Origin of the sequence: Streptomyces omiyaensis (assembly GCF_014650895.1) — a bacterium.
Classification (GTDB): domain Bacteria; phylum Actinomycetota; class Actinomycetes; order Streptomycetales; family Streptomycetaceae; genus Streptomyces; species Streptomyces omiyaensis.
In genome coordinates, this window is sequence record NZ_BMVV01000029.1 from 1 (window position 1) to 98,297 (window position 98,297).

90 protein-coding genes are annotated in these 98,297 nt (G+C 74.6%); 45 read left to right on the forward strand and 45 right to left on the reverse strand.

Features of this window, described 5'->3' with window-relative positions; translation table 11 throughout:
* Positions 1–801, forward strand: an 801-nt coding sequence (locus IE287_RS32105) for an FG-GAP repeat domain-containing protein (protein WP_189852765.1), incomplete at its 5' end; no start/stop codon positions are given.
* A 92-nt stretch (positions 802–893) separates the two neighbouring features.
* Positions 894–2,363, forward strand: coding sequence for a transglycosylase family protein (locus IE287_RS32110; protein WP_308436902.1), 1,470 nt, complete (start codon positions 894–896; stop codon positions 2,361–2,363).
* Here IE287_RS32110 and IE287_RS32115 read toward each other — a convergent pair.
* From IE287_RS32115 to zapE, 3 genes are all read right to left on the reverse strand, one after another.
* Positions 2,350–3,735: an alkaline phosphatase PhoX gene (locus IE287_RS32115; protein WP_229883874.1), complete on the reverse strand. Its 1,386-nt coding sequence runs from the start codon at positions 3,733–3,735 to the stop codon at positions 2,350–2,352. The two genes, IE287_RS32110 and IE287_RS32115, sit on opposite strands and share 14 nt — an antisense overlap.
* Before the next feature lie 127 nt (positions 3,736–3,862).
* Positions 3,863–4,288 carry an OsmC family protein gene (locus tag IE287_RS32120; RefSeq protein ID WP_189852768.1) on the reverse strand — a complete coding sequence of 142 codons (426 nt, stop codon included), beginning with the start codon at positions 4,286–4,288 and terminating at the stop codon, positions 3,863–3,865.
* Between the two features lie 33 nt (positions 4,289–4,321).
* Entirely contained in the window at positions 4,322–5,407 is a 1,086-nt protein-coding gene (gene zapE, locus IE287_RS32125) for a cell division protein ZapE (protein ID WP_189852769.1), read from the reverse strand.
* A 36-nt stretch (positions 5,408–5,443) separates the two neighbouring features.
* Between zapE and IE287_RS32130 the strand changes: the two genes are divergently transcribed.
* The 4 genes from IE287_RS32130 (at position 5,444) to msrB (ending at position 8,738) form a co-directional block, all read left to right on the forward strand.
* Positions 5,444–6,223 carry a pyrimidine reductase family protein gene (locus tag IE287_RS32130; RefSeq protein ID WP_189852770.1) on the forward strand — a complete coding sequence of 260 codons (780 nt, stop codon included), beginning with the start codon at positions 5,444–5,446 and terminating at the stop codon, positions 6,221–6,223.
* Positions 6,224–6,329: 106 nt separating this feature from the next.
* Entirely contained in the window at positions 6,330–6,800 is a 471-nt protein-coding gene (locus tag IE287_RS32135; RefSeq protein WP_189852771.1) for an indole-3-glycerol phosphate synthase, read from the forward strand.
* Between the two features lie 117 nt (positions 6,801–6,917).
* Complete coding sequence (gene murC / locus IE287_RS32140; protein WP_189852772.1) at positions 6,918–8,315, forward strand: UDP-N-acetylmuramate--L-alanine ligase; 1,398 nt, start codon at positions 6,918–6,920, stop codon at positions 8,313–8,315.
* A 15-nt stretch (positions 8,316–8,330) separates the two neighbouring features.
* Entirely contained in the window at positions 8,331–8,738 is a 408-nt protein-coding gene (gene msrB / locus IE287_RS32145; protein WP_189852773.1) for a peptide-methionine (R)-S-oxide reductase MsrB, read from the forward strand.
* Here msrB and IE287_RS32150 read toward each other — a convergent pair.
* The gene (locus IE287_RS32150; protein WP_189852774.1) at positions 8,698–9,273 is read right to left on the reverse strand and encodes a GNAT family N-acetyltransferase; all 576 of its coding nucleotides are present in this window, start codon (positions 9,271–9,273) and stop codon (positions 8,698–8,700) included. The genes msrB and IE287_RS32150 overlap by 41 nt on opposite strands.
* 113 nt (positions 9,274–9,386) lie before the next feature.
* On the opposite strand from IE287_RS32150, the gene IE287_RS32155 reads away from it, so the two are divergent.
* The 3 genes from IE287_RS32155 (at position 9,387) to IE287_RS32165 (ending at position 11,267) form a co-directional block, all read left to right on the forward strand.
* Positions 9,387–10,037 (forward strand): DsbA family protein, encoded by a 651-nt coding sequence (locus IE287_RS32155; protein WP_189852775.1) that lies wholly within the window; start codon positions 9,387–9,389, stop codon positions 10,035–10,037.
* A gap of 86 nt (positions 10,038–10,123) precedes the next feature.
* Positions 10,124–10,705, forward strand: coding sequence for a sugar O-acetyltransferase (locus IE287_RS32160; RefSeq protein WP_189852776.1), 582 nt, complete (start codon positions 10,124–10,126; stop codon positions 10,703–10,705).
* A gap of 13 nt (positions 10,706–10,718) precedes the next feature.
* Positions 10,719–11,267 carry a TetR/AcrR family transcriptional regulator gene (locus tag IE287_RS32165; protein ID WP_189852777.1) on the forward strand — a complete coding sequence of 183 codons (549 nt, stop codon included), beginning with the start codon at positions 10,719–10,721 and terminating at the stop codon, positions 11,265–11,267.
* 72 nt (positions 11,268–11,339) lie between these two features.
* On the opposite strand, the gene IE287_RS32170 is transcribed toward IE287_RS32165, so the two are convergent.
* The 4 genes from IE287_RS32170 to IE287_RS32185 all read right to left on the reverse strand — a co-directional run bounded on the left by IE287_RS32170 (position 11,340) and on the right by IE287_RS32185 (position 14,390).
* A complete protein-coding gene (locus IE287_RS32170) occupies positions 11,340–12,191 on the reverse strand; it encodes a methyltransferase (RefSeq protein WP_189852778.1) in 852 nt (283 codons plus the stop codon).
* Positions 12,192–12,450: 259 nt separating this feature from the next.
* A complete protein-coding gene (locus IE287_RS32175; protein WP_189852779.1) occupies positions 12,451–13,236 on the reverse strand; it encodes an SDR family NAD(P)-dependent oxidoreductase in 786 nt (261 codons plus the stop codon).
* An 84-nt stretch (positions 13,237–13,320) separates the two neighbouring features.
* The gene (locus IE287_RS32180; RefSeq protein ID WP_189852780.1) at positions 13,321–13,560 is read right to left on the reverse strand and encodes a DUF397 domain-containing protein; all 240 of its coding nucleotides are present in this window, start codon (positions 13,558–13,560) and stop codon (positions 13,321–13,323) included.
* Entirely contained in the window at positions 13,557–14,390 is an 834-nt protein-coding gene (locus tag IE287_RS32185; RefSeq protein ID WP_189852781.1) for a helix-turn-helix domain-containing protein, read from the reverse strand. The genes IE287_RS32180 and IE287_RS32185 overlap by 4 nt, the downstream gene beginning before the upstream one ends.
* Before the next feature lie 149 nt (positions 14,391–14,539).
* Between IE287_RS32185 and IE287_RS32190 the strand changes: the two genes are divergently transcribed.
* A complete protein-coding gene (locus tag IE287_RS32190; RefSeq protein WP_189852782.1) occupies positions 14,540–14,977 on the forward strand; it encodes an ATP-binding protein in 438 nt (145 codons plus the stop codon).
* Between the two features lie 24 nt (positions 14,978–15,001).
* On the opposite strand, the gene fusA is transcribed toward IE287_RS32190, so the two are convergent.
* Positions 15,002–17,005 carry an elongation factor G gene (fusA, locus tag IE287_RS32195; protein ID WP_189852783.1) on the reverse strand — a complete coding sequence of 668 codons (2,004 nt, stop codon included), beginning with the start codon at positions 17,003–17,005 and terminating at the stop codon, positions 15,002–15,004.
* Between the two features lie 788 nt (positions 17,006–17,793).
* On the opposite strand from fusA, the gene IE287_RS32200 reads away from it, so the two are divergent.
* Positions 17,794–18,300 (forward strand): DUF6232 family protein, encoded by a 507-nt coding sequence (locus tag IE287_RS32200; RefSeq protein WP_189852784.1) that lies wholly within the window; start codon positions 17,794–17,796, stop codon positions 18,298–18,300.
* Here the strand turns inward: IE287_RS32200 and IE287_RS32205 are convergent.
* Entirely contained in the window at positions 18,287–18,703 is a 417-nt protein-coding gene (locus IE287_RS32205; RefSeq protein WP_189852785.1) for a VOC family protein, read from the reverse strand. The genes IE287_RS32200 and IE287_RS32205 overlap by 14 nt on opposite strands.
* Before the next feature lie 159 nt (positions 18,704–18,862).
* Between IE287_RS32205 and IE287_RS32210 the strand changes: the two genes are divergently transcribed.
* The 5 genes from IE287_RS32210 to IE287_RS32230 all read left to right on the forward strand — a co-directional run bounded on the left by IE287_RS32210 (position 18,863) and on the right by IE287_RS32230 (position 23,668).
* Positions 18,863–19,519 (forward strand): nucleoside/nucleotide kinase family protein, encoded by a 657-nt coding sequence (locus IE287_RS32210; RefSeq protein WP_373307943.1) that lies wholly within the window; start codon positions 18,863–18,865, stop codon positions 19,517–19,519.
* Positions 19,520–19,633: 114 nt separating this feature from the next.
* Positions 19,634–20,719: a hypothetical protein gene (locus IE287_RS32215; protein WP_189852787.1), complete on the forward strand. Its 1,086-nt coding sequence runs from the start codon at positions 19,634–19,636 to the stop codon at positions 20,717–20,719.
* A gap of 94 nt (positions 20,720–20,813) precedes the next feature.
* Positions 20,814–21,350: a tetratricopeptide repeat protein gene (locus IE287_RS32220; protein WP_189852788.1), complete on the forward strand. Its 537-nt coding sequence runs from the start codon at positions 20,814–20,816 to the stop codon at positions 21,348–21,350.
* 104 nt (positions 21,351–21,454) lie between these two features.
* Positions 21,455–22,414 carry a DUF1444 domain-containing protein gene (locus IE287_RS32225; RefSeq protein ID WP_189852789.1) on the forward strand — a complete coding sequence of 320 codons (960 nt, stop codon included), beginning with the start codon at positions 21,455–21,457 and terminating at the stop codon, positions 22,412–22,414.
* A 96-nt stretch (positions 22,415–22,510) separates the two neighbouring features.
* Positions 22,511–23,668: an aminopeptidase P family protein gene (locus IE287_RS32230; RefSeq protein ID WP_189852790.1), complete on the forward strand. Its 1,158-nt coding sequence runs from the start codon at positions 22,511–22,513 to the stop codon at positions 23,666–23,668.
* 33 nt (positions 23,669–23,701) lie between these two features.
* On the opposite strand, the gene IE287_RS32235 is transcribed toward IE287_RS32230, so the two are convergent.
* From IE287_RS32235 to IE287_RS32245, 3 genes are all read right to left on the reverse strand, one after another.
* Positions 23,702–24,937: a serine hydrolase domain-containing protein gene (locus tag IE287_RS32235; RefSeq protein ID WP_189852791.1), complete on the reverse strand. Its 1,236-nt coding sequence runs from the start codon at positions 24,935–24,937 to the stop codon at positions 23,702–23,704.
* A gap of 88 nt (positions 24,938–25,025) precedes the next feature.
* Complete coding sequence (gene treZ / locus IE287_RS32240) at positions 25,026–26,777, reverse strand: malto-oligosyltrehalose trehalohydrolase (RefSeq protein WP_189852792.1); 1,752 nt, start codon at positions 26,775–26,777, stop codon at positions 25,026–25,028.
* A gap of 55 nt (positions 26,778–26,832) precedes the next feature.
* Complete coding sequence (locus IE287_RS32245) at positions 26,833–27,801, reverse strand: GNAT family N-acetyltransferase (protein WP_189852793.1); 969 nt, start codon at positions 27,799–27,801, stop codon at positions 26,833–26,835.
* 151 nt (positions 27,802–27,952) lie between these two features.
* On the opposite strand from IE287_RS32245, the gene IE287_RS32250 reads away from it, so the two are divergent.
* Together IE287_RS32250 and IE287_RS32255 are read left to right on the forward strand one after the other, a co-directional pair.
* Positions 27,953–28,507 carry an FHA domain-containing protein gene (locus tag IE287_RS32250; RefSeq protein WP_189852794.1) on the forward strand — a complete coding sequence of 185 codons (555 nt, stop codon included), beginning with the start codon at positions 27,953–27,955 and terminating at the stop codon, positions 28,505–28,507.
* A gap of 274 nt (positions 28,508–28,781) precedes the next feature.
* Entirely contained in the window at positions 28,782–29,855 is a 1,074-nt protein-coding gene (locus IE287_RS32255) for a cytochrome P450 (protein WP_373307945.1), read from the forward strand.
* 306 nt (positions 29,856–30,161) lie between these two features.
* On the opposite strand, the gene treY is transcribed toward IE287_RS32255, so the two are convergent.
* On the reverse strand, positions 30,162–32,495 hold the full coding sequence (treY, locus tag IE287_RS32260; protein ID WP_189852848.1) for a malto-oligosyltrehalose synthase: 2,334 nt from the start codon (positions 32,493–32,495) through the stop codon (positions 30,162–30,164).
* Between the two features lie 216 nt (positions 32,496–32,711).
* Here treY and IE287_RS32265 point away from each other — a divergent pair, with 216 nt between their 5' ends.
* Complete coding sequence (locus tag IE287_RS32265; RefSeq protein ID WP_189852795.1) at positions 32,712–33,965, forward strand: MFS transporter; 1,254 nt, start codon at positions 32,712–32,714, stop codon at positions 33,963–33,965.
* On the opposite strand, the gene glgX is transcribed toward IE287_RS32265, so the two are convergent.
* Positions 33,919–36,039 (reverse strand): glycogen debranching protein GlgX, encoded by a 2,121-nt coding sequence (gene glgX / locus IE287_RS32270; protein WP_189852796.1) that lies wholly within the window; start codon positions 36,037–36,039, stop codon positions 33,919–33,921. The two genes, IE287_RS32265 and glgX, sit on opposite strands and share 47 nt — an antisense overlap.
* 187 nt (positions 36,040–36,226) lie before the next feature.
* Here glgX and IE287_RS32275 point away from each other — a divergent pair, with 187 nt between their 5' ends.
* The 4 genes from IE287_RS32275 (at position 36,227) to IE287_RS32290 (ending at position 40,622) form a co-directional block, all read left to right on the forward strand.
* Positions 36,227–37,033, forward strand: a complete 807-nt coding sequence (locus IE287_RS32275; protein WP_229883875.1) for a Tat pathway signal sequence domain protein — start codon at positions 36,227–36,229, stop codon at positions 37,031–37,033.
* Positions 37,034–37,099: 66 nt separating this feature from the next.
* Positions 37,100–38,416 (forward strand): copper amine oxidase, encoded by a 1,317-nt coding sequence (locus IE287_RS32280; protein WP_189852798.1) that lies wholly within the window; start codon positions 37,100–37,102, stop codon positions 38,414–38,416.
* Positions 38,417–38,524: 108 nt separating this feature from the next.
* Positions 38,525–39,808 carry a DUF5919 domain-containing protein gene (locus tag IE287_RS32285; protein WP_189852799.1) on the forward strand — a complete coding sequence of 428 codons (1,284 nt, stop codon included), beginning with the start codon at positions 38,525–38,527 and terminating at the stop codon, positions 39,806–39,808.
* Between the two features lie 88 nt (positions 39,809–39,896).
* Positions 39,897–40,622: a 3'-5' exonuclease gene (locus IE287_RS32290; RefSeq protein ID WP_189852800.1), complete on the forward strand. Its 726-nt coding sequence runs from the start codon at positions 39,897–39,899 to the stop codon at positions 40,620–40,622.
* A 15-nt stretch (positions 40,623–40,637) separates the two neighbouring features.
* Here the strand turns inward: IE287_RS32290 and IE287_RS32295 are convergent, their stop codons facing one another.
* The gene (locus tag IE287_RS32295) at positions 40,638–41,468 is read right to left on the reverse strand and encodes an alpha/beta fold hydrolase (RefSeq protein ID WP_189852801.1); all 831 of its coding nucleotides are present in this window, start codon (positions 41,466–41,468) and stop codon (positions 40,638–40,640) included.
* Positions 41,469–41,523: 55 nt separating this feature from the next.
* Positions 41,524–42,381 (reverse strand): phosphotransferase, encoded by an 858-nt coding sequence (locus tag IE287_RS32300; RefSeq protein ID WP_189852802.1) that lies wholly within the window; start codon positions 42,379–42,381, stop codon positions 41,524–41,526.
* 195 nt (positions 42,382–42,576) lie between these two features.
* Between IE287_RS32300 and IE287_RS32305 the strand changes: the two genes are divergently transcribed.
* Positions 42,577–43,128 (forward strand): DUF1697 domain-containing protein, encoded by a 552-nt coding sequence (locus IE287_RS32305; RefSeq protein ID WP_189852803.1) that lies wholly within the window; start codon positions 42,577–42,579, stop codon positions 43,126–43,128.
* On the opposite strand, the gene IE287_RS32310 is transcribed toward IE287_RS32305, so the two are convergent.
* From IE287_RS32310 to IE287_RS32370, 14 genes are all read right to left on the reverse strand, one after another.
* Entirely contained in the window at positions 43,125–43,871 is a 747-nt protein-coding gene (locus IE287_RS32310; protein ID WP_189852804.1) for a sirohydrochlorin chelatase, read from the reverse strand. The two genes, IE287_RS32305 and IE287_RS32310, sit on opposite strands and share 4 nt — an antisense overlap.
* Before the next feature lie 10 nt (positions 43,872–43,881).
* Complete coding sequence (locus IE287_RS32315) at positions 43,882–44,769, reverse strand: ABC transporter permease (RefSeq protein WP_189852805.1); 888 nt, start codon at positions 44,767–44,769, stop codon at positions 43,882–43,884.
* On the reverse strand, positions 44,756–45,550 hold the full coding sequence (locus IE287_RS32320; RefSeq protein ID WP_189852806.1) for an ABC transporter ATP-binding protein: 795 nt from the start codon (positions 45,548–45,550) through the stop codon (positions 44,756–44,758). The genes IE287_RS32315 and IE287_RS32320 overlap by 14 nt, the downstream gene beginning before the upstream one ends.
* 34 nt (positions 45,551–45,584) lie before the next feature.
* Positions 45,585–46,703 carry an aliphatic sulfonate ABC transporter substrate-binding protein gene (locus IE287_RS32325; protein WP_189852807.1) on the reverse strand — a complete coding sequence of 373 codons (1,119 nt, stop codon included), beginning with the start codon at positions 46,701–46,703 and terminating at the stop codon, positions 45,585–45,587.
* A gap of 203 nt (positions 46,704–46,906) precedes the next feature.
* The gene (locus tag IE287_RS32330) at positions 46,907–48,253 is read right to left on the reverse strand and encodes a sulfate adenylyltransferase subunit 1 (RefSeq protein WP_189852808.1); all 1,347 of its coding nucleotides are present in this window, start codon (positions 48,251–48,253) and stop codon (positions 46,907–46,909) included.
* A 2-nt stretch (positions 48,254–48,255) separates the two neighbouring features.
* Entirely contained in the window at positions 48,256–49,188 is a 933-nt protein-coding gene (cysD, locus tag IE287_RS32335) for a sulfate adenylyltransferase subunit CysD (RefSeq protein WP_189852809.1), read from the reverse strand.
* A gap of 88 nt (positions 49,189–49,276) precedes the next feature.
* On the reverse strand, positions 49,277–49,843 hold the full coding sequence (gene cysC / locus IE287_RS32340) for an adenylyl-sulfate kinase (protein WP_189852810.1): 567 nt from the start codon (positions 49,841–49,843) through the stop codon (positions 49,277–49,279).
* Positions 49,843–50,559, reverse strand: a complete 717-nt coding sequence (locus tag IE287_RS32345) for a phosphoadenylyl-sulfate reductase (protein WP_189852811.1) — start codon at positions 50,557–50,559, stop codon at positions 49,843–49,845. Before IE287_RS32345 ends, cysC begins: the two co-directional genes overlap by 1 nt.
* Positions 50,556–50,735 (reverse strand): hypothetical protein, encoded by a 180-nt coding sequence (locus tag IE287_RS32350; RefSeq protein ID WP_189852812.1) that lies wholly within the window; start codon positions 50,733–50,735, stop codon positions 50,556–50,558. The genes IE287_RS32345 and IE287_RS32350 overlap by 4 nt, the downstream gene beginning before the upstream one ends.
* A 28-nt stretch (positions 50,736–50,763) precedes the next feature.
* Positions 50,764–52,461 (reverse strand): nitrite/sulfite reductase, encoded by a 1,698-nt coding sequence (locus IE287_RS32355; RefSeq protein WP_189852813.1) that lies wholly within the window; start codon positions 52,459–52,461, stop codon positions 50,764–50,766.
* Positions 52,462–52,587: 126 nt separating this feature from the next.
* Positions 52,588–52,671 (reverse strand): putative leader peptide, encoded by an 84-nt coding sequence (locus tag IE287_RS39550; protein ID WP_311136957.1) that lies wholly within the window; start codon positions 52,669–52,671, stop codon positions 52,588–52,590.
* 145 nt (positions 52,672–52,816) lie between these two features.
* Positions 52,817–53,386 (reverse strand): GNAT family N-acetyltransferase, encoded by a 570-nt coding sequence (locus tag IE287_RS32360; protein WP_189852814.1) that lies wholly within the window; start codon positions 53,384–53,386, stop codon positions 52,817–52,819.
* Positions 53,387–53,720: 334 nt separating this feature from the next.
* Positions 53,721–55,013: a helix-turn-helix domain-containing protein gene (locus IE287_RS32365; RefSeq protein ID WP_189852815.1), complete on the reverse strand. Its 1,293-nt coding sequence runs from the start codon at positions 55,011–55,013 to the stop codon at positions 53,721–53,723.
* Positions 55,014–55,377: 364 nt separating this feature from the next.
* Positions 55,378–57,015: an acyl-CoA dehydrogenase family protein gene (locus IE287_RS32370; RefSeq protein WP_189852816.1), complete on the reverse strand. Its 1,638-nt coding sequence runs from the start codon at positions 57,013–57,015 to the stop codon at positions 55,378–55,380.
* A gap of 17 nt (positions 57,016–57,032) precedes the next feature.
* On the opposite strand from IE287_RS32370, the gene IE287_RS32375 reads away from it, so the two are divergent.
* A complete protein-coding gene (locus IE287_RS32375) occupies positions 57,033–58,157 on the forward strand; it encodes a YihY/virulence factor BrkB family protein (RefSeq protein ID WP_189852817.1) in 1,125 nt (374 codons plus the stop codon).
* 75 nt (positions 58,158–58,232) lie between these two features.
* Positions 58,233–58,976, forward strand: coding sequence for a helix-turn-helix domain-containing protein (locus tag IE287_RS32380; RefSeq protein ID WP_189852818.1), 744 nt, complete (start codon positions 58,233–58,235; stop codon positions 58,974–58,976).
* On the opposite strand, the gene IE287_RS32385 is transcribed toward IE287_RS32380, so the two are convergent.
* Positions 58,919–59,335 (reverse strand): VOC family protein, encoded by a 417-nt coding sequence (locus tag IE287_RS32385; protein WP_189852819.1) that lies wholly within the window; start codon positions 59,333–59,335, stop codon positions 58,919–58,921. The two genes, IE287_RS32380 and IE287_RS32385, sit on opposite strands and share 58 nt — an antisense overlap.
* A gap of 305 nt (positions 59,336–59,640) precedes the next feature.
* Here IE287_RS32385 and rsgA point away from each other — a divergent pair, with 305 nt between their 5' ends.
* Together rsgA and IE287_RS32395 are read left to right on the forward strand one after the other, a co-directional pair.
* Entirely contained in the window at positions 59,641–60,780 is a 1,140-nt protein-coding gene (gene rsgA / locus IE287_RS32390; RefSeq protein WP_189852820.1) for a ribosome small subunit-dependent GTPase A, read from the forward strand.
* 63 nt (positions 60,781–60,843) lie between these two features.
* A complete protein-coding gene (locus IE287_RS32395; RefSeq protein ID WP_189852821.1) occupies positions 60,844–62,196 on the forward strand; it encodes a bifunctional transcriptional activator/DNA repair enzyme AdaA in 1,353 nt (450 codons plus the stop codon).
* Here IE287_RS32395 and IE287_RS32400 read toward each other — a convergent pair.
* Together IE287_RS32400 and IE287_RS32405 are read right to left on the reverse strand one after the other, a co-directional pair.
* Entirely contained in the window at positions 62,183–62,665 is a 483-nt protein-coding gene (locus IE287_RS32400) for a DUF456 domain-containing protein (RefSeq protein ID WP_189852822.1), read from the reverse strand. The genes IE287_RS32395 and IE287_RS32400 overlap by 14 nt on opposite strands.
* A gap of 276 nt (positions 62,666–62,941) precedes the next feature.
* Positions 62,942–63,922 (reverse strand): helix-turn-helix domain-containing protein, encoded by a 981-nt coding sequence (locus IE287_RS32405; protein WP_189852823.1) that lies wholly within the window; start codon positions 63,920–63,922, stop codon positions 62,942–62,944.
* Between the two features lie 231 nt (positions 63,923–64,153).
* On the opposite strand from IE287_RS32405, the gene IE287_RS32410 reads away from it, so the two are divergent.
* The 4 genes from IE287_RS32410 (at position 64,154) to IE287_RS32425 (ending at position 71,822) form a co-directional block, all read left to right on the forward strand.
* Positions 64,154–67,924 (forward strand): S8 family peptidase, encoded by a 3,771-nt coding sequence (locus IE287_RS32410; RefSeq protein ID WP_189852824.1) that lies wholly within the window; start codon positions 64,154–64,156, stop codon positions 67,922–67,924.
* Between the two features lie 123 nt (positions 67,925–68,047).
* Positions 68,048–69,565: a protein phosphatase 2C domain-containing protein gene (locus IE287_RS32415; RefSeq protein ID WP_189852825.1), complete on the forward strand. Its 1,518-nt coding sequence runs from the start codon at positions 68,048–68,050 to the stop codon at positions 69,563–69,565.
* A 27-nt stretch (positions 69,566–69,592) separates the two neighbouring features.
* Entirely contained in the window at positions 69,593–71,335 is a 1,743-nt protein-coding gene (locus IE287_RS32420; protein ID WP_189852826.1) for a pyruvate dehydrogenase, read from the forward strand.
* Between the two features lie 82 nt (positions 71,336–71,417).
* Positions 71,418–71,822 (forward strand): ATP-binding protein, encoded by a 405-nt coding sequence (locus tag IE287_RS32425; RefSeq protein ID WP_189852827.1) that lies wholly within the window; start codon positions 71,418–71,420, stop codon positions 71,820–71,822.
* 36 nt (positions 71,823–71,858) lie between these two features.
* Here the strand turns inward: IE287_RS32425 and IE287_RS32430 are convergent, their stop codons facing one another.
* Together IE287_RS32430 and IE287_RS32435 are read right to left on the reverse strand one after the other, a co-directional pair.
* Positions 71,859–72,953 (reverse strand): DUF2637 domain-containing protein, encoded by a 1,095-nt coding sequence (locus tag IE287_RS32430; protein WP_189852828.1) that lies wholly within the window; start codon positions 72,951–72,953, stop codon positions 71,859–71,861.
* A gap of 212 nt (positions 72,954–73,165) precedes the next feature.
* On the reverse strand, positions 73,166–74,038 hold the full coding sequence (locus IE287_RS32435) for a (2Fe-2S)-binding protein (protein WP_189852829.1): 873 nt from the start codon (positions 74,036–74,038) through the stop codon (positions 73,166–73,168).
* A gap of 194 nt (positions 74,039–74,232) precedes the next feature.
* On the opposite strand from IE287_RS32435, the gene IE287_RS32440 reads away from it, so the two are divergent.
* Together IE287_RS32440 and IE287_RS32445 are read left to right on the forward strand one after the other, a co-directional pair.
* Complete coding sequence (locus IE287_RS32440; RefSeq protein WP_373307946.1) at positions 74,233–75,093, forward strand: GntR family transcriptional regulator; 861 nt, start codon at positions 74,233–74,235, stop codon at positions 75,091–75,093.
* A 120-nt stretch (positions 75,094–75,213) separates the two neighbouring features.
* Positions 75,214–76,893 carry a hypothetical protein gene (locus IE287_RS32445; RefSeq protein WP_189852830.1) on the forward strand — a complete coding sequence of 560 codons (1,680 nt, stop codon included), beginning with the start codon at positions 75,214–75,216 and terminating at the stop codon, positions 76,891–76,893.
* A 37-nt stretch (positions 76,894–76,930) separates the two neighbouring features.
* On the opposite strand, the gene IE287_RS32450 is transcribed toward IE287_RS32445, so the two are convergent.
* Entirely contained in the window at positions 76,931–77,734 is an 804-nt protein-coding gene (locus IE287_RS32450; protein ID WP_373307947.1) for a hypothetical protein, read from the reverse strand.
* Positions 77,735–78,037: 303 nt separating this feature from the next.
* On the reverse strand, positions 78,038–79,732 hold the full coding sequence (locus tag IE287_RS32455) for a PucR family transcriptional regulator (RefSeq protein WP_189852832.1): 1,695 nt from the start codon (positions 79,730–79,732) through the stop codon (positions 78,038–78,040).
* A 314-nt stretch (positions 79,733–80,046) separates the two neighbouring features.
* Between IE287_RS32455 and IE287_RS32460 the strand changes: the two genes are divergently transcribed.
* The 5 genes from IE287_RS32460 to IE287_RS32480 all read left to right on the forward strand — a co-directional run bounded on the left by IE287_RS32460 (position 80,047) and on the right by IE287_RS32480 (position 86,830).
* Positions 80,047–80,937, forward strand: coding sequence for an FAD binding domain-containing protein (locus tag IE287_RS32460; protein ID WP_189852833.1), 891 nt, complete (start codon positions 80,047–80,049; stop codon positions 80,935–80,937).
* A gap of 2 nt (positions 80,938–80,939) precedes the next feature.
* Entirely contained in the window at positions 80,940–81,527 is a 588-nt protein-coding gene (locus IE287_RS32465; protein ID WP_189852834.1) for a (2Fe-2S)-binding protein, read from the forward strand.
* A gap of 2 nt (positions 81,528–81,529) precedes the next feature.
* Entirely contained in the window at positions 81,530–83,935 is a 2,406-nt protein-coding gene (gene pucD, locus IE287_RS32470) for a xanthine dehydrogenase subunit D (RefSeq protein WP_189852835.1), read from the forward strand.
* 240 nt (positions 83,936–84,175) lie between these two features.
* Positions 84,176–85,648: an NCS2 family permease gene (locus tag IE287_RS32475; RefSeq protein WP_189852836.1), complete on the forward strand. Its 1,473-nt coding sequence runs from the start codon at positions 84,176–84,178 to the stop codon at positions 85,646–85,648.
* A 42-nt stretch (positions 85,649–85,690) separates the two neighbouring features.
* On the forward strand, positions 85,691–86,830 hold the full coding sequence (locus IE287_RS32480; protein ID WP_189852837.1) for an XdhC family protein: 1,140 nt from the start codon (positions 85,691–85,693) through the stop codon (positions 86,828–86,830).
* Between the two features lie 12 nt (positions 86,831–86,842).
* Here the strand turns inward: IE287_RS32480 and IE287_RS32485 are convergent, their stop codons facing one another.
* The gene (locus IE287_RS32485; RefSeq protein WP_189852838.1) at positions 86,843–87,811 is read right to left on the reverse strand and encodes a helix-turn-helix transcriptional regulator; all 969 of its coding nucleotides are present in this window, start codon (positions 87,809–87,811) and stop codon (positions 86,843–86,845) included.
* A gap of 207 nt (positions 87,812–88,018) precedes the next feature.
* Between IE287_RS32485 and IE287_RS32490 the strand changes: the two genes are divergently transcribed.
* Positions 88,019–88,321: a hypothetical protein gene (locus IE287_RS32490; protein ID WP_229883877.1), complete on the forward strand. Its 303-nt coding sequence runs from the start codon at positions 88,019–88,021 to the stop codon at positions 88,319–88,321.
* Between the two features lie 273 nt (positions 88,322–88,594).
* Here IE287_RS32490 and IE287_RS32495 read toward each other — a convergent pair whose 3' ends face one another.
* On the reverse strand, positions 88,595–89,908 hold the full coding sequence (locus IE287_RS32495; protein WP_189852839.1) for an ROK family transcriptional regulator: 1,314 nt from the start codon (positions 89,906–89,908) through the stop codon (positions 88,595–88,597).
* A 48-nt stretch (positions 89,909–89,956) separates the two neighbouring features.
* Positions 89,957–90,562, reverse strand: coding sequence for a TetR/AcrR family transcriptional regulator (locus tag IE287_RS32500; protein WP_189852840.1), 606 nt, complete (start codon positions 90,560–90,562; stop codon positions 89,957–89,959).
* A 116-nt stretch (positions 90,563–90,678) separates the two neighbouring features.
* On the opposite strand from IE287_RS32500, the gene IE287_RS32505 reads away from it, so the two are divergent.
* Together IE287_RS32505 and IE287_RS32510 are read left to right on the forward strand one after the other, a co-directional pair.
* Complete coding sequence (locus IE287_RS32505; protein WP_189852841.1) at positions 90,679–91,833, forward strand: acyl-CoA dehydrogenase family protein; 1,155 nt, start codon at positions 90,679–90,681, stop codon at positions 91,831–91,833.
* A 143-nt stretch (positions 91,834–91,976) separates the two neighbouring features.
* The gene (locus IE287_RS32510) at positions 91,977–93,059 is read left to right on the forward strand and encodes an endonuclease/exonuclease/phosphatase family protein (protein WP_189852842.1); all 1,083 of its coding nucleotides are present in this window, start codon (positions 91,977–91,979) and stop codon (positions 93,057–93,059) included.
* 123 nt (positions 93,060–93,182) lie between these two features.
* Here IE287_RS32510 and IE287_RS32515 read toward each other — a convergent pair whose 3' ends face one another.
* A complete protein-coding gene (locus IE287_RS32515; protein WP_189852851.1) occupies positions 93,183–93,731 on the reverse strand; it encodes a GlcG/HbpS family heme-binding protein in 549 nt (182 codons plus the stop codon).
* Positions 93,732–94,032: 301 nt separating this feature from the next.
* Between IE287_RS32515 and IE287_RS32520 the strand changes: the two genes are divergently transcribed.
* The 3 genes from IE287_RS32520 (at position 94,033) to IE287_RS32530 (ending at position 96,182) form a co-directional block, all read left to right on the forward strand.
* Positions 94,033–94,794, forward strand: a complete 762-nt coding sequence (locus tag IE287_RS32520; RefSeq protein ID WP_189852843.1) for an SDR family NAD(P)-dependent oxidoreductase — start codon at positions 94,033–94,035, stop codon at positions 94,792–94,794.
* A gap of 85 nt (positions 94,795–94,879) precedes the next feature.
* Positions 94,880–95,605, forward strand: coding sequence for a TetR family transcriptional regulator (locus tag IE287_RS32525; RefSeq protein ID WP_229883878.1), 726 nt, complete (start codon positions 94,880–94,882; stop codon positions 95,603–95,605).
* Positions 95,606–95,798: 193 nt separating this feature from the next.
* The gene (locus tag IE287_RS32530; protein WP_189852844.1) at positions 95,799–96,182 is read left to right on the forward strand and encodes a Zn-ribbon domain-containing OB-fold protein; all 384 of its coding nucleotides are present in this window, start codon (positions 95,799–95,801) and stop codon (positions 96,180–96,182) included.
* 60 nt (positions 96,183–96,242) lie between these two features.
* Here IE287_RS32530 and IE287_RS32535 read toward each other — a convergent pair whose 3' ends face one another.
* From IE287_RS32535 to IE287_RS32545, 3 genes are all read right to left on the reverse strand, one after another.
* On the reverse strand, positions 96,243–97,199 hold the full coding sequence (locus IE287_RS32535) for an electron transfer flavoprotein subunit alpha/FixB family protein (protein WP_189852845.1): 957 nt from the start codon (positions 97,197–97,199) through the stop codon (positions 96,243–96,245).
* 33 nt (positions 97,200–97,232) lie between these two features.
* Positions 97,233–98,021 carry an electron transfer flavoprotein subunit beta/FixA family protein gene (locus tag IE287_RS32540; protein WP_189852846.1) on the reverse strand — a complete coding sequence of 263 codons (789 nt, stop codon included), beginning with the start codon at positions 98,019–98,021 and terminating at the stop codon, positions 97,233–97,235.
* A 28-nt stretch (positions 98,022–98,049) separates the two neighbouring features.
* On the reverse strand, positions 98,050–98,297 hold a 248-nt coding region (locus IE287_RS32545; protein ID WP_268255008.1), incomplete at its 5' end, for an acyl-CoA dehydrogenase family protein.

A 98,297-nucleotide genomic window follows, 5' to 3' on the forward strand; every position in this document is an offset into this window, starting at 1 on the left:
ATGTTCACCTTCAAGTCCGGGGCCGACGGCGGTTTCGCGTCGCCGGTGAAGTCCTGGACCACCGCCCCGGGCAACTGGTGGCCGGAGAACGTCAAGCTCGCCTCGGGCGACTTCGACGGCAACGGCCGGGACGACGTGGCGGCGTTCTACGGCTACAGCGACGGCCGCGCCGCGCTCTACACCTTCAAGTCCGACGCCAACGGCGAGTTCTCCGCCCCGCTGCGCTCCTGGAACGTCCCCGAGAACTACTGGTGGGGCGAGAACGTGAAGCTGGCCTCGGGCGACTTCGACGGCAACGGCCGGGACGACGTGGCGGCGTTCTACGGCTACAGCGACGGCCGGGCCGCCCTGTTCACCTTCAAGTCCGGCGCCGACGGCGGCTTCGCCTCGCCGGTGAAGTCCTGGAACGTCCCCGAGAACTACTGGTGGGGCGAGAACGTGAAGCTGACCGCCGCCGACTACGACGGCGACGGACGCTCCGACGTGGCCGCGATGTACGGCTACGAGGACGGCGAGGTGTCCCTCTTCACCTTCACCACCCGCACCGACGGCACCTTCGAGAACCCGGTGAAGTCCTGGACCACGGCCCCCGGCAACTGGTGGATCGAGAACGTCCAGATCGCCTCCGGCGACTTCGACGGCAACGGGCGCGGCGACGTGGCGGCGTTCTACGGCTACAGCGACGGCCGCGCGGCGCTCTACACCTTCAAGTCCGACGCCGCCGGCACGTTCGGGAGCCCGCTGCGGTCCTGGAACGTGCCCGAGGACTACTGGTGGGGCGACCACGTGAAGCTCGGCTGACCCTTCCCGCACCACCCCCGGGGGCGGCGGCACGGACCCGTGCCGCCGCCCCTTCCCACGCATCCCCCCGGATGGGGAACGAGAGGAACGACATGGCACGCACGACCCTCGGCACGGGAGTCCGCGCCGCGCTCACGACGGCCCTGGTGCTGAGCGGGGCGGCCCTGCTCCCGCCCCCGGCGGCGCAGGCCGCGTCCGTCGCCACCTGGGACAAGGTCGCCCAGTGCGAGAGCGGCGGGAACTGGTCGATCGTCAGCTCCAACGGGCTGTACTACGGGGGCCTCCAGTTCCGGCTGAGCACCTGGCAGGCGTACGGCGGAAGCCGCTACGCGACCTACCCCCACCTGGCCACCAAGCAGGAGCAGATCCTCATCGGCGAGAAGGTCCTCGCCGGGCAGGGCGAGGGCGCCTGGCCCACCTGCGGCCCCCGCGCCGGCCTGGGCGCCGACTCCGCCGACCCCTATCCCGAGGAGCCCGTCGAGCCCGCCTGGCGCGCCGACTCCGCCTCCCGGGTGAACGCCGACTTCAACGGCGACGGACGCGACGACAACGCGGCCTTCTACGGCTACGCCGACGGCTCCGTCGCCCTCTTCACCTTCCTCGGCAGGACCGACGGCGGCTTCGCCAACCCCGTCAAGTCGTGGAGCGTGACCCCGGGGAACTGGACCCACCGCAGCATCAAGCCCGTGGCGGGCGACTTCAACGGCGACGGGCGCGCCGACCTGGCGGCGATGTACGACTACGCCGACGGCTCGGTGGCGATGTTCACCTTCCACTCCAAGCCCGACGGCGGCTTCGCGGCCCCCGTGAAGTCCTGGACCACCGAGCCGGGCAACTGGTGGCCGGAGAACGTGAAGCTGGCCTCGGGCGACTTCGACGGCAACGGCCGGGACGACGTGGCCGCGTTCTACGGCTACAGCGACGGCCGCGCCGCGCTCTACACCTTCAAGTCCGACGCCACCGGGAAGTTCTCCGCCCCGCTGCGCTCCTGGAACGTCCCCGAGAACTACTGGTGGGGCGAGAACGTGAAGCTGGCCTCGGGCGACTTCGACGGCAACGGCCGGGACGACGTGGCCGCGTTCTACGGCTACAACGACGGCCGGGCCGCCCTGTTCACCTTCAAGTCCGGCGCCGACGGCGGCTTCGCCTCGCCGGTGAAGTCCTGGAACGTCCCCGAGAACTACTGGTGGGGGAGGAACGTCAAGCTCACGTCCGGCGACCACGACGGCGACGGGCGCGCCGACGTGGCCGCGATGTACGGCTACGAGGACGGTGCGATCGCGCTGTTCACCTTCCCGGCCCGCACCGACGGCACCTTCGAGAACCCGGTGAAGTCGTGGACCACCGAGCCGGGCAACTGGTGGATCGAGAACGTGCAGATCGCCTCCGGCGACCACGACGGCAACGGCCGCACGGACGTCTCCGCCTTCTACGGCTACAGCGACGGCCGTGCGGCCTTCTACACCTTCAAGCCCGACGCCTCGGGGAGGTTCGGCACCCCGCTGCGGTCGTGGAACGTCCCCGAGGACTACTGGTGGGGGAGCGCCGTCACGCTCGGCTGAGCCCGGCGGCCCGGAACCACGGGCCGGTCACGGCGAACGTGGTCCCCGGCTCGTAGCAGTTGAGGTACATCGTCCGGCCGTCGGGGGCGAAGGTGACGCCCGCGAACTCGCCCCACTCGGGCGCCCCGGGCCTCCCGATGTCCTGGCGGCCGCGGGCGACGGGGTACACCTCGCCCTCCCGGCTCACCCCGAAGACGTGCTGCGCGCCGGCGCCGTCCTCGCAGACCATCAGGCCCCCGGCGGGCGCCAGGCAGATATTGTCGGGGGACTCGCCGGGGAGCCGGACGTCGGTGTCCGGGCCGAAGACGACGGAGAGGGTGAGCCGCCGGTCGCGGGGGTCGTACCTCCACACCTGTCCGAAGTGGGTGGCTCCCGAGCCGTCGGAGGCGCGGGCGAAGGAGGAGACGAAGTGGACGCTCCGGCCGCCCCAGTAGCAGCCCTCCAGCTTCTGCGCGTGGGTGATGCCGCCGGGGCCGAAGTCCTGGAAGCGGAGGGGGGTCCCGGTCGCCTGCGGGTCCGGGACCGGCACCCACTCGACCGATTCGAAGACGGTCCCGGCCTCCTGGACCACCGACAGGTCGGGGACCCCGGGCACCCGCAGCGCCTCCAGGGTGCCGCCCGCGCGCAGCGCGCCGGTGCCGCCGAGCGGCCGCTCCGGCAGGAAGCGGTAGAAGAGCCCGAAGGGGTGGTCGAAGGCGTCCTCGGTCTCGTACACGATCCCGCTGTACGGGTCGACGGCGACGGCCTCGTGGGCGAAGCGGCCCAGGGCGGTGAGCGGGACGGCGCCGGTGCGGTGGGGGTCGGCCGGGTCCACCTCGAAGACGAAGCCGTGGTCCTTCTCGTACCCCTTGGTCCCGGCCCTGTCCTCGGTCTCCTCGCAGGTCAGCCAGGTGCCCCAGGGGGTCGGGCCGCCCGCGCAGTTGACGGCGGTGCCCGCGATGCCGACGTGCTCGGCGCGGACCTCGCCGCCGGCGTCGAGGTCGAGGACGGTGCAGCCGCCCCTGCCGCCCCGGTCGTAGACGAGGCCGGGGACGAGGGGGACGGCGTGCCGGGCCTCGGGCCGGTTCTCGTGGTTGCGGACGAGCCGGACGCCGCCGTACGGGCCGGCGAAGGCGCTCATGCCGTCGCAGTGGCTCGGGACCGGGCCCTCGCCGGAGCGCAGCGGTTCGCCCTCGCGGGAGAGGACCCGGTAGGAGAAGCCGGCGGGGAGGTCGAGCAGGCCGGCCGGGTCGGGGAGGAGCGGGCCGTGGCCGGCGCGCGGGTCGGCGGCCGCCGGGGAGCCGGCGAAGAGGTCGGCGAGGGCGCCGGTGAAGGCGATGCCGAGGGCGGCGGCGCCGGTACGGGCCAGGATCTGACGTCGTGTCACGGACAAGGGGTCGGCCTTCCCGCCGGAGACAGGTGTGGACCCGCCGTATGTACCACGCACCGGGGTGCGTGATGCCATGACGCGGGTCCACGTCGCCTCGAACGGCGTAATTCCGGCCTGTCGTGACCAGGGGTCAGATCAGCTCGGCGGTGAGCGTGATCGTCGTGCCGGTCAGGGCCTGGCTGACCGGGCAGTTCTTCTTGGCGCCCTCGGCGGCCTCCTGGAACTGTCCGGCGTCCAGGCCGGGGACCTCGCCGCGCACGGTGAGGTGGATGCCGGTGATGCCCTCGCCCGGCTGGAAGGTGACGTCCGCCTTGGTCTCCAGGCGGGTGGGCGGGGTGCCCGCGCCGGCCAGGCCGTGCGAGAGGGCCATCGAGAAGCAGGAGGAGTGCGCGGCGGCGATGAGCTCCTCGGGGCTGGTCTTGCCGTTCGGCTCCTCTGAGCGGGCCGGCCAGGAGACGTCGTACGAACCGAGACCGGAGGAGTCGAGGGTGACGACGCCGGAGCCCTTGAGGAGGTCGCCCTGCCAGACGGTGTGGGCGTGACGGACGGTGGCCATGATGCTTCCCTTTCGATCGGCTACGACCCCAACCTACTGCGCCACGAGCCCCTTTGCGTCCCGCGCCAGGGCGGTGAGCCGGGAGATGGCCCGGAAGTACTTCTTCTTGTACCCGCCGTTCAGCATCTCGTCGCTGAACAGCTTGTCGAACGGGAGTCCGGAGGCGAGCACCGGTATCTCGCGGTCGTAGAGGCGGTCGGCGAGGACGACGAGCCGCAGCGCGGTCGACTGGTCCGGGACCGGGCCGACGTCGGTGAGGCAGACGGCGGACAGGTCGTCGGTGAGGGCGCCGTACCGGCTCGGGTGAACCCTGGCCAGGTGTTCGAGCAGGTGCGGGAAGTCGTCCAGGGAGGCGCCGGGCACCCGGTACGCGGTCTCCGTGACGACCTGGTCGGAGCGGGGCGCGGGGGCCTCGGGCAGGCCCCGGTGGCGGTAGTCCTCGCCGTCGATCCGCAGCGGCCGGAAGTGCGCGGAGAGGCCCTGGATCTCGCGGAGGAAGTCGGCGGCGGCGAAGCGGCCCTCGCCGAGCTTGCCCGGGAGGGTGTTGGAGGTGGCGGCGAGCGCCACGCCCGCCTCGACCAGCTTGCCGAGCAGGCTGGAGACGAGGACCGTGTCGCCCGGGTCGTCCAGTTCGAATTCGTCGATGCACAGGAGCCGGTGCCCGCTCAGCGTCTGCACGGTCTTCTGGAAGCCGAGCGCGCCGACCAGGTTCGTCAGCTCCACGAAGGTGCCGAAGGCCTTCAGGGCGGGGTCGGCGGGCGTGGCGTGCCAGAGCGAGGCGAGCAGGTGGGTCTTGCCGACGCCGTAGCCGCCGTCGAGGTAGACCCCGCGCGGGCCGGCCGGGGCGGCGGGCTTGCGGGCGAACCAGCGGCGCCTGCCCGCGCCGGTGGCGTGGGCCCCGCCGAGGCCCTCGGCGAAGCCGGAGAGGACCTTGACGGCCTCGCACTGGCTGGGCTGGTTCGGGTCCGGGAGGTAGGTGTCGAAGCGCACCGAGTCGAAGCGCGGCGGCGGGACCATCTCCGCGACCAGCCGGTCGGCGGGGACGTGGGGCTCGCGCGAGCAGAGCGAGAGCGGGGTCGCCGCTGCGGGGGCGGCTTCGTTCGGGGTACGGGTCGACACAGTTCCCCACTGTAAGCGCCATGTCAGACTGCGAGAATGCGACGCCTGTTTCCTGTGACGGACATGACAGCACTGAACCCCCAGGTCAGCGATGCCGACCGGGAGTGGTCCCTCGACGAGCTGGCCGACGCCTACGCGTACCCGGAGGGCGAGGAGCGCTGGCTGCGGGCCAACATGGTCTCCTCGCTCGACGGGGCCGGACAGCACGAGGGCCGCTCGCAGCCGCTCTCCTCCGACGCCGACATGCGGATCTTCGGCACCCTCCGGGGCCTCGCCGACGTGGTCGTGGTCGGTGCGGAAACGGTACGGCTGGAGGGTTACCGCCCCGCCCGCGCCCGTGAGGCCTTCGCCGCCCGCCGGGCCGCCGCCGGCCAGGGGCCCGCCCCGGTCATCGCGGTGGTCACCGCCTCCCTCGACCTGGACCTCTCCCTCCCCCTCTTCGCCTCCCCGCTGGTCCCGACCCTGGTCCTCACCGGCGCGGGAGCCCCCGCCGGCCGGCTCGCCGCCGCGCGGGACGCCGGCGTCGAGGTGCTCCTCGCCGGGGAGGGCGCCGGGGTCGACCCGGCCCGCGCGGTCGCCCTGCTCGCCGGGCGCGGGCTGCGCCGCCAGCTGACCGAGGGCGGCCCCCGGATGCTCGGCCAGTTCACCGCCGCCGGGGTGCTGGACGAGCTGTGCCTGACGGTCTCCCCGACGATGACGGCGGGCGACGCCCAGCGGATCGCCCACGGCCCCTCGCTCGCGCATCCGACACGCCTGGGACTGGCTTCCCTCCTGGAGCAGGACGGCTTCCTCTTCAGCCGCTACCGTCGGATCTGACAATCGGCGGAATTTGTCGTTCCGCTTAGCGTCTACTGGGCACAATCACAGTCGCAGTCCCCGTGGGGACACGGGGAAGGATGGTTTCCGCAGAAGGGCTCCTGAGGTGTTCACAAGCGTTCTGATGATCGAGAAGCCCCTGACGTCCGTGGACGTGGAATTCGTCACCACCCTGCACGGCGACGAGGGCGTGTCCTTCATCGTGCTGATGCAGCCGCGCGGTGACCAGGCCGATCTACTGCTGCGCGCCATCGACGACGTGGCCATGGGCGAGCTCAAGGAGGCGACCCGCGAGAGCGACGAACCGGAGGGCAAGGAGGCCAGGGAACCGGCCGAGCTGGCCCTGGAGCACTCGCTCCGGGCCCTGAGAGGGGCGGGCTGCGAAGCGGTCGGACAGGTGGTCGAGGACCATCCCCTGGACAAGATGAAGGCGGTCGTCGAGGAGGCGGGGGCGGACGAGGTCATCGTCCTCACCGCCCCGCACTACGTGGAGGAGTTCTTCCACCGCGACTGGGCCTCCCGCGCCCGCCACAAGGTGGGCGTCCCCGTCCTGAAGCTGTTCGCGCACAGCGAGTAGCCGCACGCCGCCCGGGGGCACGGCGCGACCGCGTCCCCGGGCGGCCTCCCGGCCCGTCCGCCGCCAGCCACTAGGCTGGGAGGGACACGTCGTACGCACACCCGGGGAGAGATCCGCATGGCACCCGCCATCCCTGCCGCCATGGAACGGCCGCACTTCATCGGCATCGGCGGTGCCGGAATGTCGGGCATCGCGAAGATCCTCGCCCAGCGCGGCGCCAAGGTCGCGGGCAGCGACGCCAAGGACTCCCCGACCGCCGAGGCGCTCCGCGCCCACGGCGTCACCGTGCACGTCGGCCACGCCGCCGACCACCTCGCCGACGACGCCTCCGCCGTCGTCGTCTCCAGCGCCATCCGCGCCGACAACCCCGAGCTGGCCCGCGCCGCCGAGCTCGGCATCCCGGTCGTGCACCGCTCCGACGCGCTCGCCTCCCTCATGGACGGGCTGAGCGCGATCGCCGTCGCCGGCACCCACGGCAAGACGACCACCACCTCGATGCTGGCCGTCGCCCTCACCGAGCTGGGCGCCGACCCCTCGTACGCGATCGGCGGCGACCTCTCCGGCCCCGGCACCAACGCCCGGCACGGCGCCGGCGAGGTGTTCGTCGCCGAGGCCGACGAGAGCGACCGCAGCTTCCAGAAGTACGACCCCCGGGTCGCGATCGTCCTCAACGTCGAGCTCGACCACCACGCGAACTACGCCTCCATGGACGAGATCTACGAGTCCTTCGAGAAGTTCGCCGCGAAGATCCGCCCCGGCGGCACCCTCGTCGTCGGCGAGCACGCCGGCGCCCGCGAGCTGGCCCGCCGCGTCGCCGCCTCGGGCCGCGGGGACCTGGAGATCGTCACGGTCGGCGAGGGCGACGGCTCCGACGCCCGCATCCTCAAGATCGTCCCGCACGGGATGAAGAGCGAGGTCACCGTCGCCCTCGACGGCGCCGAGCACACCTTCACCGTCTCCGTCCCCGGCCGCCACTACGCGCACAACGCCGCCGCGGCCCTCGCCGCCGGCGCCCGCGCCGGCCTCGACCCGGCCGCCCTCGCCCAGGCGCTCACCGCCTACACCGGCGTCGGCCGCCGCCTCCAGCTCAAGGGCGAGGCCGCGGGCGTCCAGGTCATCGACTCCTACGCCCACCACCCCACCGAGATGACCGCCGACCTGGAGGCCATGCGCGGCGCCGCCGGCGGCGCCCGCCTCCTCGTCGTCTTCCAGCCGCACCTCTTCTCCCGCACCCAGGAGCTGGGCAAGGAGATGGGCGACGCCCTCGCCCTCGCGGACGCCTCCGTCGTCCTCGACATCTACCCGGCCCGCGAGGACCCGATCCCCGGGATCACCAGCGAGCTGATCCTCGACGCGGCCCGTGCCGCCGGCGCCGACGTCACCGCCGTCCACGACAAGACCGAGGTCCCCGCCGCGATCGAGGGAATGGCCCGCCCGGGCGACTTCGTTCTGACCATGGGCGCGGGCGACGTCACGGACCTGGGTCCGCTGATCCTGGCCCGCCTGGCGAAGTAGAGGAGTGGACGCACGATGGCGTACGAGGTCGAGAAGCCGGACGAGGAGTGGCAGGCGCAGCTGACCCCGTCGGAGTACCAGGTGCTCCGGCTGGCCGGCACGGAGCCCGCCTTCCGCGGCGAGTACACGGACACGAAGACCAAGGGTGTCTACTCCTGCCGCGGCTGCGGGGCCGAGCTGTTCACGTCGAACGAGAAGTTCGAGTCGCACTGCGGCTGGCCGTCCTTCTACGACCCGAAGGACAGCGCGGCCGTCGAGCTGGTCGCGGACACTTCCCACGGCATGGTCCGCACCGAGGTCCGCTGCGCCCGCTGCGGCTCGCACCTGGGCCACGTCTTCGAGGGCGAGGGCTACCCGACCCCCACGGACCAGCGCTACTGCATCAACTCGATCTCCCTCCGGCTGGAGCCGGACGGGAGCTGACCGGGACGGCGCCGCCGGGCGCCGCGTAGGTCCGCACGGCCACCGTGCCGTGCGGGCCCCACTCCTGCGCGACCGTGTCGAGCAGGACCCAGCCCAGCCGCTCGTAGAGCGCCACGGCGGCGGTGTCGTGGCAGGCCACGTCGAGGACGGGGTGGAGTCCCCGCCGCCCGGCCTCCGCGACGGCCTGTGCGAGGAGCAGCGCGCCGAGGCCGTGCCCGCGGGCCGCGGGGGAGACGCACAGCCGGTTGACCACGGCGACCGTGTCGACGCCCCGCCCCGTGCGGGCGCTCCAGGCGCCGGGCGCCCCGTCGTCCTCCCGGGGCCCGGCCAGCCCCACGTGCCCGGCGATCCGCCCGCCGAGCTCCGCCACCCACGCGCCGAGGAAGCCCGGCGGGGTGAGCCAGGACGCCGGCCGCCCGGGCCAGCTCCGCGGATAGCCGTCGTGCTCGTGGACCTCCCGCAGCAGCCGCACGGAGGCGTCGAGGTCGGCCCCGGCGCGGGGGCGGACGGAGGGGGTCGCGGTCTCGGTCTCCATCGCCGCATCGAAGCACACTTCCCGGGCGGGTCCGCCCGCGCGGCGATTGGCCCAGGGAAACGGGCCCGAAGTTGCCCAGGGCTCCGGGCCGCTCCTCCGGCAGGCTGTCGCCCATGACGACCGACCACGCCCCGAGCGCCCTCGCCGCCGGCCCGTCCACCCGCACCCGGGTGGACTTCTGGTTCGACCCCGCCTGCCCCTTCGCCTGGATCGCCTCCCGCTGGATCCTGGAGGTGGAACCCCTCCGCGACCTCGACGTCCGCTTCCGCGTGATGAGCCTGTACCTGCACAACGAGGGGAACGACCTGCCCGGCTGGTACCGGGAGCTGGTGGACCGCTCGCTGGGCCCCGTCCGGGTCGCCGTCGCGGCGGCCGGGCTGAGCGGCGAGGAGGTCCTGCGCGACCTCTACACCGCCTGTGGCACCCGCATCCACCGGGGCGGGGACGAGGACTTCGAGCGGGTGGTCGCCGAGGCGCTGGAGGAGGTGGGCCTGCCCGCCGGGCTGGCCGCCGCCGCGCACACCGACGCGCACGACGACGCCCTCCGCCGCAGCCACGACGCCGGGACGGACCCGGCCACGGGCCGCTACGTCGGCACCCCCACCCTCCACCTCGACGGGGTCCCCTTCTTCGGCCCCGTCCTCGACGCGGTCCCGCGCGGCGAGGAGGCCGCCGAGCTCTTCGACGCGCTCCGCGTCCTCGCCCGGCAGCCCCGCTTCTTCGAGCTCAAGCGCGAGCGCACCGGAACCCTCGCCTTCGACTGAGCCGCCGGGGCGACGGACGGCTCCCTTCCCGGCGCCCCGGACACCGGGGTGTACGAACGTACCTTCTGAGGCGTACGATCGTACGCATGACGACGGACCACTTCGCCGGCGACCCGCGCACCCACCTGGAGCGCATGCTCGCGGGCGACCTCTACATCGCCGACGACCCGGAGATCGCGGACCGGCAGCGGCGTGCCATGCGGCTCGCCTCCCGCTACCAGGCCGCCTTCCTGGACGATCCGGCCGCCGCCCGGCCGCTCCTCGACGAGCTGCTCGGCTTCGCCGGCGAGGACATCGAGGTGCGGCCGCCGCTGTACGTGGACTACGGGAGCAACATCTCCATCGGGGCCCGGACCTTCGTCAACTACCACCTGACCGCCCTGGACGTCGCGGCGATCACCATTGGCGAGGACTGCCAGATCGGCCCCAACGTCCAGCTCCTCACCCCCACCCACCCCCTGGAGCCGCAGCCCCGGCGCGACAAGCTGGAGGCCGCGCGCCCCATCACCATCGGCGACAACGTCTGGCTCGGCGGCGGGGTCATCGTCTGCCCCGGGGTCACCATCGGCGACAACAGCGTCATCGGCGCCGGTTCGGTCGTCACGAAGGACGTCCCCGCGAACGTCGTGGCCGTGGGCAGCCCCGCCCGGCCCGTCCGGGACCTTTAGGGAGCCCGCCGCGATGGCCACCGGACGCACCGATCCCCGGCGCCGCGAGCGCATCCTCGCCGCCACCCTGGACCACATCGCCGACGAGGGCGTCACGGGCGTCTCCCACCGGAAGGTCGCCGCCCGTGCCGGGGTGCCGCTGGGCTCGATGACGTACCACTTCACGGGCATGGACGAGCTGCTCCGGGAAGCCTTCACCCGTTTCGCCGACCACGGCGTCGCCCTCTTCGAGCGGCACCTGGACGCGGCCGACAGCCCCGAGCGGGCGCGCGAAGCGGTCACCGACCTCATCCACGAGCTCTCCGACGGGCCGCAGCGCGACCTGGTCCTCACCCACGAGCTGTACACCCTCGCGGCCCGGCGCCCGGAGTACCGGGAGCTGACGCGGAGGTGGATGGGCCGGAGCCGGCAGCTGCTGGAGCGCCACTTCGACGCGGAGACGGCCCGTCAGCTCGACGCGCTCATCGAGGGGCTCGCCCTCCACCGAGCCCTCGACACCGCACCGCACGACCGCCGGCTCACGCGCGAGGCCGTCCGGCGCGTCACCACCCCCGCCGGCTAGCGGCGGCCCACGGACAGCCCGCGGGGACCCGACCTGACACGGGCCCCCGCGGGCGCACGCGTCCGCTCGTGGTCACCGCCTCCGGTAGGCGGTGGCCAGCGCGGAGACCGTGACCCGGCCGGGCAGGGCGCCGCCGCCGTCCAGGTCCGCGGGACGCACGTGGCGCGCACTCGGCGTCATCGCCACCAGGTCCAGCGCGTCCGGCCCGGACAGGGTCGCGGAGTACTCCACCCGCTCGGTGGCGACGGCCTCGAAGAAGGGGGTGAGCGCGCGGTGCAGGCGCTGTTCCTTGGCCGGGTCGACCGCGACCATCGCGGGCAGCCGGCCACGCAGCTCGGCCAGGTGCCGACCGGTGGGCCGGACCACGATCAGCCGGCCGGTCGGGCGCAGCACGCGGTGGAACTCGGCCGGGTTGCGCGGGGCGAACACGTCCAGCACGACATCGGCCGTCCCGCCGGCCAGCGGGAAGGGGCGGAAGACGTCCCAGGCCACCGCGGCGGCCCGGTCGTGGGCGCGGGCCGCCAGGCGCAGCGCGCGCGCCGACGTGTCCAGCCCCAGACCGCGGGCGCCGGGCAGACGGTCGAGCACGCCGGCCAGGTAGTAGCCCGTGCCGCACCCCACGTCCACCACCGTGGCCCGCTCGGACGCGGCGCCGGCCGCCAGGCGGGCCCCGGCTTCGCGGAGGGGCGCGTAGGAGCCGGTGGACAGGAACCGGTCCCGGGCCCGGACCATGGCCGCGTCGTCCCCGCTGGTGGCGCGGGCGCCCGTCAGCAGGCCGGCGTAGCCGTGACGGGCGATGTCGAAGGTGTGGCCCCCCGGGCAGCGGAGCGCGGCGCGGTCGGGGCGCAGGCGGTGCGTCCGGCACACCGGGCAGCGCAGCAGGTCGAGGGAGAGGGCGAGGGCAGGGGGAAACGGCACGGGCACGAGGCACTCCTGGCGAACGGCGAAGGGAAGGGGCCGTGCCTGCGCGCCCGGAGCCTCACCGCCCCGCGAAGGGAACGGGCAGGGGGGACTCGGTCCGTGCGGCAGGCACACCGAGGAGGGCGACGCCGTCCGGCATCGCCCTCAGCGCCTTCCGATCACAGGAAGCAGCGGTGCGGGGTGCTCGTGAATGCCACGCCGTCAGTCTACGGAGGACGACGTGGCGCGCACGCCTCCGTGCCCGGGAGCGGGGAGACGCGGCCTAGTGGACGGAGAAGCCGCCGTCCACGAAGAGGGACTGGCCGGTGACGTAGGCGGAGGCGGCGCTCGCCAGGAAGACGGCGGCCCCCGCGAAGTCCTCGGCGAGGCCGTTGCGGCCCGTCATCGTGCGGGCGGCGAGCGCGGCGACCTTCTCCGGGTCCGAGGAGAGCCGCTGGTTCAGCGGGGTCATCACGAAGCCCGGGACCAGCGTGTTCGCGGTGACGCCGTACGGGGACCACGCCTCGGCCTGCGAGCGCGCGAGCGACTCCAGGGCGCCCTTGGACACCCCGTACGCCCCGCTCTGCACGAACGCGCGGTGGGCCTGCTGCGAGGTGACGTGGATGATCCGGCCGAAACCGCGCTCGGCCATCCCGGGGCCGAACCGCTGACCGAGCAGGAACGGCGCCTCCAGGTTCACCGTCATCGTCGTGTCCCAGACCTCCTCGCCCAGCTCCCCGAAGGGCGGACGGAGGTTGATCCCGGCGGAGTTGACGAGGACGTCCGGCTCCCCGAACGCCTCGGCCGCCGCCTCCGCGCCCGCCCTGATGCCGTCCCGGGTGCTCAGGTCGGCGCTCACCCGGGCCGCCCGGCAGCCCTCGGCCGTCAGCTCGTCGACGGTCGCGGCGAGCTCCGCCTCCTTGCGGGCCAGCACGACGACGCTCGCCCCGGCGCGGGCGAGCGCGCCCGCGATCGCCCTGCCGATGCCCGAGCTGCCGCCCGTGACGAGCGCGGTGCGGCCTTCGAGGGAGAACAGGCCGGAGAGGTATCCGGCGGGGGTGGTGCTCATGCGGGTCACTCCTCAGGACGTGCGGGTACCGGCCCGCCCACGTGCGGTAGGGGGCAGGTACACGCATCCTGGCACAGCCGTCCCTCAGGCGAGCCGGGCGACGAACTCCGTCCAGGCGCCCGGCGCCACGGCGAACTGCGGACCGTCCGGGACCTTGGAGTCGCGGACGTGGACGGTGGAGGGGCAGCCGGCGACCTCGACGCAGTTGCCGCCGTCGCCACTGCTGTAGCTGGACTTGTGCCAGGAGAGAGCGACTTCCACGCAGTCGTCGCCGCTGCCGCTGCTGTAACTGCTCTTGAACCAGGCCAGGTCTGTGGTGCTCATAGTGCTCCTCGGATCTCCTGCAACAGGCCCACGGATGCCTCTACAGACAGAGCCTGTGCCCGCATCCTGGCATAACGCTGCTGGAGGACGCTGACCACTTTGGAGTCGGAGATGAGCTGGCCGGTCTCCTGACCTTCGCAATAGGCGTACCAGGTGTTCTCCTGGGTCTCCAGGAGGCGCAAGGGCCCACCGAGGCCTGCGTGGTTGCCACGCGACTGCGCCATGATCTGGACGTCGATGTTGCGGCGTTGGCCGAGGTCGAGAATGTGGTCGATCTGTCCGCGCATGCTCTCCGCATCCGCCACCTGCCTCCGCAGGGCGTGCTCCTCGATGATGAAGCTGAAGATCGTCTCCGGGCATTCCGTGAGGATGCTCGCCCGCTCCACCCGGGTGACCAGGTTCGACTCGATCTTGTCATCACTCATCGCCGGAATCTGCTCCTCGAAGAGCGTCCGCGTGTACGCCGGCGTCTGGAACAGCCCCGGTACCAGCCGGTTCTCGAAGGTGTACAGCGTCACCGCCAGCGGCTCCAGCTCCGCCCACTTCTCGAACCACTTCGCGAGGCCCTCCTTCCGCGTCAGGTGCTTCGCCGCCGCCCGCAGCGCCCCGAACGCGTCCAGCACCTCCTCGGCCCGCTCCACGAACTCCTTCGACGGCAGGCGCCTGCCCTGCTCGATCGAGGCGACCATGGGCAGCGAGTAGCCCACCAGCGGCGCGAACTGTTCCTGCGTCAGGCCGGCCCGTCTGCGGAAGACCTTGACCACTTCGCCGAACGCCTTCAGGCTCTCCGACGTCTCCGGTTCGCTGCCCTTCGGGACCTCGTCCGCCACCCCGCCACCTCCCGCACCCGTGTGCTCGCGCCGATCCCCTCCATGTTCACGGACAGTCACCGGTACCGTCCAGAGCGTGCACCCGTACGCTGCGCAGCGTACGGGTGGCTGAGCTGGCAACTCCCCGGGGAGCGCGCCACATTGGCCCCATGACCATCCCAGCGACCCGCCGACGGCCCGTCACCGTACGCATGTTCGCGCAGCGATTCAGCTCCACCCCGCGCGGCGCCCGCCTCGCCCGGCGGCTGGCCCTCCACCAACTCCACCAGTGGGGCGTCCCGTACGGCTCCGCGCTCTCGGAGTCCGCCGCGACCGTCGTCGCCGAGCTGGCGGCGAACGCGGTCACCCACGGGCGGGTGCCGGGGCGCGACTGCGAGCTGGCGCTGCTCTACTCGCCGGGGCTGCTGCTGCGGATCGACGTCTCCGACACCCGGGGCGAGCGGCGGCCGGCGTCCGGCGCGCCGGGGCCGCTGGACGAGGGCGGTCGGGGCCTGCTCCTGGTCGGGGCGCTGGCCTCGCGGTGGGAGGTGCTCGACCGCGTGCCGGTGGGGAAGACGGTACGGGCCGAGCTGGACCTCAGGGGATGAGGTCCGGCCCGGCCCGTCCGCGGGTCAGCCGCGCAGCGCCTCGTACCCGGCGGGGCGCGTGGTGAAGGCGCCCCGGCCCTGGGTGCGGCCGCGCAGCCGGGTCGCGTAGCCGAAGAGCTCGGCCAGCGGAACCGTCGCCGTCACCACCGACGTGCCGCCCCGGACCGCGGAGTCCGTGACCCGGCCGCGGCGGGCCGCGAGGTCGCCGAGGACCGCGCCGACCGACTCCGCGGGGACGGTGACCGTCACCTCGGCGACCGGTTCGAGCAGCGTCAGGGTGCTCGCCCGGAGCGCCTCGCGCAGCGCGAAGCGGCCCGCCGCCCGGAACGCCATCTCCGACGAGTCCCTCGGGTGCGTCGCCCCGTCGGCGAGCGTCACGCGGACGCCCGTCACCGGGTGACCGCCGAGCGGGCCCTCGGCGAGCGCGTCCCGGCAGCCGGCCTCGACCGCCCGGACGTACTCCTGCGGCACCCGCCCGCCGGTGACGGCGGACGCGAACGCGAACTCCTCCCCGCCCTCCAGGGGCTCGACGTCGATCACGACGTGGGCGAACTGGCCCGCGCCGCCGTCCTGTTTGACGTGCCGGTACAGCAGGCCCGTCACGCCCTCCACCACCGTCTCGCGGTAGGCGACCCGGGGCCGTCCCACCGCGACCTCCAGGCCCCGGTCCCGGCGCAGCCGCTCCACCGCGACCTCCAGGTGCAGCTCGCCGAGGCCCGACAGGACGGTCTGGCCCGTCTCCGGATCGGTCCGCACCACCAGCGACGGATCCTCCTCGGCGAGCCGGGCGAGGGCCGTCGACAGGCGGTCCGTGTCGGCGCTCCGGCGCGCCTCCACGGCCACCGAGACGACCGGGTCGGCCGTCACCGGCGGTTCGAGGACGACCGGCGCGTCCGGAGCGCACAGCGTGGCCCCGGCGCGGACGGCCTTCGGGCCGACGACGGCGACGATCTCCCCGGCGACGGCGGCCGGCATGTCCACCGTCCGGTCCGCCTGCACCCGCAGGATGCGGGAGATCCGCTCCCTGCGGCCGGTGGCGTTGTCCAGCACGGTCGCCCCCGTGGTGAGCGCGCCCTCGTAGACGCGGACGTACGTCATCCGGCCGGTGGCGGCCGCGCTCACCTTGAACGCGAGCGCGACGAGCGGGGCGCGCGGGTCGGCCGCCGTCCCGCTCCCGTGGACGGGGGGCCGGTCGGACGGGGCGGGCAGGAAGGCGACGATCGCGTCGAGGAGCGGCTCCACCCCCCGGTCGCGGTACGCCGAACCGCACAGCACCACCACGGCCGCACCCGTGAGCGTGAGCTCCCGCAGGGCCCGCGCCAGCGTCCCGTCGGCGAGCGCGCCGGCCGCGCAGAACTCCTCCAGGGAGTCCGCGTGCAGCTCCGCCACCGCCTCCTCCAGGGCCCGCCTGCGGCGCACCGCCTCGTCCCGCAGCGCCGCGGGCACGCCGGTCTCGGTGCGCCCGTCCTCGCCCCACAGGTGCGCCCGCATCCGGACCAGGTCCACCACGCCCCGGAAGCCGTCCTCCCGCCCGACGGGCAGCTGGACGGGGAGCGGGACGGCGCCCAGGCGGACCCGGATCGAGTCGACGGCCGCGTCGAGGTCGGCGCCCGCCCGGTCCATCTTGTTGACGAACGCGATCCGGGGCACGCCGTGCCGGTCGGCCTGCCGCCACACCGTCTCGCTCTGCGGTTCGACGCCCGCGACCGCGTCGAAGACGGCCACGGCCCCGTCGAGGACGCGCAGCGCCCGCTCGACCTCGTCGGAGAAGTCGACGTGGCCGGGCGTGTCGATGAGGGTCAGGCGGTGGTCCGCCCACGAGCAGCTCACGGCGGCGGAGGAGATCGTGATCCCCCGCTCCCGCTCCTGCGGGTCGAAGTCGGTGACGGTGGTGCCGTCGTGGACCTCGCCCTGCTTGTGGACGGCGCCGGTCAGGAAGAGGATCCGCTCGGTGACGGTGGTCTTGCCCGCGTCGACGTGGGCGAGGATGCCGAGGTTGCGGACGCGGGGGTTCTGGGAGACGCGCACGGTGTCGTGCCTTTCGCTGCTGCGTGGAGGAACGGGGCAGCGCGATTCCCGGACGCGCGGAGGCGTCGGCGGGCCTGCGATGACGGGCGCGCAGCCGTCACCGGCAGGCGGGAGAGGCGAGGATCACGTCGTACCGGCGGGCGCGGGGGAGGACGGCGACGGCGTACTGGTGACGCACGGTCGGCTCCCCTCGGTCGGTCGGACGGTCTCGCGGCGGCGCGCCGGACGGTGCGCCGTGACGGGAGTGTAGGGAGCGGGGGAGGACCGGCGACAGCGGTTTTCCGGTGCGGGGGACGGTGCGGGGGACGGGGCGGCGTGCGGGGCGGGGGAGGGAGCGGTGACGCGTGGCCAGTTCTCGACTGTCCCGGCGGGCCGGGCGGGTGCTTAATGGGGTACCGCCCAGGCGCCCCTTGGGATCCGGCCTCGGGGATTCGGTCACGGGGGTGCGGCCGGACGAGTGCACGGTCTCACCGTTCCACACCGCTCCACACCGCTCCACGAGTTCACGGCTCCACGGCTCCACGGCTCCACGACTTCACGGCTCCACGAGTTCACGACTTCACGGGGGAGACATGGACGAGACGACCGGGCCCGGCACGCCGCCCGAGCCGCCGCACGGACCGCCGGGCACGCCGCCAGAGCCGCCGCACGGACCGCCGGGCACGCCGCCAGAGCCGCCGCACGGACCGCCCGGCACGCCGCCCCAGCCGCCGCACGGACCGCCGGGCACGCCGCCGGGGGGCCAGGCGCCGACGCCGCCCGACCCGCCGACCCGGAGGGCCTGGCAGGTGCAGCCCCGGGTCGCGGCGCCGCGCGGGCCGCGCGCGGTCGACCTGACGGTCAGCCGCGGGGTCCTGTGGATCGGTGCGGCCGCGCTCCCGCTGCGCCACCTCACCTCGGTCGAGGTGGCCCGGGCCAAGCCCGACTGGGTGCTGCGCGTGTTCCTCTCCGCCGTCCTGGTCGCCGCCTTCGTCGCCTTCGCCCGCGAGGACACGGGCCCCTCGACGCGCTCCGCGGCCGTCATCTGCGCGATCGGCGTGGGCGCCCTCCTCCTGAAGGTCGCCTTCACCCCGCCGAAGCCGGTGCTGCTCATCCAGACCGCGGCGGGTTCCACGGCCGCCGTGACCCTGCCGGACATCGGCGAGCTGCGGCACGTCGCGGCCCTGATCGTGCGGGCGATCGACGACGTCCCGGCGGAGTTCACCGTGGTGGTGCAGCGCACGGGGACCCCCTCGGGAGGGAACCGGGACGGCTCCGTCGTCCGGGTGAAGGGCGGCGGCCTCAGCTACCGCTAGCGGCGTCGGCCGGCTGGAGGAGGTCCCAGCGGTTGCCGTACAGGTCCTCGAAGACGGCGACCGAGCCGTACGGCTCGTGCCGGGGCTCCTCCAGGAACTTCACCCCCGCCTCCGTCATCCGCGCGTGGTCGCGGGCGAAGTCCTCGGTGTGCAGGAAGAAGGCGACCCGGCCCCCGCTCTGGTGGCCGATCGCCGCCTCCTCGTCCTCGTTCTTGGCACGGGCCAGCAGCAGCCCCGCGTTCCCGATCCCGCCGACGCCGCCGCGCGGACGGACGACGACCCAGCGGGCGCCGTTGCCCCGGTCGGTGTCCTCGACGAGCTCAAAGCCGAGGGCGTCGGTGTAGAAGGCGATGGCCTCGTCGTGATCACGGACGACGAGCGTGACGAGTGCGATGGACGGCATTACCCCAACGTAATACGCGCACCGGGTGCGCCCCACCCGCGCGGACCCGCGTCGCCCCCGCTCCGACCCTCGACCCGGCGAGGGTCGGTACGAGGGTCGGGGGAGGGGTCGGCGGTAGGGGGCCGGCAGGAGGGCGCGGCCGCAGGGGGCGGTGCGAGAATGCCCGGCATGGACGGCGCAGGTGGCGGAGGGCCCGCGGGGTTCGAGGGGCTCGTCGGGCGCGCCCGGGGCCTCGCGGCCGCCGGAGGACGGCGGATCCTGGGGATCGCGGGGCCGCCGGGGGCCGGGAAGTCGACGCTGGCCGAGCGGCTCGTCGACCGGCTCGGCGGGCTCGCCGCGCTGGTGCCGATGGACGGGTTCCACCTGGCCGGCGCCGAGCTGGTCCGGCTCGGCCGGGCCGGACGCAAGGGCGCGCCCGACACCTTCGACGCCGCCGGGTACGCGGCCCTGCTCGCCCGGCTCCGCGCGCCGCAACCCGGGACCGTCGTCTACGCGCCCGCCTTCGACCGGGCCCTGGAGGAACCGGTCGCCGGCTCCGTCCCCGTGCCCCCCGGGATCCCGCTCGTCGTCACCGAGGGCAACTACCTCCTCCACGGGGCCGACGGCTGGGCGGCGGTCCGCCCCCTCCTGGACGAGGTCTGGTACCTCGACCCGCCCGACGCCGTGCGCGTGCCCCGGCTCGTCGCCCGGCACGTCCGCTTCGGCAAGGACCGCTCCGAGGCCGAGGCGTGGGTGGAGCGCTCCGACGAGGCCAACGCGCGTCTCGTCGCCCGGGGCCGCGACCGCGCCGACCTGGTCGTGACGGCCTGGTCGTGACGGCCGGCCGGGGATCTCGCGCGGACCTCGCGCGGACCCCGGAAACGCCCTACCGCACGCGCGTACCCGTCGGTCACCATGTCCTGGTAGCAGCACGACACATGGGGGAGCACGGTGACGGAGATCCTGTACGGCGAGCGGTCGCGCAATCCGCTGGCCAGGACGGTCGAACTGACCGAGGACGGCATACGCCGGGGCAGCCGGCTGACACCGCTCGGAGAACTGAACCTCGCCGCGATGGCGGAGGCGTACCGGCGCGGGCAGTGGCTCGGCGGCGGCGGGTCCGAGCGGACCCTGGACCGGCTGCCGGAGGGGCCCGGCATCGTGCCGGTCATCCGCGCCACCGGCACCAGCACGCCCGTCAAGGTGCGCCGGGCGGCCGACTTCGCGCGGGAGCTGGGCACCCTGGCGGTGCGGCTCAGCGGCGGCCCCGAGCGGGTCGACGAGCTGGCGCGGCGCGCCGACGCCGAGGGCGTGCCGCTGTGGCTGGCCCGGCGGACCGCGCCCGCCCCCGCCGGGGACGTCACCGTCGCCGTCGACCGGCGGCTGGTGCGGGTCGACGCGTGGGGCCCGCACGCGCCCGCCGTACGGCTCCGGGCCCCGTACGGCTTCCACCACGACGAGCCCGACCCCTCCCGGGGGCTCACGCTCACCGTCGGCGACACGCCCGCCGCGCTCCGCCTCGCCCACCGCAAGCTCCGCCGCTCCAAGAGCGTGGTGGAGGCCGAACTCCCCGGCCGGCTGTGGGAGCTGCGGCGGCACGGCCCGACCAGCTCCTGGCTGCTGCGGGACGGGCGGAGGGTCGCCCTGCTGTCCCGGCCCCCGCGCCGCCGGAGCCCGGCCCGGCCGGACGCCCTCCTCCTCCCGCTGAGCCCGGTGGGGCTGGAGACCTCCGACCCGCTGGACGCCGTCATGGCGCACGCCTTCGCCGCCTCCTTCGGCCTCGGCGACACCACCGGCCTCGCCCGCTTCCCGTCCCAGTGGCGCCCCCGGGAGGGCTACGAGCCCGCCGCCGTGGACACCGACTGGAACCGCCCCTGGTACACCAACATCGGCACCGGAGGCGACGACAACTCCCCGGGCGGCGGGGACGGCTGGGGCTCCGACGGCGGCGCCGCGGGCGACTCGGGCGGCTCCGACGGCGGCGGCGACTCCGGCGGCGGGGGCGGCGACGGCGGCGGCGGTGGGGGCGGCGACTGACGGGTCCCGCCGGGGCCGCGCCGGACACCGCCCGGCGCGGCCCCGGCGGGCGCGGGGCGCGGGCGGCGCGGGGCCCCGCGAGTAGGGTGACGGCATGAGCGACGAGCGGGCCGGGGACGGCGGGTGGGAGGAGCGGGTCGCCGCCCTCTGGACGGAGATCGACGCGCACGGCCCCGAGGAGTTCCGGGAGCGCGTCGCCGTGCTCGCCGCCGAGCGCGGCGACGACGACGCGGTCGCCGCCTTCGAGCTGGGCGCCGCCCACGACTCCACCGGGATGCCCGAGGAGGCCGTCGCCCACTACCGGCGCGCCCTCGGCCTCGGACTGAGCGGACTGCGCCGCCGCCGGGCCGTCATCCAGCTGGCCAGCAGCCTGAGGAATCTCGGCCGGCCGGACCGGAGCGTCGAGCTGCTCACCGCCGAGCGCGACCTGCCCGCCGAGCGGCTCGACGCCGACGAGCTGGCCCTCGCCCCGGCCGTCGACGCCTTCCTGGCCCTCGCCCTCGCCGACACCGGCCGGGACCGGGAGGCCGCCTCGCTCGCCCTCGGCGCCCTCGCCCCGCTGCTGCCCCGCTACAACCGCTCCCTCGCGCACTACGCCCGCGCCCTCCTCACCGCGCCCGACGGCGCCTGATCCCGGCCACCCGGACCGGCCTCCGGACGACTTCGCCGGGCGACCGGTGGGCGCACCGCCCCACTCGCTAGGCTGAACGCAACGGCGACGGAAGGCGGGCTCACGTGGGGTGGCTGCGCAGAGGACCCAGGCGGGACGGCGAGGACGCGCCGCGGGACCCGGAGTTCGCCTACTTCTCCGAGCGCGAGGCCGCGCTCTTCCGCTCCACCGTCCGCGAGGCCTTCGCCGAGCTCGGCCTGGAGGTCACCGTCTACGCGTCCGCCGTCCAGGACGACAAGCAGCGCCGCTTCGGCCTCGGCAACCTCGCCGCCGTCTGCCACCGGGACCGGCGCGGCCCCCGCGTCTGGCCCGACCTGATCCGCCGTCACGTCACCCTGGTGGTGAGGACCCTGGACGGCCCCTCCGCCCTCGACACGCTGCCGCCCGAGCAGATCCGCGCCCAGCTCTACCCCCGGGTCGTCAACGGCGAGGGCATCGACCCCGGCGCCTTCGGCTACGCCCGGACGCTCGCCCCCGGACTGTACGAGGTGCTGGCGCTCGACCTGCCGGAGAGCGTCATGATGCTCACCGACGACGCCCTCGACCGGCTCGGCGACCCCGCCCAGCTGCGGGCCCGCGCGCTCAGCAACCTGCGCGGGCTGCCCGTCGAGGAGCACGAGACCGTCCGGGACGCCGACGGCATGTCCTTCGAGGTCGTCGTCGGCGACTCCTTCTACACCGCCAGCCGCGTCCTCGACCTCGACGCCCTCGCCCAGCGGGTCACCGGGCTGCCGCTCGGCGAGCACGGCGCCCTGGTCGCCCTGCCCTTCCGGCACCAGATCGCCTTCCACCCCATCCGGGACACCTCGATCATCCCGGCGCTCGGCGCGATGGCCTCCTTCGCCGCCTCCGAGTACGAGGACACGCCGGGCGCCATCAGCCCCTACGTCTTCTGGTGGCGGGGCGGCACCCTCACCCAGCTCAGCGAGCACGACGAGGAGCGCGGCGAGCTGCGGATCGTCGTGGGCGACGACTTCCAGGACCTCCTCGAACGGCTGATCGCCCAGGGGCCCGGCCCCCGCTGACGGGCCGCCGCGCGGTCGCGGAGGCCGGTCGGGGCGGGCAGGATGCTGGAGGACCACCTCGGAGGACGACCGCCCGCCGCCGCGAAGGAGAGACCCATGCCGAGCACCCCCGCCGGAGCTCCCGGGACGGGCGACGCGCCCGTGCCCTTCACCGCCGACGACTACCGGGCCCGGATGGACCGGGCCGCCTCCTCCGCCGCCGACGCGGGCCTCGCCGGAGTGCTCGTCGCCCCCGGCCCCGACCTCGTCCACCTCACCGGCTACCAGCCGACCGCGATCACCGAACGGCTCACCGTCCTCGTCATCGCCCCCGGCCAGGACCCGGTCCTCGTCGTCCCCACCCTGGAGGCCCCCGACGCGGAGAAGGCCGTCGGCGCGCCCGCGCTGACCCTCCGCGACTGGACCGACGGCAAGGACCCCTACGCCGTCACCGCGCCGCTCCTCGACGCCGACGGACGCTTCGGCGTCAGCGACAACGCCTGGGCGATGCACCTCCTCGGCCTCCAGCAGGCCCTCCCCGGCACCTCGTACGTCTCCCTCACCGAGGCGCTGCCGATGCTGCGGGCCGTGAAGGACGCCCACGAGCTGGACCGGATCGCCGCCGCGGGCGCCGCCGCCGACCGGGCGTACGGCGAGATCGTCAAGGTGCGGTTCGCGGGCCGCCGGGAGACCGAGGTCGCCGCCGACCTCGCCCGGCTGCTCAGGGAGTTCGGGCACTCCCAGGTCGACTTCACCGTCGTCGGCTCCGGACCCAACGGCGCCAACCCGCACCACGAGGCCGGCGAGCGGGTCATCGAGCGCGGCGACATGGTCGTCCTCGACTTCGGCGGGCTGAAGCACGGCTACGGCTCCGACACCACCCGGACCGTCCACGTCGGCGAGCCGACGGACGAGGAGCGGCGGATCCACGACCTGGTCCGCGAGGCGCAGCAGGCCGGCTTCGAGGCGGTGCGGGCCGGCATCGCCTGCCAGGACGTCGACCGGGCGGCCCGCCGGGTCATCACGGACGCCGGGTACGGCGAGTACTTCATCCACCGCACCGGCCACGGCATCGGCGTCACCACCCACGAACCCCCGTACATGATCGAGGGCGAGGAGCGGCCCGTCGTCCCCGGCATGTGCTTCTCCATCGAGCCCGGCGTCTACCTGCCCGGCCGGTTCGGCGTGCGCATCGAGGACATCGTCACGATGACCGAGGACGGCACCGGCCGCCGCTTCAACGCCACCCCGCACGAGATGGCGATCGTCGAATAGTCGAGTGGCGGCGGCCGGCGGGAGGCCCGGGCCTCAGGGCACCAGGGGGTCCTCCGGGGCCAGCGCGGCGGCGATCCGGCCCGCGACCGCCTGGGCCATGTTCCCGTCGCCGGTCGCCGCCGTCTTCGTCGCCGAGACCGCGATCGAGAGCCGCTTCGACGGCAGGTACGCCTGGAGGGCGGCGTAGCCGGAGAAGGACGGGTTCTGGAGCAGCCATCCGCCGGAGACGATCACGCCCAGCCCGAAGTGCCGCTCCTCGGTCTGCTCCAGGCAGATCGACGCGGGACACGTCGCCGTCGGCGTGCCCAGCCCGACCGTGCCCGGGTCGAGGAGGATCCGGTACGAGCGCGGGCCGATCAGCTCGCCGCTGCCGATGCCCTCGGCCGACCGGGCCATGTCGCAGACGGTGCTCGTGATGACGGCCCCCGGGCCGGTGGTCCACGAGGGGTTCCAGAAGGTCGACTCCTCGTAGAGGCCCCGGTCGGAGGTGAAGGCGTGCAGCACCGGGGACGGGATCTCGGGCGTGAAGGAGTTCCGGGTCTCCCGCAGCCCCAGCGGCCCGGTCACCAGCTCCCGCACCAGGTGGTCGATCCGGGTGCCGGTGATCCGCTCCAGCGCCCGGCTCAGCAGCAGGTAGTTGGCGTGCGAATAGCTCCAGTTGGTGCCCGGGTCGTACCAGAAGTCGTGGGAGAACGGGAAGGCGAGCAGCTCGTCGGGGGTCCACGCCCGGAAGGGGTGGGGGGAGAGCTCGGCGCCGAACGCCGGGTCGGTGACGTAGTCGTGCAGGCCCGAGGTGTTGTTCGCCAGCATCCGCAGGGTGATCTCGCCGGCCCGGGGCACCTCCGGCAGCCAGCGCTCCACCGTGTCGTCGAGCCGGAGCCGGCGCTGCTCGGCCAGGCGCAGCAGGGCCGTCCCGATGTGGGCGAAGGCGACGGAGCCGGCCCGGAAGTGCATGTCCGGTTCGGCCGGGACCCCGGTCATGGACTCGCCGAGCGCCCCGGTGACGAGCTCCCGCCCGTCGACCGTGACCCGCAGCAGCACGGCGTTCAGCGCGAGGTCCTTCCTGGCCTTCCGGGCGACCTCCAGGACGCGCCGGGCGTCCCCGGAGAGCGGTCCGGGCGTGCGCGCGCACGCCTCGGAGCCGGGCCGGGGCGGGGTCGGCACCGGAGCGGAGACGGCGGTCGACGGCAGGACGAGCGCCAGCAGCGCGGCGCCCAGGGCCGCCGCGCGGGCACGGCCGCGGCGGCGCGGGGTGGTGGGGGGTGTCATGCGGGCACTATGGCGGCCCGCCGTCCCCCGCCCGCCGGGAACACTCCGGCCGTGCGCCCATGTGGGGCCCGCCCGTGGCCCGTGCGGCTCAGCCGTCCGACAGGACCACCGCCGACTCGGGGGGCAGGCGGAGCAGGCCGTCGCGGGCCGGGGCCTCCGTCGGCAGCCAGGCCGCGAGGACCCGGTCGCGGCCGTTGGAGCCCAGCGGGATCGCGGCCGGCTCCGCGCCCAGGTTGACCGCCACCCGCACGTCGCCGCGGCGGAAGACCAGCCAGCGGGCGTCCTCGTCGAAGGCGACCTTCACCGCGCCGAGGTCCGGGTCGGTCAGGTCGGGCAGCGTGCGGCGCAGGGCGATCAGCTCCCGGTGCCAGGCGAGCAGGCGCCGGTGCGGGTCGCGCTCGCGCTCCGCGCGGTCGAGGACCGAGCGGTCCCGGGTCGCCGGGTCCTGCGGGTCGGGCACCTCGTTCTCCGCCCAGCCGTGCGCCGTGAACTCCCTCCGCCTGCCCCGCCGGACGGCGTCCGCCAGCTCCGGGTCGGTGTGGTCGGTGAAGTACTGCCACGGGGTGCGGGCGCCCCACTCCTCGCCCATGAAGAGCATCGGCACCGACGGCCCGGTGAGCACCAGCGCCGCCGCGCAGGCCAGCAGGCCGGGGGAGAGGGAGGCCGAGAGCCGGTCCCCCAGCGCCCGGTTGCCGATCTGGTCGTGGGTCTGGGCGTACCCCAGGAAGCGGTGGGCGGGGGTGCGCTCCCGGTCGACCGGACGCCCGTGGTGGCGGCCCCGGAAGGACGACCAGGTCCCGTCGTGGAAGAAGACCCGGGTGAGGGTCTTGGCCAGCGCGGCCAGCGGGGCCCGCGCGAAGTCGGCGTAGTAGCCCTGCGACTCGCCGGTCAGCGCGGTGTGCAGGGCGTGGTGGAAGTCGTCGTTCCACTGCGCGTGCAGTCCCAGGCCGCCGTGGCCGCGGGGAGTCGTGGAGCGCGGGTCGGCGAGGTCGGACTCGGCGATCAGGAAGTGCCGGCGGCCCTGCTCCCCCGCCAGCTCGTCGACGGCGGCCGAGAGCTCCTCCAGGAAGGTGAGGGCGCGGTCGTCGGCGAGCGCGTGCACCGCGTCGAGCCGCAGCCCGTCGATCCGGTAGTCCCGCAGCCAGGCCAGCGCGCTGCCGAGGAAGTACGCCCGCACCTCGTCCGAGCCCGCCGCGTCCAGGTTCACCGCCGCGCCCCACGGCGTGTGGTGGGAGTCGGTGAAGTACGGCCCGAAGACCGGGAGGTGATTGCCGGACGGGCCCAGGTGGTTGTGGACCACGTCGAGGACGACGCCCATGCCGAGGCCGTGCGCGGTGTCCGTGAACCGCTTCAGCGCCTCGGGCCCGCCGTACGGCTCGTGCACCGCCCACGGCGCCACCCCGTCGTACCCCCAGCCGCGCACGCCGGGGAACGGGCAGAGCGGCATCAGCTCCACGTGGGTGATGCCGAGCCCGGCGAGCTCCCCGAGCCGCGCGGCCGCGGCGTCGAGGGTGCCCTCCGGGGTGAAGGTGCCGACGTGGAGCTCGTAGAGGACCGCGCCGCGCAGCAGCAGCCGGGGCGGCTCGTGCCGCCAGACGTAGGCCGCGTGGTCGACGACGGCGCTGAGCCCGTCCGGCCCGTCCGGCAGCCGGCGGCCGCGCGGATCGGGCCGGACGGGACCGTCGTCGAGGCGGAAGCCGTACCGGTCGCCGTCGGCGGCCGGCACGGTGCCGGTCCACCAGCCGTCCCGCAGCGGATCCGGGTCGAGGGGGTGCCCGGTGCCGTTCAGCTCCAGGGTCACCCGGTCGCGGGCGTGCGGCGCCCAGACCTCGAAGAGCACGACGGTTCTCCTCGCAGACGGCGGTACGGTCGGCAGGTCCTCCCCATCCTGGCAGTCAGGACCGCGACGCGCCCGGTGCATCCCACACGTAGTCGACCTGGCGCTGGAAGTTCACGTACCCGGCGCGCGCGAAGGCCGCCGCCATCGGCACGTTCCCCAGGTCGGTCGCGGCCCGCACGCGCGGCACGTCCGTCCCGGCGAGGATCCGGGTGCCGTGGGCGAGGATCTCGTCGATGTACCCGTGGCCCCGGTGGGCGGGGAGCACGCCGATGTAGGCGATGATCGGGTTGTAGTTGTTGCGGGCGGGGATCACGAAGCCCACCGGCTCGCCGGTCCCCGGCAGCTCCGCCACCTGCCACCACTCGCGCGGCGAGGAGTAGTGCGGGAACTCCTCGTCGTAGTGCCGCTCGGCGGCCTCCCGCAGGGTCAGCCCCTCGGACAGGTCGGCCCGCCCGTGGGCGTCGAGGGTCCCCTCCATCACCGGCGTCATCAGGGCGAGCAGGTCCTCGCGGTCGCGCACCGGGCGGAAGGCCAGCCGGCCGGTGGGCTCCGCCACCGGGGTGCCGGGCAGCCACTCCAGGCGCAGCCGCTCGACCAGCGGCCGGGCCCCGGTCTCCGCGAGCAGCGAGAACAGCAGCTCCACCCGGTCGCGGGTCTCCGGGACCTCGCGCCAGTCGGCGGGCAGGTAGCGGTTGAACTCCGGCGGCACGGCGCCGGCCGGCACGACGGCGGGCATCGCGGCCGCCAGCAGCCGCCGGCCCACCTCCCGGGCCTCCCCGGCCGGCAGGTCCGGGGCGAGGTCGAAGAAGTCGAGGGCGAGCGGGTCGCCCCCGGCCTTCTTGGTCCACCAGGCGATCCGGCCGAGCAGCCGGCCGCCGCGGAGGGCCACCCAGAGCCACTCCGGGCGGCGGCGGCCGCTGCCGAGGTCGTCGGCGAGTTCGTGGTCGAGCGTGTAGCTGAGGCCCAGGAACAGGTCCAGCTCCTCGGGCCCGGCGAGCGGGCGGACGACGAGGTCGTCGGTCATACGGTGGTCCCCCAGGGGTACGGTGGTGCGAGCCCGCAGACCGTAGCAGTGATCTTGTGGGGCGGCCCCGGGAATTTCGTGCCGGGGCCGGGACGGGACCGGGACAGGAGGCTTCTGGACAGCCCGGCCCGGACACCCGGAGAATCACCGTGTGACGACCCCGACCCCGTACGAGCCCCCGGCGCACTCCCCGCGGCTGACCGACGCCGAGCGGGACCGCGCGCTGGGCCTGCTCCGGGAGGGCGCCGCACAGGGCCGTCTCTCGCACGACACCTTCCTCTTCCGGATGGAGCGGGCGCTCCAGGCCCGCCGCCCCGACGAACTCGCCGTCCTCACCGCCGACCTGCGCAGCGAGGGCACCTGGACCCGGCGGGTGGTCGGCGCGGTCGAGCGGATGTCCGCGTTCACCGCGCGGATAGGCCGGGCCTGGCACTCCGAGCGGCTCCCGAAGCTGCTGCTGCCGCAGCCGGGGCCGTACCCCCTGCGGATCGGCCGCGACCCGGTGAACGGACTGCGGCTCAGCCACGAGACTGCCTCCCGGCTGCACGCCGAACTCTCCCTCCAGGGCGGCCTGTGGGTGCTGCGCGACCTCGGCTCCACCAACGGCACCACCGTCAACGGGCGCCGGGTCGTCGGCGCCGTCGTCGTGCGGGCCGGCGACGTGGTCGGCTTCGGCGACATGACCTTCCGCCTCTCCGTCGGCTGACCCGCCTCTCCGTCGGCTGCCCCCGGCTGTCCGTCGATCGGCTCCGGCTGTCCGTCGGCCGGCCCCGCTTGTCCGTCGGCCGGCTCCGATGGGCGTCACCCGCGGGCACGCCTCACCGGCGGGCGGGTCCCCCCAGGTCAGCGCGGTGCGCCCTCACCCGATCGGCGGTACGCGACGGGCGGGGCGCGGCGGCGGGTGGTGGGCTGGAAGGACGCGCGCCACGATCCCGGCCGCGGCCAGTCACCGCCGAACGAGCCGAACGACAGGGGGCGCGATGCGCGACGAGCCGAACCGCGAGACCGGACACCGCGAGGGCGCCGGCCCCTGGCGCCGGCTGCCCCCCATGACACCCGCGGGCCGTGCCGCCACGGCCGTCCCCGGACGGGTGCGGACCGTCGCCGACCCGGCCGCCGGGCCGCCCGCCCCGCCCGGCGGCCGGACGGTCCCGCCCAGCCCGCTGGACCCCGGCGCCGCCCTCGACCCGCACCCCGTCCACCGCAGGCTGCGCGAGGAGTTCCCGCTCACCTACGACCCGCTGCTGCGCGCCTGGGTGCTCAGCCGGTACGCGGACGTGGCCACCGCCCTCACCGACCCCCGCTTCACCCACGGACACCGGCCCGGCGACCCGGCCTGCGCCCGCGCCCACACCGACGCCGACCCGGCCGAGCTGCGGGCCGTCGTGGAGCGCACCGCCCACGTCCTCGCCCGCCGGCTCGCCGGCCGCGAACGGGCCGACCTGGTCGCCGACTTCTGCCACTGGCTGCCGGCCGGGACCGTCGCCGCCGCCGTCGGCGTCCCCTACCGGGACATGATGCGGCTGGTCCGGGGACGGGCGGCCTCGGCGCTCGCGGGGGAGTGCGGCGGGCAGATCGCCGTACGGGAGAAGGCGCTCGCCTCCTTCCTCGGCAACGTGCTCGCCGACCCCGACCAGGTCGCCGCCCTCCGCGACGCCCCCGGCGGCCTGGTGGCGCGGGCGTGGACGGAGTCGCTGCGCCGCGACCCGCCCGTCCAGATCGTCGTCCGGCGCACCCGCGAGGACGTGCGGGTGAGCGGCGGGATCCTGCCGGGCGGATCCCCGGTCGCGCTGCTCGTCGGCGCGGCCGGGCGGGACCCGGAGCGCTTCCGCGAGCCGGACCGCTTCGACCCGCTCCGCGACGACCCGGGCCAGCTCACCTACGGACCCCGGCCGTGCCCGGCGGTGCTCCTGGCCGCCCTGGAGGCGGAGTACGCGCTGCGCGCCCTCTTCGGGGCGATGCCCCGGCTGCGGCTCGACGACGGCTTCCGCCCGGCGCCGGCCGGCCTGATCACCCGCGCCCCGCGGACCCTGGTCGTCCGGCCGAACGGCTGACCGGCCCGGCCCCGGCCCCGGGCGGGCCCGCCGCGGGCGGACCCGGGCCCGGGTCTCAGGCGCGGCGCCGGTGGCAGGCGCCGCTCTGGTTCGGCGGCGCGTTGCGCACCGCGTACGAGGGGAAGGAGACCCGGTCCGGGAGGCCTGGAGCCGGGCCTGCTCCTCGATCCGCAGCCCCCCGGCGCGCCCCGTGCGCGACCCGCCGCGGCGGCGCAGCACCACCGTCGACGGCGCGATGAGGCCCGCAGGCCTCCGAACAGGATCCGGAACGCCCTCGCCGTCCCCCTTCTGCCGGACATGGGCCGGTCAGTACGCGGACCGGTCCGGGATCCGGGCGAGAAGGGCGTACGGCCGGTCCGCGAAGAGCTCCGCCACCGGGGTCCCGCGCCCCGGCCCGCCGGTGAACTCCCGCGTCCCGTCGAGGACGTCGGCCCACCGCCCGGCCGGGAGGGCCAGCGCGGTGTCCCGCCAGCCGCCCGCCTCGGCGAGCCGCAGCGAGAGCCGGGTCACCGCGGTGACCACCTCCCCCGAGCGGGCGAAGGCGAGGCAGTGCGCGGCGGCCGGTCCCCCGGCGGCGAGCGGCAGATGGGTGCCGCCGGGACCGAAGGCCGCCGGCCGCTCCCGGCGCAGCCGCAGCGCGGCCCGGACGAGCACGGTCCGGTCGTCGTCCGGGCCGGGCGCGAACGGCGCCCGGTTGTCCGGGTCGACCAGGGCCCGGTACTCCCGCTCGGTGTTCTGGTAGAGCTCCGGCACGCCCGGCATGGTCAGCTGCACCAGGGCCGCGGCGTCCGCGTGCGCCCGGATGTGCGGCTCCAGGGCGAACGCGGCTTCGGACGCCTTCCGCAGCGGGACGCGGCCGGGCCCGGCGGCCACGAACTCGCCCACCGCCCGCTCGTAGGCGGGGTCCTGCTCGGTCCAGGAGGTCCGCAGCCCCTCCTCCCGCACCGCCTTGAGCACGGCGGGACCGATCCGCTCCGGGTCGGGGTCGCCGAAGCCGAAGGCGGTCTGCCAGGCCGTCCAGGCGAGGTGCGGGTCCGGCGCCGGGATCCCGGAGACCTCGGACAGCAGTCCGGCCCAGACGTCCGGGCACTGGGCGAGGACCGCGATCGCCGCGCGCACGTCGGCGCTGCGCTTGGTGTCGTGCGTGGTCAGGACCGTCCCGCCGGCCGGCCAGTCGCGGGCGAGCCGGACGCAGGCGGCGTGGAACTCCTCCGGGCCGACGGCGGGCCGGCCCGGGTCGCCGCCGACCTCGTTGGCCGAGAGCAGCGGGGCGTAGCGGTAGAAGGCGGTGTCCTCGGTGGACTTGGCCCGCAGCGCCGAGGAGGTCTGGGCGAAGCGGGCCCGGAAGGCCCGGTGGGCGGGGGAGTCGCCGTGGACGCCGAGGACGAGTCCCCGGACGGCGTCCACCGCGGCGGCCTCCTCGGGCACCGCGAACGCGGCCCGTGCGCCGCGGGCGGCCTCGGGGGTCAGGACCCGCTCGGCGCCGGTCCGGTAGGGGCGGTAGACCGGCATGCGGACGAGGAGTTCCTCGATCGCGGTCCGCAGCGCCCACGGCGCGTGGTCCTGGAGCGCGGGGTCGGCGGCGCAGAGCCGGACCGCGGCCCGGGTCAGGACGGCCGTCTCGGCCGCCAGGTCGTGCCGCACCACCTCGTAGGCGGCGCGCCGGCCGGTCGCCTCCCACTCCCCGCCCCGGTCGGCCGAGCGCCCCGCGAACTCCCGGTAGAGATCGGCGAGTTCGGCGGAGCCCTCGGGGTCGGTGAGCACGCCGTCGACCAGCCGCAGGGCGTCGTAGCCAGTGGTCCCGGCCACCGGCCAGGCGTCCGGCAGCGTCTCGTCCCCGGTGAGGATCTTCTCGACCACCGTCCAGCAGCGGCCGCCGGTCGCCTCCGCCAGCCGCTCCAAGTAACCCTGGGGGTCGGCGAGTCCGTCCGGGTGGTCGATGCGCAGGCCCTCGACCACTCCGTCGGCGACCAGCTCCAGGATCTTCGCGTGGCTCGCCGCGAAGACCTCCGGGTCCTCCACCCGCACGCCGATCAGGTCCGAGACGGTGAAGAAGCGGCGGTAGTCCAGCTCGGTGCGGGCCAGCCGCCACCAGCCGAGCCGGTACCACTGGGCGTCGAGCAGCTCGTCCAGGGGCAGGTGCGCGGTGCCGTCGCGGAGCGGGAACGCCTGCCCGTCGAGGTGGAGTTCGCCGCCTTCGACCCGCAGCCGGTCGCGCACCTCGGAGAGCCGGGCGGGCAGCACCGGCAGCAGCATCCGGCCGTCGCCCGCCGAGCGGTCGACGTCGAACCAGCGGCCGTACGGCGAGTCGGGGCCGTGCCGCAGGACCTCCCGCAGCGCGTGGTTGTGGCGCGGCGAGGCCGCCATGTGGTTGGGCACCAGGTCCACCACCAGGCCGAGGCCGTGGGCGCGGGCGGTGGCGGCGAGCGACCGCAGCCCCGCCTCGCCGCCGAGCTCGGCCCTGACCGAGCGGTGGTCGGTGACGTCGTACCCGTGGGTGGAGCCCGGCACCGCCTCCAGGACGGGCGAGAGGTGCAGGTGGGAGACGCCGAGCCCGGCGAGGTGCGGCACGGCCCGCTCGGCCGCGGCGAACGGGAAAGCGGGCTGGAGCTGGAGCCGGTAGGTGGCGGTGGGCACCACGGCGGGCGCCGGGCGGGCGGGATCCGCGGGGCGGGCGGGGCGGGCCGGGTGGGGGGCGGGGGGAGAGGCGCGGTGGGCGGAGGGGGAGCGGCGCGGGGGCTGCGCGGGGGAGGACGAGGCCTGGTTGGGCGTCATGCGAACGTACGTACCCCGTACGGAAGCTTCCGTGTCATCGGCCGGTGCACCCGTTCGGGTGTATCGCGTTAGTTTCGGCCGATGCTCCGGACCTACCGCGACACCTTCGCCCTGCTCGGCCCCGTCCTTCCGGCCCTCTCCTTCCTCGGCCGGCTGCCGACCGCGATGTGCCAGCTCGGCAGCGTGCTCCTGGTCGCGCAGACCAGCGGCTCGCTCGCCACGGCGGGGCTCGCGGGCGGTGCGCTGGCCGCCGGGCAGACCGTCGCGGGGCCCCTGCTCGGCCGCCTCGCGGACCGGCGCGGCCAGCGCGGGCCGGTCCTGGCCGCCTCCCTCGCCAACGCGGTCGCGGTCGCCGTCCTGGTCCTCGCCGCCGTCGCCCGCGCCCCGCTGGGGCTCCTGGTCCCGCTGGCCCTGCTCGCCGGGGCGACCGTCCCCCAGATCGGGCCGCTCGCCCGGACCCGCTCGGTGGCGCTCGCCCGGCGGGCCGGCGCCGACGACCGGACGGTCGGCGCCGTCCTCTCCTTCGAGGGCACCCTCGACGAGGTCTCCTTCGTCCTGGGCCCGGCGCTCGTCGGCCTCGCCGCCGCCCTCGCCCACCCGGGCGCCGCCCTGCTCGGCGCGGCCCTGCTGCTCGCCCTCTGCGGCACCGGCTTCGCCCTCCACCCGACCGCCCGCGCCACCGCGCCGGGACCGGACGCGACCGCCACCCGTCCGGGCGCCGCCGAACGGACGCGGCTGCCCGGCTCCGCCTACGCCCTCCGGGTGACGATGGCCCTCCAGGGCGCCATGTTCGGCGCCTCCCAGGCCGGGATCACCGCACTCACCACCGGCCTCGGCGCCCCGGCCCAGGCCGGGCTCGTCTACGCGGCGATGGGGGTGATGAGCGCCGCCGTCGGCCTCTCGCTCGCCGCGCTGCCCGCCCGGATCGGACTCGCGTCGCGCTGGCGGGCCGCGACCGCCGGTCTCGTCCTGCTCTCCGTCCCGCTGCTCGCCGTCGACTCCCTCCCCGGCCTCTACGCGGTGGTGACCGTGCTCGGCGCCGCCTACGCCCCGCACCTCATCACGGTCTTCGCGCTCACCGAGCGGACCGTCCCGGCCGGCCGGCTCGCCGAGGCCATGGCCTTCCTGACCAGCGGGATCGTGGGAGGCCAGGCGCTCGCCCTGGCCCTGTCGGGGCGGCTCGCCGAACAGCACGGCGCCCCCGCCGCCTTCGCGGTGGCGGTGGGGGCGGCCGTGGCCTGCGCGGTGCTCTCCTGGACCGTGCGGACCGGGGGCCCGCGCGGTCCGCTCAGGCCGGGCGGCGCAGCACCGTCAGGCTCAGCGGCGCGAGGGTGACCCGCTCGCCCGCCACGATCTCCGGCCCCTCCAGGGGTGGCATCCCCTCCGGCTCGGAGGTGTCCACCACGGTCCGCCAGCACCGCCCGTGGCTGTCCGGGACGGCGAACTCCAGCTCCTGGGAGGAGGCGTTGAACATCAGGAGGAAGGAGTCGTCGGCGATCCGCTCGCCCTGGGGCCCCGGTTCGGAGATCGCGTTGCCGTTGAGGAAGACGGTGAGCGCCCGGGCGTGCGCGGCCTGCCAGTCGCGGGCCGTCATCTCCTCGCCCTCCGGGGTGAACCAGGCGATGTCGGTGAGCTCGTCGTGGGTGCCCTCCACCGGCCTGCCGTGGAAGAAGCGGCGCCGCCGGAAGACCGGGTGCTCGCGGCGGAGCCGCACCATCGCCCGGGTGAAGCGCAGCAGCGTCGCCTCCGCCTCGCTGTTCTCCTTCGGCCACCGCACCCAGGACACCTCGCCGTCCTGGCAGTAGGCGTTGTTGTTGCCGCCCTGGGTGCGCCCGAACTCGTCGCCGTGGCTGAGCATCGGCACGCCCTGCGACAGCATCAGCGTGGCGAGGAAGTTCCGCATCTGGCGGGCCCGCAGCTCGGTGATGCCGACGTCGCCGGTCTCGCCCTCCTCGCCGCAGTTCCAGGACCGGTTGTGGCTCTCGCCGTCCCGGTTGCCCTCCCCGTTGGCCTCGTTGTGCTTCTCGTTGTAGGAGACGAGGTCCCGGAGGGTGAAGCCGTCGTGGCAGGTCACGAAGTTGACCGAGGCGAGCGGGCGCCGCCCGTCGTCCTGGTAGAGGTCGGACGAGCCGGTGAGCCGGGAGGCGAACTCGGCCAGCGTCCGCGGCTCGCCCCGCCACAGGTCGCGCACGCAGTCCCGGTACTTGCCGTTCCACTCGGTCCACAGCGGCGGGAAGTTCCCCACCTGGTAGCCGCCCTCGCCGACGTCCCACGGCTCCGCGATCAGCTTCACCTGGCTCACCACCGGGTCCTGCTGCACCAGGTCGAAGAAGGACGACAGCCGGTCCACCTCGTGGAACTGGCGGGCCAGGGTGGCGGCCAGGTCGAAGCGGAAGCCGTCCACGTGCATCTCGGTCACCCAGTACCGCAGGCTGTCCATGATCAGCTGGAGCACGTGCGGGGAGCGCATCAGCAGCGAGTTCCCGGTGCCGGTGGTGTCCGTGTGGTAGCGGGGGTCGTCCGCGAGCCGGTAGTACGAGGGGTTGTCCAGGCCCCGGAAGGAGAGCGTCGGGCCCAGGTGGTTGCCCTCCGCCGTGTGGTTGTAGACCACGTCGAGGATGACCTCGATGCCGGCCTGGTGCAGCGCCCGCACCGCCGACTTGAACTCCAGGACCTGCTGCCCCCGGTCGCCCCAGGAGGCGTAGGCGTTGTGCGGGGCGAAGAAGCCGATGGTGTTGTAGCCCCAGTAGTTCGACAGCCCCGCGTCGACCAGCCGGTGGTCGTTGACGAACTGGTGCACCGGCATCAGTTCCAGCGCGGTGACGCCGAGTTCCTTCAGGTGCCCGATCACCGCCGGGTGCGCCAGGCCCGCGTAGGTGCCGCGCAGCTCCTCCGGGAGGTCCGGGTGGAGCATCGTCAGGCCCTTCACGTGGGCCTCGTAGATCACCGTGTGGTGGTACTCGGTGCGCGGCCGCCGGTCGTCGCCCCAGTCGAAGTACGGGTTCACCACCACCGAGGTCATCGTGTGCGGCGCCGAGTCGAGGTCGTTGCGCGCGTCGGGCCGCCCGAAGGGGTACCCGTACACCGCCTCGCCCCACGCGATCGAGCCCGACATCGCCCGCGCGTACGGGTCGAGGAGGAGCTTCGCCGGATTGCAGCGCAGCCCGCGCTCCGGCGCGTACGGCCCGTGCACACGGAAGCCGTACCGCTGCCCGGGCATCACGCCGGGCAGGTACGCGTGCCGGACGAAGGCGTCCGTCTCGCGCAGTTCTACGGAAGTCTCCTCGCCGTCGTCGTCGATCAGACACAATTCGACGCGGTGCGCCGCCTCCGAGAAGACCGCGAAGTTGGTGCCCGCTCCGTCATAGGTGGCGCCCAGGGGGTACGCCTGTCCCGGCCAGACCTGCATGGATTGAATCTTCCTCTTCTGTCCGGGTTCGGGTGTGCTCTTCGGCCAGATCCTGCCCGAAAGATGCGCAACCTCCCAGGAACGCGCCCCGTCCTACCGGGTGACCGCACACCAAGCGGGGGGTAGAGGGGGAAATGTGTACGAAATAGTGCGCCGCCACCTGGGGAAGGTGGTGGCAGGAGCGGCCATGGCGGTCACGGGGACCGCCGTCGCGGTCGCGGTCTCGCTGCCGGGCGCGGCCGGGGCGGACGACGCCCCCGCCGGACGCGCCGCCGGGACGCCCGGCGCGGCGCGCGGCGCGGCGGACGCCCCGCAGGGCGCCGGCGGCGCCCCGGACGCGGAGGGCACGGGCGGCCGGGGGGCCGCCGCGCTCGCCCCCGCCACCGTCGCCCCGGCCGCCGCCGAGGGCGAGAAGGGCACCGGCACCGACCCGCTCACCGACGCCGAGCTGGACCGGGCCCGGAGCCTGGCGCTCGGCCCGGCCGACGCCGCCGCCCGGCAGGACGTCGACGGCGACCGGGGCGCCCCCCAGCACCTCGGCACCGAACTCGCCGACCCGGTCCCCGGCCGGGAGGGCGACCGCCGCGCGCTCGTCCGCTTCTACGACTACGCCCGCGACGAACTCGTCACCCGGACCGTCGACCTGGCCACCGGCAAGGTCGAGACCACCGCCGCCCGGCGCGGGGTCCAGCCCTCCGCCCACCCCCAGGAGCTGCGCGCCGCCCTGGAGCTCATCCTCGCGAGCCCGCTCGGCGCGGGCGTCAGGGAGGACTACCGGGACGCCACCGGGACCGAGCTGAAGGGGCCCGACCAGCTCTGGTTCAACGGCGACGTCTACCGCACCTACAGGGAGAGGAACGTCCCCGCGGCGCTCTCCCGCTGCGGCGAGCACCGCTGCGTCCGGCTCGTCACCAAGGTCCGCAACGGCGCCTGGATCGACACCCGGAACCTGATCGTCGACCTCTCCGCGAGGAACGTCGTCCGCGTCGGCTGACCACCGCCGCCCGCTGTTCCCTTCCCGCCCCCGCCACGGGGCCCACGCACGAAGGAGCACGTCCGCATGACCGACCTGCACCGCCGGCGAGCCAGGGGGATCCTCGCCGCCCTCGCGGCCACCGCCTTCCTCGGCACCGCCACCGCGGCCGCCGCGCCCGGCGCCCCGACGCCGCCGACCGTCCCCCGCCCGACCGCCCAGCCCCGCCCGCCCGTCCACGCCGTCTGCTCCTCCGCGTACCGCATCACCCGGACGCTCGACGGCGGCGCCTCCTGGGACATGTGCTGGCGCTACAGCACCGACGCCGGCCTGATCCTCGACCGGGTCACCTACCGGCCGCCCGGCGGCGCCGCCGTCCGGGTCCTCACCACCGCCCGGCTCGCCCAGATCCACGTGCCGTACGACGACGGCGGGGCCGAGTACGACGACCTCACCGGCGCCGGCTTCGGCTGGGGACTCCAGGACCTCAAGCCCGCCGAGTGCCCCGGCGGCACCCTCTCCACCGTGAAGGTCCCCGAGGTCGGCCAGGTCAAGGGCGTCTGCGCCACCACCCGGGCCCGCGGCCACGCCTACCGGATGGCCAGCGACTCCGGCGCCGGAGTCCACCAGGCCCAGGCCGAGGACCTGCTCGTCTACACGGTCAACAAGGTCGGCTGGTACGAGTACATCTCCGAGTGGCGCTTCTCCTCGGACGGCACCATCGGCGCCAACGTGGGCGCCACCGGCAGCCTCTCGCCGGTCGACTACAACGCCACCGACGGGCGCGGCTGGCCCCTCGGCAAGGGTGCCCGCGGCTACGCCACCAGCCACGCCCACAACGTCTTCTGGAAGCTCGACTTCGGCCTCGACGGCGGCAGGGACCGCATCGAGCAGTACGACTCCGCCGTCACCCCGCCCGTCGGCGACGGCAGCCCCACCGTGAAGACCCGGCGGACCGCCGTCACCAGGGAACTCGCCGGGGACGCCGCGAACATGCGCTGGTGGCGGGTGGTCAGCGGCACGGGGAAGAACGCCGACGGGCACGCCCGCAGCTACGAGATCGTCCCCGGCCGCACCGACACCCACGCCGGCCGCGGCTTCACGCAGCACGACGTCTACTTCACCGAGTCCCGCGCCTGCGAGCAGTACGCCAGCAACAACATCGGCAACTGCGGGGCCGGTGCCGGTGACAGCGTGGACAAATGGGTCAACGGGGAGACTCTGACCAAACCGTCCGTCTGGGTCAACATCGGGTTCCACCACATCGCCCGGGACGAGGACCAGCAGCCCATGCCCGTCCACTGGCAGGGCTTCCAGCTCGCCCCCCGGGACGCAACCGCTATGAATCCGCTCACTCCGCCCGATCTCGCCTCCCAGAACGGACAGCCGCCCACGCAGAGTTGAGCAAGCAGCCGACCGATCCTGCTGCACCGCCTCCCGCTCGCGGAGTACCCTTCCTTGATCTTGTCGGAAGAATCGGGACGGGCGTCCAGAGCAGAAGGCGGTGCGCGGGTGAGCTCGGGAGGTCGTGAGCTGCCCCCAGGTGACGCGGGTCACGAGGGGGGACCGGCCGACCCCGGGGAGGCGCCGCCCGGCGTGGTCCTGCCCCCCGGGGCCGCCGCCCCCGGCGCGGTCCCCGTGGTCCGCCCGGTGGAGATCGGCGCCGAACTCGAATGGGGCGCCGAGGCCTGGAGCGAGGTCCGCACCCGCGCCCAGCGCGCCGGCCGCGCCTACATCTGGCTCAATCTCGTCGAACAGCGGATGCGGGCCGTCGTCGCCGCCGTCCTCCGGCCCGTCTACGAACCCGTCCACGGCGACGAGTGGGTCGTCGCCGCCGCCGGCCCGGCCGGCCAGGAATGGGTCCGCCGCGCCGTCGCCGTCCGCGAGGTCTCCCGCCGCAAGGGCTACCTCCTCGACCCCGCCGACGACAACGTCCTCTCCTTCCTCACCCTGCCCCAGCTCCGCGAGCTGATGGTCCAGCACTGGCCCTGCTTCGAGCCCTACTTCGACGACCGGCGCGAGGTCGAGCTCGCCCTCGACGAGCTGGAGGTGACCCGCAACGTCGTCTCCCGCAACCGGGCCCTCTCGCCCACCGTCCTCGCCCAGGCCGAACGGGCCTCCGCCCGCATCCTGGAGATCCTCGGCAGCGGCGCCGGGGTCCCCTCCGCCGACCGGCTGCCCGTCGACGCCGTCGAGGACCTCGTCGGCGACCGGTACGCCGACGTCGTCTCCGTCCACCCCGACCGCGTCCGGCTCCAGCGCCAGCTGCCCGCCGAGGACCTCTTCGGCGGCGCCCGCCGCCTCGACGCCACCGGCATAGGCCTGAACCTCCTCGTGCAGAACTTCTCCGGCCGCCGCATGGTCCGCCTCGCCGAGTCCGGCTGCCGGATACGGCTCCTCTTCCTCAACCCCGCCAGCAGCGCCGTCAAGCGCCGCGAGCGGGAGCTCGGCATCAAGAAGGGCGAGCTGAGCCGGTCCGTCGAGATGAACATCCTGCACATGCGCCGGGTCCGCTCCCGGCTCCGCGACCCCGACGCCTTCCAGATCCACGTCTTCGACGAGACCCCCCGCTTCACCGCCTACCTCGTCGACGGCGACGGGCCCGACGGCGTCGGCGTCGTCCAGTCCTACCTGCGCAGGGCCCGCGGCATGGAGGCCCCCGTCCTCGTCCTGCGCGGCGGCGGCCGGACCGTCGTCCGGCACGGCGTCCCCGGCGCCGACGCGGACCACGGACTCTTCGAGACCTACCGGGAGGAGTTCGAGTCCGTGTGGCTCGACTCCCGGCCCGTGTCCTGACCGCCCCCGGCCGCACCCCGCGGCCGGATTGTCAGAGGCGCGTGCGAGGGTGTGAAGACCACGGGGGAGATCACGTAAGGAGGACCCGATGGCCTGGCATGGGGAACCACTGGTCGGCTTCGACCTGGAGACGACGGGGACGGACCCGCTCGAATCCCGCATCGTCACCGCGTCGGTCGTCGGCGTCCACCGCGGCGCGGTGGTCCGCCAGCGGGACTGGCTCGCCGACCCCGGCGTCCGCATCCCCGAGCAGGCCTCGGCCATCCACGGCATCAGCAGCGAGCGGGCCGCCGCCGAGGGCCGCCCGGTCCGCGAGGTCGCCGACGAGGTCGCCGAGACCCTGACCGGCTACTGGACCCGGGGCGTCCCCGTCGTCGCCTACAACGCCTCCTTCGACCTCACCCTGCTCTCCGCCGAGCTGCACCGGCACGGCCTGCCCTCGCTCGCCGAGCGGATGGGCGGCACCGGCATCGGACCCGTCGTCGACCCGTACACCATCGACCGGGCCGTCGACCGCTACCGGCGCGGCAAGCGCACCCTCGAAGCCGTCTGCGGCGAGTACGGCGTGGAGCTCACCAGCGCCCACCAGGCCTCCGCCGACGCCCTCGCGGCCGTCCGCGTCGCCGTCGCGATAGCCGAGCGGCACCCGAAGGTCGCCGCCCTCGCCCCGGCCGAGCTGCACGAGCGGCAGATCGGCTGGTACCGCGCCTGGGCCGAGGACTTCCAGGCCTTCCTGCGCCGCAAGGGCGACCCGGAGGCGGTCGTCGACCCGGTGTGGCCGCTGCGCGGCGAGCCGGCCGCCGTCACCCCCTGACCGGCGCGCCGCCGGTCAGACGTGCTCCTTGAGGAAGCCGAGCAGCAGGTCGTTCACGACCTCCGGCCGGTCCAGCTGGAGCCAGTGCCCCGCCTCCTCGACCCGCTCGTACCGCCAGGGCCCGCCGACCCGCTCGCCGGTGCCCACCATGGAGCGCTCGGTGAGGAAGCGGTCGCCCGTCGACCAGACGCCCAGCACCGGCACCGATTCCGGCAGCGGCGGCACCGGGAGCTCCGGGCCGAACTGGACCTCCGCCGGCAGACCCGCCCGGTAGACGTTCAGCGCCGCCGTCAGCGCCCCCGGGGCGCGCAGCGGCTCGATCACGGACTCCGCGTCCGGGTGCTCGGCCAGCATCTCGCGCAGCCCGGCGAAGCCGTCCCGCGACAGCCACTCCTCCGCGAGCCCGGCGAACTGGAACAGCAGCATGTACCAGGACCGCTTCCTCTGCTCCCACCCCGCGTCCCGGATCGCTCCGATGTGCCCGACCGAGAGCAGGCTCAGGCTCCGCACCCGCTCCGGCACCACCGACACCAGCCCCTGGGCCACCCCCGAACCCCAGTCGTGGCCCACCAGGTGGAAGCCGTCCACCTCCAGCCGGGCCAGCAGCTCCAGGAGGTCCCCGACGTGCTTCGCCGGGTGGTACGCCTCCGGGCCGCCCTCCGGACGGTCCGAGCCGCCGAAGCCGCGCAGGGTCGGGGCGACCGTGCGGAACCCGGCGGCGTTCAGCGCCGGCACCTGACGGCGCCACAGGTGATGGCTGTCGGGGAAGCCGTGGAGCAGCAGGACCACCGGTCCCTCGCCGCTCACCTCGACGTCCAGCGTCACCTCGGACAGTTCGACCCGCATCGGCACACCCGTTCCCGTCGTCGCTCCGGTCGGCGGCACCATGATGGCAGTCCGGTCAGAACGGGTACCAGCGCACCTCGGGGTCGTCGTCCCGCAGCGAGGCCACCCGCCGCTCGAACTCGGCCAGCGCCTTCGGGTTGTGCGGCGCCTGCTGGGCCACCCAGGCGCAGCTCGCGGTCTCCCGCGCCCCGCGCAGCACCGCGCACCCCTCCCACTCCCGCACGTCCCAGCCGTACGCCTCGGTGAAGGCGTCGTAGGCCGCCGGGTCCAGGCCGTACCGGTCCCGGGAGAGCGCCAGGACCACCAGGTCGTGCTCGCGCAGGTCGCTGGAGAAGGTCTCCAGGTCCATCAGGACCGGCCCGTCCGGGCCGACCCGGACGTTGCGCGGCAGGGCGTCGCCGTGGATCGGACCCGGCGTCAGGTGCGGGACGAGCGCGGCCGCGGCGGGCGCGAAGGCGTCCCGCCGCTCCCGCAGGAAGGCCGCGTCCGCCGGGTCGATCGCCTCCCCGGCCAGCCGCAGCCAGCGCTCCACCCCGCCGAGCAGCTCGCGCCGGGGCAGCTCCAGGTCCACCGGAACGGGCAGCGCGTGCACCGCCCGCAGCAGCGGCGCCAGATCCCTCGGCTCGGCCGGCCGGACGGCCTCCGGCAGCGGCTGCCAGAAGGTCAGCGGATGCCCCTCGACCAGCCGGGGCTCCTCCTCCGCGGCCCGCACCGCCGGCACCCCCGCGGCGGCGAGCCGGCCGGCCAGCGCCACCTCGCGCTCCGCCCGCTCGAACAGCTCGGCGGACCGGCCCACCTTGACGACCACGCCGTCCACGGCGAAGACCGCGTTCTCGGCCAGCGCCAGCAGCCGCGCCCGCCCGGCCGGCAGCCCCGCGGCGGCCAGGATCTCCCGCGCCCGCGCCTCGTCCATCACTCTCTCCCTGCCCGGTGGTACGTGTGCGCGCCAGTCTCCCATCCCCGGCGGCACGGCCCGGCATTACGAAACCTTGTTCAATAAGTCACAGATGAGTGAAGGGCCTTCCGTTCCCCGCCGTCGATCGGGAAGGGTTCGCACCAGCCACCGCGCCACCCCCCACGAGGCGCGGTGGCCTCCTACGCTGGCCGCATGACGACGACGTACGCGCTCCTCCTCCGCGGCATCAACGTGGGCGGCAGCCGCAAGCTCCCCATGGCCGAGCTGCGCCCCCTCCTCGAAGGCCTCGGCCACGGCGAGGTGCGGACCTACCTCCAGAGCGGGAACGCCGTCTTCACCACCGGCGGCGGCGCCGGCGAGGACGCGCTCGCGGCGGAGATCGAGGAGGCGATCGAGGCCCGCTTCGGCTTCTCCTGCGACTGCCTCGTCCGCGACCACGCCTATCTCGCCGCCGTCGCCGAGGCCTGCCCCTTCCCCGCCGGGGAGCTGGAGGGGAAGCAGCTGCACGCCGTCTACTACTCCGCGCCGGTCACCGCCGACCGCTTCGCCGCCGTCGACGCCGGGGCCTTCGCGCCCGAGGCCTTCGCCCTCGGCGACCGGGTGATGTACCTCCACACGCCGGGCGGCCTCGGCCGCTCCAGGCTCGCCGAGGCCGTGCTGCGGCCGTCCCTGAACAAGGGCGTGGTGGCCACCGCCCGCAACTGGAACACGGTCCGCAAGCTGGTCGGGATGACCGCCGGCTAACCGGCCGCGACCGCCACCCGCTCCGGGGCGCGGACCGCCTGCGCGTACCGCTCCACCAGGAGCCGGGCCAGTTCGGGGGAGGGGCCGAGGACCTCGGCCAGGACGTCCGCGCCGGCCGCGCCGGCCGCGATCCGGTCCGGCAGCCGGCCCGGCGCGATCACGTACGGGGCCACCGCCACCCGGCGGACGCCCGGCTCGGCGCGCAGCGCCCGTACCGCGTCCTCGGTGCGCGGAAGGGATGCGGAGGCGAACGCGGGTCGCACGGAGCACCAACCGGTGTCCCGCAGCTCCCGCGCCGTTTCTGCGATCGCCGCGATCGCCTCCGGGTCGGTGGAGCCCGCCGAGGCCAGGACGACCCCGGTGGTGCTCCGGTCTCCGGGAGCGAGCCCGGCCTCGTACAGGCGCCGTTCCACCGTCGCGAGGAGCAGCGGGGACGGGCCGAGGACCTCCGCCTGCCGGATCCGCATCCCGGCCGGCGCGCCGCGCAGGACGGTCGGGATGTCGGCCTTGGCGTGGAAGGCCCGGGTCAGCAGCAGCGGCAGCGCCACCACGTCCCGTACCCCCTCGGCGGCGAGCCGGTCCAGGACGCCCGCCACCGAGGGCAGGTTGAAGTCCAGGAACGCGGTCTCCACCCGCAGCCCCGGCCGCAGCGCGCCGGCCCGGCGCACCAGCGCCTGGACGGTCGCCGCGTGCCGCGGATCGCGGCTGCCGTGGGCGATGACGAGGAGCACGGGACGGTTCACGGTCGTCCGCTCACTTCACCAGCAGGCCGCGGCTGCGGAGCACCCAGCGCTCCAGCGGGCTGAAGATGAGCAGGTCGATCGCGATGCCGACGACCAGGATCAGCAGGATCGCGAGGAAGACGCCGGGCAGGTCGATGTTGTTGCGGCCGTTCTCCAGGAGCTGGCCCAGGCCGAGGCCCAGGTCGGGGGAGGAGGCGATGATCTCGGCCGCCATCAGCGAGCGCCAGGAGAAGGCCCAGCCCTGCTTCAGGCCGGCCAGGTAGCCCGGCAGCGCGGCCGGCAGGACCACGTGCCAGGTGCCCCTGAGGCCGGTGGCGCCCAGGGTGCGGCCGGCCCGCAGGAAGAGCGGCGGCACCTGGTCCACGCCGGAGACGAGGCCGTTGGCGATCGACGGCACGGCGCCGAGCAGGATCACCGTGTACATCATGGCGTCGTTCAGGCCGAACCAGAGCACCGCCGGCGGCACCCACGCCACCGAGGGCAGCGACTGCAGACCGGACAGGATCGGGCCGATCGCGGCGCGGACGAACTTCACCCGGGCCACCAGCAGACCCAGCGGGGTGCCGATGGCGAGGGCCAGCAGGAAGCCGGCCAGGCCCCGGGAGACGCTGGTCCAGATGACCTCCAGGAGGGTGCCCTGGAGCCACATGTCGGCCAGGCCGTCCCACACCGCGGACGGCGCGGGCAGCTTGGTCTCGTCGGTGATCTCCGCGGCGACCAGGACCTGCCAGACGACGAGGACGAGGGCGACCGCGAGGGTGGGCGGGAGGACCTTCTTGACGAGGACCTCGCGCACCGGGGTGCGCCGGAGCTCGACCGCGTCCAGGGCGTCGAGACCGGCCTCCAGGCCGGCGAGGTCGTCGGTCTTGACCTTCGCGGCGGTGTCAGTGCTGGCCATGGCGGCGGATCTCCCCACGCAGGTGTTCAGTGATCTCGACGGAGAGCTCGGCCACGTCCGCGTCCTCGATGCGGCGGGGCTGCGGGATGTCCACGGTCCACTCCTTGGCCACCCGGCCGGGCCGGGAGGAGAGCAGGACCACCCGCTGCGCGAGGCGGACGGCCTCGCGCACGTTGTGCGTGACGAAGAGGACGGAGAGGTTCGTCTCCTCCCAGATGCGGGTGAGCTCGCCGTGCAGCACGTCGCGGGTGATGGCGTCGAGCGCCGCGAACGGCTCGTCCATCAGCAGCAGCTGGCTGTCCTGGGCGAGCGCCCGGGCGAGCGCCACGCGCTGGCGCATGCCGCCGGACAGCTCGTGGACCCGCTTGCCGTACGCGCCGCCCAGCCGGACGAGTTCGAGCAGCCGCTCGGCCTCCGGCTTGCGCTCGGCCCGCGGCAGCCCGCGCAGCCGCAGGGCGAGCTCGATGTTCTTGCCCGCGGTCAGCCACGGGAAGAGGGCGTGCTCCTGGAACATCAGGGCCGGCCGGCCGCCCGGGGTCTCGATGGACCCCTGGGTCGGCCGGTCCAGTCCGGCGACCAGGTTCAGGAGCGTGGACTTGCCACACCCCGAGGCCCCCAGGATGGTGACGAACTCGCCGGGCGCGACGTCGAGACTGACGTCGTCCAGGACGAGCTGGGCACCGGCCGGGCCGGAGAAGGACTTCGAGACGTGCTCCATCCGGGCGGCGTGCGTCTGCTCCGCTACGGTGCCCTCGGCAGCCTTGGCGAACGTCGTGGCCATGGTCGTCACCTCCTGGGGATCAGCTGCGAACTTCTTACTTGACGCCGAGACCGGCGTCGGAGACCTCGGGCTGTCCCGCCGCCTTCAGCACCTTGTTGAGGAGCGTCAGGTCGTAGATGCCGGCCAGGTCGGGCTGCTCGATGAGCTTCGCCTTGACCGCCCACTCCGACTGCGTCTTGAGCGTCGCGGCCAGCGGGTCGTCGGTGATCGCGATGCTCGGCCACGCCGGGTCGATGACCTTGGCGTCCAGCGCCTTGCCGCCGAGGCTCTTCAGGGCCGCGTTGGCGGACTCCTTCGCCTTGTCGGGGTTGGCGTTGATCCACGCGTTGGTCTTGACCGTGCCCTTGAGGACCGCCTCGACCACGTCCGGGTGCTCCGAGAGGAACTTCTGCGACACGATGATGTTCGTGATCACGAACTTCTTGTCGGGCCACAGGGAGGTCTCGTCGAGGAGCACCGAACCACCCTGGGAGACCAGCTTGGAGGCGGTCGGCTCGGGGACCCACGCGCCGTCGATGGAGCCCGACTTGAAGGCGTCCGGGGTCACCTTGTTGTCCGTGCGGACGACGGAGACGTCACCCTTGCCGGACTCCGCGTCGACCGTCCAGCCCTTCTCCGCGATCCAGTTGAGGAGCGCGACGTCCTGCGTGTTCCCCTTCTGCGGGGTGGCGATCTTCTTGCCCTTGAGGTCGTCCAGGGTCTTGATCTTGTCCGGGTTCACGACCAGCTTCACGCCGCCGGAGGCGGAGCCGGAGATGATCCGCAGGTTCTTGCCCTTGGACTTGACGTAGGCGTTGATGGACGGCGAGGGGCCGATGAAGCCGATGTCGAGAGAGCCGCCGTTGAGCGCCTCGATCTCGGACGGGCCGGCGTTGAAGGTCTGGGGCTTGAGCGTGGTGCCGCCCAGCTCCTTCTGGATGAGGCCGTCCTGGACGCCGATCAGAGCGGTGGCGTGTGTCAGGTTGGGGAAGTAGCCGAGCCGGACCTCGGAGGCGGAGAGCTTCTTCGCGCCGGCCGCTGCCGGGGCCTTCGCGGGCTCGTCCTTCTTCGCGTCCGAGCCGTAGCCGCAGGCGGAGAGCGCGCCGATCAGGACGGGCAGGGCGGCGGCGGCGACCAGGCTGCGGCGCAGGGTGGTACGGGTGGTGGCAGGCACGGGAGGTGTTCCCCTCGATTCAGCGTCTTCGAAGTCTGTGTTTGTGTCGTGCGGAGTGGAGCGGGTGGAGCCGGTTCGCACCGCTCGGGTGCGTCGAGGTCAGCACGCACATCGTGCGACACCTCCTCTGCCCGCGCCGAGGGCGCCGGAGCCCACCCGGCCGCCTTCCTTCGCGAAGGTCCCGTAGAAGTCACGCGTCATCGTCAGAAGTCCCATCCGTCCTCGTCGTCGGTGGATGCGCCCGCCACGGCCTTGGCGGTGGCGAAGGACTCGCCCGCCATGCCCGCCGCGAGGGTGGTGCCGTCGGCCGGGTCGATCAGCAGGAACGAGCCGGTGCGGCGGGAGTCAGCGTACGCGTCGAGCGCGAGCGGCTCCGCGGTGCGGACCCTCACCCGGCCGATGTCGTTGGCGACCAGCTGCCCGGGCTCCGGGTGCTGGGAGAGGTCGTCCAGGGTGAGCCGGGACGGGATCTCCTTCACGATCGCCTTGACCGTGCGGGTGGTGTGCTTGAGCAGCACCCGCTGGCCGACGGTGAGCGGCTGGTCCGCCACGTGGCAGACGGTCGCCTCGACGTCCTGGCTGGTGGCCGGGGCGTCGGCGCTCGGGGCGAGCAGGTCGCCGCGCGAGATGTCGATGTCGTCGGCGAGCCGGATGGTGACCGACTGCGGGGCCCAGGCGATGTCCACCGGCTCGCCCAGCGCGTCGATCGCGGTGATCGTGGAGGTCTTCCCGGAGGGCAGCACGGTGATCCGCTCGCCGACCCGGAAGGCGCCGGCCGCGATCTGGCCCGCGTAGCCCCGGTAGTCGGGGTGCTCGGCGGTCTGCGGGCGGATCACGTACTGGACCGGGAAGCGGGCGTGGCAGGCCGTCAGGTCGTGGCTGACCGGAACCGTCTCCAGGTGCTCCAGGACCGTCGGGCCGCCGTACCAGTCCATGTTCGCGGACGGCTCCACGACGTTGTCGCCGGCGAGCGCCGAGATCGGGATCGCGGTGATCTCCGGGACGCCGAGCTCGGAGGCGTACGTGGTGAACTCCTCGGCGATCGCGGCGAAGACGGACTCCCGGTACTCGACCAGGTCCATCTTGTTCACGGCCAGGACCACGTGCGGGACGCGGAGCAGGGCGGCGACGGCGGCGTGCCGGCGGGTCTGCTCCACCACGCCGTTGCGGGCGTCGACCAGGACCACGGCCAGCTCGGCGGTGGAGGCGCCGGTCACCATGTTCCGGGTGTACTGCACGTGCCCCGGGGTGTCGGCGAGGATGAACCGCCGGCGCGGGGTCGCGAAGTAGCGGTACGCCACGTCGATCGTGATGCCCTGCTCCCGCTCGGCCCGCAGGCCGTCGGTGAGCAGCGCCAGGTCGGGGGCCTCCTGGCCGCGCGAGCGGGAGGCGTGCTCCACGGCCTCCAGCTGGTCGGCGAGGACCGACTTGGAGTCGTGCAGGAGCCGCCCGACCAGGGTGGACTTGCCGTCGTCGACGGAGCCGGCCGTGGCGAAGCGCAGCAGGGTGGTGGCGGCCAGCTCGGCCGGCTGCTCGGTGGAGGTGCTCATCTCTAGAAGTACCCTTCGCGCTTGCGGTCTTCCATCGCGGCCTCGGACAGCTTGTCGTCTGCCCGGGTGGCGCCCCGCTCGGTGAGCCGGGAGGCGGCGATCTCGGCGATGACGGCGTCCAGCGTGGTGGCGTCGGAGTCGACCGCGCCGGTGCAGGACATGTCGCCGACCGTCCGGTAGCGGATCAGCCGCTTCTCGACCGTCTCCGACTCCTTCGGGCCGCCCCACTCGCCGGCGGTGAGCCACATGCCGTTGCGGGCGAACACCTCGCGCTCGTGGGCGAAGTAGATCTGGGGGAGCTCGATCTTCTCGCGCTGGATGTACTGCCAGACGTCCAGCTCGGTCCAGTTGGAGAGCGGGAAGACCCGGACGTGCTCGCCGGGGGCGTGCCGGCCGTTGTACAGCTGCCACAGCTCGGGGCGCTGGCGGCGCGGGTCCCACTGGGAGAACTCGTCGCGGAGGCTGAACACCCGCTCCTTGGCGCGGGCCTTCTCCTCGTCGCGCCGGCCGCCGCCGAAGACGGCGTCGAAGCGGTGCTGCTGGATGGCCTCGGTCAGCGGCACCGTCTGGAGCGGGTTGCGGGTGCCGTCCGGGCGCTCCTTGAGGGCGCCGCGGTCGATGTACTCCTGCACGGAGGCGACGTGCAGCCGCAGGCCGTGCTCGGCGACCACGCGGTCGCGGTACTCGATGACCTCGGGGAAGTTGTGCCCCGTGTCGACGTGCAGCAGCGTGAAGGGGACCGGCGCCGGGGCGAAGGCCTTCAGCGCCAGGTGCAGCATGACGATGGAGTCCTTGCCGCCGGAGAAGAGGATCACCGGCCGCTCGAACTCCCCCGCCACCTCACGGAAGATGTGGACGGCCTCGGACTCCAGCGAGTCGAGGTGCGACAGCGCGAACGGACTGTCCGTCTCGTGGACATGGGCGACGGTGGTCACAGTGCCTCCTCGTGAGCTTCTCCACCCGCGCGGCGCACCGGTGCGGCTTTCGTCGTCGTCTGCGGGCCGGTGGCCGCGCGCGCGTCGCTCACAGCAGACCCCTCTCGGTGAGCAGCGCGTGGAGCTGCGCCGCGGACTCCTGCACGGTCTGGTTCTGGGACTCGATCCGGAGATCGGGGCGCTCGGGCGCCTCGTACGGGTCGTCGACGCCGGTCAGGCCGGAGATCTCGCCCGCGGCCTGCTTGGCGTAGAGGCCCTTGACGTCGCGGACCGAGCAGACCTCGACCGGGGTGGCCACGTGGACCTCGACGAAGGCGGTGCCCTCGGCCAGGTGCCGCTTGCGGACCGCCTCGCGGCTGTCGGCGTACGGGGCGATGACCGGGACGAGGACGGTCACGCCGTGCGAGGCGAGGAGCTCGGCGACGAAGCCGATCCGCTGCACGTTGGTGAACCGGTCCTCGCGGGAGAAGCCGAGGCCCGCGGAGAGGAACTCGCGGATCTCGTCGCCGTCGAGGATCTCGGCGCGGCGGCCCTCCTCGCGCAGTCTGCCGAGGAGCTCGTAGGCGATCGTGGTCTTGCCGGCGCTCGGCAGGCCGGTGAGCCAGACGGTGGCACCGGTCACGTGATTCTCCAGGGGGGTGTCGGGGGTGGTCATCAGCCGTGCAGCCCGCATTCGGTCTTGGCGCGTCCGGCCCAGCGGCCGGCGCGGGCGTCCTCGCCCGCCTCGACCCGGCGGGTGCAGGGCGCGCAGCCGACGGAGGCGTAACCGTCCATGAGGAGCGGGTTGGTGAGGACCCCGTACTCGGTGACGTAGGCGTCGACGTCGTCCTGCGTCCAGCGGGCGATGGGGGAGACCTTCACCTTCCGGCGCTTCTCGTCCCAGCCGACGACCGGGGTGTTCGCACGGGTGGGGGACTCGTCCCGGCGGAGGCCGGTCGCCCACGCGGTGTACGCGGTCAGACCCTCCTGGAGCGGCCTGATCTTGCGCAGCTCGCAGCAGAGGTCCGGGTCGCGGTCGTGCAGCTTCGGCCCGTGCTCGGCGTCCTGCTCGGCGACCGTCCGCCGCGGGGTCAGGGTGATGACCCTGACGTCCATGACGGCCTCGACGGCGTCGCGGGTGCCGATGGTCTCCTCGAAGTGGTAGCCGGTGTCGAGGAAGACGACGTCCACGCCGGGCATGGCCCGGGAGGCGAGGTGGGCGACGACCGCGTCCTCCATGGAGGAGGTGACGCAGAACCGGGGGCCGAAGGTGGCCGCGGCCCACTGGAGGATCTCCAGCGCGGAGGCGTCCTCCAGGTCGCGGCCGGCCTGCTCGGCGAGCGCCTTCAGCTCGGCGTCGGTGGTCGTCTCACTGACCTGAGTGACCGTCATATCGATTCCCTCCCAGTGGTGTTGCCGGAAGTGCCGGGGGCGAGGAGCCCCAGGAACTTCAGCTGGAAGGCTCGACTGCACGCGGCGCATTCCCACGCGCCGTGGCCCTGCTCGCTCGGCCGCAGGTCCTCGTCCCCGCAGTAGGGGCAGAAGAACGGGGCGGCGCGCTCGCTCATGCCGTGCTCCTCGTTTCGCTCGCCGCGCTCACGAAAGGGCCTCCTCGGAGGCGCGGGCCGCCCAGGTGGCGAAGCGCTCGCCGTCCTCGCGCTCCGCCCGGTACCGGGTGAGGACCCGCTCGACGTAGTCGGGCAGCTCGGCGGAGGTGACCTTGAGGCCGCGGACCTTGCGGCCGAAGCCGGCCTCCAGGCCGAGGGCGCCGCCCAGGTGGACCTGGTAGCCCTCGACGCGGTTGCCCTCGTCGTCCAGGACCAGCTGGCCCTTGAGGCCGATGTCCGCGACCTGGATGCGGGCGCAGGCGTTCGGGCAGCCGTTGATGTTGATGGTCAGCGGCTCGTCGAACTCCGGCAGACGGCGCTCCAGCTCGTCGATGAGCGAGGAGCCGCGGCCCTTCGTCTCGACGATCGCGAGCTTGCAGAACTCGATGCCGGTGCAGGCCATCGTGCCGCGCCGGAAGGGGGACGGGGTGACCCGCAGGTCCAGCGCCTCCAGGGCGGCGACCAGCGACTCGACCTGCGACTCCACGACGTCGAGGACGATCATCTTCTGCTCGGCGGTGGTGCGGACCCGGCCGGAGCCGTGCGCCTCGGCGAGCTCGGCGATCTTGGTGAGGGTGGGTCCGTCCACGCGGCCGACGCGCGGGGCGAAGCCGACGTAGAAGTTGCCGTCCTTCTGCCGGTGGACGCCGACGTGGTCGCGCCAGCGGCCGGCCGGCTGCTCGGGCGCGGGGCCGTCGGTGAGTTTCCGCTTCAGGTACTCGTCCTCCAGGACCTGGCGGAACTTCTCCGGGCCCCAGTCGGCGACGAGGAACTTCAGGCGGGCGCGGTTGCGCAGCCGGCGGTAGCCGTAGTCGCGGAAGATCGAGATGACGCCCTCGTAGACGTCGGGGACCTCGTCCAGGGAGACCCAGGTGCCCAGGCGGACGCCGAGCTTGGGGTTGGTGGAGAGGCCGCCGCCGACCCAGACGTCGAAGCCGGGACCGTGCTCCGGGTGGACGACGCCGACGAAGGAGATGTCGTTGATCTCGTGCGCCACGTCGAGCAGCGGCGAGCCGGAGACGGCGGACTTGAACTTGCGGGGCAGGTTGGAGAAGTCCTTGTTGCCGACGATCCGGCGGTAGATCTCGTCGATGGCGGGGGTGCCGTCGATGATCTCGTCGGCGGCGATGCCGGCCACCGGCGAGCCGAGGATGACGCGCGGGGTGTCGCCGCAGGCCTCCGTGGTGGAGAGGCCGACCGCCTCCAGGCGGTTCCAGATCTCGGGGACGTCCTCGATGCGGATCCAGTGGTACTGGACGTTCTGCCGGTCCGTGATGTCGGCGGTGCCGCGGGCGAACTCCTCGGAGATCTCGCCGATCACCCGGAGCTGCTGCGTGGTCAGCCGGCCGCCGTCGATGCGGACGCGGAGCATGAAGTACTCGTCGTCCAGCTCCTCCGGCTCCAGGACGCCGGTCTTGGTGCCGTCCAGGCCCTGCTTGCGCTGGGTGTAGAGACCCCACCAGCGCATGCGCCCCCGCAGGTCGTTGGGGTCGATCGAGTCGAATCCCCGCTTGGAGTAGATCGTCTCAATACGTGTCCGCACATTGAGACCGTCGTCGTCCTTCTTGAACTGCTCATTGCCGTTCAGCGGGGTGAAGTGCCCCACGGCCCACTGACCCTCGCCGCGGTGACGCCCGGTCTTGCGGCGAGCGGCGGCGGGAGTGGGGTTTTCCGGGGTGGCGGCCATGGCGTCTTGTCCTTCGGGACTGCGGGAGGGCGGCTCTGACCTGCACACTCGCGCGCAGAACAGAGAGTGGCGCGGCGGTGCGCAGCAGGGTCGGGCAGAAAGGGGATTGCGGCAGTGCTGGCTTGCTCAGCGCGCCGGACAGATGGCGCTGGACATGCGGCCGAGGTCGACGTGCCGCCGACTCACCAAGGCAGTTCCAGTTCCAGGCATGGCGGAAGCGTGTCACGGGACTTTGGACCCAGTCCAGCATCGTCCGTTATGTGGACATGAAAGTCTCACTTCATGAGACGATGTGTTCTGGGTCACGTGAAAGGGGCCCTGATCAGGGCCCCTTTCACGGTGAACTGGCACAGGCTCAGACCCGGGCGCCGGGCCACGGTCCCGGCGTCTCGCTCTCCTCGGCGGTCTCCGTCCTCGTCTCGAAGAGGCGGAAGCCGCGGCGCTCGTAGTTGGCCATCGCGTGCGGCCCGTCCAGCGAGCAGGTGTGCAGCCACACCCGCTTCGTCGGCTCCCGGTCCGGCCAGCGCTCGGCCAGGTCCCAGGCGCGCCGGATGCCCTCGGTGAGCAGGTGGCCGCCGATGCCGCGGCCCCGGAAGGCGCCGATCAGGCCGAAGTAGACGATCTCCACGACCCCGTCGTCCTGCGGGTCGAACTCCACGTACCCGGCCGGCGTGCCCCGGTCGTACGCCACCCAGACCTCGGCGCCCGGCTTCTCCGCTATCTCCTTCCACTGCGCGTAGGTCAGCGACAGCCGGTCGGCCCAGTGGACGTCGCCGCCGACCGCGGTGTAGAGGTACCGGCTGAACTCGGGGGAGGGGACCTCGGACCGGCGGACGACGATGCCGTCGCCCTCGGGGACCCGGGCCGGACGGAGGTCGTCGGGCGAGGTCTGTTCCAGGGACCAGGTGGTGAGAGTGATGCTCATGCCCTTATCGCATCATGCGGAGCGAGGGATTCCCAGGCCGGACCGGGGTGGGCCCCGTCTCCCCGGCCCGGCGGGGCGGGCGCCCGGACACGGTGTCCGGCATGTGGACGTCCCGGACGGTTTCCGGCCGCCCCGGGCACCGGGCCGCCCCGGACACCGGGCCGGACTCCGGGCCACCCCAGGCACCGGTCCGGACCTCGGCCGCCCCGAGGGCGAACCCGGGATTCCGGGCGACCCCGGGGCCGATTCGGACTCCGGGCCGCCCCAAGCACCGGCCCGGACTCCGGGCCGCCCCGGGGGCGGGCCCGGGATTCCGGGGCGCCCCGGAGCCGTCTCAGACCCGGCTGCCCGCCCGGATCGCCGGGGCCGTCGAGTGCGGCAGCAGCTCGCCCGGGTCCGCCGGGCGCAGCACCTCCACCGCGATCTCCTCCCGGAAGCGGTACGGGCGGTGCGCCAGGACCCCCGCGAGGGTCCGGCGCACCCGGGACATCTCGGCCCGGACGGTCACCGTCCTCGTCCGGTCGCCGAACACGTCCTGCGCCAGCTCGGCCGCGGTCCGCCCGTCCGGGTGCAGCGCCAGGAGGTAGAGGAGCTCCGCGTGGCGCGGGCTCAGCTCCTGCTGCCAGCTCCCCGCCGCCCCGGAGACCGACACCGTCCAGCGGCGCGGCCGGCTCAGGTCCAGCACCACCCGGCTCGCCGCGCCCGACTCCGCACCGGCCGGTCCGGTGTCCTCCTCCACCCGCAGCAGCCAGCCGCCCGGCAGCGGCTCCACCGCGCACAGGCCCAGCGAGGGCAGCCAGACCCGCCCGGCGCCCAGCGACTTCGGCAGCGCGATCCGGTCCACCGGGGCGAGCCCGGTCACCGCGGCGGTCCAGCCGTGGGTGTCGACCGCGACGGCCCGCCCGCCCACCCGGCACAGGATCGGCGCCGCCACCGCCCGCAGCCGCTCGACCGCGCCCCGGTGCCGCTCGCGCATCTCGGCCTCGGCGAGCCGGGCGACCGAGCCGACCAGGGCCAGCAGCGAGGGGTGGAAGGTGGAGGCCGGTCCGCTCACGTCCAGGACGCCGAGCAGCCGCTGGTCGCGCGGGTCGTGGACGGGCGCCGCCGCGCAGGTCCAGTCGTGCAGCGCCTGCACGTAGTGCTCGGCGGAGTGGACCTGCACCGCCCGCCGGGTGGCCAGGGCGGTGCCGACCGCGTTGGTCCCGGTGGCGTGCTCCGTCCAGGCCGCCCCCTCCTCCAGGCAGATGCCGGTCGCCCGGCGCATCACGGAGGGGTGGCCCTCGCGCCACAGCACCCGGCCGTGCTCGTCGGTGACCACCATGATCTGGAGCGACGAGTCGGTGATCCCGGCCAGTCCGGAGCTGAGGGTCTCCATGACCTCCGCGAGCAGCGTGCTCCGCCGCCGCTGCTCCAGTTCGTCCCGGCGCAGCAGCACGCTGCTGGTGCCCCGGTCCGGGTCGAGGCCGAGCCGGGCCATCCGCCGCCAGGAGGCGTCGATCTCCGGCCGCGGCGCGATCGGCGGGGTCCGTCCCGCCAGGGTCTCCTCGCGGACGCGGTGCAGCAGCCGGGCCGCCTGGGCCGCGTCCATGGTGGCGAGCCGCTTCATGTCGAGCCGCGTGTTGTTCATCGGTCCCTCCCCGCCACCCGGTGTGCTGTATCGGTTCTGCATGTCCGGGCGGATGACCGGAGCGTCATGAGCGCCGTACGGCCCCGCCCCCCGCCGTCCCGCCGGGCCGTGGCTCGCAGTGTGCGGGTCCATCGTGCCGTCCGGAAGCCCTCCACGGAGCCCGGTTCGGGTAATCCTGCAACCCTTTGCAACTCTGGCCCCACCCCGCCCCCGTGCGTGAAGGTGGTGACGGCGGGTGGTGGTGCCGTGTCGGCGCAGCACCACCCCCGCCTTCCGCGCCTGCCGCCCCCGCGCATCGCCCGGCCCGCCCTCGGCGGCCCCGGCCCCCTTCCTCGCACCCGGCCCCCGCACGCCCGTCGGCCCCTCACTCCACCGGCCGGGCCCGCTCCACCACAGCCCGCAGGCCCGCCGAGGGCGGCAGCGTGCCGAAGGCCGAACCCGCCTCGCCGCCCAGCCGGCCCGCGCAGAACGCGTCGGCGACCTCCGGCGGCGCCCAGCGCACCAGCAGCGCGCCCTGGAGGACCAGCGCCATCCGCTCCGCGAGCCGCCGGGCCCGCGCCTCCACCCCGTCCAGGTCCGCCAGCTCCGTCAGCAGCCCGCGGATCGCCCGGTCCAGCCGCGGATCGGCGCCCCGCGCCTCCCCGACCTCCCGCAGATACGCGTCCAGCGCCGCCGGCTCCGTCCGCAACGCCCGCAGCACGTCCAGCGCCTGGACGTTCCCCGGGCCCTCCCACAGCGAGTGCAGCGGCGACTCCCGCAGCAGCCGCGGCAGCCCGGACTCCTCCACGTACCCGTTCCCGCCCAGGCACTCCAGCGCCTCGGCCACCACCGGCACGCACCGCTTCGCCACCCAGTACTTCGCCGCCGGCACCGCGATCCGCAGCAGCGCCCGGTCCCGCTCCGCACCGGAGTCGTACGCCGCCGCCAGCCGCATCCCCAGGACGGTCGCCGCCTCCGACTCCACCGCCAGATCGGCCAGCACGTTCCGCATCAGCGGCGTGTCGGCGAGCGGGCCGCCGCGGACCGAGCGGTACGAGGCGTGGTGCACGGCCTGCGCCACCGCCTGCCGCATCAGCGCCGCCGACCCCAGCACGCAGTCCAGCCGGCCCGCCGCCACCGTCCCGTCCACGGTCCGCAGCCCCTGCCCCTCCTCGCCGACCCGGCGCGCCCAGGTCGTCCCGTCGAACTCCACCTCCGCCGTGGCGTTCGAACGGTTCCCGAGCTTGTCCTTGAGCCGCTGGAGCGCGAAGGCGTTGCGCGAGCCGTCGTCGAGCACCCGCGGCACCAGGAAGCAGGTGAGGCCCCCCGGCGCCCGCGCGAGCACCAGGAACGCGTCCGACATCGGCGCCGAGCAGAACCACTTGTGCCCGGTCAGGAGGTACTCGCCGGAAGCCGCCAGCGGCCACGCGGACGTCGTGACCGCCCCGAGGTCGCTCCCGGCCTGCTTCTCCGCCAGCCCCACCCCCAGCAGCACCCCCGTCTTCGAGGCGGCCGGCCGCAGCTCCCGCTCGTACACCCGGGAGGCCGCCGCCGGCTCCCAGACCGCCGCCAGCTCCGGCTCGGCCCGCAGCGCGGGCACCGCCGCGTGCGTCATCGACACCGGGCAGCCGTGCCCGGCCTCCGCCTGCGTCGCCACGAGGAGACCGGCCGCCCGCCGCACGTGCCCGCCCGGCCGCCCCCAGGCGTCCGTCAGACCCGCCGACACCGCCTTCCCCAGCAGCCGGTGCCAGGCCGGATGGAACTCCACCTCGTCGATCCGGTGCCCGTACCGGTCGTGGGTCCGCAGCCGCGGCGGGAAGGCGTTCGCCTGCTCGCCCCACTCCCGGACCTGCTCCGAACCGGTCGCGCGGCCCAGCGTCCGCAGCTCCTCGCGGGCCCCGTCGAGGAGCTCCGCGGGCAGATGGCGGCCGACCGCCTCCGACAGTGCCCGGTCGCCCGTGTAGACGTCGTACCCCACCAGGGGCGGAGCCTGATTGGTCACGGTGTGGGAGCGTGCTTCCATGCCGATACGGTAAGCAGGTGCAGGCAGCAAGCGAAACACCCGAACGGCCGGAGCGGCGACCCTGGAGCAGACTCCACCGCGCCCGCGTCCTCTACCGCAACGTCTCCAAGCGGAAGATGGTCTGGCTGCTCCTCAAGGACACCGTCAACTCGTGCATCGAGTACCGGATCCTCGGCCTCGCGGCCGAGGCGGCCTTCTTCACCCTGCTGTCCCTGCCACCCCTGCTGCTCGGTCTCATCGCCCTCCTCGGCTACGCCGACGACTGGACCAACACCGACACGGTCGCCAGCATCCAGGAGAACATCCTCCGGGCGGCCGGCACGGTCCTCTCCGACCGGGGCGTCGAGGAGATCGCGCAGCCCGTCCTCGACGACATCACCCGGGCCAAACGTCCCGAACTCATCTCCCTGGGCTTCGCCATCGCCCTCTGGTCCGGCTCCCGCGCGGTGAACGTCTTCATCGACACCATCACCGTCATGTACGGCCTGGACGGGCACCGGGGCATCGTGAAGACCCGGCTGCTCGCCTTCCTCCTCTACATCGTGGCGCTGCTCATCGGGGCGGTGGTGCTGCCGCTCGCGGTCGTCGGCCCCGACCGGGTCGTCGAACTCGTCGCCTGGGGCACGAACGTCGTCGCCGTCCTGTACTGGCCGGCCGTCATCCTGCTCTCCATCGCCTTCCTGACGACGCTGTACCACGTCTCCGTCCCCGTCAGATCGCCCTGGATCGAGGACATCCCGGGCGCGCTCGTGGCCCTCGCCATGTGGGCCTTCGGCAGCTTCCTGCTGCGGATCTACCTGACCAGCCAGGTCGAGGGGCCGACCATCTACGGCTCGCTCGCCGCCCCCATCGCCATCCTGCTCTGGATCGGCGTCTCCGCCTTCGCGGTCCTCGTCGGCGCCGCCGTCAACGCGGCCATCGACCGCGTGTGGCCCTCCGTCGCCACCGCCGCCGCCCGCGAGGCCAACGAGCGCGCCCGCGCCGTCCAGGCCGCCGAGCTCGTCGCCCGGATCCGCGCGGAGGCCGAGGAGGTCGACGAGGACGACCCCGACATGCCGTCCGAGTTCCCCGAGCGCTGGTCCCGCTTCCTCCCGCCGGACGACGTGAAGGCCCGCCTGCACACCGGCTGGGAGAAGGAGTGAACCCTCCCCGGCACGCCACGGACCGGGCGCCGCGGACCCGGCGGACCCCGGAGGGGACCCCCTAGGCTGGGAGGGGTGTACGAGGAGCGCCCCGCCCTGCTCGACGGCGCCGTCCTGTGGACCCGGACGGCGCCCGCCCCCGACGCCCCCGTCGTCCCCGACGGCTGCATGGACCTGATCCGGGCCGACGGCCGGCTCCTCGTCGCCGGGGCCGACACGCGTGCCCACCGCTCGACCGAGGCCGTCGCCCGCTACGAGGGCCTGCGCTTCGCCCCCGGCGACGCCCCGCGCCTCCTCGGCGTCCCGGCCCGCGAGCTCCGCGACCGCCGGGTGGACCTCGCCGACCTGTGGGGCGCCGCCACCGCCCGCCGCCTCGCCGAGCGGATCGACGAGGCCCCCGACCCCGCCGCGGCCCTGGAGGCGTACGCGCTCCGCCGCGCCGCCCGCACCGGACCGGCCGACCCGCTGCTGCGCGCGGTCACCGCCCGGCTCCGCGCGGGCCGCCCGGTGGGCGAGACCGCCGACGCCCTCGGCCTCGGCGCCCGCCGCCTCCACCGGCTCGCCCTGGACGCCTACGGCTACGGCCCCCTGACCCTGACCCGCGTCCTGCGCCTCCAGCGCGCCCTGGGCCTGCTGCGGGCCGGAGTGCCGCCCGCGCGGGCCGCCGCCCGCGCCGGCTACACCGACCAGGCCCACCTCACCCGGGACACCCGCGCCCTGGCGGGCACGACGCCCGGGGCCTACGCGCGGACGGCGGCGGATCAGGCGCCGGGAGCCCCGGAGCCGCCCGGGACGTCGGCGAACAGCGAGATCCCGTAGCCGTCCGGATCGGTCACCACGGCGTACCGCTGCCCCCAGACCGCGTCCCACGGCGCCAGGTGACCCGCGTACCCGGCCTCCGTCAGCTCCGCGTACGCCGCGTCCACCTCCTCCGCCGCGTCGCACCGGAACGCCAGCTCCGCCCGGGTGCCCCCGGTCGGCCGGAACGACGGATCGAAGGACCGGACGGACTCCTCCGTGTCCCAGGCCAGCCGGAGCCCGCCGGGCAGCACCGCCTCCACGTGGGGCGCCCCCTCCGCGCCCTCCGGGAAGTCGAAGCCGAGCCGCCGGTAGAAGGCGAGCGAGGCGGCCATGTCGGCGACCACCAGGCCGATGAGGTCGAGTCGAGGTGTCTTCATGCCCCCGACGCTAGGCGCGGACGGGGCCCGCGTCTTGTACGGATCGGACACCGGGAAAAACCCGTGGCGCGGTCCCCGGCACCCGGGCTAGGGTGACGCACGTCCGGGAGCACCGGACCCCGCACGCGCGCCGTGCGCCAGGGAAGACACAGGAGGTGTGACCGATGGCTGTCGTCACGAAGGGCCTTGCCCGCACGCGGAAGTTCGTCCACACCACCTCCGTGGCCACCGGCTGACACCGACCGGAACCCTCCGGCTCGACCGAGTCACCGCATCGCCGGGGCCACCCCTGTGAAGGGTCCCCCTTGTCTTTCCCGCTTTCCCCCTCGTCTTCCTCCTTCTCCGCTTCCCCCTCCCTCTCCTCCTCCGTCCTCGACGCCCACGGCTGGGACGCGGGCTGGGCCGAGGGCTTCGCCCCGTACGCCGCCCAGGGGCTCGTCCCGGGCCGTGTCGTCCGCGTCGACCGCGGGCAGTGCGACGTCGCCACCGCCGACGGGACCGTCCGGGCCGACACCGCCTTCGTGACCCCGCACGACCCGCTGCGGGTCGTCTGCACCGGCGACTGGGCCGCCGTCGACCCGGAGGGCGCGAGCGACCCCCGGTACGTCCGCGCCTGCCTGCCCCGGCGCACCGCCTTCGCGCGCTCGACCTCCTCCAAGCGGTCCGAGGGCCAGATCCTCGCGGCCAACGTCGACCACGCCGTCATCACCGTCTCGCTCGCCGTCGAGCTGGACCTCGGCCGGATCGAGCGGTTCCTCGCCCTCGCCTGGGAGTCCGGCGCCCAGCCGACCGTCGTGCTCTCCAAGGCCGACCTGGTCTCCGACCCGGTCGTCCTCTCCCACCTGGTGGAGGACGTCGAGGGCATCGCGCCCGGCGTGGGGGTGGTGCCGCTCAGCTCGGCCACCGGCGAGGGCGTCGACGTCCTCAAGGCCGTCGTCTCCGGCGGCACCACCGTCCTCCTCGGCGTCTCCGGCGCCGGGAAGTCCACCCTCGCCAACGCCCTCGTCGGCGAGGACGTCATGACCGTGCAGGCGGCCCGTGACGTCGACGGCAAGGGCCGGCACACCACCACCACCCGCAACCTCTTCGTCCTGCCCGGCGGCGGGGTCCTCATCGACACCCCCGGCCTGCGGGGCGTCGGCCTGTGGGACGCGGAGGCGGGCGTCGGCCAGACCTTCTCGGAGATCGAGGAACTGGCCGCCGGGTGCCGCTTCCAGGACTGCTCCCACGAGTCCGAGCCGGGCTGCGCGGTGACGGCCGCCCTCGACGCGGGCACCCTTCCGGTGCGCCGCCTGGAGAGCTACCGCAAGCTGATCCGGGAGAACCAGAGGCTCGTCGCCAAGACCGACGCCCGGCTGCGCAACGAGATCCGCAAGGACTGGAAGCGCAAGGGCGCCGAGGGCCGTGCCGCCATGGCCTTCAAGCGCGAGGGCCGGCTCCGGTAGCCCCGCCGACGCCGTGTCCGAATCCCGCCGGTGCGCGGCGGTCCGCCGCCGCACACTGGAACCATGACGGACGACCACGGCGACACCCTCTACCAGGCGGTGAGCAGCAGGGACGCGCGGTTCGACGGGGAGTTCTTCTTCGCCGTCCGGACCACCGGCATCTACTGCCGGCCCAGCTGCCCCGCCGTCACCCCCAAGCGGCGGAACGTCGCCTTCTTCCCCACGGCGGCCGCCGCCCAGGGGCACGGCTTCCGGGCCTGCCGGCGCTGCCGGCCCGACGCCGTGCCCGGCTCCGCCGCGTGGAACGTCCGGGCCGACGTCGTCGGCCGGGCGGTGCGGATGATCGGCGACGGCGTCGTCGACCGCGAGGGCGTCCCCGGGCTCGCCGGCCGCCTCGGCTACAGCACCCGCCAGGTCCAGCGCCAGCTCACCGCCGAGCTCGGGGCCGGACCGGTGGCGCTCGCCCGCGCCCAGCGGGCCCACACCGCCCGCGTCCTGCTCCAGACCACGGCGCTGCCGGTCACCGAGATCGCCTTCGCGGCGGGATTCAGCAGCGTCCGCCAGTTCAACGACACCATCCGGGCCGTCTACGCCCGCACCCCGACCGGGCTCCGCGCCGAGACGGCCGGGGCGTCCGGGCCGCGCACCGCCCCCGCCACCGGCGTGCCGCTGCGGCTCGCCTACCGGGGGCCGTACGCCGCCCGCGAGGTCTTCGACCTGCTGGCCGCCGAGGCCCTGCCGGGCGTCGAGGAGGTCACCGGGCCGCCCGGCGCCCGCACCTACCGGCGCACCCTGCGGCTGCCGTACGGCCCCGGGGTCGTCGCCGTCGGCGAGCGGGCGCCCGGCCGCTGGCTGGAGGCCCGGCTGCACCTCGCCGAGCTGCGCGACCTCACCACCGCCGTGCACCGGCTGCGCCGTCTCCTCGACCTCGACGCCGACCCGTACGCGGTCGCCGAACGGCTCGGCGCCGACCCCCGGCTCGCCGCGGCGGTCGCGGCCCGGCCGGGCGTCCGCTCCCCGGGCGCCGCCGACCCCGAGGAGTACGCCCTGCGGACCGTGCTGGGCCCCGAGGGGTCCGCCCGCGCCCTGGCCGCGTCCGGCACCCCGCTGGACGCCGCCGACGGCACGCTCCGCGCGCTCTTCCCCGCCGCGGCGGAGCTCACCGGCCACCCGGTCGCCGGGCCGCTGGCCCGCGCCCTCGCCGACGGCGCCCTCCGGCTCGACCCGGGCGCCGACCGGGAGGAGGCCGCCCGGGCCCTCGGAGCCGTACCGGGGGTGGACGCCCGCGCCGCCGCCCGGATCCGGGTCCGCTCCCTCGGCGATCCGGACGTGCCGGACCCGGACGGCCCCGAGGCGCCGGAGTGGGCGCCCTGGCGGTCGTACGCGCGGCGCTGCCTGGAGCTCACCCCAGGATGACCGCGCCGACCCACGCGCCCACGATCAGCAGGCAGGCGAAGAGCTCGACCAGCACGCTCGTCCCGGCCGCCCGCATGATCGCGCGGGTGGCGGCACGGGCCTGGCCGTGGCCGCCGAGACGGCGCCGCTCGGAGAGGTAGATCCCGCCGACGAAGCCGGGCACCGCGCCCAGCACCGGGACCAGGACGAAGCCGAGGAGGGCGCCGCCGCCCGCCCAGCCGATCGTCCGGCGGGTGAGGCCCACGCCCCGGAAGCGGCGCGGCGGCAGCTGCCAGACCACCACCTGGGTGAGCAGCAGCAGGGCGGTCGAGGAGACCAGCAGGATCCACGCGAGGCCGGTCTGCTCGTGCAGCGACCACCAGAGCACGGCGGCCCACACCAGCCAACTGCCCGGCACGCCGGGTGCGAGGACCCCGAACAGGCCGAGCAGCATGACCGCCGCGACCATCAGGAGCTGCCACACGCCCACGCGCCCAGCCTCCCCCACCCGGAGCGTTCCCGCAGGTCGCGAAAGCCGTTCGGGGGCGCCCGGCGCGGGTCGGGCGGGGCTTTCGCCGGGTGTCCGGCGCGGGGTGGGCGCGGCTCCCGCCGGGTGTCCGGCGCGGGTCGGACAGGGCTTTCGCCGGGCGCCCGCCGCAGGTCGGGCGGGGCTTTGGCCGGGTGTCCGGCGCGGGTCGGACAGGGCTTTCGCCGGGCGGCCGGCGCGGCTCTCGCCCGGCTTCTCGTCGCGGGTGCGGCGTGGCCCCTACCGGGCCACCCACCCCTTCTCGTACGCGTGCCACCCGAGCTGGAGCCGGGTCGTCACCGCGGCCAGCTCCATCAGGCCCTTCACCCGCCGCTGGACCGTCCGCAGGCCCAGGTCCAGCTGTTTGGCCACGCTCGCGTCGGTCATCCCGGCGAGCAGCAGGGAGAGGATCTCCAGGTCGGTGGTGTCCGGGCCGGGCGCCTGCTCCTCGGTGATCTGCGCGCCCGCGCCCAGCCGCAGCGGCAGCGCCTCCCGCCACACCGCCTCGAAGAGGCCCATCAGGGACTCCAGGAGGCCGCTCGCGTGCACCACGAGCGCGGCCGGTTCCGCGCCCCGGCCGGTGAGCGGCACCATCGCGAGGCTGCGGTCGGCCACCACCAGCTTGGTCGGCACCCGGTCGACCACCCGGATCTGCTCCTCGCGGCCGAGCGCCGCCGACAGTTCCAGCAGGCCGGTGGGGAGGGTCAGCACCTCCCGTTCGACGACCACCCGGTAGCGCACGCCCCGACCGGCGGCCAGCTCCTCCGCGTCGTTCTCCACGCCGGAGACGGCGATCGGCTTGCCCGTGACGAGCGCGCAGACCTCCTCGGTCGCACCGAGCTGGAGCTGGAGGAAGCGGTGGGTGACGGCGCTCGCCCCGGTGACCACCTCGACCAGGTCGTGGACGGCCGGCTCGGTCGCCTCCGCCCGGTACTCCTCCGCGAGCAGCGCCGCCGCGAGCTCCGCCTGCTCCAGCTCGTGCCGCTGCTGGGTGAGCAGGGCGCCGAGCGCGACCGCGGGCGGCGCCGCGACCCAGCGGCCGGTGCGCGCCGAGGACTGGGCGGCGAGGCCCTGCGCCTCCAGGCGGCGCAGCGCCCGCTCGGTGTCCTGTTCGGGCAGCGAGAGCCGGTGCGCCAGGTCGGTGACCTCGGCCGCCCCGAGCGCGATCAGCGCCCGGTAGGCGGACTCCTGCCGCTCGTCCAGTCCTATCGCTCCCAGCATCGGTTCCCGCCCCTCGCCGTGCCCCGGCGGACCGCGCGCGACGTTCCGCGCACGTTCTCCGGAGGCATTCGTTCCGTTGGTGACCTGGCGGGAATCGGCCACGGCGTATTCCCGCCTCGCCCATCATCCCTGCACCGCCCTCACCTCTGCCAATGTGGCGCCACCGCAGCACCAACCGCCTCCGGGTACACGCCACTTGCGCCAGTTGTCCGGAATCAGATGGGGAGAGCGATGCGTCCGATTTCGCGTACGGCCCTGGGGGCGGCGACCGCCGCCGTCCTGGCCGTCACCGCGGCCCTGCCGTCCGTCGCGGCCCAGCCGCCGGCCGGCGGCTCCGCGGAACGCCCGCCGGTCGGCAGCGAGGCCCGGGCACGCTCCGGGGAGCGACCCGCCACGGTCACCCTGGTCACCGGCGACCGCGTCCTGGTCGGCCGCGACGGGCGCGGCAACCCCGCCGCCACCGTGCTGCCCCGCGAGGACGGCACCGTGCCGCTGGTCCAGACCCGCCGCTCCGGCCAGGACCTCTACGTCTACCCCGAGGACGCCACCGCCGCGCTCGCCGCCGACCTGGTCGACGAGGAGCTGTTCAACGTCACCGGCCTGGTCCGGCAGGGCTACGACGACGCCTCCACCACCACGCTGCCGCTCATCGCCGTCTACGGCTCCGGCGCCACCGCCCGCACCGCCCCGGCCGCCCCGCGCGGCGCCCGCCGCGGCCAGCTCCTGAGGACCATCGGCGGCGTCGCCCTCCGGGCGGACAAGAAGCAGGCCGCCACCTTCTGGTCCGAGGTCTCCGCCCCCGCCGCCCGCTCCGCCTCCGCCGGCATCGAGAAGCTCTGGCTGGACCGCAAGGTCGAGGCGACCCTGGAGCGGTCCACCCGGCAGGTGCACGCCCCCGAGGCGTGGGCCGCCGGCTACGACGGCACCGGCACCAAGGTCGCGGTCCTCGACACCGGCGCCGACGCCGAACACCCCGACCTCAAGGGCCGGATCGTCGCCTCGGAGAACTTCACCGACTCCGCCGGCACCGGCGACGTCCAGGGCCACGGCACCCACACCCTCTCCACCGTCGGCGGCTCCGGCGCCGCGAGCGGAGGCGAGAAGAAGGGCGTCGCCCCCGGCGCCCTGCTCCTCAACGGCAAGGTCCTCGACGACTCCGGCTCCGGCGCCACCTCGTGGATCATCGCCGGCATGGAGTGGGCCGTCGCCCAGGGCGCCGACGTCGTCTCCATGAGCCTCGGCAACCCCTCCGAGACCGACTGCGACGACCCGATGTCCGCCGCCGCCGAACGACTCGCGCAGAACGGGGGCACGCTGTTCGTCGTCGCCGCGGGCAACACCGGCCCGACCCTCAACTCCGTCTCCTCGCCCGGCTGCGCGCCCGGCGTCCTCACCGTCGGCGCCACCGACCGCGACGACTCCACCGCCTGGTTCTCCAGCCGCAGCCCGATCGCCAACGAGGCGCACACCCTCAAGCCGGAGATCGCCGCCCCCGGCGTCGGCATCTCCGCCGCCGCGGCCGGCGGCCGGGGCCTCTACGCGTACCGGGCGATGTCCGGTACCTCGATGGCAACCCCGCACGTCGCCGGCGCCGCGGCCATCCTGAAGCAGCGTCACCCCGACTGGACCGCACGTCAGTTGAAGGCGGCCCTGGTCTCCTCCGCCGAGACCGGCATCCCCGGTGACGTCCGCGAGACCGGCGGCGGGCGGCTCGACGTCAAGGCCGCGATCGACCAGACGGTGCTCTCCGCCCCGGCCGTCCAGGGCGGCACCTTCCACTGGCCGCAGGACAGGAGCGACCGCACCACGGTCACCGTCCCCTACACCAACACCTCCAAGGCCCCGGTCACCCTCGACCTGGCCGTCGAGAGGGTCACCGGCAACGACGGCTCCGCCGTCCGGTCCTCGGTCGCCCGCCTCGGCAAGCGCAAGGTCGAGGTCCCGGCCGGCGCCACCGTCGGGGTCCCGCTGGCCCTCGACCCCACCGCCCGCCTGGAGCGCGCGCAGTACGGCGACGTCACGGGCAGGGTCGTCGCCACCGCCCGCGGCGGCGTCCACGTCTCCACCCCGTTCTCCCTCCACGTCGAGCCCGAGACGGTCACCCTGCGCGTCAAGCTGATCGACCGCCTGGGCAAGCCGGCCGACGGCCCCTCCTCGCTCGACGTCATCGGCACCGACACCGCCACCGGCGAGCGCCGCTTCAACGACGGCGCAGCCGACCAGGTCTTCCGGGTGCGTCCCGGCAGCTACTTCCTCACCTCCTTCGTCACCACCCCCGACGCCGGTGAGGGCGCCACGCTGACCGACTCCCTCACCCACCTGGCCCGCCCGCAGCTGGAGGTCCGGAAGGACACCACCGTCGTCCTCGACGCCCGCGAGGCCGCCCGCCTCTCGGTCCGCACCGAGCGCCCCTCCGAGGTCCGCGGCACCACCCTCGCGTTCGCCCGCTCCTGGGACGACGTCTGGATGCACTCCGGCACCGCCATCGGCCCCCGCACCATCCGCGCCTACTACGCCTCCGTCGAGGGCGAGGCCCGCGACGGCTCCTTCGAGTCCGGCAGCTACTGGCGCGCCGCCGCCCCGCAGCTCTCCTCGCTGCGCACCGGCGACGGCCTGGAGCTCCACGCCGTGACCGCCTCCACCGGCTCCGACAACCTCGACGGCACCGGCTCCGCCCGGCTCGTCGACGCCGGCGCCGGCACCCCGGACGAGCTGAAGGCCGCCGGCGTCCAGGGCCGCCTCGCCCTGGTCCGCCTCCCCGACGACACCACCGCCGTCGGCACCCTCGCCCGCAACGCCAAGGCCGCCGGCGCGCTCGGCGTCGTCGTCCACCACGAGTCGGCGCTCCGCTGGTACCCGGCCGGCGGCTTCACCGGCGCCGGCCTGCCGGTCCTCGCGGTCCCGGCCGCCGAGGCCGCCGCGCTCCGCGACCGGCTCGCCGCCGGCGAGGTCACCCTGCACTGGAAGGGCACCGCCAGGCCGCCCTACGTCTACAGCCTCGCCTTCCCCGAGACCGGTGAGGTCGACCGCGACCGCACCCACCGGGTCCGCGACTCCCGCCTCGGGCGCTCCGAGGTCACCCACGGATCGGCCGGCGTCGCCGCGGACTTCACGAACTTCCCCGCCGCGTACCGCCCGAACGGCACCTCCGTCGGCTTCGCCGGCCTGGAGACCGTCCCCGCCCCGGGCAGCCGCACCGAGTACTACACGCCCGGCGACACCGCCTGGCGGCAGATGACCGGCAGCAGCTTCCCCTACGGCGAGCTGATGGTCGGCGACCTGCACGCCTACGCCCCCGGCGAGCGGCGCACCGAGCGCTGGTACGACGGCGTCGTCGTGCCGACCGCCCCGCGTGACGCCGCCGGCGAGCCCGTCCTCGTCTCCGAGCGCCAGGGCAACCTCATCGGCTTCGCCGCCGCGATGTGGGGCGACGGCGTCCACCACGCCGAGCCCGGCTCCTTCGGCGACCTCGGCAACCTGCGGCTGCGCCGCGACGGGGAGCTCGTCGGCGAGAACGCGTGGCCCTTCGGGGTCTTCGAGGTGCCCGCCGAGCGCGGCACGTACGAGCTCGAACAGAACACCACGAAGATCGGCAACCGGAACTGGGCCCGCTCCACCTCCGTGCAGTCGATCTGGAAATTCACCTCCCAGCTCGACGAGACCGTCTATTCTCAGGGCATCCCGATCCTCTTCCCCCGGTACGACCTGCCGGTGGACGGACTCAAGACCCTCGCCGCCACCGACGGCCAGCGGATCCGCCTCGGCGCCACCGGTCACGCCGGATACCAGCCGGGCGCCCTCACCTCGGCCTCCCTCTCGTACTCCTACGACGGGGGCACCACCTGGACCGAGGCACAGGTCGCGAAGGCGGGCGGCGAGTGGGTCGCGACCGTGAACCACGCGGGCGCGACGGGCAAGCCGGTCACCCTGAAGACCGAACTGACGGACGCCCACGGCAACTCCGTCACCCAGACCGTGGTCCGCGCCTACGACGTGCGCTGACCACGCCGGTCCGCCGGACGTCCTTCCCGTGGGGGGTGGGGTCGTCCGGCGGACCACCCATTCGCAGCAACGGTTTTCCTCGTGTCCCGTTTTCCCGGGCCGCCCGCGGTGGACAATAAGGGCATGACGCAGCAGGGGGACGACTGGTGGGACGCGCTCTACGACGAGACGGCGGAGGGCGGCGTCCCGGCACCCCCGGGTGACACCCTCGACGCCCGCTTCGCCTCCGCCACCCGGGCCACCGCGCCCGAGACCCCTGCGGCCCCGCCGCCGGCGCCTCTCGCGGCCCCGCCGCCGGCACCCCCCGCGGCCCCGCCCCCTCCGGCCCACCCGGCCGTGCCCGCTCCGCCCGCGGCGCCCCCGGTGACCGCGCCCGAGGCCACCCGCCCGGCCCGTCCCGGCCCCGCCGCCCCCTCCCCGCCGCCCCGCCCGGCCGCCCCGCCGTCCCTCGGCCCCGCGCCCTGGGAGGCGCCCGCCGAGGGCCCCCGCACCTTCCCCTCGCCGCCCCCGGCCCCCGCGGAGCCGGAGCCCGAGCCCGAGCCGGAGCCCGTGCGGGCCGCCGGGACGGCGCCCGCGCCCGAGGACGCCACCGTGCGGGTCCACCTCCCCGCCGGCCACGAGCCGACCCTCCAGGTGCCGGTGCCCCGGCCCCGCACCGGCTTCGTCGGCAGCCGGCCGCCCACGTACGAGGCCGAGCCCACCGCCCTGCCCGCCGCGCGGCCCGGCGAACTCGGCGACCTGGTCGCCGACACCGTCCTCGACGGCGCCCGCTACGGCACCGCCACCCTCCGCGCCGCCTCCGTGCGCGGCGACTCCGCCCGCTACCGGGGCGAACCCCGCCGGGACGCCCTCCTCACCGCCCGCTTCGGACACGACGAGACCGCGCTCGTCCTGGTCGCCGTCGCCGCCGGCTCCCGGGCCGCCGAGGAGGCCCACCTCGCCGCCACCGACGCCTGCCGCTGGATCGGGGAGGCCGTCGGCCGCAGCCACGCCCGCCTCTCCGAGGACATCCGCTCCGGCCGCCGCGGCGAGCTCAAGTCCGGCCTGCACCGGCTCACCGACCGCACCTACGGACGGCTCCGGGCCCGGGCCGCCGAGCGCGGCGTGGAGCCCGACGCGTACACCGCCACCCTGCGCTGCCTGCTCATCCCCGCCGACCCCGACTGCCGCACCCGGGTCTTCTTCGGCGTCGGCGGCGGCGGGCTCTTCCGGCTGCGCGACGGCGCCTGGCAGGACATCGAGCCGCTGCTCCCCGACCCCGCCTCGGTCGCCGGCGCGCCCGTCGTCGGCTTCGGCTCGACGCCGCCGCGCGGGATCCCGGAGGCGACCGAGGAGGGCGACCGGCTCACCATGGACCTCGGCATCACCACCGCCCCCGGGCCGCTCGTCGAGGAGCCCGTGCCGCCGCCCGCCGAACCCTTCCGCTTCCGCGCCTCGGTGGCCCGCCCCGGCGACACCCTCCTCCTCGCCTCGCCCGGCCTCGCCGAGCCGATGCGCGGCGAGCCCGAGCTCGCCCGCGAGCTGGCCGCCCGCTGGAGCGGCGCCGAGGCGCCCGGTCTCGCCGCCTTCCTCGCCGACACCCAGCTGAGGGTGACCGGGTACGCCGACGACCGTACGGGAGCCGCCGTCTGGGAGGCGTGAGACGCCGGGCCGTGTGTTGATGGACCCATGGCCAAACAGAACGTAGCGGAGCAATTCGTCGACATCCTCGTCCGGGCCGGCGTCCAGCGCCTGTACGGGGTGGTCGGCGACAGCCTGAACCCGGTCGTCGACGCCATCCGGCGCAACCCCGCCATCGACTGGATCCAGGTGCGCCACGAGGAGACCGCCGCCTTCGCCGCGGGCGCCGAGGCCCAGATCACCGGCCGCCTCGCGGCCTGTGCGGGCTCCTGCGGGCCCGGCAACCTCCACCTCATCAACGGCCTGTACGACGCCCACCGCTCGATGGCCCCCGTACTCGCCCTCGCCTCCCACATCCCGTCCAGCGAGATCGGGCTCGGCTACTTCCAGGAGACCCACCCCGACCAGCTGTTCCGCGAGTGCAGCCACTACAGCGAGCTGATCTCCCACCCGAAGCAGATGCCCCGGCTGCTGCACACCGCCGTCCAGCACGCCGTCGGGCGCGGCGGCGTCTCGGTGGTCGCGCTCCCCGGCGACATCGCCGGCCAGCCCGCCCCGGAGAAGGCCACCGGCTCGGCGCTGGTCACCTCGCGCCCCACCGTCCGCCCCGGCGACTCCGAGATCGACGCCCTGGTCCGGATGATCGACGCGGCCGAACGGGTGACGCTCTTCTGCGGCAGCGGCACCGCCGGCTCCCACCCCGAGGTGATGCAGTTCGCCGAGCGCCTCAAGGCCCCGGTCGGCCACGCCCTGCGGGGCAAGGAGTGGATCCAGTACGACAACCCCTTCGACGTCGGCATGAGCGGACTGCTCGGCTACGGCGCCGCCTACGAGGCCACGCACGAGTGCGACCTGCTGATCCTGCTGGGCACCGACTTCCCGTACAACGCCTTCCTCCCCGACGACGTCCGGATCGTGCAGATCGACGTGCGGCCCGAGCGCCTCGGCCGCCGCTCCCGGCTCGACCTGGCCGTCTGGGGCGACGTCCGGGAGACCCTGCGCTGCGTCACCCCCAGGGTCCGGCCCCGCACCGACCGGCGCTTCCTGGACAAGATGCTGAAGAAGCACGCCGACGCCCTGGAGGGGGTGGTGAAGGCCTACACCCGCAAGGTGGAGAAGCACACTCCGATCCACCCCGAGTACGTCGCCTCCGTCCTCGACGAACTCGCCGACGAGGACGCCGTGTTCACCGTCGACACCGGCATGTGCAACGTCTGGGCGGCCCGCTACCTCACCCCCAACGGACGCCGCCGGATCATCGGTTCCTTCAGCCACGGATCGATGGCCAACGCGCTGCCGCAGGCCATCGGCGCCCAGTTCACCGACCGCGGCCGGCAGGTCGTCTCGCTCTCCGGCGACGGCGGCTTCTCCATGCTCATGGGCGACTTCCTCACCCTCGTCCAGTACGAACTCCCCGTGAAGATCGTGCTGTTCAACAACTCCTCCCTCGGGATGGTCGAACTGGAGATGCTGGTCGCCGGCCTCCCCTCGTACGGGACGGGCAACAAGAACCCCGACTTCGCCGCGGTCGCCCGCGCGGCCGGCGCCTACGGGGTGCGGGTGGAGAAGCCCAAGCAGCTCGCCGGGGCACTCAAGGACGCCTTCAAGCACAAGGGCCCCGCCCTCGTCGACGTCGTCACCGACCCCAACGCCCTCTCCATCCCCCCGAGGATCAGCGCCGACATGGTCACCGGCTTCGCCCTCTCCGCCGGGAAGATCGTCCTCGACGGGGGAGTGGGCCGGATGCTCCAGATGGCCCGTTCCAACCTGCGCAACGTCCCCCGGCCCTGAGGACGCCGGCCCGGCGCATGCGGACCGGCTCGTGGGGCAGGCTTCCCCGTGAGTCTGTTCGACGCGACCGCGGGTGGGGGCTATGGCCGGGAAGGCACGACAGCCGACTCAACTGCTCAGGGAGGTGGGCGGGGCGGACCTGACCGCGGTGCCGGAGGTGCGCCACGCGTTACGCGCGCTGCTCGGCGCCTGGGGCGGACCCGGCGCCGGGGACGTGGCCGAACTGCTCACCAGCGAACTGGTCACCAACGCGCTGCTGCACACCGGCCACGGGGCGGTGGTGACCGCCACCGTCGACCCGGGGCAGCTGCGGGTCGAGGTCCGCGACTTCGAGCCCGGTCTCACCGGTCCGCTCGTACCGCCCGCCGACGACGGTACGCACGGCCGGGGTCTCTTCCTCGTCGGGGAGCTCGCCGACTCCTGGGGCGTCGAGGAGCGCGGCTCCGGCAAGGTCGTCTGGTTCGAACTGAACGGCGGGGCCGCCTGAGGGGCGGCCCCGCCGTGGGGTGGGGGAGCGGCGGCGTCAGCCGAGCTTCCGCTCCATTTCGGTGAGCTTCGCCTCCAGGGAGTCGAAGGCGTAGCGGGGCATCGCCTGGGTGTCGTCCTCGGCGGTGAGGTCCACCGTCCGCGACTCACTGCCCCTGACGGCTTGCAGGGAGGGCCGGGGCCGAAGCGGCAGTTGTCCCGGGTCCGCTATGGCGGGTTCCGCGACGGCGGCGGGCACCGCCGCCGTCGCGGAACCCGACCCGGCCACGGGGGCCTGGCCCCCGCCGGCCCCGGTGGCGGCGGCCAGCGCCGCCACCTCCACCTGGCGCCCGCCGCGCCCGAAGGCCCGGTGCTGACGGTTGAGCGCCTTGATCCGAGCCCGGTCGAGCTTGGCCTGCTCGCGCCGGCGGATCCGGTTCTGCTCCTTCTCGCGCCGGTCCTCCCGGACCTCGTCGACCGCCTCGTCCAGCGTCCGCACGCCCTCCAGGAGCATCAGCGACCAGGCGGCGAAGGTCTCCCGGGGGGCCCTTATCCACCGCACGATGCGGATCTGGGGGAGCGGCCGGGGGACGAGCCCCTGCTCCCGCAGCGCGGCCCGCCGGGTCTGCTTCAGCGCCCGGTCGAAGAGGACCGCGGCCGACAGGGACATGCCCGCGAAGAACTGCGGAGCCCCGTCGTGACCCAGGCCGCGCGGCGCGTGGACCCAGTTGAACCAGGCGGCGGCGCCCGCGAAGAGCCAGACCAGGAGGCGCGAGCCGAGGGCCGCGTCGCCGTGGCTGGCCTCGCGGACGGCGAGCACCGAGCAGAACATCGCGGCGCCGTCGAGGCCGAACGGGACGAGGTACTCCCAGCCGCCGGTCAGGTTGAGGTTCTGCCGGCCGAAGCCGACGAGCCCGTGGAAGGAGAGCGCCGCCGCGACCGCGGCACAGCAGAACAGCAGCCCGTACGAGGCGAATCCGTAGATCGCCTCCTTGCGTCTGCGGCGCTCCTCGCTGCGTTCCCAGGAATCCTCGGCCGCGGCCTGGTCACCGGCGCGCTTCCCGCGCGCGAGCACCGCCACCGCCGTCAGGACCCCGGCCACCATCACGCCGCCCGGAAGCAGCCAGTCCAGCGATATGTCGGTCAGTCTCATGCGGTGTCCCTCGCATCGCCGTGTGCGTTTGGCCGCCCATACTGTCCGACCGACCGGCGGGCACAGGGGGTTTCGGGGCAAGAGCACGCCAACGGGGGCTCAGGGCATACGAATAGGTACCTTCTGGTCGAACGGCCTTCCGCGTGAGCAGGGTTGCGTTCGATTCACGTCACTCGTGCGGGTGGTGTGAGCCGCAGGGGGTGGCGGACGGCTCAGGCCGCGGTGGTGAGCCGCCGGACCCGCTCGGCGTCGCAGGTGCGCGGACAGGTGATGCAGGTGTCCTCGGGGCGCAGGGTGTAGAAGAAGCAGCAGGTGGCCCGGTCCCGGGTGGCGCGGGGCGTGCCGTCCGGCGCCTCGGCCCCGGGCAGCGGACGGAACGCCGCCCCGCCCGCGTACGGCTTCTCCGGCCTGCCGCCGGTCTTCCCCGGCAGCAGCAGCTCCAGCTCGGCCATCGCCCGCTCCTCCTCGCCGAGCAGGGCGCCGATGTACCAGAGGCTCTCCACGATCTCGTCCGTCACCATCCCCCACAGGGCGTGGCGGCCGCGCCGCATCCGCGGGCCGAAGCCGGTGAGGAGGGCCTCGAAGTGCTCGGCGAGCGAGGCGCGCACCTCCGCGCGCAGGGCCTCCTCGTCGGCGACCACCCGGGCGCCGGGCAGCGCGGCGGCGGGGTCGTCCGGCAGGCAGGCGAAGGCATCGACGGAGACCGCCATCCGGCCCAGGGCCCGCTGGAAGGAGACGGCGCCGACGGGGAGGCGGGGGACCCGGCGGTGCAGGAACCAGGGGACGGTCACCAGGAGACAGGCGGGCCAGGCGTAGCGGTGGAGGCCGAAGCTGGCGACGACGTCGGGCCGGGCCTGCTGGCCGTAGTCGCGGAGCACCTGCGCGTTGTCCCAGGCGAGGAAGGCGTCCAGGGCGGGGCCGCCGGCCGCGAGCTCCTCGGCCCGGACCCAGCCGGCACCGCGTGGCAGGCGTTCGTCCCCGGCCGTCTCCTCTATCCGCAGGCCGGAGAAGACCTCGGCGAGCCGGGCGTACGAGGCCGCGACGGGCGAGGCGACGGGGGAGGGAAGCAGGGCGGGGACGGTCATGCGGACCACCGAATCGCGATCGTTAGCAGGTTAGCCTTACCTTACCCGAAACGGCATCGCGTCTCACCACCGGCACTCCCGCGCCCGTCGGGGCCCCGTGGGCGCGGTCCCACGGAACGGTCCGTTCGCCTATGGTGCACAGGGGGCCCGGGTATCGCGAGCCGGGCCCGGCACGAGGCCGCAGGAGGACCCGGGTGGAGCAGGGCGCAGCGCGCGAGCGGGCGACGGAGGGACCGTCCGTGCGATTCGGCGACCCCCGGGGCGAGCGTCCGGGCGGCGCCCCCCGGCCCGTGCCGGAGGCGGTGGAGAACGCCCGCGTCCCCGAACAGGCCCGGGGCGAGCACACCCACGGCGAGCCCCCCTTCCCCCGCCCCGGAGGCGCCCCCGCGCCGGCGGGCGAGGACGCCGGACTCCCCGGCGACGGCCCGCGCGCCGTGCGGCGCCACTCCGTCCGGGGCCAGATCCTGGACGCCCTGCGGACCGCCCTCGTCGCCGGCGAGCTGCGGCCCGGCGAGGTGTACTCCGCCCCCGCGCTCGGCGAGCGCTTCGGCGTCTCCGCCACCCCCGTCCGCGAGGCGATGCAGCGCCTGGCCGTCGAGGGGGCCGTCGAGGTCGTCCCCAACCGGGGCTTCCGCGTCGTCGTCCGCACCCCCCGCGAGCTCGCCGAGCTGGCCGAGGTGCGGGCCCTGATCGAGGTCCCCGTCATGCTCCGGCTCGCCCGCACCGTCCCCGCCGCCCGCTGGGCCGGACTGCGCCCGCTCGCCGAGGCCACCGGCGCCGCCGCCGCCCGCGGCGACCGCGCCCACTACGCGGAGACCGACCGCGCCTTCCACCGCGCCGTCCTCGCCCTCGCCGGCAACGAACAGCTGCTCGCCGTCGCCGACGACCTGCACCGCCGCTCCCAGTGGCCCCTCCTCAGCGCCCCCGTCCCGCGCCACGCCGACCTCGTCGCCGACGCCGCCGAGCACTCCGCCCTCCTGGACGCCCTCGTCGCCCAGGACCTCCCCGTCGTCGAGGCGCTGGTGCGCGAGCACTTCACGGGCGCGGACGGCTGATCCGCCCGCCGCCGGAACCCCGCGGGAACCGGTCCCCCGGCGGGCGGTCTCCCCGGGGCCCCCGCCCACTAAGGTCGTGGTCGACAGCCGCCCGTCCCGCGCCGCCCGTGAGGTTGCCCCATGCCGTCCGCGACCCCGTCCCCGGCGGACGGACGCCGACCCTCTCCCCCGGCCCCGCCCGCACGGCGGCGGACCCCCATAGGCACGCGCCCCGGGGCGGGCGCGCTCCTCGGCTGGCTGACCGACCCCGACGCGCCCCGGCTGTGCCTGGTCACCGGCGGTCCCGGCAGCGGGAAGACCGCGCTCCTGGGCTGGCTCGCGGCGCACGGGACCCGGGCCCGGCGCGGCCGCCCCCGGACCGAGCGGGTGCCCGTCCCGCTCGCCGGGCAGAGCGCGCTGGGCGTGGCCTGGACCCTCGCCGACCGGCTGGGCGTGGTGGCGGGGACGCCGGCCGACCTCGTCCACGCCCTCGCCACCAGCGAGGCCCGCCGCTCCGGCCGGACCGTCCTGCTCCTCACCGACCTGCACGCCGCCGCCGAACCGGAGGCCGTCACCGAGCTGCTCTCCGGCCTCGCCGAGGTCGGGCGGATCCGCCTGGTGGTGGAGACCCGCACCGGCACCCGCCCGCCCCGGGCCGCCCGGACCACGGTGGTCGACCTCGACCTCGATCTGGACCCCGACCCCGATCCCGACCCCGCTCACGACGGGGCCGGCGACCGCGGTCCGGAGCCGACGCCGTCCGCGCCGCCGCTCCCCGGCCTCCCCGACCTCTCCGATCCCGCCGCCGTCTGCGCCGCCGACCCGCTCCTCGTCACCACCGGGTACGCGACCGCCTCCGCCGACGACCACGGCGGGCTGCGCGACGCCTGGCTGCGGGCCGGGCAGGCGCTCTGCGCGGCGGACGGCCCGGCCGACCGGGCGCTGGTGCTGCTCACCGCCCTCGGCGACGGCGCCGATCCAAGGCTGCGGCCCGCCCTCGCCGAGCGGGCGGCGCCCGCCCCGTGGCGGATGCGGTGGGCCCGGCACCGCGGCGACGTCTCCCCGCCGTGGCCGGGACCGGTCGCGGTGCTGGGCGCGACGGCCGGCGGGCCCTCGGCCGAGCTGGTGCTCGTCGGCGACCGCACGGGCACGGTCCGGCTGCTGCGGGAGGCGGACGCCTCCGGCGAGGGGCGCCTCGCCCACCGGGTCGCGGGCGGGATCACCGCCCTGGCGCCCACCGCCGACGGGACGGTGCTGCTGCTCGACGAGCGCGGCCGGCTGCACGCCGTGCGGGGCACGGCGCCCCGTCCTCCTTATCTGGAGCGGCTCACCGAGGCCGTCTCCACCACGCTCTCCCGGCACCCGGGCACCGCGCTCGCGGCCATCGCCGGCTCGGTGGTGGTGGGGGACCGGCTCGGCTCGGTCCACGCCTTCGGGGTGACCGGCCTCCACCAGGCCGCCTCGCACAGCGGCCGGGTCACCGCCGTGACCGCCGTGGAGTCCGAGACCCCCTTCGTCTGCTCGGGCGGCGCCGACGGGACCGTACGGCTCTGGACCCCCGGGCGCGCGCCGGTGCCCGAACCGCTCGCGGAGCGCCGGGCGCCGGTCGTCGCCCTGCACGCGGCCCCGGCCCCCGGCGGTCCGCTCGTCGCGGCCGCCTGGGCCGACGGGCGGGTGGAGCTGATCCCCGTGGAGGGGGGCGGGCCGCGCCGGGCCTTCCGGCCGGGCCCGGCGGTCCGCGCGGTCGCGGTGACCGCGACCGGAGCCCTCCTCGTCGGGACGGACGAGAGCCTCATCTGCCTGGAGCCGCACGGCAAGTGAGGTGCCGTCAGGACCGGTGAGGGCTTTCGGGCGGGTCTCACATGGCGGTGTGGGGCGTCAACTGCCCGGCCAGCCAGGTCGGTACGCCGCCGAGGAGGCGGAAGAGCCTGCGGGCCTCGGCGCGCAGCCGGCCCGCCTCCGGTTCCGTCTCGGTGTCGGCCAGCGCGGTGAGCGCCGGTGCGGTGCCGATGAGATAGCCCAACTCCTCGCGGATCCGCAGGGACTCGGCGAAGCCGTGCCGGGCCTCCGCCAACTCGCCCTCGCGCAGGGCCAGTCCGGCGAGATGGCGCCAGGTGGAGGAGAGGAGCAGGTCGTCGCCCTGCGCGGTGGCGCCCGCGTGGGCCCGGCGGTACGCCGCCCGGGCCGCCTGCGGGGAGTCGCCCAGGTTCTGGGCGATCAGGCCGCGCCGGTAGTCGAGCAGCGGGCGTCCCGGCTCGGACGGGGCGATCAGGGCGGCCGCCCGGCCCAGCGCCATGCGGGCCTCGTCGGCGCGGTCCCGGACGCCCAACAGGGTGGAGGCGTAGGCGAGATAGCCGCGTTCGCAGGCCGCCGCCCCGCGTTCCTCGTCGCTGCTCGCGACCGCCTCGGCGGCACGCAGCGCCTCCTCGGCCTCGGCCCAGCCCTGTTCGGTGTAGAGACAGCGCTCGATCAGCAGCGCGGCCCTTTCGAGCGCCGCGGCCGGTTCGTGGGCGCGGGGTGCGAGCAGCGCCGCCGCGTCGGCCCAGCAGCCGCGGGAGCGGAGCCGCCATATGGCGGTCTCCACCGGAGTCTCCTTGCCGTGGGCGAGGGACGGATCCGTGCCGCCCCCTGATTCGGAACCAGACATGGCGGTGTCCGCCACATTGCCCTCCCCGAGCGCGCCGTCGAGCTGTTGAGTAGGACGGAATCTCAGCACGAACGGCGGCACCCGGCCAAGGGGTCGGGTGAAAAATTTCACAAAGCTGCGGGGCGTGTGCGACGCCCCGCCGGGACCGGGTCCGACGGGGCGTCAGGGGGCGCTGGGGCCCGTGATCACGGCGGTGATCAGGGAGGGGAGCGGTTCGCCGGACCCCGCGGGAGGGCCGGCCGGCAGGGGCTTCCTTCACTCCTCCGGACTCAACCGAAGGAGTGAATTCCGCACGCCGCGGGGTGCCCGGCCCGGGCGTCAGCTCATCCGCAGGGCCAGGAAGAAGTCGAGCTTGTCCTCCAGGCGGGAGAGGTCGCGTCCGGTCAGCTGCTCGATCCGGCCCACCCGGTAGCGCAGCGTGTTCACGTGCAGGTGCAGCCGGGTCGCGCAGCGGGTCCAGGAGCCGTCGCAGTCGAGGAAGGCCTCCAGGGTCGGGATCAGCTCCGCGCGGTGGCGCCGGTCGTAGTCCCGCAGCGGGTCGAGCAGCCGGGCCGTGAAGGCGCGCCGCACGTCGTCCGGGACGAAGGGCAGCAGCAGGACGTGCGAGGCCAGCTCGTGGTGGCCGGCCGCGCAGACCCGGCCCGGGCGGGCGGCGGCCACCCGGCGGGCGTGCCGGGCCTCCTCCAGGGCGCCGCGCAGGCCCTCCGCCGAGTGCACGGCGGCGCTGACGCCGAGCGTGAGCCGCCCGTCGTCGGCGAGGCCGGACGAGAGCGGGGTCCGCACCGCCGCCAGCAGGGCGTCGGCGTGCAGGCCCAGGGCGGTGGCCGGGCCGTCGTCCTCGCTCTCCGGCAGCGGGCCGGCCGCCAGCGGCACCAGGGCGATGGCCTCGTCGCCGGTGTGGGCCACCGCGATCCGGTCGGCGGACTCGGCGCCGACGGTCGCCGGGTCGACCAGGATCTCCTCCAGGAGCGCCTGGGTGACCGGGCCGGGCTCCACCGGGGCCTGGCCGCCCTCCTGGTCCCACTCGACGCGGGCGACGACGACCTGCCAGTGCGGGGCGGCGCCCAGGCCGGGCAGCAGCACCGGGGCGGCGACCCGCAGCCGGGCCGCGATCTCGGCGGGGGCGGCGCCCGTCTGCACCAGTTCGAGGACCTCCTGGGCGAGCCGGCGGCGCACCGTGCGGGCCGCGTCGCGGCGGTCGCGCTCGACGGAGATCAGCTGGGTGACGCCCTGGAGCAGGTCGAGCCGGGCGGCCGGCCAGTCCCCGGCGTCCGCCTCGACGGCGAGCAGCCAGTCGGACAGGACGGTCTCGCGGACGTCCCGGGAGGCGGGCCCGGCGGCCCGGCCGGTGTTGCGGATCGGGAAGAGCGAGTACACGGTGCCGTGCGCGGTCAGCCGGTGCGGGCCGCGCCGGCCGGTCCGGGTGGCGGCCAGGTGCTCGCCCGCCAGGGCGGCGGCCAGGGCCGGCTCCAGGGGCTCGCCCGCGCCCGCGATCTGCCGGCCGGTGGGGGAGAGCACCCAGGCCCGCAGGTCCAGGTCCGAGCCGAGCAGGTCCAGGACGGCCTCCGGGCCGCCGCCCGCCGGTCCCGAGGTCATCAGACGCCTGTGCCTGTCCACGACGGCGGCCAGGTCGCCGGCCCGCTCACCGGAGACCTGTCGAACAACGTGTTCGGTGATCGTCGCGAACGCAACGGATTCGTTGACCGCGAAGAGCGGCAGCCGGTGGCGCGAACACGCCTCCACGAGATCGTCCGGGATGTCGCCCAGCTCGGCCTCGCCAGCCGCCAGGGCGGCGACCCCGGCCTGGCTGAGGATCCGGGCGAAGGGCTCGGCGTCGGCCGGCTCCCGCAGCCAGGCCAGGCCCGTGAGGACGAGCTCGCCGCCGGAGAGGTACCGGCTGGGATCCTTGAGGTCCGTGGTCATCACGCCGCGGACCGAGCGGTCCAGCTCGTCCTCGCCGCCCAGCAGGCGCAGCCCGAGCGCGTCGTTCTCCAGCAGTGCGCGCAGCCGCATCGTGTCGCCGCCGTTCCTTCGAGTGGGTGGTGGGGTTGTCGCGTATTCGACGGTGGGGTCGGTCGGGTGGTGTAGCCGTTTCCAGGGGGAAACGGCGAGGTATCCGTTCCCCGTCTTTCGTTCGAATCTACAAGACGTGCCGGGGCACCGGCCAACTCCTTCATGTTTTCGGTGACTGCACCCCGGCCATCGTGGCTTGTGTACTAGGCCACACACCGCGTGAACAGGACATGAACACCGAAGTCGAGGGCCGAACGTCCCCCAGGGCCCAGACGTCCGACCCCCACCACCAGAGCCACTAGAAGAGAGCCACCATGGACTTCCTTCGCCCCGCCAGCTGGGAGGAGGCGCTCGCCGCCAAGGCCGAGCACCCCACGGCCGTGCCCATCGCCGGCGGTACCGACGTCATGGTCGAGATCAACTTCGACCACCGGCGTCCCGAGTACCTGCTGGACCTGAACCGCATCGAGCTGCTGCGCGAGTGGGAGGTCGGCGAGGAGAACGTCCGACTCGGCGCTTCCGTTCCGTACACGCAGATCATGGAGAACCTGCGGACCGAGCTGCCCGGCCTGGCGCTCGCGTCCCACACGGTCGCCTCCCCGCAGATCCGCAACCGCGGCGGCGTCGGCGGCAACCTCGGCACCGCCTCCCCGGCCGGTGACGCCCACCCCGCCCTCCTCGCCGCCGGCGCCGAGGTCGAGGTCGAGTCGGTCCGGGGCAGCCGCTTCATTCCGATCGACGAGTTCTACACCGGCGTGAAGCGCAACGCGCTCCAGCCCGACGAGCTCATCAAGACCGTCCACATCAAGAAGGCGGACGGCCCCCAGCAGTACTCCAAGGTCGGCACCCGCAACGCGATGGTCATCGCCGTCTGCGCCTTCGGCCTGGCGCTGCACCCGGAGACCCGGACCGTGCGCACCGGCATCGGTTCGGCCGCTCCGACCCCGATCCGCGCCAAGGAGGCCGAGGCCTTCCTGAACGCGGCCCTGGAGGAGGGCGGCTTCTGGGACAGCGGGAAGATCATCACCCCGTCCGTCGCCAAGCAGTTCGCCGACCTCGTCTCGGCCGCCGCCAACCCCATCGACGACGTCCGCGGCACGGCGAAGTACCGCCGCCACGCCGTCGGCATCATGGCCCGCCGCCAGCTCGGCTGGACGTGGGAGCAGTACCGCGGCGCCGGCCGCACGCTTGAGGGAGCTGCCTGATCATGCGCGTCAATTTCACGGTCAACGGTCGTCCGCAGGAAGCCGACGACGTCTGGGAGGGCGAGTCCCTTCTCTACGTGCTCCGCGAGCGTCTGGGCCTGCCGGGCTCCAAGAACGCCTGCGAGCAGGGCGAGTGCGGCTCCTGCACGGTCCGCCTCGACGGCGTGCCGGTCTGTTCCTGTCTGGTCGCCGCCGGCCAGGTCGAGGGACGCGAGGTCGTCACGGTCGAGGGCCTCGCCGAGTTCGCCAAGGACCGCACCGAGCACGGCGGTTGCGCCTCCGGCGCCTGCGGCACCACGCTCGACCAGGCCAAGCGCTGGGAGGCGAAGCCCACGCAGGACTCGCAGACCGGCGAGGGCGTCGAACTGAGCCCGATCCAGCAGGCGTTCATCGACGCCGGCGCCGTCCAGTGCGGCTTCTGCACCCCCGGTCTGCTGATCGCGGCCGACGAGCTCCTGGAGCGCAACGGCTCCCCGTCCGACCAGGACATCCGCGAGGCCCTCTCCGGCAACCTCTGCCGCTGCACGGGCTACGAGAAGATCCTCGACGCGGTCCGCCTCGCGGCCGCCCGTCAGGGAGAGGCGGTCTGACGATGGCTCAGAACACCCGTACCGCTCCGGCCGGCACGCCGACCGACGTCACCCAGGACCACGTCAAGGGCGGCATCGGCGAGTCCACGCTCCGCCCGGACGGCACCCTCAAGGTCACCGGCGAGTTCGCCTACTCCTCGGACATGTGGCACGAGGACATGCTGTGGGGCCAGACCCTGCGCTCCACCGTCGCCCACGCCGAGATCGTCTCCATCGACATCTCCGAGGCCGTCGCGATGTCCGGCGTCTACGCCGTGCTCACCTACGACGACCTGCCGGCCGAGGTGAAGAACTACGGCCTGGAGATCCAGGACACCCCCGTCCTGGCCCACGGCAAGGTCCGCCACCACGGCGAGCCGGTGGCCCTGGTCGCCGCCGACCACCCGGAGACCGCCCGCCGCGCGGCCGCCAAGATCAGGATCGAGTACCGGGAGCTGCCCGTCGTCACCGACGAGGCCTCCGCGCTCGCGGCCGACGCGCCCCTCATCCACGAGGGCCGCGACGACCACCACTCCGGCCACGTGCCGCACCCCAACATCGTGCACCGCCAGCCGATCGTCCGCGGCGACGTGGCGGAGGCCCGCAAGCGGGCCGACGTGATCGTCGAGGGCGAGTACGTCTTCGGCATGCAGGACCAGGCCTTCCTCGGCCCCGAGTCCGGCCTCGCCGTCCCCTCCGAGGACGGCGGCGTCGACCTCTACGTCGCCACCCAGTGGCTGCACTCGGACCTCAAGCAGATCGCCCCCGTCCTCGGCCTGCCCGAGGAGAAGGTCCGCATGACGCTCTCCGGCGTCGGCGGTGCCTTCGGCGGCCGCGAGGACATCTCGATGCAGATCCACGCCTGCCTCCTGGCGCTGCGCACCGGCAAGCCGGTCAAGATCGTCTACAACCGCTTCGAGTCCTTCTTCGGCCACGTGCACCGCCACCCGGCGAAGCTCCACTACGAGCACGGTGCCACCAAGGACGGCAAGCTCACCCACCTCAAGGCCCGGATCGTCCTCGACGGCGGCGCCTACGCCTCGGCCTCCCCGGCCGTCGTCGGCAACGCCTCCTCGCTCGGTGCCGGCCCCTACGTGGTCGACGACGTCGAGATCGAGGCCGTCGCCCTCTACACCAACAACCCGCCCTGCGGCGCCATGCGCGGCTTCGGCGCGGTCCAGGCCTGCTTCGCCTACGAGGCGCAGATGGACAAGCTGGCCGCCAAGCTCGGCATGGACCCGGTGGAGTTCCGCCGGCTCAACGCCATGGAGCAGGGCACGCTGATGCCCACCGGCCAGGTCGTCGACTCGCCGGCCCCGGTCGCCGAGCTGCTGCGCCGGGTCAAGGCCCGCCCGCTGCCGCCGGAGCGCCAGTGGGAGACCGCCGGCCAGGGCGCGGACGTCCGCGCGCTGCCGGGCGGCCTCTCCAACACCACCCACGGCGAGGGCGTCGTCCGCGGCGTCGGCTACGCGGTCGGCATCAAGAACGTCGGCTTCTCCGAGGGCTTCGACGACTACTCGACCGCCCGCGTGGTCCTCCAGCTCATCAACGGCGAGCCCGTCGCGATGGTCCACACCGCCATGGCGGAGGTCGGCCAGGGCGGCGTCACCGTCCACGCGCAGATCGCCCGGACCGAGCTGGGCGTCACCCAGGTGACCATCCACCCGGCCGACACCCAGGTCGGCTCCGCCGGCTCGACGTCCGCCTCCCGGCAGACGTACATGACCGGCGGCGCGGTGAAGAACACCTGCGAGGCCGTCCGCGAGAAGGTCCTGGAGATCGGGCGCCGCAAGAACGGCTCCTACCACCCCGCCTGGGCGACCGCCGAGCTCCTCCTGGAGGGCGGCAAGGTCGTCACCGACGGCGGCGAGGTCCTCGCGACCCTCGCCGACGTCCTGGAGGGCGAGGACGTGATCGACATCGAGCTGGAGTTCCGCCACCGTCCGACGGTCCCCTTCGACCTGCGCACGGGCCAGGGCGACGGCCACGTCCAGTACACCTTCGCCGCGCACCGCGCGGTGGTGGAGGTGGACACCGAGCTCGGCCTGGTCAAGGTCATCGAGCTCGCCACCGCCCAGGACGTCGGCAAGGCGCTCAACCCGCTCTCCGTGGTCGGCCAGATCCAGGGCGGCACCACCCAGGGCCTGGGCGTCGCGGTGATGGAGGAGATCATCGTCGACCCGAAGACCGCGAAGGTGCGCAACCCCTCCTTCACGGACTACCTCATCCCCACGATCCTCGACACCCCGACCATCCCGGTCGACGTGCTCGAACTCGCCGACCACAACGCCCCCTACGGGCTGCGCGGCATCGGCGAGGCTCCCACCCTGTCGTCCACGCCGGCCGTCCTCGCGGCGATCCGGAACGCGACCGGCCTGGAGCTGAACAAGACGCCGGTCCGCCCCGAGGCGCTCACCGGCACCCTGTAGGACCCTCCGGGCGGTGTGTGCCTCCCAGGAACGTCACACCTCCTTCCCCGCCCGCACCGCCCGGAGTCGTACCACCCCCGCACCACCTGCGACACCCGCACCACCCCGTTCGTCTCGGGCCGTCCCCCGGGTCGTGCAGCCAACGAAATATCCCAAATCCCGCAGCTTCACGTCAGCTTCCCCGTGAACACGCTCCGAAGTCTGATGCGGGTGCCCCTTTGAACCTTGGGAGTAGGCCCCATGACCCAGTCGTCCGTGGAGCCCAAGACCGCCGCTGAGGACGCGGGCTCCGGCTCGCGCAACCCCGCCGGGCGCTCTTGGCTCGACCGGTACTTTCACATCTCGGAGAGAGGATCCTCCGTCAGCACGGAGATCCGCGGTGGCGTCACCACCTTCATGGCGATGGCGTACATCCTCCTGCTCAACCCGATCCTCCTCGGAGGCCCGGACGTCGACAAGAACGTCCTCGCCGCCTCCGCCGTGATCACGGCGACCGCCTTCGCGGCCGCGGTGACCACCCTGCTGATGGGCTTCGTCGGCAAGGTCCCGCTGGTCCTCGCCGCCGGCCTCAGCGTCTCCGGTGTGCTCGCCACCCAGGTCGTGCCGCAGATGACCTGGCCGCAGGCCATGGGCATGTGCGTGGTCTACGGCGTGGTGATCTGTCTCCTGGTCGTCACCGGCCTCCGTGAGATGATCATGAACGCCATCCCGCTGCCGCTCAAGCACGGCATCACCATCGGCATCGGCCTCTTCATCGCCCTGATCGGCTTCAACAAGGCCGGCTTCGTCGGCGCCGGCCCGCAGTTCGGCCCGCCCGTCACCATGGGCTCCGGCGGCGAGCTGGTCGGCTGGCCCGTCCTGATCTTCGCCGTCACGCTGCTCGCGATCTTCGCCCTCCAGGCCCGCAAGGTCCCCGGCGCGATCCTCATCGGCATCGTCGGCGGCACGATCATCTCGCTGATCGTCAACGCCGTCGCCGACATCCCGGAGAAGGGCGCGGGGGCCTGGGCCAACGGCGCCCCCGAGCTCAAGGGCGGCGCGGTCTCCGCCCCGGACTTCTCCCTCTTCGGCGACGTCTCCTTCGGCGGCTGGGGCGACGTCGGCTACATCACCGTCGGCGTGATCGTCTTCACCCTGGTGCTCGCCGGCTTCTTCGACGCCATGGCCACCATCATCGGCGTCGGCACCGAGGCCAACCTCGCCGACGACAAGGGCCGCATGCCCGGCCTGTCCAAGGCGCTGTTCATCGACGGCGCGGGCGGCGCGATCGGCGGCGTCTCCGGCGCCTCCGGCCAGACCGTCTTCGTGGAGTCCGCCACCGGCGTCGGCGAGGGTGCCCGCACCGGCTTCTCCTCGGTGATCACCGGCCTGTTCTTCGCGGCCTGCCTCTTCTTCACGCCGATCACCCAGATCGTGCCCCGCGAGGTCGGCTCCGCCGCCCTGGTCGTCATCGGCGCGATGATGATGATGAACGCCAAGCACGTCAACTGGGGCGACAGCTCCGTCGCCATCCCGGTCTTCCTGACCGTCGTCCTGATGCCGTTCACCTACAGCATCACCCCGGGCGTCGCGGCCGGCGTCATCGCCTACACCGTCATCAAGGTGGCGCAGGGCAAGGCCCGCGAGGTCGGCGCGTTCATGTGGTGCCTGACCGCGATATTCATCGTGTTCTTCGCCCTCCACCCGATCGAGGGATGGCTCGGCGTCAGCTGACGCCGAGCCGCCCGCCCTCCCCACACAGCCAAGGAGACCGACATGCTGGACATCGCCGAAGAGCTGCACCGGTGGGTCGAGCAGGGACGCGACTTCGCGGTGGCCACTGTGGTGGCCGTCGGCGGCAGCGCGCCCCGGCAGCCCGGCGCCGCCCTCGCCGTCGACGGCGAGGGCACGGCGATCGGTTCGGTCTCCGGCGGGTGCGTGGAGGGCGCGGTGTACGAGCTGTGCCAGACCGCGCTGGAGGACGGCAGGACCGTCGTCGAGCGCTTCGGCTACAGCGACGAGGACGCCTTCGCGGTCGGCCTGACCTGCGGCGGCATCATCGACATCCTCGTCACCCCGGTCCGCGGCGGGGTCTTCCCCGCCGCCCTGGCCGCCGCCGTCTCGGGGGAGGCGGCGGCCCTCGCCAGGATCACCTCCGGCCCCGAGGAGCTGCTCGGCCAGGCGCTCCTGGTCCACCCCGACGGCTCCTACGAGGGCCGGCTCGGCGGCCACCCCGAACTGGACCGCACCGCCGCCGCCGAGGCCCGGGCGCTGCTCGACGCCGGCCGCACCGGCACGGTCTCCATCGGCGAGGACGGCAGCCGCTGCGGGCAGCCGCTGACGCTGCTCGTCGAGTCCTCCGTCCCGGCCCCCCGCATGATCGTCTTCGGTGCCATCGACTTCGCCTCCGCCCTCGTCCGGGTCGGCAAGTTCCTCGGCTACCACGTCACCGTCTGCGACGCCCGCCCCGTCTTCGCGACGAAGGCCCGCTTCCCCGAGGCCGACGAGATCGTCGTCGAATGGCCCCACCGCTACCTCGCGTCCACCGAGGTCGACGCCCGGACCGTGCTCTGCGTCCTCACCCACGACGCCAAGTTCGACGTCCCCCTCCTCCAGGCCGCCCTCAGGCTTCCCGTCGCCTACGTCGGCGCGATGGGCTCCCGCCGCACCCACGAGGACCGCAACGAGCGGCTCCGCGAGGTCGGCGTCACCGAACTCGAACTCGCCCGCCTGCGCTCCCCGATCGGCCTCGACCTCGGCGCCCGCACCCCCGAGGAGACCGCCCTGTCGATCGGCGCGGAGATCGTCGCCAACCGGCGCGGCGGCAGCGGCGCCTCCCTCACCGGAGCCCGCACCCCGATCCACCACGACGGCCCGGACGCCCCGGTCGCGGGCCGCATAGGCTCGGTGGCGTAGGCCGTTGCCGGCTCAGCCCCGCCCCGCCCGGCGCGGGCCGCCGCGCAGGGTCCCGGACGGCGGCACTCCGTACTCCCGCAGGTGGGCCGCGGCGAAGCGGCCCGGATGGGCGAAGCCCCAGCGGGCGGCGACCGACGCCACCGAGACCGTGTGCGGATCGGACGCCCGCAGCTCCTCGTGGGCCCGGGCCAGCCTGATTCGGCGCAGATACGCGAGCGGAGTCGTCCCCGCGTGCCGGGCGAAGGCGTACTGCACCGCGCGCGGGGTCACCGGCACCGCCGCCGCGATGTCGGCGAGCCCGATGTCCCGGTGGGCGTTCTCCTCGACGAAGGCCATCGCCCGGCGCAGCGTGTCGCTGTGCGCGTCCCGGCCGTCCAGAGGACCGGCACCGTCGTCGAGGACCGTGCTGGGCAGCGAGGCCAGCGCGACCGCGGCCAGGTGCCGGGCCGCGCTCGCCGCCACCAGCTCCCCGACCTCGCCGGGACCGCCCAGCACCTGGTCGCGCACGTAGGCCACGGCGGAACCCAGCCGCCGGCGGGCCGCCGCGTCGAACGCCCGCTGCCCCGTGATCCGCACCGGGCCGCGGAAACCCCCGCCGGTGGCGGCCGCCTCGGCGAGCAGACCCGGGTCGAACATCGTGATCGTGTACCGGGCGGAGCGGACCTCGCCCCGGTACGGCCGGTCGGGCGGCGCCAGCAGGAAGGTCTCCCCGGGTCCGAACAGCCGCTCGCCGCCGCCCGTGGTGTCGGCGAAGCTCCCGGCGTGCACCGTCACCAGGCAGATCCGGTTCAGGCACCCGGCGTCGTACGCCATGGGGTAGCCGAACTCCAGCCGGTCCGAGACCAGCCCCGCCGCCTCGCTGCGCGCGACGCGCGCCCGCGCGTCCTCGGGCCGCCCGCCGATCCGCATCGGCGTGTACGCCTCCGAGAGGAACGCCTCGGTCTCCTCCAGGCTCCCGCTGTCGAAACGGAACGACTCCACCGCACGCCTCCCGTCCAGGTTCCGGCGTCCGCCGGACGAAACGACCTGTCCGTCCGGCGAACGACCGCCCCCGTCCGCACGTCACTCCCGCCAGTCTCCCCGGAAGATGGAGACGCCGCCCCCCCGGCGTCCCCGCGGAACGTCCTGCGGGAGGGTGCGGCCTCGGGGCGGTACCGGGACGGGCCCGGAGGAAGGGCCGGGGACACCGTGCCCGAACATGCGGAGGCGACCGTGCTCCTGACCCACCACCGCGACGGCGACACGCTCGTGGTCGAGCTCCGGCGGGAACTGGACGTCACCACCCGGGCCCCCGCCGTCCTGCGGATCCAGGCGCTCGTCGCGGCCCACCGGCCGCGCCGCGTCCGGCTGCGCCTGCCCTCGGAACGCCCCGGCCCGGCCACCCTCAGCGCCCTCGCCCGCGCCCGGAGCCTCTGCGACGCCCTGGGCGTCCCGCTCACGGCCGTCGCCGGGGAGCGGCCCGGCGCCCTTCGCCTGCCCGGGACCGGCTGATGGGAACCGGGAGGGCCGGGGCGTCCCGGTACCGGCCGCGGCCGGAGGGAGGGTGAGGGACGTCCCCCTGGTCCGGGAGGCGCAGTCCGTGCCGGCCCGCCCCGGACGGGCCCGCCCCCGTCCGAGGGCCGGGACCGCCGCCACGCGCACGACCGCGCCCCGTCCTCCTCGGCCGGCGGGCCGAGGGGACGCCGCCGTCGCGGACGCCGTGCAGGACGCGGAGCCGGCGCGCCGTCGGGGACCGCCGGGGCGTGGCGGCCGGGGCGCTCCGGGTCAGTGCGCGGTGCGCTCCCGTACGTTCTCCGCCCAGGCGGGGGCCTCCTCCACGGGGCCGGGCTCCTCGCGGCGGCCGCCGCGGTCGAAGAAGTCCGCCAGCGGGAGGATCGCCGCGCCGACGGTGACCGCGTCCGGGCCGAGGGCGCTCATGCCGAGCGTGACCCGGGCCGCCGGGTACGCCAGGGCGTACGCGCGCGCGTGCTCCTCGACGGCGGCCAGGAAACGGGTGCCGAGGAGCAGTCCCGCCCAGCCGCCGACGAGGATCCGCTCCGGCTGGAAGAGGTTGATCAGATCGGCGAAGCCCGCCCCCAGGTACTCGGCGGTCTCGGCCAGGACCGCGAGCGCCGCCGGGTCCGGCTCGCCGCCCTCCCCGGGGTGGGCGGCGGCCGCCATCGCCGCGAGGGCGGTCTCCTCGTCGGCTCCGGCCGGGGGCTCGCCGCCGGCCTCCCGCCACCGTTCGAGCAGCGCCGAGGCGCCGGCGTACGCCTCCAGGCAGCCCTGGGCGCCGCAGCGGCAGCGGCGGCCCCTGACCCGCACCTTCAGGTGGCCCCACTCCAGGGCCCGGCCGGGGGACGGGGGGTCGCTCGTCACGCAGGCGCCGACGCCGGAGCCGAAGAGGACCACGACGGCGCTGGCCGCGCCCCGGCCGGCGCCGAACCACATCTCGGCCTGGCCCAGGGTCTTGGCGCCGTTGTCGATCCGGAAGGGCACCCCGGCGGGCAGGTCGACCGCCTCGCGGAGCAGCCGCTCCAGCGGCACCGCGTCCCAGCCGATGGTCTGGCCGTGCACCACGGCGCCGCCCTCCCCGCCGTCACCGGGGTGCTCGACGATGCCGGGGACGCCGATGCCGACGCCGAGCAGCGCCTCGGCGGGGACGCCGGCCGTGCGCAGCACCTCGGCGACCCCCTCGCGGATGTGGCCGACGACGACCCCGACGTCGTACCGCTCGCCGTCCTCCGCCGCCGGGTCCAGGGGGCGCTCGGTGCGGGCGAGCTCGGTGAGGGTGAGGTCGAAGAGCTCGATCCTGACCCGGGTCTCGCCGACGTCCACGCCGATCATGCGGCCGCTGGCGGGGGCGACCCGCAGCAGGATCCGGGGGCGCCCGCCCGCCGAGTCGACGCTGCCGGCCTCCTCGACGAGCCCCTCGGCGACCAGCTCCGCGACCACGTTGCTGATCGAGCCGGAGCTGAGTCCGGTGGCGGGGCCGAGCGAGAAACGGCTCATGGGGCCGTCGAAGTAGAGCCGCCGCAGGACCGCGGTGCGGTTCTCGCGCCGCAGGTCCCGCACGGTCCGGCCGTTCGGTCTGGTCACTGGGGCCCCTCGCGGTAGTGGTCCATCGGGCGGTGGGTCCGGGCCGCCTCAGGCCCGGCGCAGCCCGCTGAGCAGCAGCTCGGCCAGCTGGTCGTACGCCTCGGCGTCCGCGAGGCCGGTGGCGGAGGCCACCTGCCGCCGCTGGATGCGGACCATCACCGAGGCGATGACGTCGGCGGCGAAGGCCACGTGGACCTCCCGGAAGACGCCGGCGCTGACGCCCTCCTCGATGAGCTGCTGCACCCGGCCGGCGGCGGCCCGGGTGTTCCGCTCGTACACCTCGGCGGCCGGCTCGAAGGCGGCCACGTCGTCGAAGAACTGCGGGGAGACCGGCGCCAGCTCGGCGGAGACGGCCCGGAGGTAGGCGGAGAGCCGCTCGGCCGGGCCGCTCGCGGCGGCGAGGACGGCCTCGACGCGGGCCGTGGCCCGCCGGAAGAAGTGCACGACGGCCGCCCTGACCAGCTGCTCCTTGCTGCCGGCCAGGCCGTACAGGGTGCGCTTGGAGCAGTGCAGCCGCGCGGCGAGGTCGTCCAGCGTGAGCCGGGAGAAGCCCTCGCCGACGAGCAGGGCGACCAGGTCCTCGAAGAGGGCGGAACGGCGCGCCGCTCCGCGGCCCGTGAGCTTCGGGGCGTCGGCGGCGGAGGTCTCGATCACCCGAACAGTATGCCGGGCCGGAGGGCCGGAGGAGTTACGTCCGCGGAGTCATGCGCTATTTTTAGCGGTACTGGAGTACCCGTCCGAGTACCACTTTGCGCGCCGATGGAGTCGCCATGGATGTCGACCGCCTGCTTCCCACCCCCGAGGCGGCGGACCTCATCGCCCTCACCCGCGAGATCGCCGACAACGAGCTCTCGCCCCGGGTGGACGCACACGAGGCCGCCGAGACCTATCCCGAGGGTCTCTTCACCACGCTCGGCCGGGCCGGCCTGCTCGGCCTCGCCTACCCCGAGGAGTACGGCGGCGGCGGCCAGCCGTACGAGGTCTACCTCCAGGTCCTGGAGGAGCTGGCCGCCCGCTGGGCGGCCGTCGCCGTCGCCACCAGCGTCCACACGCTGGCCTGCCACCCGCTGTACGCCTTCGGCACCGACGCGCAGAAGGAGCGCTGGCTCCCCTCGATGCTGGAGGGCCGCCTCGTCGGCGGTTACAGCCTCTCCGAGCCGCAGGCCGGCTCGGACGCCGCCGCCCTCGCCTGCAAGGCGGAGCGACAGGAGGACGGCGGCGGCTACCGGATCACCGGCACCAAGGCGTGGATCACCCACGGCGGCAAGGCCGGCTTCTACGCCCTCTTCGCCCGCACCGCCCCCGGCGGCCACGGCATCTCCTGCTTCCTCGCCCCCGGCGAGACCGAGGGCCTCTCCTTCGGCGCCCCCGAGCGCAAGATGGGCCTCCAGGCGGTCCCCACCACCTCCGCCTACTGGGACGGGGCCCTCATCGGGGAGGACCGGCTCATCGGCACCGAGGGCCAGGGCCTCCAGATCGCCTTCAGCGCCCTCGACAACGGCCGCCTCGGCATCGCCGCCTGCGCCACCGGCCTGGCCCAGGCCGCCCTGGACGCAGCCGTCGACTACGCCAACGAGCGCACCACCTTCGGCCGCCGGATCGTCGACCACCAGGGCCTCGGCTTCCTCCTCGCCGACATGGCCGCCGCCGTCGACGCGGCTCGCGCCACCTACCTGGACGCCGCCCGCCGCCGCGACCTCGGCCGCCCCTTCAGCCGCCAGGCCAGCGCCGCGAAGCTGATCGCCACGGACACCGCGATGAAGGTGACCACGGACGCGGTCCAGGTCCTCGGCGGCTACGGCTACACCCGCGACTTCCCGGTCGAGCGCTACATGCGCGAGGCGAAGATCATGCAGATCTTCGAGGGCACGAACCAGATCCAGCGCCTCGTCATCAGCCGGGGGCTGGCGCGCCCGGAGAAGTAGCGGCCGCCGGCCGCGGGCCGGGGCGGACGCCGGCCCCGGCGGCGCCGGCCGGGGCCGCCCCGCGGGGAGGGGGGCGGGGCCGCCGCCCTAAAATGATCACCTTCGGCGGCGCGGAGGAGCCCGCCCCTGCTCCGAGGGGGGCCATGAGGAAGAGGCTGGTCATCGGCGTGCTCGCGGCGGTGGTGGCCCTGCTGGCGGGCGTCGTCGTCGCGACGGTCGCCCCGAAGTCCCCGCAGGCCCCGAAGGGTTCGCCGGCCGTCGGGTTCACGGCGTGGACGTGGAACGTCTCCGGCCACAGGTTGAACGGCGGAGCCACGGACAACGGTCTGGTCGAGGCGGCGGTGAAGTCGATCAGGAAGCCCGGAAGCGCCGTGGACTTCGCCTCGTTCAACGAGATCTGCTACGGCCAGTACCGGAGGATCCGGGCGGAACTGGCGGGCTGGAACCCGGACAACACGAACTACGCCCGGTTCCAGGAGGCCGTCCCGGCGGACAGCACCGACCTCTCCGGCGCCCCGATCTGCCGCGGCGAGGCGTTCGGCAAGGCGGTCTTCAGCCGGCACGCGCTCGGCGACGCCGAGTACCGCACCTTCGAGCAGGAGAGCGGCATCTTCTACCGGTCCGGCGACGGCGTCCGGCACCCCGTGCGCAACGGGGTGCTCTGCGTGCCGACGGCGGACCGGCCGGCCATGAAGTTCTGCTCGGTCCACATCGGCCCGATCTCGACCAGGGCGAAGCCGTACGGCTACCGCCAGCTGATCGAACTGGACACCCTCCTGGACGGGTTCGCCCGCGCAGGGGAGACGTACATGGTGGCCGGCGACTTCAACGCCCGGCAGTACTACAGGCGCCTGGACAGGTTCTACGACAAGGACGTCGTGCTCCCCGGCCGTCCCGACGACGAGCCCAACCGCGGCGCGCACCGCGAACTCGACGACACCGACCCCGTCTGCGCCGGCTACGGCGAATGGACCGCCGACGGCCGGTCCGCCGACGGCGCCGCCGGACGGGAGCAGGACTGCGGGGCGAAGCCCAAGATCGACATGATCTTCGTCCGCACGGACCGGCTCGCCTCGCGCGACTACTCCGCCGACGCCGAACCCGTCCCCGACTGCCGCAAGGTGAGGAACGGCAGGACCGTCCCCGGCTCCGTCGTGCCCTGCTCCGACCACCGGGCGGTGGTCGGGCGGGCCACGCTCCTCGTCGACCCGCCCGCCGCGGAGTAGAGGAGCGGCGGCCGTCCCGTAGTGATTTCGTATTGAACCAGTTGGGGCGTATGCTCGGTCCAGCCACCCCGGTTCGCCTGTGTTCCCCCGTTTCAGGCGGACCGGGGTCCGGCTTTTCCCGGACTACTGCGCCAGGGCGGCCACGCCCGCCCGCGCGAACTCCTCGTCCAGATCGCCCGAGGGCGCACCCGCCACGCCGATGCCGGCGACCGGGGCGCCGTCGGCGGTGACCGGGGCGCCGCCGCCGAGGAAGAGGGTGCCCGGGACGTCCTTCAGGTGCGGGGCCCGGTCCAGCCGGCCGGCGAGCACCGAGGTCGGGGCGTTCCAGGAGACGGCGGTGTACGCCTTGCGGATCGCCGACTCGTAGGACTGCGGGCCGGCACCGTCGCCGCGCAGGGTGACGACGGCGCGGCCGTCGCGGTCGACGACGGCGACGGTCACCCGCTGGTTCTCCTTCTCCGCGGCCTCCAGGGCGGCCCCGGCCGCCTCGGTCGCGGCGGCGACCGTCAGACGGGAGACGGAGGCCGTGTTCCCGCTCTTCGCCCCGGCGGCGGCCGCGGGGGCGGCGGCCCGACCGCCGCCGGCGCTCGCGGAGTAGGCGCCGACCCCGGCCAGGCCGAGGGCGACGACCGCGCCACCGGTGATCAGACGGGTCCGGCGGTCCTTCTTCACGTGCTTCACAGGGCTTCCGCTCCACAGGTCGGGGGGTGTCGGAGCCGGGGATCGGCCGACGCCCCATCCTCGGACCGCCGGCGGGCCGGGACGGTCGGCGCACCGGCTGCGGGCCGCGGGCGGATCGGTGGACCCGGGGGTCGGCCGATCGGATGACCCCGGCCCCGTGTCCGGCGCGCACGGGGTTCTATGGTGGCGGCGCAGATCGCGCAGACCGCGCGGTCCCCCCGCGGGGACGCGCCCCCGGCCCGGCGGCCAACCCGCCGGCAGGGTCACCCGCACGACACGAACGAGGAGTTCCATGGACATCGCCGGCTCCGCCGCTCTCGTCACCGGTGCCGCCTCCGGGCTCGGTGCCGCCACCGCCGAGGCGCTCGCCGCCCGCGGCGCCACGGTCTACGGGCTGGACCTGGAGAAGGCGGTCGCCGCCGCCGGGGACCTGCCCGAGGGCGTGCGGCTGATCGCGGCCGACGTCACCGACGAGGAGCAGGTCCGCGCCGCGCTCGCGGAGGCCGACGCCGACGGGGCCGAGCTGCGGCTCGCCGTGAACTGCGCCGGGATCGCCCCCTCCGCCCGCGTCCTGGGCCGCAAGGGCCCGCACGACCTCGACCTGTTCCGCGCCGTCGTGGACGTCAACCTGATCGGCACCTTCAACGTGATGCGGCTCGCCGCCGAGGCCATCGCCCGGCACGAGCCCGACGCGCACGGACAGCGCGGCCTCGTGGTCAACACCGCCTCGATCGCCGCCTTCGAGGGCCAGGTCGGGCAGATCGCCTACGCCGCCTCCAAGGCCGGGGTCGCCGGCATGACCATCACCGCCGCCCGCGACCTGGCCCAGTACGGCATCCGGGTCGTCACCGTCGCCCCCGGCATCGTGGACACCCCGATGATGGCCGGCTTCAGCGAGGAGATCCGGGCCGGGCTCGCCGCGAGCGTCACCTTCCCCCAGCGCCTCGCCCGGCCGGAGGAGTACGCCCGCCTGATCACCATGGTCGCCGAGCACGACTACCTCAACGGGGAGACGATCCGGATGGACGGCGCGCTGCGGATGGCCGCCCGCTGACCCGCACCCCGCGCAGAGCACTCGGTGCCGGAGAATTCCGGCACCGAGTGCCGCACGGGGCCGTTCCCGGTGTTAGGTTCGTGGCATGGCAGCGACGAACCCCCGGACCCCCCCGAAGCCCGTGATGCGGGACTCCCTCATCGCCGCGGCCTTCCGGCTCTTCCTGGAGCGGGGCTACGAACAGACCACCGTCGACGACATCGTGACCCTCGCCGGCGTCGGACGGCGGTCCTTCTTCCGCTACTTCCCGTCGAAGGAGGACGTGGTCTTCCCCGACCACGAGCAGTGCCTCGACGACATGACCCGCTTCCTCGCCGCGAGCGCCGACACCGACGACCCCGTGGTCCGGGTCTGCGACGCCGCCCGCCTGGTCATGCGGATGTACGCGGAGAACCCCACCTTCTCCGTCCAGCGCTACCGGCTCACCCGCGAGGTCGCGGGGCTGCGCACGTACGAGCTCTCCGTCGTCTGGCGGTACGAGAAGACCCTCGGCGACTACCTGCGGACCCGCTGGGCCGACCGCAAGGACGGCACCTTGCGGGCCAACGTGGCCGCGGCGGCCGTCGTCGCCGCGCACAACCACGCCCTGCGGCACTGGCTGCGCTCGGGCGGCGAGGGCGACCCGCTGGAGGAGGTCGACCGCGCCCTGGAGTTCGTCCGCGGCACCTGGAGCCCGGACGCGGCCGCCCCGCCGGCGGGCCCCGACGCCTCCGCCGAGGGGGCCGACGACGTGGTCGTCGTCATCACCAAGCGGTCCACGCCGATGTGGCGCGTGGTGCGCGAGGTGGAGTCGAGCCTCGGCGAGGGCTGAGGGGCCGGCGCGGGCCGAGGTGCCGGCGACGGCCGAGGGGCCGACGAGGGGCGGAGGGCCGGAGAGGCGCTCCCGCATCCGAGGGGCCGCAGTATCTCGAATTGAGGGAACTCAGGTCTTTCTTTGCTGGCACTGAGTGCCATATCTTGGGCTCCATGCACGGTCGAGCCGCCGAGTGCGAGGAGAAGGCATCGTGTTCCACACGGGACTGAGGAATCCCGGCGCCGTCCGGACCGAGGAATCGGCCGAAGGCACCGATCTCTACTTCCAGCGCTGCGCCTGGTGCCACACCACCACCTTCCAGCGCCTGCTCTGTCCGACCTGCGGGTCGACGGAACTCTCCCCCCAACTCAGCGAGGGCGAGGGCGTGATCACCGTCCGCCGCGCCCACACCGCCGCCGAGGCCGACCTCTGGCCGATCCACATGGCCGAGGGCTTCGTCGTCCGCTGCCGGGTCGACGGGCCGCCGCACGCCGTGCGCCCCGGCGTCCGGGTCAGGCTCGCGAGCGCCGCGGACACCGGGCGCCGCCCGGTGGTCCGGCTCTGCGAGGAGGTCCCGCTGGACGGCTGGTTCTGAGGCCGGAGCACGGGAAGGGGGGTGGCACTCTGTGCCACCCCCCTTCCCGTGTCCTCGGTGTCAGCGCGCGCCGATCTCCTCGGTCAGCTGCGGCAGCACCTCGAAGAGGTCGCCGACCACGCCGTAGTCGACCAGGTCGAAGATCGGGGCCTCGGGGTCCTTGTTGACCGCGACGATCGTCTTCGAGGTCTGCATGCCGGCCCGGTGCTGGATCGCGCCGGAGATGCCCGCCGCCACGTACAGCTGCGGGGAGACCTGCTTGCCGGTCTGGCCGACCTGGTTGGAGTGCGGGTACCAGCCGGCGTCCACCGCGGCGCGGGAGGCGCCGACGGCCGCGCCGAGCGAGTCGGCCAGCTTCTCGACGACCTCGAAGCCCTCGGCGGCGCCGACCCCGCGTCCGCCGGAGACCACGATGGCGGACTCGGTGAGCTCCGGGCGGCCGGTGGAGACGCGCGCGGTGCGGGAGACGACCTTCGCCGCGTTGCCGGTGAAGGCGACGGTGACGGTCTCGACCGTCCCGGCGGCCGGGGCGGCCTCCGGGGCGGCGGAGTTCGGCTTGACGGTGATGACCGGCACGCCGTGCGAGACGCGGGACTTCACCTGGTACGAGGCGGCGAAGACCGACTGCGTGGCGACCGGGCCCTCGGCGCCGGCCTCCAGCTCGACGGCGTCGGTGATGAGGCCGGAGCCGAGGCGGAGCGCGACGCGGGCCGCGATCTCCTTGCCCTCGCCGGAGGAGGTCACCAGGACGGCGGCCACCCCCTTCTCCTTCGCGATCTGGGTGAGCGCGTCGACCTTGGGGACGACGAGCAGGTCGGCGAACTCGGCGCCGTCCGCGACGTAGACGGTGCCCGCGCCGTACTCGGCGGCGGTGGCGGCGACGGCGTCGGTGGCCTCGCCGGCGCCGAGGACGACCGCCGACGGCTCGCCCAGGCGGCGGGCCAGGGTGAGCAGTTCGAGGGCCGGCTTGCGGACCGCACCGTCGGCGTGGTCCACGAGAACCAGGATCTCAGCCATGATTCCTTGCTCCTGAGGTGGGGTGACGGGCGGTCAGATGAACTTCTGGGCGGCGAGGAAGGCGGCCAGCTGCTTGCCGCCGTCACCGTCCTCGTTCGTGACGATCGTGCCCTGGGTGCGGGCCGGGCGGGCGTCCGCCGACTCGACCAGGGTCCAGGAGCCGGCCAGGCCGACCTCGTCCTCGTCGATCTCCAGGTCGTCGAGCTCCAGCTCCTCGACCGGCTTCTTCTTGGCGGCCATGATCCCCTTGAAGGAGGGGTAGCGGGCCTCGCCCGACTGGTCGGTGACCGAGACGACGGCCGGCAGCGGGGCCTCCAGGTATTCGGTGGCGGCGTCGCCGTCGCGGCGGCCCTTGACCAGGCCGCCCTCCACCGAGACCTCGGAGAGGAGCGTCGCCTGGGGCAGGTCCAGGCGCTCTGCGAGCAGCGCGGGGAGCACGCCCATGGTGCCGTCGGTCGAGGCCATGCCGCAGACGACCAGGTCGAAGCCGGTCTTCTCCAGGGCCTTGGCGAGGACGGCGGAGGTGCCGATGACGTCGGAGCCGTGGATGGCCTCGTCGTTGACGTGGACGGCCTTGTCGGCGCCCATCGACAGCGCCTTGCGCAGGGCGTCCTTGGCGTCGTCCGGGCCGACCGTGAGGACGGTCACCTCGGCGTCGTCGGCCTCCTCGGAGATCCGCAGGGCCTGCTCGACCGCGTACTCGTCGAGCTCCGAGAGCAGACCGTCGACCTCGTCGCGGTCCACGGTCAGGTCGTCGGCGAAACCGCGGTCGCCGGTCGCGTCGGGCACGTACTTCACACAGACAGCGATCCTCAGGGTCACGGCCTGTCTCCTTTCGACGAGGGGTGGGTTACGGGAGGTTGCGGGCCATGACGATGCGCTGGACCTGGTTGGTGCCTTCGTAGATCTGGGTGATCTTGGCGTCGCGCATCATGCGCTCGACGGGGTAGTCGCGGGTGTAGCCGTAGCCGCCGAGGAGCTGGACGGCGTCGATGGTGACCTCCATGGCGATGTCGGAGGCGAAGCACTTGGCGGCGGCGCCGAAGAAGGTGAGGTCCTGCTTGTCGGCGCCGGCGGAGACGCGTTCGGAGCGGGCGG

What these genes read in the sequence shown, in the direction of transcription:
- IE287_RS32110 (WP_308436902.1), top strand. Translation starts at nt 894, where the DNA reads ATGGCACGCACGACCCTCGGCACGGGAGTCCGCGCCGCGCTCACGACG.
- IE287_RS32120 (WP_189852768.1), bottom strand. Translation starts at nt 4,288, where the DNA reads ATGGCCACCGTCCGTCACGCCCACACCGTCTGGCAGGGCGACCTCCTC.
- IE287_RS32130 (WP_189852770.1), top strand. Translation starts at nt 5,444, where the DNA reads ATGCGACGCCTGTTTCCTGTGACGGACATGACAGCACTGAACCCCCAG.
- murC (WP_189852772.1), top strand. Translation starts at nt 6,918, where the DNA reads ATGGCACCCGCCATCCCTGCCGCCATGGAACGGCCGCACTTCATCGGC.
- msrB (WP_189852773.1), top strand. Translation starts at nt 8,331, where the DNA reads ATGGCGTACGAGGTCGAGAAGCCGGACGAGGAGTGGCAGGCGCAGCTG.
- IE287_RS32150 (WP_189852774.1), bottom strand. Translation starts at nt 9,273, where the DNA reads ATGGAGACCGAGACCGCGACCCCCTCCGTCCGCCCCCGCGCCGGGGCC.
- IE287_RS32155 (WP_189852775.1), top strand. Translation starts at nt 9,387, where the DNA reads ATGACGACCGACCACGCCCCGAGCGCCCTCGCCGCCGGCCCGTCCACC.
- IE287_RS32160 (WP_189852776.1), top strand. Translation starts at nt 10,124, where the DNA reads ATGACGACGGACCACTTCGCCGGCGACCCGCGCACCCACCTGGAGCGC.
- IE287_RS32165 (WP_189852777.1), top strand. Translation starts at nt 10,719, where the DNA reads ATGGCCACCGGACGCACCGATCCCCGGCGCCGCGAGCGCATCCTCGCC.
- IE287_RS32175 (WP_189852779.1), bottom strand. Translation starts at nt 13,236, where the DNA reads ATGAGCACCACCCCCGCCGGATACCTCTCCGGCCTGTTCTCCCTCGAA.
- IE287_RS32180 (WP_189852780.1), bottom strand. Translation starts at nt 13,560, where the DNA reads ATGAGCACCACAGACCTGGCCTGGTTCAAGAGCAGTTACAGCAGCGGC.
- IE287_RS32190 (WP_189852782.1), top strand. Translation starts at nt 14,540, where the DNA reads ATGACCATCCCAGCGACCCGCCGACGGCCCGTCACCGTACGCATGTTC.
- IE287_RS32205 (WP_189852785.1), bottom strand. Translation starts at nt 18,703, where the DNA reads ATGCCGTCCATCGCACTCGTCACGCTCGTCGTCCGTGATCACGACGAG.
- IE287_RS32210 (WP_373307943.1), top strand. Translation starts at nt 18,863, where the DNA reads ATGCCCGGCATGGACGGCGCAGGTGGCGGAGGGCCCGCGGGGTTCGAG.
- IE287_RS32220 (WP_189852788.1), top strand. Translation starts at nt 20,814, where the DNA reads ATGAGCGACGAGCGGGCCGGGGACGGCGGGTGGGAGGAGCGGGTCGCC.
- IE287_RS32230 (WP_189852790.1), top strand. Translation starts at nt 22,511, where the DNA reads ATGCCGAGCACCCCCGCCGGAGCTCCCGGGACGGGCGACGCGCCCGTG.
- IE287_RS32235 (WP_189852791.1), bottom strand. Translation starts at nt 24,937, where the DNA reads ATGACACCCCCCACCACCCCGCGCCGCCGCGGCCGTGCCCGCGCGGCG.
- IE287_RS32245 (WP_189852793.1), bottom strand. Translation starts at nt 27,801, where the DNA reads ATGACCGACGACCTCGTCGTCCGCCCGCTCGCCGGGCCCGAGGAGCTG.
- IE287_RS32255 (WP_373307945.1), top strand. Translation starts at nt 28,782, where the DNA reads ATGCGCGACGAGCCGAACCGCGAGACCGGACACCGCGAGGGCGCCGGC.
- IE287_RS32265 (WP_189852795.1), top strand. Translation starts at nt 32,712, where the DNA reads ATGCTCCGGACCTACCGCGACACCTTCGCCCTGCTCGGCCCCGTCCTT.
- glgX (WP_189852796.1), bottom strand. Translation starts at nt 36,039, where the DNA reads ATGCAGGTCTGGCCGGGACAGGCGTACCCCCTGGGCGCCACCTATGAC.
- IE287_RS32275 (WP_229883875.1), top strand. Translation starts at nt 36,227, where the DNA reads ATGGCGGTCACGGGGACCGCCGTCGCGGTCGCGGTCTCGCTGCCGGGC.
- IE287_RS32280 (WP_189852798.1), top strand. Translation starts at nt 37,100, where the DNA reads ATGACCGACCTGCACCGCCGGCGAGCCAGGGGGATCCTCGCCGCCCTC.
- IE287_RS32290 (WP_189852800.1), top strand. Translation starts at nt 39,897, where the DNA reads ATGGCCTGGCATGGGGAACCACTGGTCGGCTTCGACCTGGAGACGACG.
- IE287_RS32295 (WP_189852801.1), bottom strand. Translation starts at nt 41,468, where the DNA reads ATGCGGGTCGAACTGTCCGAGGTGACGCTGGACGTCGAGGTGAGCGGC.
- IE287_RS32300 (WP_189852802.1), bottom strand. Translation starts at nt 42,381, where the DNA reads ATGGACGAGGCGCGGGCGCGGGAGATCCTGGCCGCCGCGGGGCTGCCG.
- IE287_RS32305 (WP_189852803.1), top strand. Translation starts at nt 42,577, where the DNA reads ATGACGACGACGTACGCGCTCCTCCTCCGCGGCATCAACGTGGGCGGC.
- IE287_RS32315 (WP_189852805.1), bottom strand. Translation starts at nt 44,769, where the DNA reads ATGGCCAGCACTGACACCGCCGCGAAGGTCAAGACCGACGACCTCGCC.
- IE287_RS32320 (WP_189852806.1), bottom strand. Translation starts at nt 45,550, where the DNA reads ATGGCCACGACGTTCGCCAAGGCTGCCGAGGGCACCGTAGCGGAGCAG.
- IE287_RS32330 (WP_189852808.1), bottom strand. Translation starts at nt 48,253, where the DNA reads ATGAGCACCTCCACCGAGCAGCCGGCCGAGCTGGCCGCCACCACCCTG.
- cysC (WP_189852810.1), bottom strand. Translation starts at nt 49,843, where the DNA reads ATGACCACCCCCGACACCCCCCTGGAGAATCACGTGACCGGTGCCACC.
- IE287_RS32345 (WP_189852811.1), bottom strand. Translation starts at nt 50,559, where the DNA reads ATGACGGTCACTCAGGTCAGTGAGACGACCACCGACGCCGAGCTGAAG.
- IE287_RS32350 (WP_189852812.1), bottom strand. Translation starts at nt 50,735, where the DNA reads ATGAGCGAGCGCGCCGCCCCGTTCTTCTGCCCCTACTGCGGGGACGAG.
- IE287_RS32355 (WP_189852813.1), bottom strand. Translation starts at nt 52,461, where the DNA reads ATGGCCGCCACCCCGGAAAACCCCACTCCCGCCGCCGCTCGCCGCAAG.
- IE287_RS39550 (WP_311136957.1), bottom strand. Translation starts at nt 52,671, where the DNA reads ATGCCTGGAACTGGAACTGCCTTGGTGAGTCGGCGGCACGTCGACCTC.
- IE287_RS32360 (WP_189852814.1), bottom strand. Translation starts at nt 53,386, where the DNA reads ATGAGCATCACTCTCACCACCTGGTCCCTGGAACAGACCTCGCCCGAC.
- IE287_RS32365 (WP_189852815.1), bottom strand. Translation starts at nt 55,013, where the DNA reads ATGAACAACACGCGGCTCGACATGAAGCGGCTCGCCACCATGGACGCG.
- IE287_RS32370 (WP_189852816.1), bottom strand. Translation starts at nt 57,015, where the DNA reads ATGGAAGCACGCTCCCACACCGTGACCAATCAGGCTCCGCCCCTGGTG.
- IE287_RS32385 (WP_189852819.1), bottom strand. Translation starts at nt 59,335, where the DNA reads ATGAAGACACCTCGACTCGACCTCATCGGCCTGGTGGTCGCCGACATG.
- IE287_RS32395 (WP_189852821.1), top strand. Translation starts at nt 60,844, where the DNA reads ATGACGGACGACCACGGCGACACCCTCTACCAGGCGGTGAGCAGCAGG.
- IE287_RS32405 (WP_189852823.1), bottom strand. Translation starts at nt 63,922, where the DNA reads ATGCTGGGAGCGATAGGACTGGACGAGCGGCAGGAGTCCGCCTACCGG.
- IE287_RS32410 (WP_189852824.1), top strand. Translation starts at nt 64,154, where the DNA reads ATGCGTCCGATTTCGCGTACGGCCCTGGGGGCGGCGACCGCCGCCGTC.
- IE287_RS32415 (WP_189852825.1), top strand. Translation starts at nt 68,048, where the DNA reads ATGACGCAGCAGGGGGACGACTGGTGGGACGCGCTCTACGACGAGACG.
- IE287_RS32420 (WP_189852826.1), top strand. Translation starts at nt 69,593, where the DNA reads ATGGCCAAACAGAACGTAGCGGAGCAATTCGTCGACATCCTCGTCCGG.
- IE287_RS32425 (WP_189852827.1), top strand. Translation starts at nt 71,418, where the DNA reads ATGGCCGGGAAGGCACGACAGCCGACTCAACTGCTCAGGGAGGTGGGC.
- IE287_RS32430 (WP_189852828.1), bottom strand. Translation starts at nt 72,953, where the DNA reads ATGAGACTGACCGACATATCGCTGGACTGGCTGCTTCCGGGCGGCGTG.
- IE287_RS32435 (WP_189852829.1), bottom strand. Translation starts at nt 74,038, where the DNA reads ATGACCGTCCCCGCCCTGCTTCCCTCCCCCGTCGCCTCGCCCGTCGCG.
- IE287_RS32445 (WP_189852830.1), top strand. Translation starts at nt 75,214, where the DNA reads ATGCCGTCCGCGACCCCGTCCCCGGCGGACGGACGCCGACCCTCTCCC.
- IE287_RS32455 (WP_189852832.1), bottom strand. Translation starts at nt 79,732, where the DNA reads ATGCGGCTGCGCGCACTGCTGGAGAACGACGCGCTCGGGCTGCGCCTG.
- IE287_RS32460 (WP_189852833.1), top strand. Translation starts at nt 80,047, where the DNA reads ATGGACTTCCTTCGCCCCGCCAGCTGGGAGGAGGCGCTCGCCGCCAAG.
- IE287_RS32465 (WP_189852834.1), top strand. Translation starts at nt 80,940, where the DNA reads ATGCGCGTCAATTTCACGGTCAACGGTCGTCCGCAGGAAGCCGACGAC.
- pucD (WP_189852835.1), top strand. Translation starts at nt 81,530, where the DNA reads ATGGCTCAGAACACCCGTACCGCTCCGGCCGGCACGCCGACCGACGTC.
- IE287_RS32475 (WP_189852836.1), top strand. Translation starts at nt 84,176, where the DNA reads ATGACCCAGTCGTCCGTGGAGCCCAAGACCGCCGCTGAGGACGCGGGC.
- IE287_RS32480 (WP_189852837.1), top strand. Translation starts at nt 85,691, where the DNA reads ATGCTGGACATCGCCGAAGAGCTGCACCGGTGGGTCGAGCAGGGACGC.
- IE287_RS32505 (WP_189852841.1), top strand. Translation starts at nt 90,679, where the DNA reads ATGGATGTCGACCGCCTGCTTCCCACCCCCGAGGCGGCGGACCTCATC.
- IE287_RS32510 (WP_189852842.1), top strand. Translation starts at nt 91,977, where the DNA reads ATGAGGAAGAGGCTGGTCATCGGCGTGCTCGCGGCGGTGGTGGCCCTG.
- IE287_RS32520 (WP_189852843.1), top strand. Translation starts at nt 94,033, where the DNA reads ATGGACATCGCCGGCTCCGCCGCTCTCGTCACCGGTGCCGCCTCCGGG.
- IE287_RS32525 (WP_229883878.1), top strand. Translation starts at nt 94,880, where the DNA reads ATGGCAGCGACGAACCCCCGGACCCCCCCGAAGCCCGTGATGCGGGAC.
- IE287_RS32535 (WP_189852845.1), bottom strand. Translation starts at nt 97,199, where the DNA reads ATGGCTGAGATCCTGGTTCTCGTGGACCACGCCGACGGTGCGGTCCGC.